This window comes from Clostridium sp. FP1 (assembly GCF_011065975.2).
GTDB classification, from domain to species: domain Bacteria; phylum Bacillota; class Clostridia; order Clostridiales; family Clostridiaceae; genus Clostridium_AD; species Clostridium_AD tagluense.
Genome location: NZ_JAAMNJ020000001.1, coordinates 370,687 through 486,029 on the forward strand (window position 1 = coordinate 370,687; position 115,343 = coordinate 486,029).

132 protein-coding genes, 7 tRNA genes, 1 pseudogene, 2 riboswitches and 2 other annotated features (1 of these 144 running past the window's edge) are annotated in these 115,343 nt (G+C 32.5%); of the genes and pseudogenes, 120 read left to right on the plus strand and 20 right to left on the minus strand.

Annotated elements, in window-relative coordinates; genetic code table 11:
• Positions 1-25: 25 nt before the first annotated feature.
• A complete protein-coding gene (yyaC, locus tag G9F70_RS01760) occupies positions 26-580 on the minus strand; it encodes a spore protease YyaC (RefSeq protein WP_124997139.1) in 555 nt (184 codons plus the stop codon).
• Positions 581-732: 152 nt separating this feature from the next.
• Between yyaC and G9F70_RS01765 the strand changes: the two genes are divergently transcribed.
• The 10 genes from G9F70_RS01765 to G9F70_RS01810 all read left to right on the plus strand — a co-directional run bounded on the left by G9F70_RS01765 (position 733) and on the right by G9F70_RS01810 (position 7,791).
• Positions 733-1,416: a hypothetical protein gene (locus tag G9F70_RS01765; protein ID WP_164945798.1), complete on the plus strand. Its 684-nt coding sequence runs from the start codon at positions 733-735 to the stop codon at positions 1,414-1,416.
• Between the two features lie 208 nt (positions 1,417-1,624).
• A tRNA-Thr gene (locus tag G9F70_RS01770) sits at positions 1,625-1,699 on the plus strand.
• A gap of 5 nt (positions 1,700-1,704) precedes the next feature.
• Positions 1,705-1,789 (plus strand) — tRNA-Tyr (locus G9F70_RS01775).
• A 26-nt stretch (positions 1,790-1,815) separates the two neighbouring features.
• Positions 1,816-1,891: transfer RNA gene (locus G9F70_RS01780), tRNA-Val, on the plus strand.
• 28 nt (positions 1,892-1,919) lie between these two features.
• A tRNA-Thr gene (locus G9F70_RS01785) sits at positions 1,920-1,994 on the plus strand.
• A gap of 5 nt (positions 1,995-1,999) precedes the next feature.
• Positions 2,000-2,084, plus strand: a tRNA-Tyr gene (locus G9F70_RS01790).
• Between the two features lie 108 nt (positions 2,085-2,192).
• Positions 2,193-2,294, plus strand: a riboswitch (SAM riboswitch).
• A gap of 87 nt (positions 2,295-2,381) precedes the next feature.
• The gene (gene metK / locus G9F70_RS01795; protein WP_164945799.1) at positions 2,382-3,557 is read left to right on the plus strand and encodes a methionine adenosyltransferase; all 1,176 of its coding nucleotides are present in this window, start codon (positions 2,382-2,384) and stop codon (positions 3,555-3,557) included.
• A 278-nt stretch (positions 3,558-3,835) separates the two neighbouring features.
• Positions 3,836-6,079: an ATP-dependent RecD-like DNA helicase gene (locus tag G9F70_RS01800; RefSeq protein ID WP_164945800.1), complete on the plus strand. Its 2,244-nt coding sequence runs from the start codon at positions 3,836-3,838 to the stop codon at positions 6,077-6,079.
• A gap of 30 nt (positions 6,080-6,109) precedes the next feature.
• The gene (locus G9F70_RS01805; protein WP_164945801.1) at positions 6,110-7,138 is read left to right on the plus strand and encodes a hypothetical protein; all 1,029 of its coding nucleotides are present in this window, start codon (positions 6,110-6,112) and stop codon (positions 7,136-7,138) included.
• Positions 7,139-7,212: 74 nt separating this feature from the next.
• A complete protein-coding gene (locus tag G9F70_RS01810; protein WP_224617375.1) occupies positions 7,213-7,791 on the plus strand; it encodes a ComF family protein in 579 nt (192 codons plus the stop codon).
• A 323-nt stretch (positions 7,792-8,114) separates the two neighbouring features.
• Here G9F70_RS01810 and G9F70_RS01815 read toward each other — a convergent pair whose 3' ends face one another.
• From G9F70_RS01815 to G9F70_RS01825, 3 genes are all read right to left on the minus strand, one after another.
• Positions 8,115-9,308 carry a tyrosine-type recombinase/integrase gene (locus G9F70_RS01815; protein ID WP_164945803.1) on the minus strand — a complete coding sequence of 398 codons (1,194 nt, stop codon included), beginning with the start codon at positions 9,306-9,308 and terminating at the stop codon, positions 8,115-8,117.
• Positions 9,309-9,345: 37 nt separating this feature from the next.
• Positions 9,346-10,284 carry an ImmA/IrrE family metallo-endopeptidase gene (locus G9F70_RS01820; RefSeq protein WP_224617376.1) on the minus strand — a complete coding sequence of 313 codons (939 nt, stop codon included), beginning with the start codon at positions 10,282-10,284 and terminating at the stop codon, positions 9,346-9,348.
• Positions 10,285-10,411: 127 nt separating this feature from the next.
• Positions 10,412-10,771 (minus strand): helix-turn-helix domain-containing protein, encoded by a 360-nt coding sequence (locus G9F70_RS01825; protein WP_164945805.1) that lies wholly within the window; start codon positions 10,769-10,771, stop codon positions 10,412-10,414.
• 169 nt (positions 10,772-10,940) lie between these two features.
• On the opposite strand from G9F70_RS01825, the gene G9F70_RS27420 reads away from it, so the two are divergent.
• The 4 genes from G9F70_RS27420 to G9F70_RS01845 all read left to right on the plus strand — a co-directional run bounded on the left by G9F70_RS27420 (position 10,941) and on the right by G9F70_RS01845 (position 12,728).
• Entirely contained in the window at positions 10,941-11,138 is a 198-nt protein-coding gene (locus tag G9F70_RS27420) for a helix-turn-helix transcriptional regulator (RefSeq protein ID WP_224617777.1), read from the plus strand.
• A 137-nt stretch (positions 11,139-11,275) separates the two neighbouring features.
• Complete coding sequence (locus G9F70_RS01835) at positions 11,276-11,506, plus strand: helix-turn-helix domain-containing protein (protein ID WP_164945807.1); 231 nt, start codon at positions 11,276-11,278, stop codon at positions 11,504-11,506.
• 161 nt (positions 11,507-11,667) lie between these two features.
• Complete coding sequence (locus G9F70_RS01840) at positions 11,668-12,429, plus strand: hypothetical protein (RefSeq protein WP_164945808.1); 762 nt, start codon at positions 11,668-11,670, stop codon at positions 12,427-12,429.
• Between the two features lie 50 nt (positions 12,430-12,479).
• A complete protein-coding gene (locus G9F70_RS01845) occupies positions 12,480-12,728 on the plus strand; it encodes a hypothetical protein (RefSeq protein WP_164946043.1) in 249 nt (82 codons plus the stop codon).
• Here G9F70_RS01845 and G9F70_RS01850 read toward each other — a convergent pair.
• A complete protein-coding gene (locus tag G9F70_RS01850) occupies positions 12,725-12,988 on the minus strand; it encodes a hypothetical protein (RefSeq protein WP_164946044.1) in 264 nt (87 codons plus the stop codon). The two genes, G9F70_RS01845 and G9F70_RS01850, sit on opposite strands and share 4 nt — an antisense overlap.
• Before the next feature lie 78 nt (positions 12,989-13,066).
• Here G9F70_RS01850 and G9F70_RS01855 point away from each other — a divergent pair, with 78 nt between their 5' ends.
• Positions 13,067-13,216 (plus strand): hypothetical protein, encoded by a 150-nt coding sequence (locus G9F70_RS01855; protein WP_164946045.1) that lies wholly within the window; start codon positions 13,067-13,069, stop codon positions 13,214-13,216.
• A gap of 12 nt (positions 13,217-13,228) precedes the next feature.
• On the opposite strand, the gene G9F70_RS01860 is transcribed toward G9F70_RS01855, so the two are convergent.
• The gene (locus tag G9F70_RS01860; RefSeq protein ID WP_164945812.1) at positions 13,229-13,486 is read right to left on the minus strand and encodes a hypothetical protein; all 258 of its coding nucleotides are present in this window, start codon (positions 13,484-13,486) and stop codon (positions 13,229-13,231) included.
• A 65-nt stretch (positions 13,487-13,551) separates the two neighbouring features.
• Between G9F70_RS01860 and G9F70_RS01865 the strand changes: the two genes are divergently transcribed.
• The 3 genes from G9F70_RS01865 to G9F70_RS01875 are packed head-to-tail and all read left to right on the plus strand — an operon-like array spanning position 13,552 to position 14,908.
• Entirely contained in the window at positions 13,552-14,349 is a 798-nt protein-coding gene (locus tag G9F70_RS01865; protein WP_164945813.1) for an ORF6N domain-containing protein, read from the plus strand.
• A gap of 30 nt (positions 14,350-14,379) precedes the next feature.
• Positions 14,380-14,574 carry a BC1881 family protein gene (locus G9F70_RS01870; RefSeq protein ID WP_164945814.1) on the plus strand — a complete coding sequence of 65 codons (195 nt, stop codon included), beginning with the start codon at positions 14,380-14,382 and terminating at the stop codon, positions 14,572-14,574.
• A gap of 58 nt (positions 14,575-14,632) precedes the next feature.
• Complete coding sequence (locus G9F70_RS01875; protein ID WP_164945815.1) at positions 14,633-14,908, plus strand: hypothetical protein; 276 nt, start codon at positions 14,633-14,635, stop codon at positions 14,906-14,908.
• Here the strand turns inward: G9F70_RS01875 and G9F70_RS01880 are convergent, their stop codons facing one another.
• Positions 14,909-15,217: a hypothetical protein gene (locus G9F70_RS01880; RefSeq protein WP_164945816.1), complete on the minus strand. Its 309-nt coding sequence runs from the start codon at positions 15,215-15,217 to the stop codon at positions 14,909-14,911.
• A gap of 66 nt (positions 15,218-15,283) precedes the next feature.
• On the opposite strand from G9F70_RS01880, the gene G9F70_RS01885 reads away from it, so the two are divergent.
• The 20 genes from G9F70_RS01885 to G9F70_RS01980 all read left to right on the plus strand — a co-directional run bounded on the left by G9F70_RS01885 (position 15,284) and on the right by G9F70_RS01980 (position 26,434).
• The gene (locus G9F70_RS01885; protein WP_164945817.1) at positions 15,284-15,868 is read left to right on the plus strand and encodes a sigma-70 family RNA polymerase sigma factor; all 585 of its coding nucleotides are present in this window, start codon (positions 15,284-15,286) and stop codon (positions 15,866-15,868) included.
• A complete protein-coding gene (locus G9F70_RS01890; RefSeq protein ID WP_164945818.1) occupies positions 15,869-16,024 on the plus strand; it encodes a hypothetical protein in 156 nt (51 codons plus the stop codon). It begins immediately after the preceding gene.
• Positions 16,025-16,030: 6 nt separating this feature from the next.
• Positions 16,031-16,228, plus strand: a complete 198-nt coding sequence (locus G9F70_RS01895; RefSeq protein ID WP_164945819.1) for a hypothetical protein — start codon at positions 16,031-16,033, stop codon at positions 16,226-16,228.
• Positions 16,203-16,385, plus strand: a complete 183-nt coding sequence (locus G9F70_RS01900; RefSeq protein ID WP_164945820.1) for a hypothetical protein — start codon at positions 16,203-16,205, stop codon at positions 16,383-16,385. Before G9F70_RS01895 ends, G9F70_RS01900 begins: the two co-directional genes overlap by 26 nt.
• A 210-nt stretch (positions 16,386-16,595) precedes the next feature.
• A complete protein-coding gene (locus G9F70_RS01905) occupies positions 16,596-17,315 on the plus strand; it encodes a hypothetical protein (protein ID WP_164945821.1) in 720 nt (239 codons plus the stop codon).
• Positions 17,316-17,329: 14 nt separating this feature from the next.
• The gene (locus G9F70_RS01910; protein ID WP_164945822.1) at positions 17,330-17,587 is read left to right on the plus strand and encodes a hypothetical protein; all 258 of its coding nucleotides are present in this window, start codon (positions 17,330-17,332) and stop codon (positions 17,585-17,587) included.
• On the plus strand, positions 17,588-17,869 hold the full coding sequence (locus tag G9F70_RS01915; protein ID WP_164945823.1) for a hypothetical protein: 282 nt from the start codon (positions 17,588-17,590) through the stop codon (positions 17,867-17,869).
• Entirely contained in the window at positions 17,870-18,106 is a 237-nt protein-coding gene (locus G9F70_RS01920) for a hypothetical protein (RefSeq protein ID WP_164945824.1), read from the plus strand. It begins immediately after the preceding gene.
• Positions 18,107-18,108: 2 nt separating this feature from the next.
• Complete coding sequence (locus G9F70_RS01925) at positions 18,109-18,495, plus strand: hypothetical protein (RefSeq protein ID WP_164945825.1); 387 nt, start codon at positions 18,109-18,111, stop codon at positions 18,493-18,495.
• Complete coding sequence (locus G9F70_RS01930; protein ID WP_164945826.1) at positions 18,495-19,730, plus strand: DUF2800 domain-containing protein; 1,236 nt, start codon at positions 18,495-18,497, stop codon at positions 19,728-19,730. The genes G9F70_RS01925 and G9F70_RS01930 overlap by 1 nt, the downstream gene beginning before the upstream one ends.
• A gap of 12 nt (positions 19,731-19,742) precedes the next feature.
• Positions 19,743-19,937, plus strand: coding sequence for a hypothetical protein (locus G9F70_RS01935; RefSeq protein ID WP_164945827.1), 195 nt, complete (start codon positions 19,743-19,745; stop codon positions 19,935-19,937).
• 21 nt (positions 19,938-19,958) lie between these two features.
• Positions 19,959-20,483 (plus strand): NUMOD4 domain-containing protein, encoded by a 525-nt coding sequence (locus G9F70_RS01940; RefSeq protein WP_164945828.1) that lies wholly within the window; start codon positions 19,959-19,961, stop codon positions 20,481-20,483.
• Between the two features lie 32 nt (positions 20,484-20,515).
• On the plus strand, positions 20,516-21,085 hold the full coding sequence (locus G9F70_RS01945) for a DUF2815 family protein (RefSeq protein ID WP_202882635.1): 570 nt from the start codon (positions 20,516-20,518) through the stop codon (positions 21,083-21,085).
• 20 nt (positions 21,086-21,105) lie between these two features.
• Positions 21,106-23,064: a DNA polymerase gene (locus G9F70_RS01950; protein WP_164945829.1), complete on the plus strand. Its 1,959-nt coding sequence runs from the start codon at positions 21,106-21,108 to the stop codon at positions 23,062-23,064.
• Between the two features lie 21 nt (positions 23,065-23,085).
• Positions 23,086-23,229: a hypothetical protein gene (locus G9F70_RS01955; RefSeq protein ID WP_164945830.1), complete on the plus strand. Its 144-nt coding sequence runs from the start codon at positions 23,086-23,088 to the stop codon at positions 23,227-23,229.
• Positions 23,230-23,278: 49 nt separating this feature from the next.
• A complete protein-coding gene (locus G9F70_RS01960) occupies positions 23,279-23,557 on the plus strand; it encodes a hypothetical protein (RefSeq protein ID WP_164945831.1) in 279 nt (92 codons plus the stop codon).
• A 152-nt stretch (positions 23,558-23,709) separates the two neighbouring features.
• A complete protein-coding gene (locus G9F70_RS01965) occupies positions 23,710-24,738 on the plus strand; it encodes a GNAT family N-acetyltransferase (RefSeq protein WP_164945832.1) in 1,029 nt (342 codons plus the stop codon).
• 168 nt (positions 24,739-24,906) lie between these two features.
• Positions 24,907-25,932: a nucleoid-associated protein gene (locus G9F70_RS01970; RefSeq protein ID WP_164945833.1), complete on the plus strand. Its 1,026-nt coding sequence runs from the start codon at positions 24,907-24,909 to the stop codon at positions 25,930-25,932.
• Positions 25,933-25,954: 22 nt separating this feature from the next.
• Positions 25,955-26,278: a hypothetical protein gene (locus tag G9F70_RS01975; protein ID WP_164945834.1), complete on the plus strand. Its 324-nt coding sequence runs from the start codon at positions 25,955-25,957 to the stop codon at positions 26,276-26,278.
• A 15-nt stretch (positions 26,279-26,293) separates the two neighbouring features.
• The gene (locus tag G9F70_RS01980; protein ID WP_164945835.1) at positions 26,294-26,434 is read left to right on the plus strand and encodes a hypothetical protein; all 141 of its coding nucleotides are present in this window, start codon (positions 26,294-26,296) and stop codon (positions 26,432-26,434) included.
• A gap of 46 nt (positions 26,435-26,480) precedes the next feature.
• Here G9F70_RS01980 and G9F70_RS01985 read toward each other — a convergent pair whose 3' ends face one another.
• Positions 26,481-26,675, minus strand: coding sequence for a zinc ribbon-containing protein (locus tag G9F70_RS01985; protein WP_164945836.1), 195 nt, complete (start codon positions 26,673-26,675; stop codon positions 26,481-26,483).
• Positions 26,676-26,813: 138 nt separating this feature from the next.
• Here G9F70_RS01985 and G9F70_RS01990 point away from each other — a divergent pair, with 138 nt between their 5' ends.
• The 41 genes and pseudogenes from G9F70_RS01990 to G9F70_RS02185 all read left to right on the plus strand — a co-directional run bounded on the left by G9F70_RS01990 (position 26,814) and on the right by G9F70_RS02185 (position 60,723).
• Positions 26,814-29,243, plus strand: a complete 2,430-nt coding sequence (locus G9F70_RS01990; RefSeq protein ID WP_187352997.1) for a virulence-associated E family protein — start codon at positions 26,814-26,816, stop codon at positions 29,241-29,243.
• 279 nt (positions 29,244-29,522) lie between these two features.
• Entirely contained in the window at positions 29,523-29,810 is a 288-nt protein-coding gene (locus tag G9F70_RS01995) for a VRR-NUC domain-containing protein (RefSeq protein WP_164945837.1), read from the plus strand.
• A pseudogene (locus tag G9F70_RS02000) lies at positions 29,800-31,174 on the plus strand (SNF2-related protein). The gene G9F70_RS01995 and the pseudogene G9F70_RS02000 overlap by 11 nt, the downstream one beginning before the upstream one ends.
• Positions 31,171-31,677: a hypothetical protein gene (locus G9F70_RS02005; RefSeq protein WP_164945838.1), complete on the plus strand. Its 507-nt coding sequence runs from the start codon at positions 31,171-31,173 to the stop codon at positions 31,675-31,677. The pseudogene G9F70_RS02000 and the gene G9F70_RS02005 overlap by 4 nt, the downstream one beginning before the upstream one ends.
• 353 nt (positions 31,678-32,030) lie before the next feature.
• A complete protein-coding gene (locus tag G9F70_RS02010; RefSeq protein ID WP_164945839.1) occupies positions 32,031-32,507 on the plus strand; it encodes a hypothetical protein in 477 nt (158 codons plus the stop codon).
• 65 nt (positions 32,508-32,572) lie between these two features.
• A complete protein-coding gene (locus G9F70_RS02015; protein ID WP_164945840.1) occupies positions 32,573-32,791 on the plus strand; it encodes a hypothetical protein in 219 nt (72 codons plus the stop codon).
• Between the two features lie 36 nt (positions 32,792-32,827).
• Positions 32,828-33,664, plus strand: coding sequence for a terminase small subunit (locus G9F70_RS02020; protein WP_164945841.1), 837 nt, complete (start codon positions 32,828-32,830; stop codon positions 33,662-33,664).
• Positions 33,661-34,887, plus strand: coding sequence for a PBSX family phage terminase large subunit (locus G9F70_RS02025; RefSeq protein ID WP_202882636.1), 1,227 nt, complete (start codon positions 33,661-33,663; stop codon positions 34,885-34,887). Before G9F70_RS02020 ends, G9F70_RS02025 begins: the two co-directional genes overlap by 4 nt.
• 132 nt (positions 34,888-35,019) lie before the next feature.
• Positions 35,020-36,438 carry a DUF1073 domain-containing protein gene (locus G9F70_RS02030; protein WP_164945842.1) on the plus strand — a complete coding sequence of 473 codons (1,419 nt, stop codon included), beginning with the start codon at positions 35,020-35,022 and terminating at the stop codon, positions 36,436-36,438.
• A complete protein-coding gene (locus G9F70_RS02035; protein ID WP_164945843.1) occupies positions 36,419-37,237 on the plus strand; it encodes a phage minor head protein in 819 nt (272 codons plus the stop codon). The genes G9F70_RS02030 and G9F70_RS02035 overlap by 20 nt, the downstream gene beginning before the upstream one ends.
• Before the next feature lie 92 nt (positions 37,238-37,329).
• Positions 37,330-37,758 (plus strand): hypothetical protein, encoded by a 429-nt coding sequence (locus tag G9F70_RS02040; RefSeq protein ID WP_164945844.1) that lies wholly within the window; start codon positions 37,330-37,332, stop codon positions 37,756-37,758.
• A 13-nt stretch (positions 37,759-37,771) separates the two neighbouring features.
• Positions 37,772-39,049 carry a DUF2213 domain-containing protein gene (locus G9F70_RS02045; RefSeq protein WP_164945845.1) on the plus strand — a complete coding sequence of 426 codons (1,278 nt, stop codon included), beginning with the start codon at positions 37,772-37,774 and terminating at the stop codon, positions 39,047-39,049.
• A gap of 45 nt (positions 39,050-39,094) precedes the next feature.
• Positions 39,095-39,664, plus strand: a complete 570-nt coding sequence (locus G9F70_RS02050) for a hypothetical protein (protein WP_164945846.1) — start codon at positions 39,095-39,097, stop codon at positions 39,662-39,664.
• A gap of 35 nt (positions 39,665-39,699) precedes the next feature.
• Positions 39,700-40,752, plus strand: coding sequence for a DUF2184 domain-containing protein (locus G9F70_RS02055; RefSeq protein ID WP_164945847.1), 1,053 nt, complete (start codon positions 39,700-39,702; stop codon positions 40,750-40,752).
• A 70-nt stretch (positions 40,753-40,822) separates the two neighbouring features.
• A complete protein-coding gene (locus G9F70_RS02060) occupies positions 40,823-41,161 on the plus strand; it encodes a hypothetical protein (RefSeq protein WP_164945848.1) in 339 nt (112 codons plus the stop codon).
• Between the two features lie 8 nt (positions 41,162-41,169).
• Positions 41,170-41,670 carry a DUF4054 domain-containing protein gene (locus G9F70_RS02065; protein WP_164945849.1) on the plus strand — a complete coding sequence of 167 codons (501 nt, stop codon included), beginning with the start codon at positions 41,170-41,172 and terminating at the stop codon, positions 41,668-41,670.
• A gap of 12 nt (positions 41,671-41,682) precedes the next feature.
• Positions 41,683-42,270 (plus strand): hypothetical protein, encoded by a 588-nt coding sequence (locus G9F70_RS02070; RefSeq protein ID WP_164945850.1) that lies wholly within the window; start codon positions 41,683-41,685, stop codon positions 42,268-42,270.
• Entirely contained in the window at positions 42,263-42,637 is a 375-nt protein-coding gene (locus G9F70_RS02075) for a hypothetical protein (RefSeq protein ID WP_164945851.1), read from the plus strand. The genes G9F70_RS02070 and G9F70_RS02075 overlap by 8 nt, the downstream gene beginning before the upstream one ends.
• An 11-nt stretch (positions 42,638-42,648) precedes the next feature.
• Positions 42,649-43,197 (plus strand): hypothetical protein, encoded by a 549-nt coding sequence (locus G9F70_RS02080; protein WP_164945852.1) that lies wholly within the window; start codon positions 42,649-42,651, stop codon positions 43,195-43,197.
• A 14-nt stretch (positions 43,198-43,211) separates the two neighbouring features.
• Positions 43,212-44,363, plus strand: a complete 1,152-nt coding sequence (locus tag G9F70_RS02085) for a DUF3383 family protein (RefSeq protein WP_164945853.1) — start codon at positions 43,212-43,214, stop codon at positions 44,361-44,363.
• A 12-nt stretch (positions 44,364-44,375) separates the two neighbouring features.
• Positions 44,376-44,813 (plus strand): phage protein, encoded by a 438-nt coding sequence (locus G9F70_RS02090; protein WP_164945854.1) that lies wholly within the window; start codon positions 44,376-44,378, stop codon positions 44,811-44,813.
• A 10-nt stretch (positions 44,814-44,823) separates the two neighbouring features.
• Complete coding sequence (locus G9F70_RS02095) at positions 44,824-45,288, plus strand: phage tail assembly chaperone (protein ID WP_164945855.1); 465 nt, start codon at positions 44,824-44,826, stop codon at positions 45,286-45,288.
• Between the two features lie 32 nt (positions 45,289-45,320).
• Complete coding sequence (locus G9F70_RS26830; RefSeq protein ID WP_263484209.1) at positions 45,321-45,449, plus strand: DUF6889 family protein; 129 nt, start codon at positions 45,321-45,323, stop codon at positions 45,447-45,449.
• A 5-nt stretch (positions 45,450-45,454) separates the two neighbouring features.
• Positions 45,455-47,386, plus strand: a complete 1,932-nt coding sequence (locus G9F70_RS02100) for a hypothetical protein (protein ID WP_164945856.1) — start codon at positions 45,455-45,457, stop codon at positions 47,384-47,386.
• Positions 47,386-47,919 carry a phage baseplate protein gene (locus G9F70_RS02105; RefSeq protein WP_164945857.1) on the plus strand — a complete coding sequence of 178 codons (534 nt, stop codon included), beginning with the start codon at positions 47,386-47,388 and terminating at the stop codon, positions 47,917-47,919. Before G9F70_RS02100 ends, G9F70_RS02105 begins: the two co-directional genes overlap by 1 nt.
• A gap of 4 nt (positions 47,920-47,923) precedes the next feature.
• A complete protein-coding gene (locus G9F70_RS02110; protein ID WP_164945858.1) occupies positions 47,924-48,250 on the plus strand; it encodes a phage baseplate plug protein in 327 nt (108 codons plus the stop codon).
• A gap of 48 nt (positions 48,251-48,298) precedes the next feature.
• A complete protein-coding gene (locus G9F70_RS02115) occupies positions 48,299-50,266 on the plus strand; it encodes a phage protein (protein WP_164945859.1) in 1,968 nt (655 codons plus the stop codon).
• Positions 50,267-50,276: 10 nt separating this feature from the next.
• Positions 50,277-51,341, plus strand: coding sequence for a Gp138 family membrane-puncturing spike protein (locus G9F70_RS26835; protein ID WP_263484211.1), 1,065 nt, complete (start codon positions 50,277-50,279; stop codon positions 51,339-51,341).
• A 68-nt stretch (positions 51,342-51,409) separates the two neighbouring features.
• Positions 51,410-51,772, plus strand: a complete 363-nt coding sequence (locus G9F70_RS02125; RefSeq protein WP_164945860.1) for a hypothetical protein — start codon at positions 51,410-51,412, stop codon at positions 51,770-51,772.
• Between the two features lies 1 nt (position 51,773).
• Positions 51,774-52,949, plus strand: coding sequence for a baseplate J/gp47 family protein (locus G9F70_RS02130; protein ID WP_164945861.1), 1,176 nt, complete (start codon positions 51,774-51,776; stop codon positions 52,947-52,949).
• Positions 52,950-52,962: 13 nt separating this feature from the next.
• Entirely contained in the window at positions 52,963-53,607 is a 645-nt protein-coding gene (locus tag G9F70_RS02135) for a DUF2612 domain-containing protein (RefSeq protein WP_164945862.1), read from the plus strand.
• Positions 53,608-53,619: 12 nt separating this feature from the next.
• The gene (locus tag G9F70_RS02140) at positions 53,620-54,411 is read left to right on the plus strand and encodes a hypothetical protein (protein ID WP_164945863.1); all 792 of its coding nucleotides are present in this window, start codon (positions 53,620-53,622) and stop codon (positions 54,409-54,411) included.
• A 1-nt stretch (position 54,412) separates the two neighbouring features.
• The gene (locus G9F70_RS02145) at positions 54,413-55,057 is read left to right on the plus strand and encodes a hypothetical protein (protein WP_164945864.1); all 645 of its coding nucleotides are present in this window, start codon (positions 54,413-54,415) and stop codon (positions 55,055-55,057) included.
• 13 nt (positions 55,058-55,070) lie between these two features.
• Positions 55,071-55,421, plus strand: coding sequence for a hypothetical protein (locus G9F70_RS02150; RefSeq protein WP_164945865.1), 351 nt, complete (start codon positions 55,071-55,073; stop codon positions 55,419-55,421).
• Between the two features lie 41 nt (positions 55,422-55,462).
• A complete protein-coding gene (locus G9F70_RS02155; protein WP_164945866.1) occupies positions 55,463-55,603 on the plus strand; it encodes a CD1375 family protein in 141 nt (46 codons plus the stop codon).
• A 194-nt stretch (positions 55,604-55,797) separates the two neighbouring features.
• A complete protein-coding gene (locus tag G9F70_RS02160) occupies positions 55,798-56,928 on the plus strand; it encodes a cohesin domain-containing protein (RefSeq protein WP_224617377.1) in 1,131 nt (376 codons plus the stop codon).
• A gap of 139 nt (positions 56,929-57,067) precedes the next feature.
• Positions 57,068-57,322, plus strand: a complete 255-nt coding sequence (locus tag G9F70_RS02165; RefSeq protein WP_164945868.1) for a hemolysin XhlA family protein — start codon at positions 57,068-57,070, stop codon at positions 57,320-57,322.
• Between the two features lie 14 nt (positions 57,323-57,336).
• A complete protein-coding gene (locus G9F70_RS02170) occupies positions 57,337-58,065 on the plus strand; it encodes an N-acetylmuramoyl-L-alanine amidase (protein WP_224617378.1) in 729 nt (242 codons plus the stop codon).
• 23 nt (positions 58,066-58,088) lie between these two features.
• A complete protein-coding gene (locus tag G9F70_RS02175; protein WP_224617379.1) occupies positions 58,089-58,649 on the plus strand; it encodes a hypothetical protein in 561 nt (186 codons plus the stop codon).
• Between the two features lie 188 nt (positions 58,650-58,837).
• Complete coding sequence (locus G9F70_RS02180; RefSeq protein ID WP_164945987.1) at positions 58,838-60,148, plus strand: esterase/lipase family protein; 1,311 nt, start codon at positions 58,838-58,840, stop codon at positions 60,146-60,148.
• A gap of 293 nt (positions 60,149-60,441) precedes the next feature.
• Positions 60,442-60,723, plus strand: a complete 282-nt coding sequence (locus tag G9F70_RS02185; protein ID WP_164945988.1) for a hypothetical protein — start codon at positions 60,442-60,444, stop codon at positions 60,721-60,723.
• A 123-nt stretch (positions 60,724-60,846) separates the two neighbouring features.
• Here the strand turns inward: G9F70_RS02185 and G9F70_RS02190 are convergent, their stop codons facing one another.
• The 3 genes from G9F70_RS02190 to G9F70_RS02200 are packed head-to-tail and all read right to left on the minus strand — an operon-like array spanning position 60,847 to position 62,990.
• Entirely contained in the window at positions 60,847-61,227 is a 381-nt protein-coding gene (locus tag G9F70_RS02190; protein WP_164945989.1) for a hypothetical protein, read from the minus strand.
• Between the two features lie 15 nt (positions 61,228-61,242).
• Positions 61,243-62,178, minus strand: coding sequence for an RNA ligase family protein (locus G9F70_RS02195; protein WP_164945990.1), 936 nt, complete (start codon positions 62,176-62,178; stop codon positions 61,243-61,245).
• On the minus strand, positions 62,178-62,990 hold the full coding sequence (locus tag G9F70_RS02200; protein WP_164945991.1) for a Ku protein: 813 nt from the start codon (positions 62,988-62,990) through the stop codon (positions 62,178-62,180). Before G9F70_RS02200 ends, G9F70_RS02195 begins: the two co-directional genes overlap by 1 nt.
• A 213-nt stretch (positions 62,991-63,203) precedes the next feature.
• On the opposite strand from G9F70_RS02200, the gene G9F70_RS02205 reads away from it, so the two are divergent.
• The 13 genes from G9F70_RS02205 to prfB all read left to right on the plus strand — a co-directional run bounded on the left by G9F70_RS02205 (position 63,204) and on the right by prfB (position 76,345).
• Entirely contained in the window at positions 63,204-64,454 is a 1,251-nt protein-coding gene (locus tag G9F70_RS02205) for a DNA polymerase IV (RefSeq protein WP_164945992.1), read from the plus strand.
• 15 nt (positions 64,455-64,469) lie between these two features.
• Positions 64,470-64,733 carry a hypothetical protein gene (locus G9F70_RS02210; RefSeq protein WP_164945993.1) on the plus strand — a complete coding sequence of 88 codons (264 nt, stop codon included), beginning with the start codon at positions 64,470-64,472 and terminating at the stop codon, positions 64,731-64,733.
• A 43-nt stretch (positions 64,734-64,776) separates the two neighbouring features.
• Positions 64,777-64,938 (plus strand): hypothetical protein, encoded by a 162-nt coding sequence (locus G9F70_RS02215; RefSeq protein WP_164945994.1) that lies wholly within the window; start codon positions 64,777-64,779, stop codon positions 64,936-64,938.
• Between the two features lie 127 nt (positions 64,939-65,065).
• Entirely contained in the window at positions 65,066-65,203 is a 138-nt protein-coding gene (locus tag G9F70_RS02220; RefSeq protein ID WP_164945995.1) for an aspartyl-phosphate phosphatase Spo0E family protein, read from the plus strand.
• A gap of 381 nt (positions 65,204-65,584) precedes the next feature.
• A complete protein-coding gene (locus tag G9F70_RS02225; RefSeq protein WP_164945996.1) occupies positions 65,585-66,748 on the plus strand; it encodes a ComEC/Rec2 family competence protein in 1,164 nt (387 codons plus the stop codon).
• Positions 66,749-67,324: 576 nt separating this feature from the next.
• Entirely contained in the window at positions 67,325-67,525 is a 201-nt protein-coding gene (locus G9F70_RS02230; protein WP_164945997.1) for a helix-turn-helix transcriptional regulator, read from the plus strand.
• Positions 67,526-67,644: 119 nt separating this feature from the next.
• Positions 67,645-67,830: a hypothetical protein gene (locus G9F70_RS02235; protein ID WP_164945998.1), complete on the plus strand. Its 186-nt coding sequence runs from the start codon at positions 67,645-67,647 to the stop codon at positions 67,828-67,830.
• A 261-nt stretch (positions 67,831-68,091) separates the two neighbouring features.
• Positions 68,092-68,502 carry a hypothetical protein gene (locus G9F70_RS02240; RefSeq protein ID WP_164945999.1) on the plus strand — a complete coding sequence of 137 codons (411 nt, stop codon included), beginning with the start codon at positions 68,092-68,094 and terminating at the stop codon, positions 68,500-68,502.
• A 12-nt stretch (positions 68,503-68,514) separates the two neighbouring features.
• Positions 68,515-68,796 (plus strand): hypothetical protein, encoded by a 282-nt coding sequence (locus G9F70_RS02245; RefSeq protein WP_164946000.1) that lies wholly within the window; start codon positions 68,515-68,517, stop codon positions 68,794-68,796.
• Positions 68,796-71,147: a hypothetical protein gene (locus G9F70_RS02250; protein ID WP_164946001.1), complete on the plus strand. Its 2,352-nt coding sequence runs from the start codon at positions 68,796-68,798 to the stop codon at positions 71,145-71,147. Before G9F70_RS02245 ends, G9F70_RS02250 begins: the two co-directional genes overlap by 1 nt.
• 580 nt (positions 71,148-71,727) lie before the next feature.
• Positions 71,728-72,261, plus strand: a complete 534-nt coding sequence (gene hpf, locus G9F70_RS02255) for a ribosome hibernation-promoting factor, HPF/YfiA family (protein WP_164946002.1) — start codon at positions 71,728-71,730, stop codon at positions 72,259-72,261.
• Between the two features lie 251 nt (positions 72,262-72,512).
• Entirely contained in the window at positions 72,513-75,014 is a 2,502-nt protein-coding gene (gene secA, locus G9F70_RS02260) for a preprotein translocase subunit SecA (protein ID WP_164946003.1), read from the plus strand.
• Positions 75,015-75,240: 226 nt separating this feature from the next.
• A protein-coding gene (gene prfB, locus G9F70_RS02265) for a peptide chain release factor 2 (protein WP_187352998.1) occupies positions 75,241-76,345 on the plus strand; the annotation gives its coding sequence in 2 pieces (ribosomal slippage) (positions 75,241-75,318 and positions 75,320-76,345; 1,104 coding nt in all).
• Positions 76,346-76,461: 116 nt separating this feature from the next.
• Here prfB and G9F70_RS02270 read toward each other — a convergent pair.
• Complete coding sequence (locus G9F70_RS02270) at positions 76,462-77,469, minus strand: YeiH family protein (protein ID WP_164946004.1); 1,008 nt, start codon at positions 77,467-77,469, stop codon at positions 76,462-76,464.
• Positions 77,470-77,621: 152 nt separating this feature from the next.
• On the opposite strand from G9F70_RS02270, the gene G9F70_RS02275 reads away from it, so the two are divergent.
• On the plus strand, positions 77,622-78,509 hold the full coding sequence (locus tag G9F70_RS02275) for a LysR family transcriptional regulator (protein ID WP_164946005.1): 888 nt from the start codon (positions 77,622-77,624) through the stop codon (positions 78,507-78,509).
• Here G9F70_RS02275 and dhaS read toward each other — a convergent pair.
• Positions 78,487-79,062, minus strand: a complete 576-nt coding sequence (dhaS, locus tag G9F70_RS02280; RefSeq protein ID WP_164946006.1) for a dihydroxyacetone kinase transcriptional activator DhaS — start codon at positions 79,060-79,062, stop codon at positions 78,487-78,489. The genes G9F70_RS02275 and dhaS overlap by 23 nt on opposite strands.
• A gap of 282 nt (positions 79,063-79,344) precedes the next feature.
• Here dhaS and G9F70_RS02285 point away from each other — a divergent pair, with 282 nt between their 5' ends.
• Complete coding sequence (locus G9F70_RS02285; RefSeq protein WP_164946007.1) at positions 79,345-81,048, plus strand: methyl-accepting chemotaxis protein; 1,704 nt, start codon at positions 79,345-79,347, stop codon at positions 81,046-81,048.
• A gap of 116 nt (positions 81,049-81,164) precedes the next feature.
• Here the strand turns inward: G9F70_RS02285 and proS are convergent, their stop codons facing one another.
• Positions 81,165-82,601 (minus strand): proline--tRNA ligase, encoded by a 1,437-nt coding sequence (proS, locus tag G9F70_RS02290; protein ID WP_164946008.1) that lies wholly within the window; start codon positions 82,599-82,601, stop codon positions 81,165-81,167.
• A 61-nt stretch (positions 82,602-82,662) separates the two neighbouring features.
• Positions 82,663-82,882: a binding site (T-box leader), on the minus strand.
• A 282-nt stretch (positions 82,883-83,164) separates the two neighbouring features.
• Here proS and G9F70_RS02295 point away from each other — a divergent pair.
• The 13 genes from G9F70_RS02295 to G9F70_RS02355 all read left to right on the plus strand — a co-directional run bounded on the left by G9F70_RS02295 (position 83,165) and on the right by G9F70_RS02355 (position 100,260).
• Positions 83,165-84,967 carry a sigma-54-dependent Fis family transcriptional regulator gene (locus G9F70_RS02295; protein WP_224617380.1) on the plus strand — a complete coding sequence of 601 codons (1,803 nt, stop codon included), beginning with the start codon at positions 83,165-83,167 and terminating at the stop codon, positions 84,965-84,967.
• A gap of 272 nt (positions 84,968-85,239) precedes the next feature.
• The gene (prdC, locus tag G9F70_RS02300) at positions 85,240-86,544 is read left to right on the plus strand and encodes a proline reductase-associated electron transfer protein PrdC (protein ID WP_164946009.1); all 1,305 of its coding nucleotides are present in this window, start codon (positions 85,240-85,242) and stop codon (positions 86,542-86,544) included.
• Between the two features lie 22 nt (positions 86,545-86,566).
• Positions 86,567-88,672, plus strand: coding sequence for a D-proline reductase (dithiol) proprotein PrdA (prdA, locus tag G9F70_RS02305; RefSeq protein WP_164946010.1), 2,106 nt, complete (start codon positions 86,567-86,569; stop codon positions 88,670-88,672).
• 9 nt (positions 88,673-88,681) lie between these two features.
• A complete protein-coding gene (locus tag G9F70_RS02310; RefSeq protein ID WP_124997171.1) occupies positions 88,682-88,936 on the plus strand; it encodes a CBO2463/CBO2479 domain-containing protein in 255 nt (84 codons plus the stop codon).
• On the plus strand, positions 88,936-89,661 hold the full coding sequence (gene prdB, locus G9F70_RS02315; RefSeq protein WP_164946011.1) for a D-proline reductase (dithiol) protein PrdB: 726 nt from the start codon (positions 88,936-88,938) through the stop codon (positions 89,659-89,661). The genes G9F70_RS02310 and prdB overlap by 1 nt, the downstream gene beginning before the upstream one ends.
• 122 nt (positions 89,662-89,783) lie before the next feature.
• Positions 89,784-90,548 (plus strand): proline reductase cluster protein PrdD, encoded by a 765-nt coding sequence (gene prdD, locus G9F70_RS02320; RefSeq protein ID WP_164946012.1) that lies wholly within the window; start codon positions 89,784-89,786, stop codon positions 90,546-90,548.
• 68 nt (positions 90,549-90,616) lie between these two features.
• A complete protein-coding gene (locus tag G9F70_RS02325) occupies positions 90,617-91,090 on the plus strand; it encodes a glycine/sarcosine/betaine reductase component B subunit (protein ID WP_164946013.1) in 474 nt (157 codons plus the stop codon).
• A 3-nt stretch (positions 91,091-91,093) separates the two neighbouring features.
• Positions 91,094-92,098, plus strand: coding sequence for a proline racemase (locus G9F70_RS02330; protein ID WP_164946014.1), 1,005 nt, complete (start codon positions 91,094-91,096; stop codon positions 92,096-92,098).
• 271 nt (positions 92,099-92,369) lie between these two features.
• Positions 92,370-93,245 (plus strand): sulfite exporter TauE/SafE family protein, encoded by an 876-nt coding sequence (locus G9F70_RS02335; RefSeq protein WP_164946015.1) that lies wholly within the window; start codon positions 92,370-92,372, stop codon positions 93,243-93,245.
• A 301-nt stretch (positions 93,246-93,546) separates the two neighbouring features.
• Positions 93,547-94,422 carry a sulfite exporter TauE/SafE family protein gene (locus G9F70_RS02340; RefSeq protein WP_164946016.1) on the plus strand — a complete coding sequence of 292 codons (876 nt, stop codon included), beginning with the start codon at positions 93,547-93,549 and terminating at the stop codon, positions 94,420-94,422.
• 200 nt (positions 94,423-94,622) lie between these two features.
• Complete coding sequence (locus G9F70_RS02345) at positions 94,623-96,737, plus strand: methyl-accepting chemotaxis protein (RefSeq protein ID WP_164946017.1); 2,115 nt, start codon at positions 94,623-94,625, stop codon at positions 96,735-96,737.
• 394 nt (positions 96,738-97,131) lie between these two features.
• On the plus strand, positions 97,132-99,294 hold the full coding sequence (locus G9F70_RS02350; RefSeq protein WP_164946018.1) for a Tex family protein: 2,163 nt from the start codon (positions 97,132-97,134) through the stop codon (positions 99,292-99,294).
• A 57-nt stretch (positions 99,295-99,351) separates the two neighbouring features.
• Positions 99,352-99,530, plus strand: a riboswitch (FMN riboswitch).
• A gap of 88 nt (positions 99,531-99,618) precedes the next feature.
• Positions 99,619-100,260: an ECF transporter S component gene (locus G9F70_RS02355; RefSeq protein WP_164946019.1), complete on the plus strand. Its 642-nt coding sequence runs from the start codon at positions 99,619-99,621 to the stop codon at positions 100,258-100,260.
• Positions 100,261-100,337: 77 nt separating this feature from the next.
• On the opposite strand, the gene rimI is transcribed toward G9F70_RS02355, so the two are convergent.
• The 3 genes from rimI to tsaE are packed head-to-tail and all read right to left on the minus strand — an operon-like array spanning position 100,338 to position 101,948.
• Positions 100,338-100,787 carry a ribosomal protein S18-alanine N-acetyltransferase gene (gene rimI, locus G9F70_RS02360; RefSeq protein WP_124997192.1) on the minus strand — a complete coding sequence of 150 codons (450 nt, stop codon included), beginning with the start codon at positions 100,785-100,787 and terminating at the stop codon, positions 100,338-100,340.
• Positions 100,780-101,493, minus strand: a complete 714-nt coding sequence (gene tsaB / locus G9F70_RS02365; RefSeq protein ID WP_164946020.1) for a tRNA (adenosine(37)-N6)-threonylcarbamoyltransferase complex dimerization subunit type 1 TsaB — start codon at positions 101,491-101,493, stop codon at positions 100,780-100,782. The genes rimI and tsaB overlap by 8 nt, the downstream gene beginning before the upstream one ends.
• Positions 101,490-101,948 (minus strand): tRNA (adenosine(37)-N6)-threonylcarbamoyltransferase complex ATPase subunit type 1 TsaE, encoded by a 459-nt coding sequence (gene tsaE, locus G9F70_RS02370; RefSeq protein WP_164946021.1) that lies wholly within the window; start codon positions 101,946-101,948, stop codon positions 101,490-101,492. The genes tsaB and tsaE overlap by 4 nt, the downstream gene beginning before the upstream one ends.
• A 184-nt stretch (positions 101,949-102,132) precedes the next feature.
• On the opposite strand from tsaE, the gene G9F70_RS02375 reads away from it, so the two are divergent.
• The 12 genes from G9F70_RS02375 (at position 102,133) to G9F70_RS02430 (ending at position 112,756) form a co-directional block, all read left to right on the plus strand.
• Complete coding sequence (locus tag G9F70_RS02375; protein WP_164946022.1) at positions 102,133-102,753, plus strand: CBS domain-containing protein; 621 nt, start codon at positions 102,133-102,135, stop codon at positions 102,751-102,753.
• Between the two features lie 240 nt (positions 102,754-102,993).
• Positions 102,994-103,069: transfer RNA gene (locus G9F70_RS02380), tRNA-Trp, on the plus strand.
• A gap of 24 nt (positions 103,070-103,093) precedes the next feature.
• Positions 103,094-103,169, plus strand: a tRNA-Trp gene (locus G9F70_RS02385).
• Positions 103,170-103,311: 142 nt separating this feature from the next.
• Complete coding sequence (locus tag G9F70_RS02390) at positions 103,312-104,292, plus strand: NAD(P)/FAD-dependent oxidoreductase (protein ID WP_164946023.1); 981 nt, start codon at positions 103,312-103,314, stop codon at positions 104,290-104,292.
• Between the two features lie 185 nt (positions 104,293-104,477).
• Positions 104,478-104,737, plus strand: a binding site (T-box leader).
• 142 nt (positions 104,738-104,879) lie between these two features.
• A complete protein-coding gene (gene cysK / locus G9F70_RS02395) occupies positions 104,880-105,791 on the plus strand; it encodes a cysteine synthase A (protein WP_164946024.1) in 912 nt (303 codons plus the stop codon).
• Positions 105,792-105,826: 35 nt separating this feature from the next.
• Positions 105,827-106,411: a serine O-acetyltransferase EpsC gene (gene epsC, locus G9F70_RS02400; RefSeq protein WP_164946025.1), complete on the plus strand. Its 585-nt coding sequence runs from the start codon at positions 105,827-105,829 to the stop codon at positions 106,409-106,411.
• Between the two features lie 14 nt (positions 106,412-106,425).
• On the plus strand, positions 106,426-107,418 hold the full coding sequence (gene queG, locus G9F70_RS02405; protein WP_164946026.1) for a tRNA epoxyqueuosine(34) reductase QueG: 993 nt from the start codon (positions 106,426-106,428) through the stop codon (positions 107,416-107,418).
• A 38-nt stretch (positions 107,419-107,456) separates the two neighbouring features.
• Positions 107,457-108,164: a lysophospholipid acyltransferase family protein gene (locus G9F70_RS02410; protein ID WP_164946027.1), complete on the plus strand. Its 708-nt coding sequence runs from the start codon at positions 107,457-107,459 to the stop codon at positions 108,162-108,164.
• A gap of 286 nt (positions 108,165-108,450) precedes the next feature.
• Positions 108,451-109,644 carry a glycine C-acetyltransferase gene (locus G9F70_RS02415; protein ID WP_164946028.1) on the plus strand — a complete coding sequence of 398 codons (1,194 nt, stop codon included), beginning with the start codon at positions 108,451-108,453 and terminating at the stop codon, positions 109,642-109,644.
• A gap of 103 nt (positions 109,645-109,747) precedes the next feature.
• Entirely contained in the window at positions 109,748-110,707 is a 960-nt protein-coding gene (locus G9F70_RS02420) for an L-threonine 3-dehydrogenase (protein WP_164946029.1), read from the plus strand.
• Positions 110,708-110,869: 162 nt separating this feature from the next.
• Entirely contained in the window at positions 110,870-111,499 is a 630-nt protein-coding gene (nth, locus tag G9F70_RS02425; RefSeq protein ID WP_164946030.1) for an endonuclease III, read from the plus strand.
• Positions 111,500-111,583: 84 nt separating this feature from the next.
• On the plus strand, positions 111,584-112,756 hold the full coding sequence (locus G9F70_RS02430; protein ID WP_164946031.1) for an NADP-dependent malic enzyme: 1,173 nt from the start codon (positions 111,584-111,586) through the stop codon (positions 112,754-112,756).
• Positions 112,757-112,831: 75 nt separating this feature from the next.
• On the opposite strand, the gene G9F70_RS02435 is transcribed toward G9F70_RS02430, so the two are convergent.
• Together G9F70_RS02435 and trhA are read right to left on the minus strand one after the other, a co-directional pair.
• Entirely contained in the window at positions 112,832-113,320 is a 489-nt protein-coding gene (locus tag G9F70_RS02435; RefSeq protein WP_164946032.1) for a thioredoxin family protein, read from the minus strand.
• A gap of 127 nt (positions 113,321-113,447) precedes the next feature.
• Entirely contained in the window at positions 113,448-114,101 is a 654-nt protein-coding gene (gene trhA / locus G9F70_RS02440) for a PAQR family membrane homeostasis protein TrhA (protein ID WP_164946033.1), read from the minus strand.
• A gap of 376 nt (positions 114,102-114,477) precedes the next feature.
• Between trhA and G9F70_RS02445 the strand changes: the two genes are divergently transcribed.
• A complete protein-coding gene (locus tag G9F70_RS02445) occupies positions 114,478-115,068 on the plus strand; it encodes a DUF1836 domain-containing protein (protein WP_164946034.1) in 591 nt (196 codons plus the stop codon).
• Positions 115,069-115,227: 159 nt separating this feature from the next.
• Here the strand turns inward: G9F70_RS02445 and G9F70_RS02450 are convergent, their stop codons facing one another.
• A protein-coding gene (locus G9F70_RS02450; protein WP_164946035.1) for a tyrosine-type recombinase/integrase crosses the window boundary here: on the minus strand, positions 115,228-115,343 show its 3' end. The gene runs 967 nt beyond the window's last position; only the last 116 of its 1,083 coding nucleotides appear in the window; its start codon lies off the right edge, out of view; it ends in the stop codon at positions 115,228-115,230.

Sequence of the window (115,343 nt, forward strand, 5' to 3'; positions counted from 1 at the left end):
TTTAATTTAAAACTCTGGGTAATTATTAAATTGGATTTGAATTTTTATCTTCATTATTAAGTGAATATAAATAATATGAATGCAAAAGTGAACGGCTCAAAACAGAAGCAATTTCCATTACTAAACTAAGTCTTATGTTTCTATTAGTGAATAATTCACTATCATCACTTGAATCTACTATACCTATTAATGAAACATTACCTACTTTAGGAAGTGTTTTCCCTACACCTTTACCAGGATGAATTGGATAATTTCTAGCTTGGATTTCACCGATATTCGATATGTCTCCTAAACATGCATCTACACCTATTATAGTGCAATTTGGGTGCAGTGCATTTATTTTAGATAATTTACTATCGATGTTTAAGGCGTGGATTGGGTTATCTATAGTGCCATATACAGGTAGTGGGAAGGAGCTATCTTTTAAAAATGTACCCACGAGTGGGCCGAGACAATCACCTATACATCTATCAGTACCTATGCAAACAACTAAAGTGTTTTGGTCAATATAGTCTTTTAGAAAGTTAGAAATTGTATAGTATGCTAAAGGGTCTTTATAATGGGTTTTAGCTTTACTCAAGAAATATACCTCCTTGTATTGCGCTGTGAATAAATTATTTTCCTACCAATAATTTATATGAAAAAATTTTGTGTATTATTATGAAAAAAGAATAAAAAAGCGATAAATTGGAAAATAATCTATATATATTAATTATTTGAGGTGGTATTAACATGAAGAAAAAAAATTTATTCTTTGTTATTATATTTTCTACTGTTGTAAGCGTATTTAATATGGTGTATTACAGTAGCGTTGTAATTAAGGCAAAGTATTATGAAGAAAACAACCTAAGAAAACAGGTAGTAGCTGAATGTAAAAAGGTTTATATCTGCCCCAAAAATATAAACAATAACCAGGGTAAAGTGGTGAAAGAAGCTGAGGAAGAATATTCTAATGTAAAAAAAAAATTAGGAAAAGAGGATTTGGCTAAGAAGGAATTAAGCGATGAAGAAAAAGGTAGTGATAATTTGAGTATAAATTCACTAAGTCAAGATATCGAAAAAAAATCGGATGAAAATATGCTCAATGACGTATATTCACTTGGGAAAGAGGATAGTCTAGAAGAATTAAATTATAATATTAAGAAGCAGGCACAATCAGTATTTAAAGTGTCAACAGGCAAAATACAAGAAAATTTAACAACTTCTGATAAGATAAAATTACTATATGTAAGCCTTCAGCTAGGCAAAGAGAATTATAAAAAAATGGAAGAATATTTATATGCAGTGGATGCCGAGGAAGGAGTTCTTAAAGCCCTTAAGTTATTAAAAGACGATTTATCAAAAAAAGAATATGGAAAAGTGAGAAAAATAGCTGGAAAGTTTATAGATATGGATGCGGCAGAAAGACTAAAATAAATTATATTGTAGTAATTGGTATAAGAAAGAGTTATCTTTTTTTATTGCGAATAATAAGTTGTATTAATGCTTAAAATAGAGTAAATATGCGAATGTTATAGCAATGTAGAGAAGGAATCGCTATTTCGAAGAAAATGAGCTTGAAATTAAATGATTATAGTTATATAATAATTCTTGTCGACAGGGTAAAGATACAAAAACAAAATATGCTGGCATGGCTCAACGGTAGAGCAGCTGACTTGTAATCAGCAGGTTGTAGGTTCAATTCCTATTGCCAGCTCCAAAAGTGGAGGAGTTCCCGAGTGGCCAAAGGGGGCAGACTGTAAATCTGTTACGTAATGTTTCGATGGTTCGAATCCGTCCTCCTCCACCATTTTCATTAGCTTTATAATAAATTATGGGAGCATAGCTCAGCTGGGAGAGCATCTGCCTTACAAGCAGAGGGTCACAGGTTCGAACCCTGTTGTTCCCACCATAATAATCTTTTTAAAAATAAAATGTATGCTGGCATGGCTCAACGGTAGAGCAGCTGACTTGTAATCAGCAGGTTGTAGGTTCAATTCCTATTGCCAGCTCCATATATGGAGGAGTTCCCGAGTGGCCAAAGGGGGCAGACTGTAAATCTGTTACGTAATGTTTCGATGGTTCGAATCCGTCCTCCTCCACCAAAAGACATCTGTAGATGTCTTTTTTTATTTATTTAATTTTAAAGTAAATAGGAATTGTTGACACTGAAAAGCTTATATGGTATTATAATTAAAACTTAATATTGATAACTCTTATCAAGAGAGGTGGAGGGAAAAAGGCCCTATGAAACCCGGCAACCGGTCAATGTACCATGGTGCCAATTCCTGTAGATTTATTCTGCGAGATAAGAAGGATGGTTAAAACACCTCTTCTTATAATTAGAAGGGGTTTTATTTTTTTAAAAACAAAATTTTTCCGTATTAGAAAGGAGAATTATAATGAAAAGACTATTTACATCAGAATCAGTTACAGAAGGACATCCAGATAAAATTTGTGACCAAATCTCAGATGCTATACTTGATGCTATTTTAGAGCAAGATCCTTATGCTAGAGTTGCTTGTGAAACCGCAGTTACTACAGGGATGGTTTTAGTTATGGGGGAGATAACAACTAGTTGTTATGTAGATGTTCCTAAGGTTGTTAGAAATACTATTGAAGGTATAGGATATACTAGAGCAAAATATGGATTTGATGCTAGTACTTGTGCGGTTCTAACATCTATTGGAGAACAGTCAGCAGATATAGCTTTGGGAGTTAACGAAGGATTAGAGTCTAAGAAAGGCACTCAGGATAAGATAGACTCCACAGGCGCTGGAGATCAAGGTATGATGTTTGGATTTGCAACTAATGAAACGCCGGAATACATGCCACTTCCAATTGCTATGGCTCATAGACTGGCAAGAAGATTAAGTGAAGTAAGAAAGAATGGTAAGCTTAACTATCTAAGACCAGACGGAAAGACTCAAGTTACTGTAGAGTATGAAGATAATAAGCCAGTAAGAATAGATACTATTGTTATTTCAACTCAACATGGAGAAGAGGCAACTCATGATCAAATTGAAAGTGATTTAATAGAACAAGTAATAAAGCCTATAGTTCCAAGTGAATTATTAGACGAAAACACTAAGTATTATATAAATCCTACAGGTAGATTTGTAATTGGAGGACCGCAAGGAGACTCTGGTTTAACAGGAAGAAAAATAATAGTAGATACTTATGGCGGATACGCAAGACATGGCGGCGGCGCATTCTCTGGTAAAGACCCAACAAAGGTTGATAGATCTGCTGCATATGCTGCAAGATGGGTTGCTAAAAACTTAGTAGCAGCAGGAGTTTCAGATAAATTAGAGATTCAGTTAGCTTATGCTATAGGTGTAGCTAAACCCGTATCTATAGAAGTTGAAACTTTTGGAACTGGAAAAATTGAAGACGATAAAATTGTTGAAATAATCGGAAAAGTATTCGATTTAAGACCAGCTGTTATTATAAGAGAATTAGACCTTAGAAAACCTATTTATAAACAGACAGCAGCTTATGGACATTTTGGAAGAAATGATTTGGACCTTTCCTGGGAAAGACTAAATAAGGTTGAACAAATAAAAAAATATTTATAAAATGAAATAGAAAATATTTATAATAAAAGAGGGATAACAATTATTAATTGTTATCCCTCTTTTTCCTAAGTAATAAAAAAGTTTATTTTAAGGCAATTGGGATAATTATAAAGATATTAAATTTTATTTTATTATGTGGATTATTAAATGGTATTTTGATAAAACTTAAGATAGGGGTATACTGAAGGTGAAAAACGTAAAGTACATATGATATAATAACAACGATACTTATATTAATAGTATTGCTACTATATAAATTTATAAATAGGGGAGATTTTATGCCAGAAATACAAGGAATCATAGAAGATATAGTATTTCACAATGAAGAAAATGGGTATATTATTGCTCATTTGCATGCTATAAAGCAGCAAATAACTGTTGTAGGAATTGTACCCTACATAAGTGAAGGTCAAAATTTAAAATTAACGGGAGAATGGGTTAATCATCCTCAATTTGGAAAGCAATTTAGAATAGTTTCCTGTGAGGAAATAATACCTAGTTCTATTGCAGGTATAGAAAAATATTTAGCTTCAGGAGTTATTCAAGGAATTGGACCAGTAACTGCTAAAAAAATTGTAAAGCACTTTGGAGAAAATACCATGAATATACTAGATAATGAAATCCAAAGGCTAAGGGAAATTGATGGTGTAGGAGAAAAAAAGATTAAATTAATTTTGGAATCTTATTCTAAGCAACGAGAAGTTAAAAACATAATGATATTTCTTCAAACCTATGGAGTAACTCCTAATCAATGCGTGAAGATTTATAAAAAATATGGAGGAGATTCTATAAAGGTAGTACAAGATAATCCATATGTGTTAACGGAAACTATTGCTGGCGTAGGATTTAAAATTGCTGATAAGATAGCTCGAAGTTTAGGTATCGACAAAGAATCACCTTTTAGAATACAAAGTGGAATTAATTATGTTGTTAATGAATTTTGTGCTATGGGAAATACTTATATGCCCCTGGTCAGGTTACATAAGGAAGCTGAAAACATTCTTGGAGTTTCTGAGGAAGAAATTGAGAAGAGTATTTTTGACAATGTTGTGCAGGGAAAATTGAAAGTTGAAAACATTGATGAAGAAAAATGTGTATTCACTATGCCTTTCTATTATTGTGAATTAAGTATTACTAAAAAAGTTATAAATTTATCTATAGCAAAATATGAAAAATTAGATTTAGACATTGAAGAGGAAATTGAAAAATTTGAAAGTGAAAAAAATATAAAATTTGCAATGTCTCAAAAAGCTGCTATTTGTGGTGCTGCGGCAAATAGTATGGAGGTTATAACTGGAGGTCCTGGAACAGGCAAAACTACTATAATCAATTGTATTATAGATGTGTTTGAAAAAGCGGGAATGAAAGTATTTATGGCTGCGCCTACTGGGAGGGCGGCTAAAAGAATGACAGAAGCTACTGGCAGGGAAGCTAAAACTATACATAGGTTACTCGAGCTTGGAATGGGCGGCGATGATGGGTCGCAGTTTTTTAGAGGCGAGGAGACACCTTTAGATTGTGATGTGCTAATTATCGATGAAGCTTCTATGATAGATATAATGCTTATGAATAGTTTATTAAAAGCTATCAGCATAGGAATTAGACTTATAATTGTGGGTGATGTGGATCAATTGCCATCTGTGGGGCCGGGGAATGTATTAAGAGACATAATTGACAGCAACTGCGTTAAAGTAGTTAAGCTTAAGGAGATTTTTAGGCAAGCTAGGGAAAGTATGATTATTGTAAATGCTCATAAAATTAATAATGGTGAAATGCCTATTTTAAACAAAAAGGATAAGGACTTTTATTTTATTGAAAATGATGAGCCAGACAAAATTTTAGACAGTATAATCACGTTAATTAATACAAGGCTTCCGAAATTCAACAAAGAGTGGGACAAAATGAAACATATTCAAATACTTTCACCTATGAGAAAAGGAATACTAGGTATAGAAAATTTAAATGAAAAGCTTCAGGCAATATTGAATCCTAAGTCTAAATATAAGAAAGAAAAGGAATATAGGAATACTATATTTAGGGTAGGGGACAAGGTCATGCAAGTTAAAAATAATTATTCTATGAAATGGAATAAATTGAGTGCAAATCATGAAAAAGATGGCGTTGGAATTTTTAATGGGGATGTAGGGTATGTTTGCGATATCGATGAGGATAATGAAAATGTCATTGTAATTTTTGATGACGATAAGCGGGTAGAATATGAGGGAGTATTTTTAGATGAACTAACTTTAGCTTATGCTATTACTATACATAAAAGTCAAGGTAGTGAGTTTGAAGTTGTAATTATGCCTATGTTTATGGGACCACCACTTTTAATGAACAGAAATTTGCTTTATACAGGAATAACTAGGGCGAAAAACATGGTTGTTTTAGTGGGAAAAGTAAAAGCTATTAATTTTATGAAGGATAATAATAGAAGCTTTGAAAGATATTCTGCGCTAGGATGGAGAATAAGACAAATAGTAGATGTGGATTTAAGCCATGATGAAAATCAGCACAATTAAATTAATATTTAGCTGTAAAGGAGATTTTACATGTATTTCTACGCAAATTTAAACCTTAGTAAGGAAAAAGATGAAATTAGCAAAGAAATTTTAAACTGTTCATTAAATGGCAAAAAAAGAATTGATGTTGTATCAATGTTTTATAATTCCTCTGATATATTGCTTGAAACTATAATTGCATATGCTAATGAAAAGAAAAATATATTGTATATAACTAACGAAGATGTGCGCAAAATTGATATTATTTACTTTATAGATAATTTTAGTAATTTAGGAAAATATGTATATACCGGTGGAGTGAATTATAGCAGTGTCAATGAGTATTTATATATATGCAATCACGAAAGTGCATTAGGACTCCAAGAAAAATTTGATTTGGTTATTTATAATGAGATTAGAAATTTTCCTAAATATAACAAGCAACAAATAAAAAAAGTATTATTGAAAATGTGCAGCGTAGAAGGTACAGCTATAGCTTTTTCCGTAGAGAATATTTTAAGTGAAGGTGCAACTATTATCTTTCCGTTAACAAATAATAAAATTCCAATTATAGAGCCTAGAATCATAACTACTAGAATAAATCTTAATATTGACATACCTTTGGTAGTTTATGAATATCTAAATTGGTCAATTATATCTAATAGGAAAGTAATAATTTTTACGCCAGACGCTGAAAAAGCTGCGACTGTATTCAAGTATTTAAGCAATTTCAAAGAAAAGTTGAGTGAGGATTTATTTTTATATATTAGTAAAAAAAGTGATGCGAGTATTCCCATACTGTTTATGAATAAAGATAAGGGAATAATAGTAACTAATGACTTTGAAGAAAGCTATTTAGAATTCCATGCGGTGGATGTTATAGTCTATTTTGCTGATAATATTAAATTTAATCATAAGCAACTGTTATATCTATCAAGCAAGGTTGGAAGATATGAAAATATACAAAGGGGTGAGGCGATATTTTTAGCTAATGTTGAAACTGCGCAAATGGATAAGGCTCAAAATATAGCTAGAAAATTTAATAAGAAAGCGTGGGAGAAAGGATTATTAAATATATAAAAAATCTAATTTATTGTTTAGTTCAGCTTATATATTCAGGCGATGAAAATTGTGTAATCTGCAATGAATATACCATGGAATGCGAACCATTATGCAATCATTGTAGGAAAAAATTAAGGCGATGCACCGAAAGCTTTTATCTATGCCATAATGAAGAAAAATATCTTGTTTGGTCAGTGTTTTATTATTCAAATATAGTAAAAGAGTTAATTATCAGGCTAAAATATAAAAGCGATTTTGCATGTGGAGAGATTTTAGCAAAGTACATGCTAGAACTTGTAAAAAGCAATGAACTAAAGTTTGACTTAATAGCTTACGTACCTATGACTAAAAAAGCACAAAAAAATAGAGGGTATAACCAAAGTGAGTTTTTGGCAAATTATTTATCAAGGTTTTTAAATATACCCGTATTTTGTAATTTAATTAAAACTATGGATACTAAGGACCAAATAGGTCTAAGTGGTGAGCAGCGTTGGAGTAATATGGAAAAATGTTTTGAGATTAAAGAAAATAAATTTATAAAAAATAAAAATATTTTAATAGTTGATGATGTTATGACTACTGGGGCTACAGCCTTTAATTGTGCACACAGGTTAAAGGAAAGTGGAATAAATAATGTTTGCATATTGACTATAGCCAAAAGTAAGGTATAATACTTATTGTAGTAAGTTAGGTTTGTGGTTGAAAGTCGATGCCAGTCGCAGGCGAAACGATCCACGTAAGTTAAACAAAGTTTAGCGAGCATGGTGCGGCTTAGAGGTTAGTCCTGCCGTTTAGTAGACGAGAGTGTAAGTAGTGAGAGGTTAATTCCGGGTAGCAAAAGCTCCAGCAGGCGAGTGTGGGGTCAAAGACCAGGTCAACTAACTTATGAATGCACTAACAGTGCGGTAAAGCAGTCTTTAATTAGACTGCTTTTTACTTTTTTGAAAATAAATTAGCCACCAATTAGCCACCTAGAAAACATTTAGCACCTAATCTATACAGTAGGTACCTTAATTTTATAATTTTCCAATACTTTTTTAGTACTTTCTCTATTTATATGGGTATAGATTTTATGGGTTACTTCTGAACCTTTTTTGTGACCTATTATTGATTGAGTAATGGACTCAGGAACACCATCAATAGCCATGTGAGTTACAAAAGTATGCCTAGTGGTATGAAAGGGTCTATAAATCAATTCCAGGTCTCCTAAGGCCTTCTGCCATTGTCTTATTACATACCTTTTATTCAATGGTTCACCAAGTGCGTTTGTAAATACTAAATTATCCTCATTATTAAAACTATTTCCTACATTAAGAGCATCTTTAGTATTTTGAGCCTTAGCTCTTTCCCACATATCATTAAAACTTTCAGTGTATTCTATTTGTCTAACAGATGACATTGTTTTAGGAATAGTTAATTTCATACTTCCCCCAACTTTATTGCCTTCTTCATCAAAGTCTTTTGTATACCTCAGAGACTGTTTAATGCTCAGTACACAGTTAACTTGGTCGATGTCATCCCATGATAAGCCTAAAATTTCACCCTCCCTCATGCCAAGAGAAAAGCCAAGGTACGCTATACTAGCTATTCTACTATTAGTTTTGTATAGGTATTCTATTATTAAATCACGTTCTTCCCGCGAAAAAACAAGTACCTCATTTGAGTTTTTTTCCTTAAGATAATTTATTTGTCCTGGAACCTTTATACTCAAACATGGATTTTTAATGATAACATCAGTTTCAATCTCATAATTAAAAAATCTTTTTAGCAATTTAGTTAGCTTTAGTATTATTGGATACTTCTTGCCATTTTTATAAAGCTTATTTAAATATACTTGGATCATATGAGACTTAATGTCTTTGATTTTCTTTATACCTATTTCCGAATCATTTATGTATAACCTATATATAGATTCATAAGTTTCAAAAGTACTGGTTTTAATTCCACTGGGCATTATAACGTTGAAAATCCAATCTTTAAATGCAGCATTTAATGTTAATTCTCCTGCATCAGCATTCATTCCATTTTTAAGATCCTGTTTAAATTCATTTCTTTTAAGTTCAGCTTCTGATTTGCTTTTTCCATAGAATGTTTTAAATACTTTTTTTCCATTACTATCATAACCAATTAAAAGTCTTATCCTAAAATATTTATGCCCATTGACGTCTGTATTTGTTTTATTCGCCATTTCTGCTGCCTCCTTAATTAGAATAGTTATGTATACATCAGAATGGAATATCGTCAGAATCTATTCGGACTAGATTTTCACTAGGACTAGAAGCTACTTCCAATTGAGCTGATTCTATTTCCAAAATAGCCATTTCTTCTTGCCATGCACTTAGTGATCCTTGGACATTATAAGTTGTTGGTTGGCCACAATGCTCGCAAAATCTTGCATTTCCAGAAGCAATTTTACCACAAGGGATTAACCATTCATCAAAGCCTACTTGTATCCCCGTTAAATTAGTACATTTATTTATTAAACTAATTCCACATATAGAGCAGTATTCAGTACCATTTCTTGTTTGCTCATTGGAGCATTGAGGGCAAATTATTGCCTTGCCATTGATATCTACGTTAATTCCTTGATAAATCATTTTACCATCTCCCCATTTTAATGAATGCCCACATATGGGACAAAATTTGGAATTTTTAGAAACGAAACCATGTCCACAGACATTGCATTTTTTCTTATTAATAAAATCGCTAAATTGACTTAAAATGATTATATCTTGTGGATTTTTATATTTATGGTTGCACCAATTTAAATATCCTTGGAATCTATACTCAGAAGCCTCATCAGATAGTTGGCAAATTAATGAAATATCATTTTTACTTTTAATTTTTAATTTATCTAGTATTGATGGATTAGCTAACAGTTGTGAAGCAAAATTGTTAGCCTCAGCTTCCATCCATTTATATTCATCATCAGATAGACTGCAACGGAAAATTATAGTTTTATTTGTCAATATATGATGATGAAGTAGTATATGGCCAAGTTCGTGAGCTAAAGTCCAGCGTCTTCTTTCGATGCTTTTATAATAGTCAGTTAAATCATTATAAAAAATTAAAAAACGATTTTTGCTTGCTTTATAGATAGTGCAACCTTCATCAGATCCAAAATGATTTATAACCTCACTTGATGTAAGTTTATATTTTTTCATGTGCTTACTATAAGAAACAACTTTGCATTCAGAATGTTTTAAGCAGACTTTTAAAATATTAATAGGATAAGAAGATAGTTTATACTTTATGAATAGGTTATTAACTGTATATTTAATATAGGAATATCTAATCTTCGTCTTCGTCAAAATAATCCTCAAATGAGGCTTCCAATATTCTCATCATTTTTTCTTTATCCTTTAGTGGCATATTGTTTCTAGCTCTTTCTATTCTTCTTAAATCACTAAGGTCTTCCTTCCCAGCGTCCTCTACAGGTGTAATAGATCTAATGTCAACACGGCCCAATATATAATCTACTGATACGTTGAAAAAATCCGCAAATTTTTGCAAGGTGTCATAATCTGGCTGCTTATTCTCAGATTCATAACCAGCAATTGTAGAGCGGTTTATGTGTAGCGTATTGCTAAATTCCTGTTGTGTTAACTTATGTTCATTCCTTAGTTCCTTTAATCTTTTACCGAATACCATTTTAATCACTCTCCTATATTAAAAGTATAACCTTAATGTCCCTATAATAAACATTTGTCCCGATAAGAAAAAAAATTAAAAATACATATTGACATTGTTTCCATACGGGACTATAATCTAAACATAGAATGTTCCTGTTTGGGACAAGAATGGAGGCGAGAATTTGAGAGTGCTACTAAAAAAAAGAAGGAAAGAATTGGCGTTGACACAAAAGGATTTAGCCGAAAAGCTTTTTGTAGCAAGGAATACTTACACCAACATCGAATTAGGCAATAAAAATCCATCCCTTTTATTAGCCTTAAATATAAAGCGGGTATTGGAGTATAACAAGGATGATATTTTTTTAAATGAATATGTCCCAAAATGAAACAAGTCCTTAAATGAAACTTCATAAATTAGTTTAACTAATAACCAATAATAAATAATTTGATAAGTGGATGAAAAAATGAGTAATAATTTACAAGTTCTTAATTAAAAAATACCTATCGGGAAGGCGGAAATTAGATGCCAAGATTAACTCATATAACCAATGAAGGGTTATCACTTATAAACATCAAAACAACATTGTCCATAGTTGAGACAGCGGTGTATGCGGGCATAGCAGAAGATAAAATCAGGCGGTTAGTTCATACTAAAGATTTTCCTTGTTTTAAAAATGGAAACAAATGGTGCGTAAATAGGGAAATGCTCAATGATTGGCTTAAGAAAATAAGTGTGGAACATAGACAAATATAAAGGCTGAGAGGCCTAATTAAAAATTCATTTCTAGCTATAAAAAACCAACACTTCTTAAAATATGTATATTACTTTGCATTAAAAATATACCACCATGTCTAAAAAATAAAATTGAAGTACCTTGCTTCTAAGGATAAAAGATTTATAAAGGAGGAAAATTAATGAATAAATTAACAAAAGTATTTGAAGGTCAAGAGGTAATAATCAAAATGGACAAAGGTAATAAGGTTATAAATTTAGTTCATACTGCTAAATGTTGTGGGTTAGAAAAATCTGAGACCAGAGTTGGTCGCACAACCAAATCAATAAGATGGTCAAGAGTTAGTGAAAAGCTTCAGTTGATAAGCGGGGGTCAAAAATTGGACCCCCAAACTAAAACAGAAATCCAATACATCCTACAAGAAATAGAAAACACCGACGATAGAAATTCAATCTACATGAGTAGTTGGCTATCAAAAAGATTAGCACTTGAATGTCATAGTGAAAAAGCAAATAGATATAAGAATTTCTTAGTTACTATGGATGAAGCTAGAGAAAATGGACAAGTGGTAGTAAACAATGTAGCAGAGCAACAGGCGATATTGCAATTAGCACAAAGTATGCAAGGTATAGGAACGGTGGTACAGGGTATGCAGACCGCAATGATTAACATAGAAGCCTATGTTAAAGATAGTATTCAGTCAAAAGATTTACAGATAGAGCAAACTATGAATTTGGTGGGGCTGAGGGCTATAAACACAAAAAGGATATCGGACAGATTAAAAGAAATTTTAATTTACAAAGAAGGTACTCCAATAAGTGCAAGTAGTCCGAGCTACATCAGAGCTAAGAGACAGATATTTAAACAATTTAGGGTTATGAAGTGGGAAGACATTCCTGTAGGTCAGTATAATGCGGTTCATGCTTTCATAGAAGAACTGTAATGTTGTACAAGCCACAAGCAGAGGGTAAATAAATTCAAGGAGGAAAAACAATGAATGAATTAAACAATGAACTATGTAAAACATGTGGATTGAATCATAAAAAAATATTAGCCAATGGTAAAAATATCGATGAATCAAGAAAAGAATTTTTAATTATAGGGTTAGGTGGTAAACAGAAATATGGAGAGGTAATTAGAGAACTGTCTGAAATTATAAGGAAATACAATTTAGACAGCACCCCAAATACATTCAAAGATTTATTGGATCAACTAAAATATATTACTTTGCATAAGTTCTAAGTTTTAGATTTATCTGACGGAACATAAACATTTTCAAACGATGCACTAAATAGGTCTTCATTACGCTCTAAATGGTATTTATGAAAATGTTGGTTTAAATCTGCAACAGCTCCTATTGCATCTACTAACTGCTTCCACATTGTTTCATCTATTTCAGCATAGCAGTGTGGGCAATTGACAGGTTTATCAATACTTGAATCTCGATAGATTTCGTAAGAGTTACCACAGTTTAAGCATTTAATTTTAGCAAATGTGCTCATATAAATATCACCTCCTTATGGTGATAGGGTTCTACAGATAATAACAAATACCTTTAATAAAAGAAAGGAAGTATAAAAATGAGTAAAGCAGTTAACATCAATGAAATTGCACAAGAATTATTGGGGGTTTTAGTTAAAAACAAAGTGACAATGAATTTTTATGAAGATGTGCTGGAAGCCTTAAAGGAAAAAGTTTATTCCAACACACTTATTCAAAAATTACATTAGTAATGATATGATTTAAGCTTTAAAATTTTCTGTGAATTTAAGACCTTCGTAAGATATTCTTATTTCACCAGTTATGCTTACGTTTAAAGTATCACCGGACCTTCTCATATGCAAGCCGTTAATTAAATCTAGATTGAAACATCTCTCTAAAGCATCTTCAAAATTTGTGTCACCAAGTTTTGATAATACATTTTTATCGTTTGGGTTATCGCGGATTTGAATTAAAATATCATACACTGCGGTTTCAAATTCTTTAGTAGATTTAAACATAAATATCACCTCCTTTCAACAAATTTTACCACAGGGGGATTAATAATACAAAAGGAGGACAAGCAATGAGTAAATTAATACCAATCATTTTGAAAAATCAAAGAATATTAACCACAAAACAGTTATCAGAAGGTTATCAATGTAGCGAAACACAAATAACTCAAAATTTTAATAATCACTTAGATAAATTCATTCTAGATAAACACTATTACCTACTCCAAGGTGAGGAATTAAGGGAGTTTAAACGCAACATAGATAATATCGATGTTGCGCCTAATGTAAACAAATTATACCTTTGGACAGAGCGCGGAGCTAATAGACATTGCAAAATTTTAGATACAGATAAAGCCTGGGACCAATTTGAAAACTTAGAGGAAACTTATTTTAGAGTAAAAGAGATTGTAAAGCCAACCTGTGTAGAAGACATTTTAATTCAATCACTACAAGAAATGAAGGATATGAAGCAACAACTTAATAAAGTTAATCATAATGCCTTAGAAGCAAAAGCAGAATCCGCAGCAGTAAAGCAAGATTTACAAGATATAAGAGAGGTTATTACATTAAGTCCTAATTCATGGAGACCTGATACATCTGCATTAATAAATAAAATGGCATTGGGTGCAGGAGGTTATGACCACATTAGAGTTATAAGGGAAGGAAGTTATAAGTTCTTATGTGAAAGATTTGGAGTTGATATTAAAACAAGACTTACAAATAAGAGAAGAAGGATGGCTGATGAAGGTATTTGTAAATCTAAAAGAGATAAGCTCACAGTACTGGATGTTATAGCAGAAGATAAAAAGCTAGTTGAGGGATATGTAGCAATAGTAAAAGAAATGGCCATTAAATACAAGACTGCATAAGAAAAAAAATAAAATTAAGGAGGCACGAATATGACTTTAAAAAACATTTCAACAAAGGAACTTGTTAATGAACTAAGAAAAAGGAAAGGAGTACAGACGCTCCAAAATAAACTATATCACGGCTACAACGTGGTTATAGTTAAAAAATATAGTCAAGATAGAGAGCCCGTACAGATACCCATCAATGTAACAGTTTTAGTTATTGAGGATAAGGCAAGGGACTGAATTTTGATGAAGCAAAAAACATGGAAGAAAATAAAAATAAAATTAAGGAGGAAAATTGATGAAAGAGGAAGATTCAAAAATAAGCTTTGATAATTATTTAAAATCAATCCTATCAAAAGAAGAAATTAATGCCCTGAAATTAGCATTAAAGGGTGGGAATGATATAGACACTATAGTTATAAAGGGATTAGCTGGTGCAACAGGCAAGTCCACATTAGCTAGGGTACTGCAAAAGAAAGGATACCATGTTATAGAAGGTTATCGAATACACGAGGTTGTACTAAATAAACCTTTAGATAAAATGATACCTATCTTTGAGAATGATGTAGAGTAATTACTTTAAAGTAAAATAATTAGATCTTTTAGAAATATTAAATACCCAGTTTTTATGACTAGTGTTTTTAACTTTAAATCCGGCTTTTAGCATAGCACCTTTAAATGCACCATTATAGAGATAGAAATTTGTTCTAGAAAATTTTTGTTTTAGTCCATAAGATGTGGCATTACATGTAAAAGATTCAATTGGTTTAAAATTATCATCAATCCAATTTAATAGCTCTGATTTCTCATTTTCAGTTAATTTTTCAAATAAATTCGGGTTATCTGGATTTTCGATATCTTGGTTCTCGATATTATATTGCATAAATATCACCCCCTCATATCAAGATTTTACCATAGGGGAATTAATAATACAAAGGAGAGGAATATCATGCAAGAGGAACTTATCCAACAATTTAAAAACGGAAATAGACAAGCTGGGGATGATTACTACAATGCAAATTTAGGCTTAGTTTGTTCAGAGGCAAGAAAATATAAGGAAATGAGTATTGAAGATGAAGAGGTTATTGCAATAGTTAACCAGGCATTTGCCTATTCATTAAAAAATGTAAATTTAGAAAAAGCTAAGTTTTCAACTTACTTTGCATTAGTTGCAAAAGGGATGGTATTAAGACATTTTAAAGACTGCAATAGAGCAATAAGGACCCAAAGAAGAGATGCCACAACCAAAATAGTATACTGCGATAGTTTAGACACAGTAATTTATGCAAGTGAAACAACAGATATTACATTAGGTAGCAATATAAGTTCAGAGGATGATTGCACAGGTGCTTTGGTAGAAGAAGCATTAAACAAACTCAATGAAAAAGATAGACAAGCATTCAAACTTCAACTTTACAATGAGTTTTCACAAGAAAAAATCGCTAGAATACTTGGGACTAGCCAAGTTAGTGTGAGCAGAAGCATTGCAAGGGCGAAAGAAAGACTTAAATTAATTCTGAAAGAGGTGTGCTAAATGACACTTGGAAGAACTAGATGCAAACAATGTGTCCATGCAGATAAAAAAGTGACTAAGGAACCTTGTAACAAATGTAATGAAATCCAACCTAAGTTTAAATTTAAAGAAAATCAATTTCTAGATGCAAGCAAAAATTTAATGCTGGAGGATTAAAAGAAAATGCAACTCGTAGAGGTTGTTCCTTTCAAGAATGTTAAAGAAAGATTTAAGTTAGTAGAAAAGTATAGATTAATTCCCAATTGTGAAGCTGAGGTATTTAGAGACTATCTGTATGTAGAAGTATTCGACTTTGATATAAGAAAAAAGCGAAAGGGAAAGGGAAGGAGAAAACATGCTAAGAAAAAAACTAGAGAATAGAGTTGGACATCTTAGTAATACAGAGTTTGCAATCATATGTGGAATAGTAACAGATGATTTAATGTTTAACAGAGTTAATTTTAAAAAGCACACAAGCTTAAATTATGTAACAGATATAGCAGTTAGATGTGTAGATGTATTCAGAAAATCTGTATAAAAAAGAGTCCTTTGGAGAGGACCCTAAAGTAAAAAACTATTAAGCCCATTATAACAAAAGGAAGTGAAATTGTATAGATGGAGGAGAAATATAGGCAGGCACTTGAGGAAGTACTAATAAATTTAAGATCTATAGAAAGTCCCAATTTGGGTGATAGTTACATTAATGATTCAATTCAAATAATACAAATGTATTAAAGGAGGAGATTAAATGAAAGAATTAAAATTAATAAATACACTTTCTGCCGAAAGGGTACTAGAAAGCAAATACTCAACACAACTAATAATTACAGACCAAATGCTAAACAAAGGCCCTACAATAAAATCTATAAAAGAGGATCTAACTAAACAAGCTGATGTGTTGTTATCACAACAAAATATGGAGAAAGCTAACATTGAACTTATTAAAAGTAAGGTTGAACTTGCCAATGCTCAGTACGGAGTTACTCTATTAAATAATCTGTATTTGGGATTGTTGAAAGATGGTAAAGACGTTGATAGCTTAATTAAAATGATTAATGAAAATGCTGAAAATACTAAAATCAAAGCTGAAGAAGCAGAAGCTGAGATATTAGCAATAGAAGCAAGGAAAGTAGAAAGATTAGCTAAGATGGAAACTGATAGAGTTGCACAAAAAGAGGCAGACCAAGTTAATCACGAGAGACAAATTGCGTTAGCTGAGAGAAGAGCTGCTGATGTAGCAAAATGGAAAGCCGAGAAAGAAGAGTCTGAAAGGGCTGCGGTTATTAGAGAAAAGCAAAAGGAAGAAACAAAAACTGAGAGTTTATTAAAAACAGGTAAAAGTCCATTCTCAGAACCTCAGAAAGTAGCAGAGGTAATGGCTACCGAAACTTATAAAGTTACTGGAACAGAAGCACAACTAGACGCTCTTGAAGAATATTTAAATGCCAATGGTTTTGATTGGATCTAAGGAGGTTGATATAGATGGATGAAAAGATAGCCCTGGTTAAGTTTAATAACAATTCAGCAACTGAATACATGGAATACTCTTACATGACTGATATAGAGGATTTAAAGAAAGATGATGTGGTTGTAGTACCAACTAACAATTCATATTCAATAGCTCATTTTTCTAGGTACTCAGATAACAAACAACATGTAAAAAATGCTACTAAATGTATTGTTCAGAAAGTTGATATTGAAGGATTTGAAAACAGAATGTTTTTAGGAGGTTTTGATTAGATGAAAGAAAATTTAAAACTAGTTCAAGACATTATGCTTAAAGCTATAAAGATTACAACTACGCAAAATCAAGATGTATCTTTTGAGTTCTTTCCGCTATTAGGGGTTCTAGCAATCGCAATTCATTTTCAAGGTGAGTGTAGTAGGGGCTTAACTAAGTCATGGAGTGTAAATGTAAAAGAACCTGGGTGCCTAGATGAAGTCTTACAGGATTTAATAGCCATAGAGGAAACAAAAGACACAAGTAATGTGCAAGATGACTTTTTAGGAGGGGCTGATTAAATGGGTAAGTTAAAGAAAATAGCTTATCAGATAGAAAGTGGTGAGGTTATATACGTACACCAAAGAGTTATTAAAGGCATAACTAAGAGTGCATATATCACAAAGCAATATGTAGAAGAACATCCTAGAAGATTAATAATTGAGTATAGAAGTAAAAAGTTTAATTCGCATGGTTCAATGGAAATTATTGATTTAGGTCCAGATAAATCTAAAAAGAATATTAAGGAGGAAAATTAATTATGAAAATAACAGCAGAATTTAATTCAAACGAGGAGCTTTTAAGCTTCATTGGTGCCTTTGGTACTAAGAGCTTCATACCAAGTCAAGGAGTTGCTAACATAACTAATGTGGTTACACCTGTGGTAGAAACTAAGAAAGTAGTTAAGAATGAGGATGTTAAAAAAGAGGACAAACCTGTAACAGAAATTAAAGCTCCAAAGGAAGAAAACAAGGAAGAGACTAAAGTTACTAAGGAAATGGTAAGGGAGAGACTTGGAGCAATAATGAAAGCCGGTAAGCAGGCAGAAGTTAAAGCACTTGTAGCACTACATGGTGCCAGTAAGTTACCTGATTTAAAAGAAGAGGAATATGCAGCAGTATATGAGGAAGCAGAGGCATTATTATAATGGCACAGCATGCAATATTAAGTGCAAGTGGTGCTAAAAAATGGTTGACTTGCCCACCCAGTGCAAGATTGGAACAACAATTTGAAAATAAAACGTCTGAAGCTGCAGAAGAAGGAACTCTAGCCCATGAGTTAGGTGAGTTAACGCTTCGAAAAGAATTAAAATTTATAAGTACCAGGAAGTTTAATTCTGAGTTTAAGAAAATAGAAGTGAATGAACTCTTCAGTGTAGACATGCCTGACTATGTAGATATTTATGTATCTACCTGCATGGAGAAGGTTTCTGAAGCAAGAGTAAAAACCTCAGATGCAGTTATTAATTTAGAACAGAGACTTAATTACAGTAGATGGGTACCGGAAGGCTTTGGTACTGGGGATATGGTTATTATTGCGGATGGAACAATTGAAATTATTGACCTTAAATATGGTAAAGGTGTTCCAGTAAGTGCAATAAATAATAACCAAATGCGACTTTATGCTCTTGGAGCAATAGCAGAGTTTGAATTTCTATATGATATAGAAAATGTAAAAATGACTATTATTCAACCTCGACTAGACAGTATTAGTACAGATGAATTAAAAGCAGAAGACCTATTGAAGTGGGCGGAGGATATACTAAAGCCTACCGCAGACCTGGCATTCAGAGGTGAAGGTGAATTCTGTCCAGGAGAACATTGTAGCTCTGGATTCTGTAGAGCTAATGCGGTGTGTAAAGCAAGAGCTGATAAAAACATGGAACTTGCTAAGTATGAATTTAGTGATGCCCCAACATTAAGTGGAGATGAAATTGCAGATATTATAGGTAAATGTGATGAACTCGCTAAGTGGGCAAAAGATATACAAGAGTATGCATTAGAGCAAGCAGTTGCGGGCATTGATTACCCTGGCTGGAAACTAGTTGAGGGTAGAAGTAATAGAAAGTATACAGATGTTGATGCTATATCAGACATTCTGATGGATGAATTCACACAAGATAAAGTATATAAACCTGCTGAAATACTTGGTATATCTGCTATGGAAAAATCAATTGGTAAGAAGAGGCTTGATGAGCTAATTGGTGATTATATAGAAAAGCCAATTGGAAAACCGGTTTTGGTCGTTGAGTCGGATAAAAGAGAAGTCTTCAATAAAGTAACAACAGATTTCGGACCAGTACCAACTTCACTAGAAAAAACAGTAAAAATATCTAGCAATAGAGCGCAAGATTTTAGTTGTGCAGATACTGAGTTTAAATAGGGGGAGGCTAACATGGCTAAAAAGATATATGACACAGAAAAAGTATTATATCTTTATGAAAAGTATGGAACTCTTACCGCGGTACACATGAGATTAGGGTATGCTCCTAGATCAATAAAAAAGATACTTTTAGAAAATGGAGTAGAACTTAAAAGATATGTACCTGAGAGATGGGATATTAAACAAAGTTTTAAGAAAATAATTTAAATTAAAAGGAGATTAATAATTATGCCCGAGGTTTGGAAAGACATAAAGGGCTATGAAGGACTGTATCAGATTAGTAATACAGGCAAAGTAAAGAGTCTTAATAGATTAGATAATGTTGGTAGCCATCATCAAGAACGAATATTAAAACCCTGCTTAAGCAACAAAGGATATCTATTTGTAGGGATATACAGAAATTGCAAAAGAAAGCCAGTGTATATTCATAAATTAGTAGCTCAATATTTTACAGACAATTCTTATAGCAAGGTTCAAGTTAATCATTTGGATGGCAATAAGCAAAATAATTTACTGAATAATTTAGAGTGGTGTTCACCAAGTGAAAATATAAGACATGCTCATAAAAATGGATTATCTAACCCTGTTAGGGGCGAGCAAGTTGGTACTTCAAAATTAACTAAAGAAGAAGCTGCTGAAATTAAGGCTATGAAGAATAAAGGAATTAGCCAAAAATCTATAGGTGGATTATTCAATATAAGTCAGCAAGAAGTATGTAAAATACACAACAACAAATGTTGGGTAAATATATAAAAAATAATTTAAATATAAAGGAGATTAATAATATGAAAGTAACAGCAAAAAGAACAGGAACTAAGGTAACGACTGGAAAGGTACGTCTGTCATATGCTCACCTATTCGAGGCACACGCAATAGATGGAAATGAACCTAAATTCTCAGTATCAGTAATAATTCCAAAGAGTGATAAAGTAACGCTTCAAGCAATTAAAGAAGCAGTAGATGAAGCTAAGGAGTTAGGGAAAAGTAAGCTAGTTGCAAAAAAAGGTGGACAAATTCCTGCTAATTTAAAAACTCCTTTAAGAGATGGAGATGAGGAGAGACCAGATGATGATGCTTATACAAACTGCTATTTCTTAAATGCTAGTAGTAAAAATAAGCCAGGTGTAGTTGACCAAGATGTACAACCAGTATTAGATGCTACAGAAGTATATAGCGGTTGCTATGGCAGATTAACAATTAATTTCTATGCATTCTCAGCTTCAGGTAACAAAGGAATAGCAGCTGGTCTTGGTAATGTCCAAAAGTTAGCAGAAGGAGAACCTCTTGGTGGATTTACAAGTGCAGCAAGTGATTTTGACTCAGTAGAATCTGAAAAGGATGATTTCTTAGGATAATAAATAGGGAGTGAATTTAAATGGCTGATGTCTTATGTATAGACGTTGAGACATATAGCAGTGTAGATATTGCAACCTCAGGGGCTTACAAATATTGTGAAGCCCCTGATTTTGAAATAATGCTGTTTGCTTATGCTTTCAATGATGAAGAAGTAAAAATAATAGATTTTAATGAAGGTGAAATATTACCACAGAGAGTAATAGATGCTCTGTATAATCCAAATATAATTAAATCTGCTTTTAATGCAAACTTTGAAAGAAATGCTATAAAAAACTTTTTAGGCACACCAACACCACCAGAGATGTGGCAATGTACGATGGTAAAAGCTTTAACTATGGGTTTACCCGGCTCTTTGGGTATGGTGGGTACCGCAATGCATCTACCTGAGGATAAGCAGAAGATGAAAGAGGGTAAAGCCTTAATACAATATTTCTGTAAACCATGCAAGTCAACTAAAACTAATGGTGGAAGAACTAGGAACTTACCTGAACATGATATGGAAAAGTGGGAAATATTTAAATCATATTGTATGCAGGATGTTGTGGCTGAGAGAGATATAAAAAATAAATTAAGTATATATCTAAGCACAGATAAAGAACAAAGGCTTTGGGAGCTAGACCAACACATAAATGATAGAGGCGTAGGAACTGACCTAGTACTCATAGAAAAAGCCATTGAGTGTGATGCTACTTATTCTGAAAGACTTAAGAATGAAGCTAGAGAAATAACAGGTTTAGCAAATCCTAATAGTGCAGCCCAATTAAAAAAATGGATAGGTGATAAATTAGGACATGAAGTATCAAGCCTTACAAAAGAAAGTGTAGCAGAACTTTTAGAGGTAATTATAGATGCTGATGTAGTAAGGATTTTAGAATTAAGGCAACTTATGGCCAAGACTTCTATTAAAAAATATCAGACAATGCAAAATTCAAGATGTGAAATAGATGGCAGAGTAAGAGGACTATTACAGTTTTATGGAGCTAATAGAACCGGCAGATGGGCTGGGAGATTGGTACAAGTACAAAACCTGCCACAGAACCATTTACCTGATTTAGATGATGCTAGAAATTTAGTAAGAACAGGTCAATTTGATGAAATAGAATTTCTATATGATAGCATTCCAGATACACTTTCACAACTTATAAGAACTGCTTTTATACCTAGAGAGGGTAATAGATTCATGATAGCGGATTTTAGTGCTATAGAGGCAAGAGTAATTGCATGGCTCGCGGGTGAAAAATGGAGACTTGATGTTTTCAATACTCATGGAAAAATATATGAGGCCTCAGCATCTCAGATGTTTCATGTACCTATTGAATCAGTTAAAAAAGGCAGTGAGTTAAGGCAAAAGGGTAAGATAGCAGAACTTGCACTTGGATATGGTGGTAGTGTTGGGGCTCTATCCTCTATGGATAAAAATAAAAGTATTCCTGAAGATGAACTTACGGGCCTTGTTAAAAGTTGGAGAAATGCAAATGTTAATATTACAAAGTTTTGGTGGGATTGCGATAAGGGTGCTAAAAAAGCTATTACTGAAAGAACAACAGTATGTATGCAGTTTGGACTTAAATTTATATGTGCACCAGGAGTTCTATTCATACAACTACCTAGTGGTCGTAAATTAAGTTATGTAAGACCAAAGATAGAGGATGGTAAGTTTGGTAAACCGGTTGTTACTTATGAAGGAATGGAACAGACAACGAAGCAATGGACCACATTAGAAACCTACGGACCTAAGATTGTTGAGAATATTGTACAAGCTACGGCAAGGGATTGTTTAGCAGAGGCAATGTTTAAGGTACAAAAGGCTGGGTATGACATTGTGATGCATGTTCATGATGAAATAATAATGGATGTTCCTAAAGGCTTTGGAAGCATGGATGCAGTTAATAATATCTTCGGTGAACCAATAGCATGGGCCCCTGGTCTTCCATTAAAAGCCGATGGATATGAGTGTAACTATTACATGAAAGATTAGCTAAACGAAAGGAGATAAGCAATGTTTGGAATTTATAACACTATGAAACATGAGTTTCAATTTGGTATATGCGAATCTTCAAAAGCTAGAGCAATGAAGAGGTTATTTGAGAAAATAGGCAAAGGAGCTTATAAGTGGAGGTTTATATCTAAACTGTTACCTTAAAAGAGCAACGGAATATGAAAATATGCCGACCTAAGAAAGGATGGAAAATATGGAAAGAATAAAAGGTTCTATTGGTGCTGATGGAATAGAAATATATTTTAAAATGTTAAATATGGCACTAGATAAAAATGATTTATGTAATGGATATGGAGTTTCTTTTGAGTACGACATTAGAAAAGATAATACAAAATTAATTGTGCAAAAATTTGCTCATGGTATTCCTGTAGATATATTGTATAACAAAGCTTATTGTGAGGGAGAATCAGTTATTACAGAAGGAACTTTTGAGAAAGAATTTGAAAAGCATAAGCAAAAATTTGTTGTTTAGTTTGATTAAAATCGGAACTTACTATTGAAATGAAAAACAGGAACAATGATCTTTGAAAACTTAATAATGCGGTATGAAAAATAGATTGTCCTAATATGCAAAATATAGTATTATTAGGGTATATTATGTTATTAAGGGAGATGTTATTTTTAATGAAAGATGAAATTAAAAATATTTGTAAAAAAATATTACCAGATCTGCATTATACAAATTTGAAGGTTGATAAAGAAATTTTAAAAGACTTAATTAAATCAGGATATAGTTTGTATGAAATAGAACAAAGTGTTAGAGATAAATTCATTGAATTAATTGATGATACTGAATTGGAGCATAAAGAAAGAGATGCTGATAATAAAAAAAATTTAGATAATGAATATAAAAGGTTAGATAAAATTTTATATTGTTCAATTGGACAACCCATTAAGTTGGGCATTAATGAAGATATGGTAGGTAGCTATGAATACAACTATATCCTCAAAGATTATAGAATTAACGGCATATATAATAGTATTACATTAGAACTAGAAAGGAAAGGTGATGATTATAAAATAAGTTTTATTGAAATACAAGATATCGATTGGAATGGAACTAAAGTATGGCTTAAATCAAAGGATACAAATTGGAGATTTTATCATAAAGTTGATGTTGATAATACTAAGTTATCTTCATTAGGAGAAAACTTTAAATCTAAGAAAATTGAACTTCAAGAAGATATCCAAATATATATGCAGTATAAAGATGTTAATAATTTACTTTATCATGTAGAAAAACAAAAATATGAAAATAGATATTTTGAAATGGATATTACCCAAAAAGAAATAACAGATAAGTTAGATAATAAAATGATTCTATTAAATATATTAGACAAAGAAAGTAGTAATAAAAGACAGGGTACAATATATGCTTATTCAGATAGTGGACGGCAAGGAATATTCCACTACGAATTAAGGGAAGAAGAACTTTATATATTTGATATGCTTCCTGATAAAAAATCTCAAGGAGTCGGGAGTAAAGTTTTAGAGCTCATGGAGGAAACAGCACTAAGATATAATATTAAAGAATTGTCCGGAATGTTGTCTACTGTAGATTTTGATCACAAAGAAAGACTTTTATATTTTTACAAGAAAAACGGATTTATAGTTAACGATTCAGAATCTGGAATTAGAAAAAAATTGAATTGATTTATCTATAAATTATAAATACATTTTTCTAATTTAATCATACAATTTAAAGAACTAAATAATTTATTGAAACACCGCATTATTCAGAAAATGAATTTTGGGGTGTTTTTTGCTTCAAAATACAAAAATAACTCGTATAAAAAAATAAATTTATGAGGAGATTGTAAAATGGATAAAATTAGAGATATATCAATAATGGAAGCAGTAATTCATGTACTTGATAAGAATGCGGATGAACCAGTATTAAATAAATATATGATGGATTTAAATGAGGAATCTTACAAATTTATTTTAAGTCATATTGAAAGAGTCCTCAAAGATGAAAACTTAAAATATGCCTCTTTTAAAGCTAAAAATACAATAGTTAAAGAAGTAGGTCAGGACTATTTAAACGGAAGAATAGATTTGAATATAGCTTCAAAGGAAATTGTAAAGGGCTTGTTTGAAATAATGAAAGATAATGAGAGTATATCCTCCTGTGACCTTTTAGTTATATCTTTCAGTACTGAATATGGTCCAATGCTAGGAATATTAAAGATGGATTATGTTAAGCAATATACCCACAAAATTGATATTGTTGATAGCAATGTTGGAATAGGATTAATACCTATAACAACAGGATTATCTGCAAGTAAGAAAGTTCAAAAGGCTGCATTCATTAGACCAATAAGAGATGACCAGGAGTATGGCTTACTTGTATTTGATAAGAAACCAGTTACAGATACTGATGGAGTTAATTACTTCCTAGACAACTTCCTTGGTTGCTCCTTAATAGAAAATGATAGAGATGCAACTAGACATTTTATGAATAGGATTGAATTATGGACAAGGAGTAATTGCAAAGATGAAGCAGTTAAAGCAGAGAGAATAAGAACTTCTGTTAAAAGAATTCTTAGGAATAATGAAGATATAAATATTTATGATATTGCGGAACAATTAATTTTACCTTATGAGCCAGAAGTTAAAAAAGACTTCATAGCATATTTTCAAGAATGTAATTTAGAAAAATTCCAAGTAGATAAAGAATATTTAGAGAAGAAGCTAAGTAATTTAAAAATTAAAGTAAGTAGTGATATTGAATTAAGTATCACAGCAGATGCCTACAATGATATTAATAATTTTGAAATTAAGGACAACGGTGATGGATCCATTACTATGATGATTAAGCATATAGAAAATTATGTTGAAAAGTAGTACTAAGGAGGTTCTAATATAAATGATTGATGAAGGATTAAGAAAAGCAGTTGAAACATTAGCATGGGAAGAACTACAAAGGGCCAACAAAATTCACCCCCAATTTGTAGACATGCACCAGGGCTATGGAGTCATTAAAGAAGAAATTGAAGAATGTGAGGAAGCTTTAGACCTTGTTAAAACTCATATAAATGATTTATGGCAATGTGTCAGGAATGATAGTTTAGAAGTGTTTAAGATTGAATCTAAAGTAATCAAAAGATGTGCAATAGAACTAGCACTGGAAGCCATCCAAGTTGCAGCAGTGGCTGAAAAACTTATTAGTATTGTAGAAGTAGACCTATAAGCATAGGAGGGTAATATGTTTAAAAGAATATGTCCCAAATGCTTTGCTCGGGGGTATTCTTCAGCATCAACAGATGAAGAATGGATCTGTGAAGTTTGTAAATCTGATATCCCAAAGTCCCAAGAGGTTGTTAACTGGAGGCAGAGCGGAAATTAAAATGTTAAATTTGGGTGATTTTTTAGAAACACCCAAATTTAAGAGATTATTTTGTCCCTCTATTGCAGTGAGGACAAGGGGTAATTACAGTATATCCAACTTTGTCGATAGCTTTATCATAGCATTGATCCATGGAAAGAGTCCCGGGTCTATCATAGTAATCAAATAATCTATCAAATTCAGCTTCATCATTTGGTTGTTGATATCTACCAGTATTACTACAACCTATGCAATAATCCATATATTTCACATCCTTTCATTTGAAATTAAATTATACCATATACTCAGCTATGTAAGTTAGGGACAAATAAAATTATTCCGTATTAAAGTTAGTTAAGTTTAACAAAAACAAAATGTTAAAAAGGGGGGAGGTGATAACTTGGAACATGTGACAGAAGATAAGAAGATTAAGAAAATTTTTTATGATGGTTCCATATCATTGGCCACTGGTAAAAGTAAAAAGGAAACCCATTGGAAAAATAAAAATATGCTTTATTCAGCCTTAGTTGAAAAGTTAAGTACTACGACAAGAACTCCTGAAACTGCAGCTGAATATAAGAAGATGCCAAAGACTGATAGAGATAATATTAAAGATGTCGGTGGATTTGTAGGTGGATCACTCAAGAATGGTCGTAGGAAAGCTGAGAACGTAGCTAATAGAACATTATTATCACTAGACCTAGATTATGTTAATGGTGATGTATGGTCCAGTATAGAAATGTTGTGGGACTTTGGGTGTTCAATGTATAGCACTCATACTCATGCGCCGGATAATCAAAGATTGAGATTGGTTATTCCTTTAAGCAGACCAGTATTACCTGACGAATATCAAGCAATAGCTAGAATGGTTGCGGATGATTTAGGAATTGATCAGTTTGATGATACTACCTACGAACCTTCAAGACTTATGTATTGGCCATCAACTTCAAGTGATGGCGAGTATATATTTAAAGTTCAGGATTTAGCCTGGTTAAATCCGGATGAGGTACTAGCAAGATATACCTTTGGGTGGCAAGATGTAAGTTATTGGCCAGAGAGTTCAAGAGCCAGGGCAAAGATTACAAGTGCTATTAAGAGGCAAGAGGACCCACTTGAAAAGAAAGGTATTATAGGAGCATTTTGTAGGACATTTAGTATAAGTGAAGCAATAGGGGAGTTCTTAGATGATGTTTATACTGCAGGAGCTGATGATACAAGATATACGTTTGTAGATGGAAGTACCACAGGTGGAGTTGTTGTCTATGACGATAAATTCAGTTTCTCACATCATGGTACGGATCCTACTAGCGGAATATTATGTAATGCATTTGACTTAGTAAGAATTAATAAGTTTGGGCACTTAGATGATGATGCCAAGGAAGACACTCCAGCTAATAGAATACCATCATTTACACGAATGAATGAGTTTGCAAGTTCTGACAATAAGGTAATGCAGACACTAGGTAAAGAACGTATGGAGAGAGCGCAAGAAGATTTTGACACTGTTATAAGCGATGAGGAGACTAATACTGACTGGCTTACAGAAGTTACTTATACTGATGCTGGGAAGTTAAAAAGTACTATAAGTAACTTTCTAGTGGTAATAGAAAATGAACCCTTACTTAAAGGTAAAATAGCTTACAATGAATTTTCTAATAGATCTGTAGTGATTGGTAAAATTCCTTGGAGAAGTAAAGATAATAAGTCAGATTGGACAGATATTGACGATAGCGGACTTAGGGAGTTTATAGAAAAATATTATGGGATAAGTTCAACAGCAAAATGCGCTGATGCATTAGCACTTAGTTTTGAAAAACATTCATATCATCCCATCAAGAATTATTTAAATACTCTTACCTGGGATAACATAAAAAGAATAGATACATTATTTATAGATTATCTAGGAGCTGAGGATAAACCCTATGTGCGAACAGTAACACGAAAAATAATAGTTGCTGCAGTAGCAAGAGTATTTGTGCCAGGTATTAAATTTGATAACATGCCAGTACTAAGTGGCCCGCAAGGTATAGGTAAAAGTACATTAATTAAAAAACTAGGTAAGGATTGGTACTCAGATTCATTAACTACAGTACAAGGTAAAGAAGCATATGAACAACTGCAGGGTGTGTGGATGATAGAAATGGGAGAGATGATGGCTACAAAGAAAGCTGATATTGAAGCCACTAAGCACTTCTTATCTAAGACAGAGGATATATACAGAGTTGCCTATGGAAGAAGGACAAGTAGGTTTCCAAGACAATGCGTATTCATTGGTACAACTAATGACAGTGAGTTTTTAAGGGATAAAACCGGTAATAGGAGATTCTGGCCAGTAGATGTTGGAGTAACACCTCATACTAAAAATGTATGGGAAGATTTAAGTAAAGGTGAAATTGACCAAATATGGGCAGAGGCTGTGGAACTTTGGAAGAATAAAGAACCATTACATCTAAGTAGTGATGAAGAGAAAGAAGCAGCATTGCAACAAGATTCACATAGTGAAGAGAGTGCCAAAGCCGGATTAATTGAAGAATATCTAAATAAATTATTACCTGAAAACTGGGGTGACCTTGGTATTACTGAAAAAAGAAATCATATACAAGGGACAGATTTTGGAGACTTACCTGAGGGGAATATAAAAAGAAATAGGACCTGCGTAATGGAGATATGGTGTGAGCTTTTTAATGGAGATCCTAAGCAACTTTCATATATGAGTGCAAGAGAAATAAATGATATTTTAAGTGGACTCCATGAATGGGAAAAGAGTAAAAGTCCATTAGGTTTTGGGAAAATATATGGTAGGCAAAGAGCTTATTTACGTAAGAATTAATGGATACGGGCTACTTTATATAAAATATGTGTAGGATACAGTAGATACAAGAGAAAACAACCTGTATCTATACCCTGTATCCATTAAAAAGCTATGTAGAATAAGGGTTTGGGGGTTGTAGGATACAGGAGATACAGGTATTACTTATATAGTTATATTTATCTATTTAGGCATATACACGCGACCACCTATGTGCCTAAACGCACGAATACGTGTGCGTAAGGAAAACCTGTATCCCTGTATCTCTTGTATCCACTCTAAAAAAAGAAGGTGATGTTTTTGAAAGAAGCAATTAATGAGAAACGACTTATAAAAGAAGTAGAGAAAATAGGTGGTAAAGCATTAAAGTTTGTTAGTCCAGGAATGACAGGTGTGCCAGATAGGATTGTCCTTTTACCCCATGGAAAAATTATATTTGTAGAACTTAAAGCACCAGGAGAAAAACCAAGTCCTATGCAAAAATATAGATCAAAACAATTTAGAACTTTAGGATTTGATGTTAGGTGTATAGATTCAGTAGAATTGATAATGGAACTTATAAACGAGGTGAGAGGCAATGCAATTTAAACCACACGAATATCAACAATATGCTATAACCCATATCATAGATAATCCAGCGTCAGGATTATTTTTAGATATGGGACTGTGAACTAGGAAAAACAGTATCAACATTAACTGCAATAGACATTTTATTATTTTTAGGAGATGTAGAGAAAGTTTTAGTTATTGCACCACTAAGAGTAGCAGAAGATACTTGGAGCACTGAGATAGATAAATGGGACCACCTAAGTCATTTAAAAATATCTAAAGTTCTGGGTAAACCAAGAGATAGAATAAGGGCAATGAATAAACCCGCAGACATATATGTTACTAATAGGGAAAATGTAGAATGGTTAGTTAAAGAATATTTTGATAAGTGGCCATTCGATATGTGTGTTATAGATGAACTCAGTTCCTTTAAATCTGCCAAGGCAATTAGATTTAGATCCCTAAAGAAAGTAAGACCTTATTTTAAAAGAATAGTAGGTCTTACAGGAACACCAGCACCTAATAGTTTAATAGATTTATGGCCACAACTTTATTTACTTGATGGAGGAATACGATTAGGTAAAACTATAACAGGATTTAAGCAACAATATTTTAAGCCTGGAAGACAGAATGGATATATAGTTTATGACTGGAAACTAAAAGATGGTTCAGAGGATGCAATTCATAATAAAATAGGTGATATCTGCATTTCCATGATGTCAAAAGATTATTTAAATATACCTGAGAGAATAGATAATATCATAAACGTTAACTTACCTGGAAATGTTAGGTCCACATATAAGAAATTAGAAAAGGATCTAGTGATAGAGCTTGAAGATAATGATATAACAGCAGCTAATGCAGCAGTACTTACAAACAAATTATTACAAATGTCCAATGGCGCTATTTATTCAGAGGATAAGTCAGTAGTAGAAATTCATGAAGAGAAATTAAAAATATTACTGGAGCTTATCGAAGCTGCCAATGGTAAACCAGTATTAATATTTTATAGTTTCAAACATGATTTTAGCAGAATAGTTAGTTACTTAAAAGCTAAGAAATTAAAAGCCATTGGACTCGGAGATTCTAGTGATATTAAAAAATGGAATAATGGAGAAATATCAATACTTTTAGTTCATCCTGCATCAGCAGGCCATGGCTTAAATCTTCAGTATGGTGGAAATATAATAATATGGTTTGGACTTACCTGGAGTTTAGAACTATATCAACAAGCTAATGCAAGATTACATCGACAAGGACAAAAGGAAGTTGTAGTAGTACATCATATAGTTTGTAAAAATACAGTAGATGAAGATGTTATGAGAGCACTAGGAAATAAAGAAATAAACCAAAATACATTACTTGAAGCTGTAAAGGCTAGGGTTAAAGGAGTGATAATGTGAGATATTCTTCAAATTTTGACGAAGTAATAAAAAAGGCAGTAACAGAAGCAATTAAAGAATTTGATATAAAAAGACGTGAGGATGCAAAGACTAAAGTACTTCATAATACAAAATTGCTTTTAAGTAATTATAATTCTCTTGTATTACATTATGAAAAAGCAATTGATAATTTAGATTATATAGAACTTGATGAATCTGATGAAAAATCTTGTGAAAGTATAGAGTCAAACGATAAACTGTTTATATTATCAATAAGGAGAAGTAAGTTCAGGACAATGATTATGGTTTCACATATTCGAGCTGCATTGGAAGCACTAAAAGAAGACTGCATTGAGAAAAATCAGTTAATAAAGTATGAAATGCTAGAGAAATATTATTTACAGAATGTACCATTTAATGAAATAGCAATAGAATTTAACTGTGTAGAGCGGACTGCTAGAAGATGGAAAAACGAGATGATTCAATGCTTGAGCGTTTATTTATTCGGTGTAGATGCACTGTAATAAAGCAATGTCCAAAAGATGTTATTTACATGTCAATTTAAATGTGATAATATGATAGTATTAAAAAGTGTAATTGCAAGGCACCAGGAAATTCTTAATTGAATTGCTGGTGCTTTTTTATGTCTAAGATCCATTTGGTAAGCGGATATCATTAAAGAAAAAACAATTACAAACCCTTTATTGGATAAGAGAAGGTGTTATCTCTTTAATTATAGAAGTACTTAACATACAAGAAAGCGGTTATATAAGACATAGAGAATAATTGAAGCAGAAATGAAATAAAAAGAAAAATGTCTAACGTTTGAAGGAAATTCCCTTTTATTGTAGAACTATACAACAGAGGAGATGTTGTAATGATATTACAACCATTAAAGCAGTGGGTATGCGATAAGTGTGGAGAAGTTATTAAATGTCCTGAAGATGGGTATGTGCAGTGGAACAGGAAAAATTCAGATTTAGAAATTGATGATTTTGTAATAGTACACCATAAACCAGCATCACCAATGAAAAATTCTAGAAAGGCATGTTATATATATGATAGTGATTGTGACTTGAAAAGTTTTCTGGGAGAAAAAGGAATTGTTGAATTACATGGATTATTAGATCCAGGGCAATATCATATGCCAGAATACAAAACTAGAGTAACAAATATAAGAAATTGGTCAGATTTTTATAAAAGATTACAGTTACCTTATTATGAAGAAGCAAGGCGGTACTGGAATCGTGCCATGAACGATGGCTATTTTGGCGATTCAAACGAAATATATATTTATTTACCTGAGAATTTAAAAAGAATGATTGAACATTATGAAAGCGAAGATAATTTCTAAGAGCCCCCTAACAGGGCTCTTTTTTCATGCGTAAAATTAGATTAAATTAAGTAAGGGGTGAGGATATGCTAGGTATGTATACAAGTTATACCTGTAAGAGTTGTGGTAATCAATTGGTATTAATTACAGAAGAGATAGAGAGCATGAGCAAAGATAGATATCTAGCATGTTCTTACTGTGGTAGTAAATGTATTGTAAAGCAGAGGGTTGGTGACAGTGTTAAAGAATGTATGAGTGAGCATAGCTATAAGAGATGTAATGGCAGAATACAGCAAATAAGGTAAGTGTAAATTAATAACCAATTAGGGTAGGTGAGGTGATTGCCAAGAGAAAGAAGCCCATCAAGGAATAAAGCAAAAGAAATATACCTAAAAGCAAAGGGAAATATAAAACTAAAGGATATAGCTTTAGAACTTGGTGTGTTAGATACTCAGATAAGAAAGTGGAAGAGCTTAGATAAATGGGATGATGAATTAAAAGGAACGTTCCCAAAAGAGAAAAGGAACGTTCCTAAACCAAAGAGTACTAAAAGTAAAAGTTTATCCATCGAGGTAATTACAGAAAAGCAAAGACTATTTTGCAGTTACTTCGTTAAGTATAGGAATAAAACTAAGGCTTACATGAAGGCATATGGATGTAGTTATTCTAATGCTGACGCTAATGCTTATAAACTATGGGAAAACATGGGGATAAAAGCACTGATAGACCAGAAGTTAAAAGAGTTCCGAGATAACATAGGGTTAGAGGCACAGGATATAATTCAAAAGTATATAGATATAGCCTTCTCTGATATAACGGATTTTATGGAGTTTGGAATAAAAGAAATTGAATCACCTGATGAAAAGACTGGTGGAGTTAAAAAAGAAATATTTAATTACATTGATTTTAAGAACTCTTGTGATATAGACGGAACTCTTATAAGTGAAGTTAAACAGACAAAAGACGGTGGCGTGTCACTAAAGCTTAATGACAAAATGAAAGCACTGGAATGGCTAGGTAATCATGTAGATATATTGGATACTGCTACAAGAAAGAAGCTTGAGCTAGAAAATCAGAAACTTAAATTTGAGGAATCTAAGAAGGGTTCGGATGAGGATGGCAAAGGAAACTTAAGTGCATTATTCGATGCTCTTCATAAAAGTGGTGATAAGAAGTGATTGAGTATCAACCATTTGGTCAGAAGAGTCTTGACTTTATTAATAATCCAGTTGAGAAAGATGCAAGGATAAATATACTTGAGGGTTCTGTAAGAAGTTCTAAAACTGTTACTATGATACCTAAATGGCTTGATTATATTGTTAACGGTCCAAAAGGGCTTTTAATAATGACAGGGGTATCAAAGGATACGATCTACGATAATGTACTTAATGATTTGTTTGATACTGTAGGAACTGATAACTACAACTACAACAGACAATCAGGCGACCTTACTATCTATGGCAGAAAGATTAAAGTAGTTGGAGCAAAGGATGAAGGTTCAGAAAAATATATAAGAGGTAAAACTTTAGCTGGCGCCTATTGTGATGAAGTATCATTAATGCCTGAGAAATTCTTTAAACAACTTTTAAATAGATTGAGTGTCAAAGGTGCTAAGTTATATGCAACTACTAATCCAGATACACCATTCCATTATTTATATACCGAATATATAACTGATCCGGAGAAACTACTAAGTGGCATGGTTAAGGTTCTTCACTTTATGTTAGATGATAATCCTAACTTAGATGATGAATACAAAGATTTTATTAAAGGAGCATACAAAGGCCTTTGGTATGATCGTATGATATTAGGGTCATGGAAGATTGCCGAAGGTGCTATATATGATATGTTCACAGAATCAAATGAGTATTCGGATGGTAATGGCCCTAATTATGAACTAGCATATAGACGTTATTACTGCATGGATTATGGTACTACAAACCCATGTGTATTTCTTGAAGTGATAGATCAAGACAACAAATACTATATTGAAAGTGAATATTACTTTGATTCTAAAAAAGAAGGCAGACAAAAGGATGATAGTGAGTATGCCGAGGATCTATTAAAATTTATTGATGGTAAAAGGTATACCACGGTAGTAATTGATCCGAGTGCAGCAAGTTTCAAAGTAACGGCTAAAAGAAAGGGTATAAAGCTTAAGGATGCAGATAATGATGTCTTAGATGGTATAAGGCTAGTAGCTTCATTACTTGCACTTAAAATGTTAAAGGTTAATAAAAATAAGTGTCCTAATTTTGTTAGTGAACGTTCAGCTTATATATGGGATGAAAAGGCTGCTAAAATTGGAGAAGAAAAACCTATTAAGGCTCATGACCATGCAATGGATGCAATAAGATATTTTTGTAAAACGATTATTAAAGTCATTAGAGGTGTTAAATAATTTCAGTCAAATATCATGGTAAATAATAGAAATATTAGTAGTAAAATTCATTCCATATAATAAATGTTATATTGAATGTATTGTTTTTTAGCAGGTGTTTTTATCTTGAAACTTAAGGGTGGTGAAACGAGAATGTCAAAGAAGAACACATCAGCTATAAAAGGTAAACAACATAACCTAAAACCTCAACGGAAACAAGCAAGAGATAGCTTTCAGAATCCTTTAGCACGTTTAGGACTAGGTACAAACTCATTACTAGAATCTACACAATATCCAATTACTAGATTAACAAGAGATTATAACCTTATGAATAGTTTATACCGTAACTCATGGATAGCTAAGAAAATTATAAATACTATACCAGAAGACATGTGTAAGAATTGGTTTTCAATATCTTCTGAGTTATTGCCAAAGGCACAAGATAGATTCAATAAACTTGAACAAAGAACACTCATAAGGGAGAAAATAGTTGAGGGATTGACCTGGGGTAGGCTGTATGGTGGCGCAGGAGCGATAATGTTAATAGCAGGTCAAGAGGATATGTTAAATAAGCCTTTAGATATTGAGAGTATAATGCCTAATTCATTTAAAGGATTATTAGTCGTTGATAGATGGAGTGGTATTTATCCAGGTATTGAATTAATAACAGATATAAATGATCCTGAGTTTGGACTTCCTGAGTTCTACGATATCAAAGATATTAATGGTAGTGTAAAGCAGAAGGTACATCATACTAGGGTATTAAGATTTTTAGGGCGTAAGCTTCCATTTTGGGAGGATCAAACAGAAATGCATTGGGGGGCCTCAGAATTAGAACATGTATTTGATGAACTCGCAAAGAGAGACAATACAAGCTGGAATATAGCATCTTTAATATTTCAAGCTAATTTACTAGTAAATAAAGTAGATGGTCTAGATCAAATGATTGCTTTAGGAGATGAACAATCACAGCAAGAATTGTATAATCTTAAAACAGCACAAAATCAAATGAGAAGTAATAGTTCGATGATGATAATAGGTGATAAGGACAATGTAACATCATTAAACTATACGTTTGCAGGGCTAAGTGATATTTCAGAATCTCAAATGATGGATGTAGCAGGTGCAGCTGATATCCCTATTACAAAGCTATTTGGGCGTTCTCCTGCTGGGATGAATGCTACTGGCGAGTCAGATATGCAAATGTATTATGACATGGTAGGCGCTCAACAAGAATCAGTGTTAAAGCCTAAAATAAACAAGCTATTACCAGTTATGTTTATGAGTGAGTTTGGACAGGTACCTTATGATTTAGGCATTAAATTTAATCCTATCGCAACACCTAGCGATGAAAAGATAGCTGAAATAGTAGGTAAGAAAGTTGAATCAATTGTTAAGGTTTATGATAGTGGAATAATAAATCAAAAAATAGCAATGGCAGAACTTCATGAATTATCGTATACAACAAATATGTTTACTAATATAACAGATGAAGATATAGCTACAGCTAGTAATGATTATATCGATGAAAGTACTTCGGATGGTGATATAGATGGATTGGCAACAGAATAAACAAATAGAGCTAAAATATAGAAGATCATTACAGAGAGTAAATAAAAAGATTATGGATGCTATAAAAGGACTTCAAACAGTTGAACAAATTAATTCCGCTTTGCATAAAGTTTATAATTCTGGGATGTTTCAAATTTTAGCTAATTCAATTGCTAATAGATTTGTAACAAGTGCCAATATAATAGATGCTAAAACATGGAGAGATGCTGCAAGAGCAGGAAGTAAGAGCAAAAAGATATATGAGGCTTTACAAAAGACGTTAAACACTAATATAGGCCGTACAGTAGACCGCCAAATATTAAAAAATGCTAACTTGATTAAAACATTACCTTTGACATTATCTAAAGAGCTTACTAAGTTTATTAGTACAAAGACATACGAAGGAATAAGGGCTTCTGAGATTGCAGAAACACTTGAAGGTAAGATATTTCAATACACTCATGCTAGGGCTAATACAATAGCTAGAACTGAATCTAGTAAAGCCATGACAGCATTAACAGAAGCTAGAAGTAAAGATGTAGGTGTGAATTGGTATGTATGGAAATCAGCATCAGACCAAAGAGTGAGAAATGCGCATAAGCATATGCAAGGTGTATTAGTTAGATTTGACGATCCACCTAGTCCAGAAGCTTTAGTAGGTGAAAAGGATGTAGGTAATTATAATGCAGGTAATATTTATAATTGTAGGTGTTTCCCAAGACCTTTAATAAGTCTCGAAAATGTTAAGTGGCCATGTAAAGTTTATTATAATTCCACTATAACAAGTATGAGCAAACTGCAATTTCAAAAGATAATGTAGAATTTTTCAAAAACTAAATATTAGAGTAATAATTTTAAGCGCTCTTAACGGGGTGCTTTTATTATATAAAAATAAAAGTGAGGAGGTAAATAATGAGCGATTTTAACGTCGAATTGTTAATAGGTGGGGTAAAAAACTCAAAAGAAAATCCTATGATGGTTGAACAAGTATCATCGAAATCAGGACGAGTAAACAAGACATTTGCTGGTACTGTTCCAACTTCAACGAGTGCTATGGTACCAACTACTCTTTACACAGTATCAGCTGGAAAAACATTTTATCTAACTGATGTAGTGGTAACTAATAACTCAGCGAATGCTTCTGAGGCAAGTATAAACAGTAGCATAGTAGCCGGGACTGGAACAATAGCAATTGGACATTCCATAAATACATCTCCATTATCAATGGTTAATATCGGTTCTGAGCCTTCAATAGCTGCTGGACTTCCGGTAGTACTTCAATTAGGAGTATCAACAGTTGTTACATCATGTGCATATACAATTTGTGGATACGAGCAATAGGGGGTGACGTAACGTGGGACTTAGTTATTATGGAGATAAAATATCAGATAATATGTCAATGACTCCAGAGGGTTACTTGATTTGTTCCAACGTCAAAATCGGCCGTACTGGCGCTATGAAGTATCTTGGACAAGAATTGCCGTCAGCATTCAAAGAACCAATGGGGAAGCTGTGTAAAGTTAGTAGGACACCAGAAGAACTTTTTAGTAAAGCCACTATGGACTCATTTGAAGGTAAATCTGTGACCAACACACACCCATCTAATAACCTTGATGTCAATACTACACCAATGACTGAGAGAGGGCATATACAGAATATTCGCAGAGATGGTGATTACTTAGTTGGTGATTTATTTGTAAAGGATGCAGGTCTTATAAACGAGATACAAAACAATTTAAAGCGCGAGGTAAGCTGTGGTTATGATTGTTCATGGCATAAAATAGCTGATGGTGAGTATGAGCAAAGAGATATAATAGGCAATCATGTTGCAGTAGTACCAAATGGCCGTGCTGGTTCTAGGGTTGCAATACAAGATTCCAAACCAGAAGGATTAAAAGATAATAAATCAAAAGAACAAAATATAGGAGGTAAGAAATTTATGGGTAAAATATCTATAAAAACGTTAATAGCAACTGGGTTTAAACACTTTGCCATGGATGCGGAACCAGAACAGATTGCAGAGGCATTGGATGCGATGAATGAGGAAGATGAAAAGAAAACTGTAAAGGATGAGGATACTGTGAAAAAAACTGATGAACCCGAGAAAAAAGAAGAGGTTAAGGATGCTGATGAAACAGTTCCAGAATGGGCAAAAAAATTAATAGCCGATGTTGCAGCATTAAAGACAGCTGAGAAAAAGGAAGATAAAGGAGCTGATGATGCTAAAACTGTAATGGATGCTGTTGAGAGTGAACTTAATGGTGAAGAGGTAAAGGATGAAGACCCTGAGAAAAAGGAAGAAGTTAAGGACGAAGATACAACTAATACAAATGAAGAAAAAGGAAAAGTTGCTGATGCAGCATTAGTAAAATTTGTACAGGATATGAAGCCAATTATAATGAGTATCCCAGATGAAAAGGTTAGGCTTGAAACTGCTAAGAAATTCGCTTCTACGGTCCATGATGCTAGAGTTGTAAATTCAAATGGGTATAAAGATATTTTGGATACTGTAGCGGGTAATAGAAAAAATGCAATGGATTCAGCTTTACAACAGAAGCTAACTATGACTCAAGCATCTGAACAGAGCTGTAATGCATGGAAAGCAGCTGGGGATAAAATGAAAAGTAAATAGTCTAAAAGTATCTAGAAACTTAGGTAAATAAAAGGAGGAATTTCAATGCCAGGAACAGTTATTGGTAAAAGTTTAAATCTAGGATATGCAGGTAAGGTATCTCGTAACCCAGGTAACAAAATTAATTCTCGTGCGGTAAAATCTATTCTCGATGGTAACCTCAAGGAGACTCAATCACCTATCCCATTTGGTGCTGTTGTTGTGACCAATGCAGATAACACCTATTCATTATTTGGTGCTACAGGTATAGGCGTAAGCGAAGCAATAGTAGCAAATTTTGGAGGTATTGCAGTAAGTGAAGTTAAACAAGCTATGACTTATGGTTATGGTGCAAATGTTGGTAGTGGTCAGTTTGAACCAAATACAGCATGTGATGTATTACAAGTTGGTACAGCCACAGTATTTTGCAAAGAAGGAACTCCAGTAGCTAACGGTCTTGTATATATCGTTACAGTTGCAGGTACAACTTCTCCAGTAGGAGCTTTAGTTGCCACTGCAACACTAGCTGGTTCTGGTGCAACAGCAGTACAACTTACTAATGCAAGATGGGTAAGTGGAAAAATGGATCCTTCAGGTATTGCTGAAATAGTATTGCTAACTCAACTCAATGCGTAAGATTATAAATTATAAGAATTGGAGGAATTAAAAATATGAATGGAATAAATGCAATAACAAAGCAAACAATGGACTCAATAATGAAATCCGGTCAGCGTGGAGTTGTAATGGCCCAAGCTCCTGGTGCAATATATGGACCTGGTATGGATTCGGGAACTAGTGGTGGATTAGCATTTTTAGCTGGAGAACTTGAGAAACAAGATCCAAGGTTATTAGAACCACTTACTAGTTTAACTGCTCCAAGGGATATTGATATGATACCCGGCGGTGGATGGACTTCTATAACCAGCAATGTATTTGTTGATTATGCGACTTCCGGTAGTGATGAAGATTCAATTATAGGTAGTGAGACTACTAATATTCCAGTATCACAAGCTAATATTTCTAAAGATGTATTCAAGGTACATACATTCTCTGAAATATTGAGAGCACCTCTATTTGATGAACTTAAACTACAACAGATTGGAAAAAGTTTAAATCAAATTTTAGATGATGGAGTTAGATTAAACCACAGTAAGATGATTGATCGTAACGTATATGTAGGTATTAGCAAAACTGGTACGTATGGATTGGTTAATAACCCATTAATAACTGCTACAAGTGCTGTGGTTGGAGCTAGTGGCTCTGCAACATGGAGTAAAAAGACACCAACGGAAATTATGAATGACATTAATCAATTGCTTACACAGACAGTAACGGCATCTGAGTATGATTTAAGTGGTATGGCAAATAGAATCTTAATTGATTGGGCTAATTATGCATACATTGCTAATACTCCTGTAACAATTGCAGGAACCCAAAGTATTTTAAACTACTTATTAGAAAATAATATTGCTGCTAATCAAGGAATTTCATTAGAAATATATCCTTGTAGATGGTGCACAGGTGCAGGTGTTGGTTCAACTCAACGTATAGTTGCTTATGTTAAGGCAGAAAACAAGGTTAATATAGATCTTCCAGTTCCACTTTCTAGGGTAATGACAGCACCAAATACAACTAGTGCATCTTATGAGACTATATTCGCTTCACAATTTTCACAAGTTAAATTTCTATACTATACTTGTGCTGGATATCTTGATGGTATCTAAAATCAATTAAATCAACAAAAAAATATGCTAGAAGATATTTTTATCTTCTAGTAATTTTAGGAGGGAATACATGATTAAAGTATTAGCTAATAAAATATTAGGATTCACCAATGGTGATAGGGATAAAAAGGGAAACTTAATTGTAATTAAAACAAAAATTGGATTCTGTGAATTACCTAATTGGGTTGAAGAAACTAAGTATTATGATGATGCCTGCAAGGATGGTTCATTAAGAGCATTTGAGAGTGTAACATCTAGTGAAGAAGTATTAAAAGAACAGGAAAAGCTTCAATTAATAAAAGATGAAATAAAAGCGGCAGAAGAAAAAAGAGATCTTCTCAATACTACTAATCAAATTATAGAAAAAGAACTTAAAACATCTAAATCTAAATCTAAACCCAAAGAGTAGGTGATTAAATGAATTACAATACAGATTCGGAATTAAATGCAGAGCAAATTGCAATCAATGCTTCAAACATAAAAGCTGGTACCAACCCAACTTATGGGTTAGATGATTTTTATGCATCATATCCGCAGTTTGGGAAGGACAAAGATAATAATTATATTGTTCCTAAAATAGTTGTACAAATGTATATAGACTTAGCGAATGCTTCTATAAAAAAAACAAGATGGCATACATACTGGGAAGTAGCAACAGGATGGTTTGTAGCTCATTTTTGTTCATTATATCTACAAGGCACAGCAGACCCAAACAGTGGTGCAAATGTAGTTATGGAAGCAGGAAGAGCACAGGGGCTTGACACTTCTCAATCTGTTAATGATGTATCTGTTTCAACAGATTATTCTATAATTGCAAATGGTTTAAATGGATGGGCAAGCTGGCTATTAACTATATATGGGCAACAATTAGCAACGGTAGGTAAAATGATGGGTAAAGGCGGAATGTGCGTTCGTTAGGAGGTATTAAGTATGTCTATAGATATATCAATAGGTCAGGACGTAACAGCCAATATACTTAAGTCTTTAAAAAACTTAGAGAAAAAAAGTGTATGTGTTGGAATTCCTCAAAAGGATAACACGCAAAGACAAGAAGAAAAAATTAAAAATGCAGAGTTACTTTTTATTCATACGAATGGAATAAGAGATACTCGTATGATTAGAGCAATGCAACATGATTTAGATAATGGAGTACCCTACAGTAAAGCCCATGAACTTTATGTTCACTCAAATGGTTCACCGTTATGGCACTCACCACCTCGTCCAGTTATAGAACCAGCAATTGAAGCTGATAAGGATATTATAGCGGGTATATTAAAAGAGGCTTTGATTGCTGAATTAGATGGTAATTCAACAGTTTCAAAACAAAAACTTAATGAAGCTGGATTAGAAGGTCAAGCAGCTTCACAGGACTGGTTTACTAATCCTGATAACAAATGGGCTAAGAATAGCCCCGAAACAATAAAAAGAAAAAAAGGTGGCGACCGTCCGCTTATAGATACTGGTGAACTTCGTAAAGCTATAACTTATATTATTGATGATGGTGATAATAATGATTAATGTAGGTAGAATTATAAACGGAAGAAATAGCCAACCATTTATTGTATATAGAAAATCAGGCTCATGGGTATCAGGAAGATGGATACAAACAGAAACTTCGATACCGCTAACTGGAACTATTACTATTGCCAAAGAAAAAGACCTTCAGCAAATCCCTGAGGGCGATAGAGTGGGTGGTGAAATAGCAGTGTATTGTACGCAAGCATTATATGTTACACATGCTGCTAATAATCCTCTGACATCTTCTAATCCAGGGACAAGCGATGAGGTGCTATGGCAAGGAGCTAGATATAAACTATTTTCCGTAAGGCCTCTTATAGATTATGGCTATTATAAAGGTATTGGAATAAGAATGACAAGTAATTAAGAGGTGATATTATGGCGGATACAATTTTATTATTAAAAGAGTTAGAAGATGTATTTTATAATCTTACTTGTGCGGTTTTAGGGATAGATATTAAAGACCCAACTAATGCAGGAAAGGTAAGAATTGCATGGCCTACTAATGGCGCACCCACATGGGGCATAAGTGATGATGTAGCCTTTTTAAGAGTTACGCCTCAAGATGATAAATTGACTAGACACCAAGATATTATTTTCACAGGTAACGATCCCGTTTGGGCATCTAAAGAAACAGGATATACAAGAGTACACAAAATAAATTGGACACTTTATGGCCCAAAATCTTATGATAATGCAGACTTAATTAGATACAATATTTATAGTCAAGAGTATACTACACGATTAAAAGAAAATAATCTGTTTTTAATAACAGATGTACCAATGCCAACTAGATTACCTGAACTATTCAATGGGCAATGGTGGGAAAGAACAGACTTTTCAGCAGAATTCAATGAATTAGTAGTAAGAAGAACCACAATACCTTATATAACATCACCAAATTTCAAGATAATTGAAAACAAGTAGAAAGGAGACTATACATGACTTTACCATTAAGCAATATTGTAAATGTGAGTATAAATGTAGGGCCTGTAGCAGCTGTAAGAACTAGTTTTAATGTAGGCTTAATTGTAGGAACATCTAATATTATAAGCCCTGCAGTTAGGGTTAAAACTTACTCCAAAATAGGTGGGTTAACCGCTGATGGATGGAAAGGGGATGAACCTGAATATTTAGCAGCGCAAATTTATTTTTCTCAATCACCAGTACCCAAATTAGTGGCTATAGGAAGATGGGATACTACAAAAGTAGGCGAAACAGCACCAGAAACAGCAGTTCAAGCAGTAACAGCATGTAGGCAAGCTAACAGTGAATGGTATGCATGTTTACTATGTAATGCAGTAAAAGCGGATATAATAGCAGTGGCAGCTTATATAGATTCAGCTTCACCAGTTTCAACAATGTTTTATACCACTAGAGATGCAGATGTTTTAGCTGGAACAGAAGGAAATATAATGGAGTCATTACAAAAAAGTTCAACACATAGAACACTTGGTCAGTATTCCACTAGCAAATATTCAAGTAGCATAAAAGCAGATAGTACCGATTCCGTAGCAGCAATAATGGGCTATGCAATGGGTTCTAATACACAAACAGCAGGTTCTGCTTACACATTGGCCTATAAAACAGAGACAGGAATAACAGCTGAACCATTAACAGAAGGCCAAGCCAAAATAATAAAAAACTATAATGGCAATATCTATGTTAATAGAGGTACGGTCTATAACTTGTTCGAAAATGGTACCATGGCAGATGGAACATATTTTGATGAGATATTAAACTTAGATATACTCGCTAATAATATACAAGCTGCAGTTATGAATACATTTATAGATTTACCAAAAGTACCACAAACAGATGCGGGCATGGCTACACTCTTAAATGCAATTACATCATCACTAGAAACAGCTAGGGCTACTGGATTTATTTCTGGCGGGGTATGGAATGCTGCACCAATTCTGACAGTAAATACAGGTGATGTATTATCAAGAGGGTATGCAATATTAGCAAGTACAATTGCAGAACAATCACAGGCAGATAGAGACAATAGAGTATCACCACCAATTTATATACTGATTAAATCAGCAGGGGCAATTCAGAATGTAGCAATAGGATTATACATTAATAGATAAGGAGGTAAAAGTATGAGTTATACAACTTATAGTTTTCAAGACGTAACAGCTGCTTTTTCATGTCCTAGTGTTGGTGCTGCAAGTTCTACAGGAGCAGGAATTGGAAGCATCGGCATAAATATGGCAACAGAAAAAACTGTACACGAAGTGGCAGCTGATGGAAATGTTATGATATCTAAAATACTAGGCGATAATGGAACTGTAGCACTATCAATTCAGCAAACTTCGCAGCTCCATAAGTATCTTTTAAATTGGTACAATTACATCAATAGTAAAAGTTCACCCATTAAGGCATGGGCTAGTATGGTTATAACAATATCATCAGCAAACTTAGGCGATAAAACAATTTGTACAGGAGTATCACCTCAAAAATTACCCGACCGTCCTTACCAAGCTCAAGGACAATCAGTAACGTGGACACTTATGGCAGCAGAAATAACACAAAGTTAGGAGGAACAAAATGGATAAGAAAGAATTATTTAAAACTATAGATATTGGTGAGAGAAAATTTATTTTATGCAAATTTAATGCTCTAACGGGAAGTTATATGTTATTTAAATTAACAAGTATCATAACACCGCTTTTTAATGAAATAAAAAATATAAAAAAAACAGAGGATCTAAACTTAGAGGATATTAACTTAACTGAGTTAGCATCGTCTCTTTTTAGTTTACCGGAGAGTGAATTTAGATATATACAAGATCATTGTTTAATGTCAATTAAGGAACTATTGCCTGGAGCACAACCATATGTACTTAATGAATTTGGAACTTGGGGAAACGAAGATATAGAATTTGATACTCAATTAGTATTAAATTTAACTCTTAAGGAATTGGTGTTTAATATAGCCCCTTTTTTCGAAGGGTCCAAGTTAAGTTCGATGACGAAGGGCTTAACTTCCTTCCTGCGGAGTTCAAAAATCTAGATGCATATGCATATGCTCCTTGTATTGCTGGTATGTGGCAACAATGCCAAGTATGGGATGGAACATATAATTTAGATGATTTACTAGATGCACATGAAATACTACTTGTTAAAAGAGAAAATGAAAGAAGAGCATATAAAGCAGCAGAGGAAGAGAGGTGATATAAATGTCATTAGATATTATAAAATCATACTTAGTTTCAATTGGATTCAATATCGACAATTCTTCTCTCAATAGTACACAACAAAAAATGAGCCAAGCTGAAACAACAGTTAAAAGTTTTGCGAAAAACAATAGTAATAGTGTAGCATCAATGCAACATTCAACAGCCGATATCGGGATGCTAACAAGAACTTCTATGGACGCTTTAGCAAAGATATTTCCAATAATTAAAGGCCCCCTTAATGAAGTAATGAACCATATAAATTTAGTAAAACAAGTATTTAATGCCTTCTCTAAATCAGTAAAAAAAGACATGAGTGAAGCAGATAGCTCAGTTAATAAATTTCAAAGTAGTACATCAAAAAAAGCAACCTCAGTTCGCGATAATGTAAATAAATTTAAATCTAGTAAACCTAAAAACGATAAAACACATACTGAACCTAGTTCTGAGGCTAAATCTACATCTTCAAAAGTACCTTCAAATAACCTTGAAACTGTTGATTCTGTGAATGATATATCCAAAGCCTGCAATACATTAACAACGACAAGTGGCAAGACAGGAACAGCTTTAGAAACTTTTGGAGCAGTAGGTGGTACAGCAATAAAAGGATTTTCACTTGCTGCTTTAGGTCCTCTTGCACTTATAGCTGCAGCAATAGCTGCAATAGCTGTAGCTGCAGTAGCGTTGACAAAGTTTCTTGGAGATTTGGCTAGACAAGACTTAGGATATCAAAAGTTAGCTAGACAGTTATGGACAACAAAACAAAATGCTAAAGAAATAAGTATGGCTTTGAAAACTATGGGTGTAACTATGCAAGATTTATGGTTAAGCCCTCAACTACTAGCACAATTTAATCAGTTAAGAAAGGATTCTGCTGAATTAAAATTACCTGATAGCTTTAATAAAAATATTGCAGTAGTTCAGGGTTTGGGGTTCGAATTTCAAAGGCTCAAACAAGCAGGATCATTAGCCCTTCAATGGATAGGTAGTTATATCTTAGAATATATAGCTGGTCCATTGTATAAGATAAAAGTGGGATTTCATAATTTTAATGATGGATTTTTAAAAGCTATACCCAAGATTGCTAAAGTCATTGCTATTCCTATAGGTGTTATTGCAAGACTATTTTTAGATTTAGCACAAGTTGTAGGCTTTTTAGGCAAAACATGGGGGAAGACAGTTCATTTTATAGGTTCTCTTCTGGGAAAAATACCAGAAAAAGTACAGAATATTATAAAAATTATCGGATTGTTAGCACTGGTAATATTTAGCCCTCTTGCAGCTATAGTTGGATTAATACTTATATTTGATGATTTAATGACAGCTATAAAAGGCGGTAAATCTGTAATTGTGGATTGGGGTAAAGATTTTAAAGATAAAGTAGGCAAAGCAGCATTACCATTTATAAAATTGTGGGAAACAATTAAAGGATTTTATACAAATATTAAAAAAGGGGCAGGAGATATAGCCGCACCATTTATAGCTTTTGGAGAAAAGGTTCAAAGCATTTTTGAATATATAGGAGAAATTATAGATGATATAAAAAAGAAAATAAATAGTATTGTTAAACCAATAGCAAATGCAGTTAATGCAGTTAAAAGTACACCAGATAATGTAGTCAATGCAGTTAAAGGTGCACCCGGAAACATACTTAAAGCAGCTCAAGGAATACCAGAAGATATATTTTCAGCACTTAAAGGTGCTGGTGATAAGATAAGTGCAATCGCTATCCAAAGTAAGGTAAATTATGCTGTACCATCCGTATCTTCAACTAAAAATACAAATTCAACTTCAAGTTCGGTAGCAAATAGCAATAATAAAAGCAGTAATACTAATACATTTAATGTGTATGGTACAAATCCTACTTCTACTGCATCTGCTATAGGCAAGACCTTAACAGGTATAAATATTCGCAACTTGCAGGGGGTATATTAATGAGCACAATGACAAGGACCTATTTTAATACAAACATTGGAAACTTTGTGTTTGACGCTTGTTTTAGTATAGATCATGAAACAAATTTAAAAATAACAGAGCATCCGGTGGAAACCGGAGCTTCTATTTCAGACCATGCATATATGGAAGCAAATCAAGTAACTTTTGATATTGGGATGTCAGACGTAATGCAAAGTACAGTTAGTGGGCAGTTCGGAGATAATGTCTCCAGGTCTGTTAGTGCTTACCATACACTTAGAAGATTACAAACAGAAAGACTGCCTATACAAGTTGCTACAAGACTAGGAACGTATGAAAATATGCTAGTTGCTACGTTAAGCACTATAGATGACAATACTACTACGAATGGTTTAAGAGTGACAGTTACCCTCAAGGAAATAATTGTTGTATCGGTTAGTACTATTAAGATTTCAGCAAGACCACAAGTAAGTTCAAGCACCAACAATGGTGACCAAAAAGTCCAAACGACTGATAGTAGTTTACTTTCTAGATTATTTAATAAAAGTAGGTGATTTTATGTATATTGTACCTTTAACTCCATCCCCAAACCAAAGCTTTACATGTACAATACCAATTGATGGTAAGTCAATTACTTTTAACTTTTTTTTAAGATATAATACTTTAGCCCAATATTGGATTATGGAGTTATACGACACTAAAAAGAATACAATTATAGTCTCTGTTCCATTAATTTGTGGCTTGAATTTATTAGAACAATATAGTTATTTAAGGATTGGTTCTGCTTATATTTATAAAGTTGATACAACATTAAAAACTAATAAGCCTGATGATACAAACTTGGGTACTTATTTTATATTAGTGTGGTCTGATACAATTTTTTAGAACTCGAAAGGGTTCTTTTTTATGTAATTTTTGAAGGGAGGAGGATTAATGTCTAATCAAGATTTTATAAATTCAGTTGTACCTGGTGCAAAAAAAGGTTATACAACATACCATATCTTCCCATCAATCACAATTGCACAAGCAATAAATGAATCAGGTTGGGGCGGTTCACGATTAACAAAAACAGATAACAACCTTTTTGGGATTAAATACCCAGGAAATCATGATCCAAGTATTAAAATATCAAAAGGTAGTTGGGCTACAGATGATGGGGGATATTATACTCATTATGAATCCGTTAATGATTCAATACTTGATCATGGTTATTTTCTTAAAAATAACCCAAGGTATGCAGCAGCAATAAGTGCTAAAACTTATAGTGCACAAATCAAAGCAATAGCAGATGCTGGATATGCTACAGAGAGTGACTATTATGCAGTCACGATGCAGATTGTAAAAGACAATAATTTAACACAATATGATACTGGCGGAAGTAGTTCAACAGCAAGCACGGATAGTTCTCAACTTGATGTAATATCGACAAACTTTGAAGTAGTGCAAAACTCACTCAAATATGGCAATGTTATGTATGGTAGAAGATGCAGAATAACTGTAAGTGATGCGAAAGGAAATGCATTTGACATATCGATGTTAAGATGTACTTTTTCTATTGTAGACACAATGATTATGGAGCCTAATTGTAGCCAAATTGTAATTTATAATTTAAGTGCAGAAACAGAAAACAGTATTATGATGAACGCTACAAGAGTAACAGTTGAAGCAGGCTATGAGGGTGCTCAATTCGGATTAATATTTGATGGTGACATATTACAAACAATTAGAGATAAGCCCGATGGTGCAACGTATGAATTAACGATTATAGCCCTTGACGGTGATAAATCAGTAAATTTTGATATAGCAAATTATTCGGTTTTAAAAGGTCAGACAGCCAGAACTCTTGTAGAACACATAACAAATAATGCTCAATACCCAGTATCGTTAGGGAGTATTTCAAAAGATTTGGAAAGTTCTGGGACATTGACAAGGGGTAAAGTTTTCTTTGGAAAATCAAGTGATTATTTAAGACAAATAGCACAAAGTAATAGCGCGCAGTACTACACGAAGAATGGTCAAATTAACATTATAAAAATGACTGATTTACCAGATGGTCAAATATTTGATTTAAGTGTTTCATCAGGTTTACTAGGCACACCACAGCAAACAGACTATGGAATCTCAGCACAATGTTTATTGAATCCGGCAATAAAGATAAATACTTTAATTCATATAGATGGTAGTTTGGTTAGAGCAAAGCAAATAAGTTTGACTGCAAGTAACTCCATACCATCAAGCGGTACAGCTACAGGTTCTGCAAGTACCACAAGTTCAGCAGGAGCTACAGTAAGAAATAAAATTTTAGCTGAAGCGAAAAAAATATGTGATGATCCTAACACTGGTTATAGTCAAAGCTATAGAAATCAAACCATTAATGGGAAAACATATTATGATTGTTCTTCTTTTGTCAAGCATTGTTATGCTGTAGCAGGATTAAGTTTAGATGATATTACAGGCCCACAATGGATACAAGTACAGCCAGCTCAAGGTGGACGAATTGTAACTTTATCAGATGCACAACCTGGTGATTTAGTTTTTTGGTTTAATAATAGTGGTTGTTATCACATTGCACTATATGCTGGAAATAATAACATATATGCAGCTAGTACAAGTTCTAAGCCTTTTCCAGAACAAGTATCAGGAAAACCTATTTATGGACAATACAAAATAGGGAGAATAAAAGCCTTGATTAGTTCAGATGCAGGTCAAGCACCTAGCGCCGTGATGAGTGATAGCACAGATACAGGTACTCAATCGCCTATCTTTCGTTCGCTTGATAAGGATGGTATATATAGAATAATAAAAGTAACCTATACAGGAGATACGAGAGGAACTGATTGGCAGTGTGATTTTGAGACAATCAGCCAGGCTGGTGGAGTAATAGCAGCAGTAGCAAATTAGAGGTGAGAATATGAGAGATATAGCCCAGCTATCAGGTTCGATTGATGAACTTTACAGAAAGCTAGGAGAAAATATAAAAAGTACTACAAGAGTTGCAGAACCTGGAATAATACAGTCCTTTGATTCAGCGACACAAACAGTTACGGTACAATTAGCAATTAGGGAACAAGTAAATAATGAAGATGGAACAAAGCAATGGGTAAACCTTCCATTACTATTAGATGTTCCAATAGTCATTCAAAGAGCTGGTGGGTATGTGTTGACGATGCCAATAGTCAAAGGGGACGAATGTTTAGTAATATTTGGAGATATGTGTATGGATGCATGGTTTACACTAGGTGGAGTACAAAATCAAATCGAGAAACGTCGCCATGATCTTTCGGACGGATTTGCAATTTTGGGTGTATGGAGTCAACCTAATGTAATACCTAATTATAAAAATGATTCAGTAAATTTAATAAATATTGTAACAGGCACAGGTTTTAGTATTGATAGTAATAATATAAATGTTACCGCTAATCAATTTCTTTTAAATGGATATCCCATTCAAAGAGTAGGACCAGAAGGTATACAAGGAGCCACAGGAAGTACAGGCGCTCAAGGGGTACAAGGAGTTAAAGGTGACACAGGAGCAACAGGTTTAAAAGGAATTCAAGGAATTCAAGGAAATAATGGGCCTATTGGAGTTACTGGAATGCAAGGAATAAAAGGTGACACGGGAAATACTGGATTAACTGGAGCTATAGGAGCAACTGGATTAACAGGACCTAAAGGGGATACAGGAACAACTGGACAACAAGGTATACAAGGTATACAAGGTATACAAGGTATACAAGGAATTCAGGGAGCCACAGGAGTGCTCTACCAAACTGACATTAAAGGTACTATACAATATCCTACGATCGTGGCTAATAAAATAACTCAAATACTTCACAAAACAGGTAGTACAACTATAAGATCAGATATATTTACTTACGCTACTAATCTAATTACAGAGGTTAGAACAATAGCCGCAAGTAGAGATACTATTACATTAAAATATCATTTAGACACATTACAAACGGAGGTAATATAATTTGCAAAGTAAAGACTTCGATAGGTCTTTTTATTTTGCCATTTCTCACTAAGTATAGGAGATTATTAATGAGATATAGAATATTAGATTCCAATGGAGATTATTCTTTTGGAAAAGGCCAACAAAATTTCACATTTGGGCGTTTTGCAGTTTCTCAAGCTATAAATACAAGTTTAGCACTATTAAAAAATGAGTGGTGGGAAGATACATCCGCGGGGCTACCATTGTTTCAAAATATATTAGGACAAACCGGGTCCACTGACAATATAGCAATTGCAGATTTATTAATTAAAAAAGTTATCAATGGAGTTACAGGAGTAACGGGGATACAAGACTTTACAAGCACTTATGCAAACAGAGTATATACATTTACCTGTAGTGTAAATACCCTATATGGGGTTATAGCAGTGATTTCAAAGGAAGGAGAATAATATGGCATACTTTGCACCTTTTATAGATACAACTGGACTACACATGCCAACATACAATGATATAAGAGACTGTCTCATAGCAGATGCAAAAAATATATTTGGTCAAGATATTTACTTGGGAATTGATAGCCAAGATTATCAATTTATTGCAGTAGTAGCAGAGAAAATATATGATGCTTTTCAAATTGCAACGATGGTTTACAACAATAGAGCACCCAATATAGCTATTGGCAGTGGATTAGACTCAATCGTAAAAATTAATGGGATAAAGCGAAAAGCTGCAACTTATAGTACATGTCCAATAACAGTAAGTGGAGTACCTGAAACAATAATTAAAAATTGCGTTGTAACTGATAAAGGAAGTATTAAGTGGGACTTGCCACCTTCTATTACCATTCCAACGATAGGGACCATTGATGTTCTAGCCACGTGTGAAATAACAGGACCTATCGTGGCTAACCCAGGGGACATAACTGGTATCTTTAATCCAACTTATGGATTGAGTGGAGTTTATAATTCAGTAAGCGGAGAATTAGGTTCGGATATAGAGGATGATAGTCTTGTAAGGGTAAGACAATCTAATAGTACAGCACAACCTAGTGTAACAATGTTGGAAGGTACAAAAGGAGCGATAGCACAAGTTAAAGGAGTTACCAGAAGTAAAGTATATGAAAATGATACAGGTACTATTGATAGTAATGGATTACCGGCACATAGTATTACAGCCGTTGTAGAAGGCGGAAACAGCCTAGATATAGCAAATGCAATATTTATTCATAAAGGCATAGGTTGCCTTACAAATGGAACGACTATAGTAGACGTAACAGATAGTACAGGACAAGTTACACCTATAGGGTTCGACATTCCAGATTATACGGATATTGATGTAACTGTTGCTATTAAACAATTAACTGGATATACTACAGCAACTACAACGAGTATAAAAACTAATATACAAACTTATTTAAATTCGCTGGAAATTGGAAACGATGTGTCTATATCTTCATTATGGGGAGTGGCATTACAAGCTATGCCAAATTTAGCAGTTCCGCTATATTCAATTACTTCTATTACAGCGTCAGCGCATGGGCACACACAAGGTAGTGCAGATGTAGTTATAAATTATAACAATGTTTGTAGGGGCAATATAAATTATATTACTACAAATGTGGTTTAGGAGGGATGGTTAAATGGCTATAGATACTTATATTGCTAGCATTACCTCCGAGCATATAGACAAACCAAACTTTATTGCGTGGCTAAGTAGTAGTTTAAATATCGTTGATGGAGTATATAATCTTCTTTCGGACATGGATAGCAACTTTGATATTGATAATGCAATAGGTGTTCAACTTGATATGCTAGGTACAGTAATTGGAAGAAGTAGAACACTAAATTTTCAACCTTTAAATGGTTTTGACCCAGTGCTTAATGAGGCATATTACAAGCTAGTACTTAGGGCTAAAATTGCTATGAACAATTGGGATGGAACAATTCCTCAAATGTATGAAATATGGGGTAATATATTTGACGATATACAATTACAACTAGCAGATAATCAAGACATGAGTTTTACAGCTTACATTCTAGGGTATGTCGACCAAGTAAAGCAAAGTTTAATTCAAGCTGGTTATATTGTACCTAAGCCCGAGGGTGTGTTTGTAAATTATATAGGCAAATCACCAGTACCCTTTGGCGTATATTCGAGCATGATTGTATCAAGTTATACAAATGAAACTATAAATATGAGCTATTCACCTACAGAAACTATTAATTTTGGAGTAAGCTCAGGCATGGTAATACAAGGGATAATAACAAATACTATAAATCAATAGGGAGGGAAATGAATGGCTATTTTCGGTAATATGTCAATTACCAATGCCGGACAAATATTATATGCAAAAGCACAAGCAGGAAAACCAATAGTATTTACTAAAATGTCAGTTGGTTCGGGCCTAGTTGGAACACGGAATCCAGCAACGTTAACTACATTAGTTCAAACACAATTTGATGTTGCAATATCCTCCATTATACCGGATACATTAGCACAATCAGCAGCAATTAGTGGAACAATAAATAATACTAATATGGTAGCAGCAATATATATATGTGAGCTAGGGTTATGGGCTACAGATCCCGACGTAGGGCTAATTTTATATGGATATGCTAGTGCAGGAACATTTGGAGATTATATGGCACCAGCTACACAAGGTGCTTATGCATGGTTGTATCAAATCAATGCAGCGATTGGGAATGCGGCTAATGTAACTGCAAATATAAGTAGCCTTATGTATGACTATAGTGTTTTAGTGACAGATAAAAGCCTATCTGTTATAAACGGTGGAAATCAAAAAGCGATTAATAAAAGTGTAGATAATGTACTTGCATCAAATGCCACCATACTTAGTTCACATTCGACGGATAAGCTTCTAAGACTTGATATAAAAGGAAGTATACAAATACCAACTATATCTTCCGGAAAAGTTACTCAAATACTTCATAAAATTAATGGTGTTACGGTTAGGACAGATAATTTTACTTATGCAACTAACTTAGTAACAGAAATTAGAACGCTGAATACTAGTGAAACATTAACTCTTAAATATCATACAGATACAATGCAAACGGAGGTAATATAATATGTTAACTTTAATTTACAATCTTATTTTAGCAATACAAAGTAAATTAGAAACAGTACTTAATAATGTTGTCTCTAATTTTAATCGCATAGGTGATTTAATGACCAATGTAGCCACTGCCAATTCAAATATTAATTCAGTTAAGTCAGATATAGCCAGTTTAACTAAGTCAAATGTTTTAAACTTTGAAACAAAAGTACTAACGACACCTAGTAGTATACGTGTTGATAATGAAATGGATTTGTTGAATATTAGTGGAAGAGGTATATTATCAGAATGTCTTATTAAAGCACAAAATAGTGATGCAGTACTTAGAATATATATAGATAATATTTTAACTTGGGTTGGTGTAGCAAATGGAGGTGGTGCTACAGACTTCTGTGGCATTGCAAGAGAAGCAACCTCAGCGAGTAAAAGTACTGTAAATCTTGTAGGTGTTGTAGGCATCTGTTGTAGTAGTAATATATATATGATTAGACCTTATCCTTATATTGGAAGTATAATAACGCCTAGTATGAATGATTTATCAATAGTAAGAGATGGCATAGCATTTAATAGCAATTTAAGAGTTACTGTAGCAAGATTAGCATCTAGTGTATCATCATTGGATATTTATGCAGGTATTGAATATCATTTAGCCAAATAAGGAGGTAATAAAAATGTATACACAAGAAAATGGTACTATATTTAAAGATACAGTTTATGAAAATAGCATAGTTAAAGAATGTATAGGAAATGCAACTCAATATAGCATAGCCCAAGCTGATACTCAAATTAAATATCAGTGGCAAAAATTCAATCTAGATACAGGGGTGTATGAAAATGATACTACTAACACCACTGAAATTTTAGGGAAAGTTCCTGTTGACGGACAAGTGAGCATAAAACTTTCTCCAGTGGCAGAGACACCAATACAACCAACTAATAAAGAGGTAAATGATAATATACTAGTGCTCATGTCTGCAATAGGGTCACTATACGAAGACATTGTAAAAAAAGGAACAGTGTAATCTGGTATTAAAATTGTTGTTGAAATAATGGAGGTGTCCCAATGGATAAATTATATTTATGTTTAGTTAAAAATCATATAAGAACAATAGAACAAGTACCCGTACAATTTAGGGATGTAGTAATGTCAGATTTAACAGCTTTAGGATTAGACGGAAACGGTAAATTAATAGTAGTAGCATAAGTTAAGAGGGAAATAGATAGGGCTGATGCTCTTTTTTATTGCCCTTTTATTAAACATTAGGAATATAGAAGTAATATCATAAAGTATCCTATAGCTATGAGGCTAAAAATAAAAGTTAAGTTTTGGTAAAATAATCCGATAATACAGGTGTAAGAAAAAAATGTTTTAAATTAATTAATGGGGGAATGTGGAAAATGAAGAGATTTTATCAAAAGTGTATTAGCAAAATGGCGATTGTATTTTTAATTGCTTTGGTGTTTGGGGTGTTGAGTTGTGGGAGTGTTTATGCTGATACTGTAGGGCGACAATTACTGCAGCCAGAAAATGGATGGAAAAGATATAGTTATGCGGATGAAAACTTGAATTTTAGTGGATATGGTAGTATCTCAACTGATTCAGGTACAGGTATGTATCAGTATAGATCGCCAAATGCAAACAAAGCCAAGATTAAGTTTAATTTTGTTGGGGATAAAATTAGAATAATAGGGGGGGGAGTACATAAGTACTTCCCGACTAATATATCAATAGATGGGGTAGTTGAAGCTATATATAGGCCAACTAGTTCTTATAATGGATTAGGTGTAGTTTATGAAAAATCTAATTTAGACAGCAAAGAACATTGCGTGGAAATTATATCGGATTATAGTAGTACTGAGGCTTATTTCCCATTTTATGGAGTTGATATTTTAAACGATGGAAAGTTAAAACAATATAATGAAGGTGTTATTTCTAAAGTAGTTGTAAACATTGAACCAGAAAAAAATAAAATCAAAAAAAATGAAACAGTAACAGCAAATCTAGTAATAGATAACATAACAAACATAGCAGCAGAAGATATAAGAATAAAATATGACAGTGAGAAACTTCAATTTATAGATTTCAAAGAAGTTGATGGAATAAAATTAGTAAAAAATGATGCTAAAGTTGGAGAACTTAGATTTATCCTTGCAAGTAAAGGAAAAAATAATATCGCAGATGCTAAGAAAATTCTATTGAAACTAAACTTCAAAGGAATCAAAGCAGGAGAAGCATTAGTTGATGTAGTAAAAGGTAGAGTTTCAGACGGTATAGAAATGGAAAAAGATTTAACAGATGCAGAATGTGGGCAGGCTACAATAGTTATTGAAGACAGTCTAATGAAAGACGTTAATAATAGTGGAGAATATACTTTATTAGATTTAGCGATTGACGGAAGACATTTAGGAGAAGCTCCTACAACACTTCCACAATACAATACAGACGTAATTGTAAATAGTGCAATAGATGATGCAGACTTATTAGAAATAGGAAATCAGATGTTGTTAAATCCAAATTATAAATTTTAATAACAAAAGGACACTCTAGAAATAGGGTGTTTTTTTAATGAACAATAGGAAAATATAGCGACGTAACTAGAAAATAAAATGATAAAATTATGGGCACCTGAGAGGGTGTCTTTTTAATATAAAAAAATGGAGGTGCATCATGAATGATGACGTATGTGTAGAAAGACATAAAAGGATAGACGAAAGATTAGGTAACCACGACATTAGATTAAACAACTATTCAGACAGAATTGATAAACTAGAACAATCTCAATCGGAATTTAAAGTAGAAATAAAAAATCTATGTGAAAACATAAAAAATTTAACAAGCACAATGAAATGGTTTATGGGAATTTGGGTAACAAGTTTACTTGGGTTCTTTTTTTATGCAATCCAACAAAATATATTTAAATAAGAGGAGGTACTTACATGAATTTCGGGGTAAATGATGGACATACAATAAGCGGGTTTGGTAGTGGAGCAGTAGGTATTATAAAAGAGGGAGAACATACTCGGCTAGTTGGTGCAGAGGTCAGAAGGCTACTTAAAGAAGCTGGCCATAATGCTATTAATTGTACTGTAGATTATGCAAATAGTGTTAATCAAAGTTTATCTTTAGTAATGGACCAAGCGAATAGACAGGATTTGGATTGGTTTATATCTATACATTTTAATGCTGGGGGAGGTGAGGGCGTAGAAGCCTATACTTATGCGGGCAGACAATATCAGGATGCAATAGATGTGTGCGCTAATATCTCTAAGCTAGGCTTTAAAAATAGAGGTGTTAAAGATGGTAAAGGACTTTATGTAATAAGACGAACTGTTGCAAAATCCATGCTAATAGAGGTTTGCTTTATAGATACTGCAGACGCTAACCATTACTTAAATGTAGGATATAAAGTTATTGCTAAAGCAATTGTTAGCGGATTATTAGGACAAGTAGCACCAATAATTAAACCAGTAGTTATAAACAATGCAAAAAACGGAATAGTTACCGCAACTGTATTGAATGTAAGAGAATTGCCAAACACATCAAGCAAAATCATAGGTCAATTGTCTAAGGGCACTATGGTTAAAATAGATAAAAAAACAGGGAATTGGTACTCAATTTTTTATGGTAATCATGGCGGATATGTAAGTGCAGATTTTATAAAATAATAAAATTTTAGGAGGAATATATTATGTCAAATCAAACAATACAATTAATAACAATGGTAATAGTTTTAACAGGCGTTTTAGGTGCCATAGTAGGCTTATTTCCTTATTTAAAATCAAAAGGTGTAAATGTATCAGCTATATTAGACAATGCACAGAAAGCTACGGATAGCGTTGATAAGGTACTTGCAGTAGTACAGGACATACTACCCAACAACCCTGCAGTTGGTGTTTTAACAATTGTTGAAAAATGGGCGAAAATAGGTGTTGGAAATGCAGAACAATTATACCATAGTGGAGAAGCTACAGGTGAGGAAAGAGCAACAATAGCATCCAATACAGTTTATAATGTCTTAAATGAAATGAATATTACAGTAGATGATAACAAAAAAATCTTAATAGATGCAGCAATTAAAGAGGCAGTACTTAAATTAGGGCATACTAAAGATGCAGTAGTAAAGGTTGCGGATGTTTCTGCAGAACCCATAAAAGTAGAAGTTGCTCCAGTGATAGTTAAATATTTTGCACCGGATGGAGTAACAGAACTGCAACCAGTAACCATAATAGATCCAGTAGCAGCACAATAATTTTTAATCCTGGAGTTAGAGAAATCTAGCTTTAGGCTTTTTTTATTTACCTAAATTTACAAATATTACAGGAAAAAATGGTTATATGTTGAATTTATTAGCTAAAGTGTATTTACATTAATTTACTTTTATTCTTTATTTATGCTATAATTAGTTAGAAATATGAATAAAAATAAGGAGTGGAAAAAATGAAAAAATCACTAAAAAAAATCCTTTCATGTCTATTATTATTATTTGTAATAATGGCTTTTACGTTTTCTGGTAATACTTTTGCCACAACCAATTCTACATCAACAAAGGTACAAGCTAGTTCTTTATCAAAATTAAGTAATAACTATCCTATAGTAATGGTACACGGTCTATTTGGTTGGGGAAATGATGAACTCTTTGGAGTAAACTATTGGGGTGGAAAAGAAAGTTTGAAAGACCTTTTAACTAACAAAGGTTATACTGTTTACACTCCAACTATAGGTTCTATATCTAGCAATTGGGATAGAGCTTGTGAATTGTATGCTTACTTAAAGGGCGGCACTGTAGATTATGGTTATGCTCATTCTATCAAAGCTGGTCACGAACGTTTTGGTAGAACTTATCCTGGTGTTTATACTCAATGGGGTACTACTGATGCAGATGGTATTAAAAAAGTTCATTTAATTGGTCATAGTATGGGTGGTCAAACCGTTAGAGTTTTAGCTCAATTGTTAGAAAACGGAGATAAAGATGAAATAAATTGCAATAAAGATAGCACTAGCCCTTTATTTACAGGAAATAAACATTGGATTGATAGTATTCTTACTATAGCAACACCTCATGATGGAAGCCAAGAAGATGATAAACAAAGTAAACTTGAACCTTTTGCCCATGACTTTTTTGCTGCAATGGCTAGTAATGCAGGAATATTAAATTCAGATAATCCTTGCCTTGATTTCAAAATGGATCAATGGGGATTAAAGAAACAATCTGATGAATCCTATGAAAGTTATTGTAAAAGAGTTTTTAATAGTAATATTTGGAAAGAAACTAAAGATATAAGTATTTGGGACTTATCCCAAGAGGGTTCTAAGGAATTAAATAGCTGGGTTAAAGCTCAAAAAGATATTTACTATTTCTCTATAGCATGTGTAGATACGCATAAAGAGTTACTCACACAGCATCAAATACCTAATACTAATATGGATCCACTACTTTTAAAGGCCTCCATTTTTATGGGACAATATACCAACTCGACCTATGGCGAAGTGCAAGTTGATAAGACTTGGTGGAGAAATGATGGTATAGTAAGTGTAATATCTGCTATTGGCCCTCATGAAGGCTCTCAGGATAAAATAGTTAGCTATGACTCTAATGCTACCACTGAAAGAGGGGTTTGGAACTACATGGGCGAGATTAATAATATAGATCATATTGAAGTGGTGGGACAATCTGAAACTAGATACCATAAATATCTTCAAAATAAATTTATTGAGTTGGCAAATATGCTAGCTAAATTGCCTAAGTAATGCATAAAGCATAGCCATAATTTAAGGACAAATTCTCACTACTATCGAGTATAAATATTGTCGAGTGAGCAATATAAAAGACTATAAAAGTAGCTACTCTTTTAAAAGTAATTAAATTCAATAAGCATTTGAAGAATCTCAATGGAATACAGTAGTGTGATAAGTTAAGTCATGAGGTTAGATAAATCTAGCTTCAGGCTTTTTTTTATTTACCTAAATTTACAAATATTGAAGGAAATAAAAGCTTTATGTTGAAATTATTAGGTGTATTAAATCATGAGGGGGTGAGAATAATGAGAAGTATTAAAATTAAGTTTATGTCATTTTTAACGGCATTGTTTATTTTGTTAGGTACAAGCTTACCAACGTTGGCGGTTAATACGACCGTAAATACAGCAAACTATAAATCTTCTTACGCAGCAAAGGCTACCAAGAGTTACACTGTATACATAACGAATACAGGTGGAAAATACCATAAAAAAGGTTGTAGATATTTAAAAAAGAGTAGTATTGCAATTAAGAAAAGTAGTGCAGTAAGTCAAGGATTCACTGCCTGCAAAATTTGTAAACCTTGATAAGTAGCAAATGGATTGTAATTTATAAAAAAATAAGAGTGAAAATACTGCACCTAGGGGTAACCCAGTGCAGTATTTTTAGTTGTTAAAATAAAAGGATTGGTATTTATATTTATAAAGATTTTAGAGTTTTCTTTCGTAAAAATCATACTCACCATCAAATGTACTTCTTTCTTCAGTATCACACTCAAGTGATAGTAATTCAGTTAAATTATCTATCTGCCCTTCTAAATACATAATCCTATCTGTCATATATGCACTGGTATCAGTATTATCATGTAACCCTATATCTAGTGCATCAAATAGATTTTCTTTTTCTATATCAGTAAGATTTGAAACTATTAAAGTTAAATCCTCTCCATGTTGATCATCTGCAATCATTAAAACCTTATCTCTAAACATATGCCCTTTAGAAGTCGTAATATCAATTTTTGATATGTCAGCATCATCTTCAATTAGAGTAATGTTGTTATTTTTGTATTTAATTCGGCTTTCATTGTACATAATTATCTCTCCCTATTAATGGATGGTACAATCTATAGGAAATTTATCATCCCTCAAACCTTTAAAGATAGGTTGCCGCAATGAACCGTTTGATGTTTTCATCATAAATTTTACGATACATACAAGGTTAGGTTCTATCCACACAGCATTATCGTTTCCAGAAGGCAATTCATTAAAAGGTTGTGCACTTATTCTAGGCATTGATGCTATTAATTTAAAATCCTCTGTTGATATTCCTAGCGTAACATGACCCTTGTATACAAGTTCTTTGCCTGAATATTGACCAAGAACAATGCTGATTACACTGTTCTCCTTAAAGATGTACCCACACACTACAAAATCATCGTCTAGTAGATATTTAATTTTAATCCAGTCCTTTGTTTTCTTGTCGAAATAATATTTGCTATCTTTTCTCTTAGCGACTATTCCTTCAAGTTCATTTTGCTTAGCAAGCTGATAAAATTCAATTCCATGTTCTTCTATATATCTAGAAATAGCAATTCGTTCATTTTCTATAATAACTTTTTCTAGCAACTTTTTGCGTTTCATTAAAGGCAAATCTATAACCGAGTGATCCTTGTAATAAAGGATATCAAATGCGGTAAAACTGGCTGGTAATCTAGATGATGCAAGTTGGATTTTAAAGGTATTTGACATAAGAGAACGCCGCTGAATTTCGAAAAAATCTGGCTTGCCATCCTTAATAACGATTAATTCACCATCTAAAATGCAACGCTGTTTAATTTGTTTGTGTATTGTTGACAGTTCTGGTACTTTTACAAGCATTTTAATATTTCGTTTATTGCGTAGCTCTGTCGCGTCTTTATGCAAATAGGCTATACAACGTTCACCATCTAGCTTTAACTCATAGATATAATCGGGGTTGTTAAATGCCTCTTGCATCTCACCAATTAGCATAGGCTTAATATTTTTACTCTGAAATAAATCCATTATGCACCCTTTGTAGTTCTTTTACGTTTTTCTTTAGGCTTTGGAGTTTCGTTAACTTTATTTTGCTCAATACTAGCCTTTAATGCATCCATAAGATTAATAATATTACTTGGAGCTTCAGACTTAGAGGCAACAATATCTTTACCAGCTATTTTTGTTTCAAGTAACTCACGTAGCTTTATTTGGTATTCATCCTTATATTCAGAGGGATTAAAAGGAGTAACCATTGAATTAATTAACGCCTTTGCCATAGTAATCTCAGCATCAATTATCTCGGGTTTATTATAGGATTTAGGGAGATCCTTAATCTCATCTTCATAGTACATTTTGGATATTAATATTCCATCTTCACGTGGAATGATAGCAAGTAAAGTCTCTCTTGTACCCATTACAGTTTTACCAATAGCAATTTTTTGCTCGCTCATTAGTGCTGCACGTAATAGCTCAAATGCCTTATCTCCACCAGCTTCAGGAGTAGCTTGATATGTTTTGTCATAATAAATTGGAGATATTTGATTTAGTTGTGCAAAGTGTAGTATCTGTATAGATTTTTCTTTTTCTGTTTTGATTTTTTCCAGATCATCATCCGTCACAACTACATAATGCTCTTTATCGTACTCGTAGCCTTTAATAAGATCTTTCGTAATAATCTCTTTTCCACAGTGAGCGCAAGTCTTCTTATATTTTATCCTTGAATTGTCTTCTTTGTGGAGCTGGTTAAAGTGTATATCATTATCTTGAGTAGCAGTATACATAGATATTGGGATAGCAACAAGGCCAAAGGAAATAACCGTTTTATGAGCTACTGCCATTATTAACACCTCTCTTACTTTTTTATTAGTATAACCAAAACTTAATTTATTTACTATTAATCATTTCAATTTTGCTATTTCTATGAAATGACTAAAATTATGTCTTAATTTGGAAAATTAAATTACTTCTAAAATACATGAAAGTAGGATATAATAGTTACGAACTGATGTTCTAATATTAAAATATAACGCTTGGCAGAAAGGAAAATATTTATGAGCAGACTTATATTTCACATAGATGCAAATAGTGCTTACCTTTCTTGGGAAGCAACTTATAGGCTACAGCAAGGAGAAAAAATAGACTTAAGAGAAATTGCTAGTGTAGTTGGTGGTGATGAAGAAAGTAGGCATGGTATTGTTTTGACGAAATCTATACCCGCTAAGAAATATAATATACAGACAGGCGAAACTTTATATAATGCTAGGGCAAAATGTCCAGGACTAACAATAGTTCCGCCAAGATATTGGTTGTATATGCAATGTAGCTTAGCTATGAATAAAATTTTTCAGGAATATACCCCACAAATCCAAAGATTTAGTGTAGACGAAAGCTTTCTAGACTTTTCTAATATGGAGCATTTATATCCAGACTATATGGAACTAGCTGAAACTATAAAAGAGAGGATAAAGAATGAACTTGGGTTTACTGTAAATATAGGTATATCAAACAATAAACTGTTGGCAAAAGTAGCTTCTGATTTTACAAAGCCGGATAGAATACATACTTTATTTCCTCATGAGATAAAACAAGAGATGTGGCCACTTCCGGTTGAAGATTTATTCATGGTTGGTAGAGCCACTGCTCCTAAATTGCATAGCTTAAATATTAATACTATTGGGGATTTAGCAAACTATAATGTGGAGATTTTAAAGAATAAACTAAAGAGCCACGGCCAACTAATTTGGAATTATGCTAATGGTATTGAATTTTCAGAAGTTAGAAAAAGTAATTATATTGAAATGAAGGGTATAGGAAATTCTACAACAATACCTTTTGATGTTGAAGATAGTGATACGGCTCATAGAGTATTGTTATCCTTGTGTGAAACAGTATCTATGCGTTTAAGGGATTCACGGAACTGCTGCACTGTAGTAAGTATAAGTGTCAGAGGTAATGATATGATATCCTATTCTCGTCAGAAGAAATTGATAGTAGCTACTGATTCAACTATGAAGATTTATGAAATAGTTTGTTTTTTATTTGATAGTGTGTGGAAAGGAAATCCAATAAGGCATTTAGGAATGCATATAACAGATTTTTGTAATAACGATTTCTACCAAAGTTCTCTATTAGACACTTTTGACTATGAAAAAGACAGTAAACTAAATAAAGTAATTGATGGAATTAGATTAAAATATGGATATAAAGCTATTGGTAAGTCTTGTTTTCTCAATTCAGGTTTGAGTGCTATGTGTGGAGGTATAGGAGAAGAGGATTATCCATTAATGTCATCTATTTTATAGAAGGAGTTGAATGTAATGAAGGTTTTAGCTTTACCTATAGAAATGGTTTCTTATACAGATAGCAAAGGTACTATACAGCCTATAAGGTTTAGAATGCAAATAGATGATGAGCCTATGCAAGTCATAAAAATAGATAAGATAATTTGTGTAGATAGAGAAAAACTTGCAGGTAATAATATGCTAGTGTATAAGTGCCAGAGTGTAATTAGCGGAACTGAAAAACTATATGAGATAAAATATGAGTTGAGTACCTGCAAGTGGATATTATTTAAGATTTGATGTACAATAAATTCATGATATTTGACAGAATGGGGGACATAGAATGAAACTAATGTGTAAATGTGGAAACATAGAAGATATAAAAACTGATGTAAATATTGAAAAGTTTGAGTTTAGAAGTTGTGAAGATGGTATATTGGTATTAGTTTGTGAGAAATGTAATGAGGTTGTTTTTATTAATTTGAAAAATAGTTCGAAGTTCTGAGGGAGTCCTTGGGGCTTTTTTATTTTTGTTCATTTAGAATTCGCTTAAAAGTGGAATTATATGTTGCAAATGGTTTTATAATGTATTATTATTGAATTTGTGAATTTTTATGAAAAGAGTGGAGATTATGATTGAGCAAATAGAATTAGTTAGAAATAAACTAGAAAAGTTAATAGCAGTCACTGAAAGCCTTGTTGATGGTGAAGTCATTTCATTAAGTCAAGAATTGGATAAGCTTATTTCTCAATATTATTTATATAAATAAACTTATTTTGTATTATGAGAAACTTTACCCTTCTATTAGTAAAACGTTTTATAATATTTTAAATATAAATCTTAAATTACGGTTATAAAGAACAATACTGCACTTAAGGGGTAACCCAGTGCAGTATTGTTTTCGTTAGCTATCAAAATAAAAGGATTGGTATTTAAAATTATAGACTATTTTACAAATTTTATTCACTGTATCTATTAAAATAAATACTCTTACAGGCGTTATATATAAAATTCATAAAGCATATTTCAATATTTATAAAGAAAATTTCAACATAAAAGTAATATTAAGAGTTAGTTGGAAACTTATAATTGTATTATTATGTATAATATGGTACAATCCAATAGCGATTTAAATAAAGGGGGGATTATTATGAGTGACAAGTCTAAAAAGAAATTTCAAAAAAAGGGGTGGCATTGGCTAATTGCTATTGCAATAATTGTAGGTATTACTTCAACTGGGTGTGCTAAAAACAAGACAAAGGTTGAAGCTAATGCTAAAGTTGTAGCTGAGACTACCACTACGACTGAAAACATAGCAGTAAATACTTCTAAAACAGAAGTTATAGGGGAACTAAAAGTACATTACATAAATGTAGGTCAGGCCGATTCCATCCTTATTCAACAGGGATCCAATTCTATGCTTATTGATGCAGGGAATAATAGCGATGATAAATTAGTAGTAGACTATTTAAAAAAACAAGGTGTTGAGAAGATTGATGTGCTAATAGGTACTCACACAGATGAAGACCATATCGGAGGATTAGACACAGTAATTAAGACTTTTGACATAGGTAAGATATATATGCCTAAAGTTACTAAAACAACTGATACATATAAAGATGTAGTTACCGCAATTAAAGCTAAGAATATGAAAGTATCTGCACCAAAAGTAGGAGAAACATTTAAAATAGGAAATTCAGAATGTACCATTATAGCTCCTAATGCAGAAACTTATGATAACTCTAATAATTATTCAATAGTTACTAAGTTGAAGTATGGCAATAATTCATTCATATTTATGGGTGATGCTGAATCAATTTCAGAAGGACAAATATTACAAAAACAATTAGATATATCAGCTGATGTAATTAAAATAGGACATCATGGAAGTAAAACTTCAACAGGACAAAAATTCTTAGAAAAAGTTAATCCTAAATTTGCAGTAATATCATGTGGAAAAGGGAACTCATATGGTCATCCACAACAAGAAACAATGACTTTGTTAAAATCTAAAAACATACCTGTCTATAGAACTGATGAAGTAGGAACCATTATAGTCACATCTAATGGAAAAACAATTACATTTGATAAAAAGGTAGGGAGTTATAATATAGGCTCCATAATTAAGAAACCAATACCTATAATTAAGAAACCTATAATCAAGAAAGCAGTACCTATAATTAAGAAACCTATAACTAAGGAATCAGTAACTGTAACTAAGAAACCTATAACTAAAGAATCAGTAACTGTAACTAAGAAACCTATTGTTGTAGATAAGAAGGTTGTAAGTAAACCAAAAAAGAAGCATATGTAAGAGTTCAAACAGAATAACAGCTCAAGGTTCAACAAGAAGAAGTTGAAATTCAGGATATGACCCATGTAGCGTTTGCGTATATGAGTTAGCACCTAGGATATTGATATAAAGAAAAATACTGCACTTAGGGGGGTAACCCAGTGCAGTATTTTTAGTTATTAAAATAAAAGGATATTTAAATTATAGACTATTTTACAAGTTTTATCCACTGCATTAAGGAAAATTTAAACCTGAGATTAGAGAAATCTAGCTTCAGGTTTTTATATTTATCTTAACTATTTTTTTTGAAATTGAAGTAGTTCTATTTTGTAAGTTCATAGTGTTATGTATGGGTAAAACAATATAGAACGAGAACTATACGCCCCTCCCCTATAATCCTATGGTTGATTATAAAAGAATATATTCCTCATTCTACATGGAAGCTGAAATTTGTTATAATGTTATTGAAGTTATGTCAGTAATATTGTGTTCGTATTTTGAAATGTTATACTATGGAGATTTGTGGATATAAGTATAAATTAAAGGGATTTAAAACACTTTGGAGAATATTTACATAAGATGAATTGAGGTGGTTATATGGTTAAAAATAAATTGTTAGAAATAAGATTAAGTTTAGGCTATAAATTCCAAAAAGAATTTGCGGAATTTTTGCAGATAAATCATAAGGATTATAATAGAATTGAAAATAACAATAAACAAGTAAATCTTGAAACTGCAATCAATATAGGCCAAAAATTAAATATGAAAATAGAGGAGATATGGTACTTAGAAAAATAAGTATCATATTTTTTTACGATTAAATCTATTACTTAATAGATTATTTATAGTGGACAAGCAACATTTGGCGCTAAGTAGAATATATTAGAATTATAAGAGAAGCTAAAAGGAGGGAATTGATGGCACAGGCTATAAATGTAACTTTTAAAAACGACGATGAGGAGATAAAAATGTACATGGAGGCGATTAGTCATACAGGAAGAGTAACTTGGATTAAAGATTGCATTAAATTTTACATGGAATATGGTCATATGAAAAATATATTAAGAAAAATGTTAGAGGAAGAGAATATAAAAAGCAAATAAAAAAGACCACCCTCTTCCGAGAATAGTCAATTTCTACTGCACTCATTGCTACGCTACATCCATACAGTAGGATATGCCAGGAACATTAAAAAGATTACACTTTTAATCTATATTTTAAAAATAAATATTTATATATTAAGCTCCAACTATTGTAGCAACAATATAAAGCCCAGCTATTACTAATTCAAATGCTAACATTTCAATCACCTCTTATTTTATATTGTGGCCATTATTAAATTAATTATGTAGGAGGAAATATTAATGTTAAACAAATCTGCTATCTTATCCAAAGATGAATTAAGTTTACAGTTCAACAAAAAAACTTTAAATGAAATTGTAATAGCTAGTGAAAGTTCTGAAAATTTTGCAACTAAAATAATGAAGAATGATAAACTAAAAAAAATTACTATTACACTTTTAGGTTGTGGCTTATATTTTAAAAAGGTTATGGCAGCAACAAAAGGTATTGATGGATTAGGTTGGACAATTTTAGGATTAATAAGACAGTGGGGATATTGGATATTATTAATTGCCTGTACTGTGGAAATTATTCGTGCAGGCACAGGCAGTGATTCTAAAAAAATACTAAGTATAGTAATGAAGTTTTTACTAATATTTGCATTAATGTACATTGTTCCTGAAGGCTTTAATGCTATTAAGAATTCATTTTAAAGGAGGCAAATTATGAATAACATTACTGAATTAGTAAAAGGTTTAAAAGATGTGGGAGTGGGTGGTTGGGATGCTATAAAATCTATAGGTAAGTTTTTAAATTTCCTCATGCACCCAAGTTTAATCATAAAAGCATTATGGGATTATACGCTAATATATAGCTTTTGGATATGCTTATTTGTTGCTATGTTAGCAGCGATATTTTATGCACTTGGGTTTAAAAAATGTGCTAAGTATATTCCAGGATCAATAGCAGTTTATACATTGATTAAGATGTTAGGGAGTGCAATTTAATGTTTAGTAAAGAAGATATATGTATACCTATCAGTAAATACCTTCAATTAATAAAGCCACAATATGTATACCTCCAGATTACACCTCATAAATCAACTAGGAATTACAATTCAAGCAATATAGCAAAGGCTATACAACATACCTATAAGGCCATAAATAAACGTGTGAAAATAGAGAAACATAAGCTAAGAATTGAAACTAATTTTAAAATATCTTACGTCATAGACATTAGAAAAATAAATACTAGTTTTTACTTTATAGTGCCAAAGGTTTTTTTAAATATCATCATAGAAAAGATAAGAGAAATTTGGAGCCAGGTATCATTAGACATAGTAGATAAAATTGAAGGGTTTGGAGCTGATACAGTTTATTATCAACTAAATTACAAGAAAGAAGATGCTCTAAGTCTTCAGGTAGATAAAAAATCAAATGAACCGCTTAATTCAATTTTAGCAGTAATGGAGATAATGCAAGAGGAGGATCGTGTAACTCTAGTATATAATTTTCTTCCTAAATCACAATTTGGGTGGGATAAAAAATACAATGATACCCGAAAGAAAATTGATGATATGAAAGTAGTAGATAAGGATAGGACAACCATCCAATACAAAGCCAAAGCAGCTCTGTCATTTTTAAATTATGTATTTAGTAGTATTGTAATTGTAATAAATGATTTTGCTGGGGATACAAAGGAGGTTAATACAGTGCTAAGTGAATTATTAATAACTTCTAATATTTTAGAAGTAAATAAAAGATTATCTGATGCAACGATAACTAAAAAAGATAAAACTGTATTAGATGCTCAGATATTAATAGCCACTAATAGCGTGGATATGATAAGGAAAGAAAATAATGCACAAGTAGTAGCACAAGCCTTTAGGGTTATTGACGAGAACAATGAGCTTATATCTAGGAGGGTTAAATTAAATGAGAAAGAAACTATTAACATAGAAGATTATAAATTTAAAAGGGTAGGTGAAAATACTTTTTCAGTAGATGAAATGCAGAATTTCATTCAGCAACCAGGAAGGCAGTTAATGAAAACCTTGGGGATAAAGCACACTGAGGTAAATGAGGTCAAGGTCCCACAACAACTAGACCATGGATATATTAATCTTGGAAAAGTTAAATGTCAAGGAAATACGCAGGATGCTTATATAGAAGATAAATATGATACTGGAAGTTTACCACTAGTTGAAATAGGTTCACAGGGAGCAGGTAAAACTACATTTATGAGTGGCTATTATAAATGTGCTAATGTTAAAAAAGAAGGCGGTGTGATAATAGATTTTATTAAAAATTGTGAAATGTCTGATGATGTCATAAAATCATTACCTACGGAAGATATGATTATATTGGATTACACCAAAGCAGCTAATATACAGGCATTCGCCTTTAATGAATTTAAAATAAGCGATGATATGGATACTTTTGAAAAATTAGAACTAACCAATAAACAGGCCCATCAGATACTAACTTTTGTGGATTCTATTAATGCAGAACAACCATTACAAGCTAGGATGCGTAAATATTTATCAGCAGCAGCCAATGTAGTTTTTGCTTCGGGAGAGAATAGTTTAAAAGAAGTTGTTAAATGTTTAGGATGCTATGAGGTAAGAGCATCCTATATAAAATTGTTAAATGAGGAGGAATTTAAATTTTTAGAAGATGAAATAAAGTCATTACAGGATCTAGACGAATACTCCAAAGTGAGTGCAAAAGAGCCATTGCAATATATAATAGGTACTAAAATGGATAGAATTGATGGAATACTGGACCGTATTTCTCTATTAAGAGAAGATTTTAAACTTAAATATATGTTTAATAAAAACTCTAGTAATAATATAGACTTTGCTGAGGAGTTAGAAAAAGGAAAGACTATAATAATCCGTATGCCTCAGGACGAATTCAATATACACTCTAAAAATATTATAGTTACATTCCTATTATCTAAAGTTTGGATTGCTACAGAGCTACGAGGTAAATTAAATAAGCAGCCAAAGCCTACGCACATATGCGTTGACGAAATATTCCAAACTAAAACTGCAATGAAAATGTTGGCCAATCATGAAATTCTTCCACAAACAAGGAAGTTCGGATGTAAATTTGTGTTGAGTTGCCAATATACAGACCAGATTGATTGCCTAATAGATACTCTGGAAGGTGCTGGAAGTAGTTTTATGCTTATGGGCGGTACAAGCGAAAAAGACTTCAAAAGGTTTGAAAATAAATTAGAGAATTTTGAGTATGAAGATTTAAGGGATATGCCACAGTATTCAAGTTTAAACTTAATACATTATTCAAAAGGTTACAGTAGTTTTATTAGTAAACTGCCACCACCAATAAAATGACAATAGCCTTTTGTTTTTTTTCTATTATATAGAATCAAATATATACATTTACTTATAAAGTTTCGCTTAATTTAATTAGCCACTTATTAACCACCTAGTCACAAAATACTATTAGGACATAAAACAAGCTATACGTATAACAATGAGTTATTTAGGAGGTTTGAGGTGGTTTATCCATATCTATAAATACAATAAGAACAAAAGGCGAGTGTGGGGTCAAAGACCAGGTCAACTAACTTAATACATAAAAACTCCTAATATCATATTAGGAGTTTTTATTTTTTTTAGCATATAAGAATATATATATTTATATGTTTATATTTAATTGAATATGTTTTTTTAAAAATTCGTGTAATTTAACTATACCATAAGGTGAGACTATAAACAATGTACAATATACGTAAATAAACAGGGGAATAATAAGCAATATTGTGATAACATGCTTTGAATTGCAATAATATTATGTAAATTCTGATTTTAATGGTTGCTATTTAATATTAAAAGTAATATTATAGAAATACACTATATAACATGCTTAGTAATCTAGCATTGTATAGATATTAGAAAGGGGCTGGACAGTATGAAAGTTAGAATAATAGGAAAAAACATAGAGATAACAGAGGCCTTGAAAAATATTATGGAAAAGAAAATATCTAGATTCGATAAGTATTTTAATCCGGATGTTGAAGCTCAGATAACTTTGGGTGTTCATAAGAATAGACATACTATAGAGGTTACAATTCCTTTTAATGAAGTTGTTTTAAGAGCAGAAGAGGAAAATGAAGATATGTATACTTCATTAGATCTTGTTGTTGATAAATTAGAAGGACAAATTAGAAAACATAAAACAAAATTAGAAAAAAGAAATCGTGGAACTTCTCTTAAGTTTAAGGGCATACCATTATATAGTAGTAACCAAGAAGAAGACATGGATCCTAAGATAGTAAAGACAAAGAAATTTGCATTTAAGCCTATGTCAGCAGAGGAAGCAGTACTTCAAATGGAGCTCGTTGGTCATAGCTTTTTCGTATATATGAGTGATGAAACATCAGAAGTGCACGTAGTATATAAAAGAAAAGATGGGAATTATGGATTAATAGAGCCAGAATTTTAATACTTATTAAAAGGACTAAAGTAAAGATAACTTACTTTAGTCCTTTTTAAATTTAAAAAATATGATAGCTTTTGAAAATCATTTATTAAACCTGCATTCTACACAATATGACAATGCAAGGTTATTAACAATAATTTTACAATTAGCAAATCATATAAGTTGAATAGCAACAAATTAAGTGGTATAATTTAAATAATATATTTACGAATTATTAATAGGAATTATTAAAATGAATAGTGAGGATGAAAATTATGAAATTTTTCAATAAGTTATTTGGTAGTTATAGTGATAGAGAAATAAAAAGGATAATTTCAACAGTAGATAAGATAGAGGAATTAGATGCAAAAATGACTAGCTTAACTGATGAAGAGCTTAAAGCGAAAACAGAAGAATTTAAGACTAGGCTAAATAATGGAGAGACTTTGGATGATATATTACCTGAAGCCTTTGCAGCAGTAAGAGAAGCTTCATGGAGAGTTCTTAACATGAAGCATTTTAGAGTGCAATTAATAGGTGGTATAATACTACACCAAGGAAGAATAACTGAAATGAAAACTGGTGAAGGAAAGACGCTAGTGGCTACACTTCCATCATATTTAAATGCTCTAACAGGAAAGGGTGTCCATATAGTTACAGTTAATGACTATCTTGCCAAAAGAGATAGAGATGAGATGGGGAGAATACATGAATTTTTAGGACTTTCTGTGGGAGTAATTATTCATGATTTAGACCAAACTCAAAGACAAGAGGCCTATAATTCAGATATAACTTATGGAACAAATAATGAATTTGGATTCGATTATTTAAGAGATAATATGGTTGTTTATAAAGAAGAAAGAGTTCAAAGAAAACTAAATTTTGTAGTGGTGGATGAGGTTGACTCCATATTAATAGATGAAGCTAGAACTCCCCTTATAATATCTGGAGAAGGAGAAAAATCTACAGATTTTTATAAAGTAGCAGATTATTTTGTTAAGGGACTTGTGAAGGAAGAAGACTATACTATAGATGAAAAAGCTAGTGCGGTTATAATGTCTGAAGTTGGTATAGACAAAGCAGAAAAATATTTCCACTTAGAAAATTATGCTGATGCAGAAAATATGACTGTACAACATCATGTGGTTCAGGCTTTAAAAGCAAACTACATCATGAGAAAAGATAAAGATTACATGGATAAAGATGGGGAAGTTATAATTGTAGATGAGTTTACTGGAAGACTTATGGAAGGCCGGAGATATAGTGATGGACTTCACCAAGCTATTGAAGCAAAAGAAGGCGTAAAAATTGAAAAAGAGTCAAAAACTCTTGCTACAATTACCTTCCAAAACTATTTTAGAATGTATAATAAGTTATCGGGTATGACTGGTACTGCACTTACAGAAGAAAATGAATTTAGAGAAATATATGGACTGGATGTATTGGTAATACCTACTAATAGGCCGCTGGCGAGAGTTGATAATGCAGATTTAGTTTATAAAACTGTTAAGGGGAAATATAAGGCTATAGTAGATGAAATAGTTGAGACATATAAAATTAAGCAACCTGTTCTTGTAGGTACTGTTAGTATAGAGAAATCAGAATTATTATCTGAAATGCTTAAAAGACGTGGAATCCCTCATCAAGTACTTAATGCTAAATATCATGAAAAAGAAGCTGATATAATATCCCATGCAGGAGCACTTGGCATGGTTACTATAGCAACTAATATGGCAGGTCGTGGTACGGATATAAAGCTTGAAGATGGAGTTGTTGAAGCAGGAGGACTCAAGATAATTGGAACTGAAAGACATGAATCTAGACGTATTGATAATCAACTTAGAGGACGTTCTGGTCGTCAGGGAGATGTAGGAAGCTCAAGATTTTACATATCACTAGAAGATGATTTAATGAGAATATTCGGTTCAGAAAGACTTCAAGGAGTAGTAGAAAAATTAGGTTTAACTGATGAAGATGCTATCGAAAGTAAAATGGTAAGTGGAGCGATAGAAAGTGCTCAAAAGAAAGTTGAAGGAAATAATTTTGATATAAGAAAAAATGTTGTTCAATACGATGATGTAATGAATCAACAAAGAGAAATAATATATAGACAAAGAACAGAGGTTCTTCAAGGAGAAAACATAAAAGATCAAGTTGAAGAGATGATAAAAGATGTTATTTTAACTGCAGTGGAATCTCATATTACGGGCATAGATGAAAGTTTTGATGAGGAATTAGTAAAATTAATTAATTTCCTTGAACAAATATATCTTCCGAAGGGTATTGTTTCAATAGAAGAATTGGGTAAAACATCTAATGAAGAAATTAAGACTACTCTTTTAGACATAGCTGTGAAAATGTATGCCGAGAAAGAAGAACATTTCGGTGAGGAACAAATGAGAGAAGTTGAAAGAGTTATTCTTCTAAGGGTTGTAGACAGCAAATGGATGGACCATATTGATGATATGGAACATTTAAAGCAAGGTATTGGACTTAGAGCTTATAAGCAACAGGATCCATCACAAGCCTACCAAATGGAAGGTAGCGATATGTTCGCTGAAATGATTGAAAACATAAAGACAGAAACAGTTAAATACTTATTCCACGTGCAAATAGAAAAAGCACCTGAAAGAGAAATGGTTGCCAAGATTACATCAACCAATCATGATGATTCCGCTAAAAAAGAGCCAAATAAAAAAGAACTTAAACCAGGAAGAAATGATGACTGTTCCTGCGGGTCAGGGAAGAAATATAAAAACTGCTGTGGCAGGGGATAACAATTAATAATTGTTATCTCCCCCAGAGAAATACCCAGAGGCTAATAATTAATTATTAGATGATCCAGAGAACGGAACAAGGGTTAGTAATTATAGGTAAAAATAAGGAATAGTAATAGTTGGAAATTGACAGAGGACAGTTAACAGTTAACAAAATTTTTCCTGGTGGAAAAACGAAAACTAAACTGTTTACTGTCAATTTTTAATTAAAAAAGGGGTGCAATAATTGATAGTACAAATAGAAGAAATAGTAAGTGAATTAAATATAGTAAAAGTTAACGTAGAAGAAATCAGGGTGTCTCTTTGACATAACAACATTGGAAAAAGAATTAAGAGAGTTTGAATTTAAAATGCAAGAAATTAGTTTTTGGGATGATACTGACCTAGCGCAAGAAATTGCTCAGAAAGCTAAGGCGATTAAAGATAGAATTGATAGATTTAACCTATTGATAAGTAAAATAGAGGACTTAGATGTGCTTATTGAGCTTAGCGCGGAGGAAGAAGATGATTCCTCTATAGGAGAAATAAAAAGCGAGTTAAGAGATGTAGCTCGTGATATTGACAGGTTTAGGATAGAAATTTTACTGTCTGGAAAATATGATATAAATAATGCTATTTTAACCATTCACAACGGTGCGGGTGGAAATGATGCCCAAGATTGGGCAGAAATGCTGTATAGGATGTACTCAAGATGGTGTGAAAAGAAGGGATATAAAATTGAAGTTTTAGATTATCAGCCCGCTGATGAGGCAGGTATTAAAGCAGTTACATTAAAAATAACTGGTGAGTTTGCCTATGGATATCTAAAAGCTGAAAAGGGAGTGCATAGACTTGTAAGAATTTCACCCTTTAATGCAAATGGAAAAAGACAAACTTCCTTTGCTTCTTGCGAAGTGCTTCCAGAGCTAACTGAAAGTCAAGATATAGATATAAGACCTGATGACCTCAGAATAGACACTTATAGATCTGGTGGTGCTGGAGGTCAACATGTAAATAAAACTGAGTCAGCTATAAGGATTACGCATATACCTACGGGCATAGTAGTTCAGTGTCAAAATGAAAGAAGTCAGCATAGTAATAAACAAACTGCAATGAAGATGCTTATGGCAAAGCTTTTAGATTTAAAGGAAAGAGCTAAAAAGGATAGAATTGAAGACTTAACTGGAGATTTAAAAGATAATGGCTGGGGAAGTCAAATTAGATCTTATGTATTTCATCCGTATAATTTAGTAAAAGACCATAGGACTAATACAGAAATGGGAAATGTAGATGCAGTTATGGATGGGGATATAGATATTTTCATCGAAGAGTACCTTAGAATGAATAAATAAAATAATCCGGTAGAATATTTAATTATTCTACCGGATTATTTTATTTAAGACATACATGATAATTTAGTAGAAAGGGTGAATTTAAAAATAATAGAGGCATATGAAAATGTAGGTTTTTACATTTGTTTTGTTATAACTTGCACAGCTATACTAACAATGGCAACTGTAAACCAGACTATAAGACCTAAAAAGATAGGTTTAACACCATTTTTCATCATCTTTTTAAAGTCTGAACTTAAACCGATAGCTGAAAGCGCCATTACTATCATAAATTTGCCCAAAGTATTTATGTAAGATATGCTGTTTCCTTTAAATAACCCTAAAGTATTTAATAGTGAAGCTACTAAAAACCATAATATGAACCAAGGAAATATTTTACTTATGCTAAAGTTAACAGTATTATCGATTTTTGCTTCTTTTTTCTTTTTAAAAGCAACTATGATACTAAATATAATTGAAATGGGTATGATTAAAGTAGCTCTTGTAAGTTTAACTATAGTTGCATAGCTTCCTGCTGCATTACTATAAGCATAACCCGCAGCAACCACTGAGGAAGTGTCATTAATAGCAGTACCAGCCCAAAGTCCAAAGGCTTTATCAGAAAAATGAAGTAAATGGCCAAGGGGTGGGAAAATGAGAACTGCAATAATATTAAATAAAAATATAGTAGAGATTGAGTAGGCTATTTCCATTTCATCAGCTTCTATTATAGGAGCTATTGCAGCAATGGCGGACCCTCCGCATATGGCAGTACCTACACCAATTAAGGATTTTAGCTTTGAAGGAATGCCTAGTAATTTCCCGAAGACATAAGCCGATATAAAGGCTGCTGATAAGGTGAAAAACGTAACAGATAATGAATCCATGCCTGTTTGTAATACCTTAGTAAAACTTAATCCGGCACCAAGCACAATTATTGCCCATTGAAGTATTTTTTTAGAAGTGAATCCTATCCCTTTTAAAGTATTTTTGGGTTTTCCAATTGCATTATTTATAATAATACCTATAACAATACCAAATACAGGGCCACCAACTATTGGTAAAATACTTCCTAGCCAGGTGGAAATAAGTGCTATAACAAATGCAAATAGTATTCCTTGAATGTTTTGTTTAAACCAATTCATAATAACGTCTCCTCATCTTTTATCCTTGTCACTTACTAATAATAATAATACCAGTTTAAATTAAAATCAAATTATAAATGCTTATACAAGTATAAGCATTTGTTATATGTTATCATAAGATATAACAATTTATTATGATTGGAGAGATAAATTTGCTAGATATTAGACTTGCAACATTCATAACCCTTGCCAGCACTAAAAGCTTTACAAAATCAGCAGCACTATTAAATATAACTCAACCAGCTGTATCACAACATATAAAATTTTTAGAGGAAAGCTATGAAGTTCGTCTTATTGCAAAACAGGGCAAAGGTTTTAATTTAACGCAAGAGGGCTTAATCTTATTAAAATACGCTGAGCAAATAGATGTATTATACAGAAGGTTAGAAATGAATCTAAAGAATAAATCAGCAACCATAAAAACCTATAATATCGGTGCTAGTATGACAATTGGAGGCTATGTTCTACCCTATTTATTAGGGGAACATAAGAAATTATATGAAAACATAGATATTTTGCTCCAAGTAAATAATACAGAAGAAATATTGAAAAAACTAGTAAATGGAAAAATCGATTTTGCAATGATTGAAGGATTATTTGATAAAAATAAATTTAAGTATAAGAAATTTAAAGAGGATGAATTGGTTCTAGCTGTTTCAAAAGATCATGCTTTTGCAAAAGCAAAGGAAGTTGATATAGAAGATGTAATTAATGGTAATCTTATATTAAGAGAAAAAGGGTCAGGAACCAGAGATATATTAGAAAATAGTCTTATTAAACTTGGATATGAACTAAATGATTTAAAGGGTTATATGGAAATAGGAAGTATTAGCGCAATTAAATCTTTAGTTGAGTTAAATCTTGGTTATACAATTATATCAAGAGAAAGCATAAGCAAAGAGCTTAAAATCGGAACTATAAAAGAAGTTGCAATTGTGGGATTTCGTATCAAAAGAGAATTTAATTTTGTTTACCTGTACCAAGAAAAATTTATTGAGGAGTTTATGCATTTTTGTTTTAATTTCCTTTGTGATAAGTAGCGTATCTAGTTAAAGCACTTAGCATACTCCCTTCAATCATTTCATTTAGGTTGCCTACCACTGTTTTTGGGGATTCTCTCATGTTATTTTTTATCCATTGGACGGTTATACCTACAAAAGCATAGGTGTAGAAATCTGCAATAAAGTTTTTATCTTTGTCTGAAACTGTTATTTCCGAGGATATATCGTTTATTACTCCCATAATAAGATCATAGGTTTTTTCAAAAAGATATCCATCAAATGCATTTTGGCCTGGAGTATTAAGGGCGTTAATATAAAAAGATTTATTACTTAAAAAATAGACTAAAGTTTTATACATGCCATCAGTCCAATGGGCATAGTTTTTACAATTATCTATATTTTCTATGGCCTCAGTATAATAAATCCAATTTACAAGATCAAATTTATCCTTAAAGTGATAATAGAAGGTTTGTCTGTTAATGCCACAGTTATCCACAATTTCTTGTATTGACAATTTAGATAATGGGATTGTTTCCATTAATTTTTTAATTGATAGGGCAAGAGCTTTTTTTGTTAGCTGTGATCCTGACATTATTTTCACCTACAAACATAAGTATTAATAAAAGATAATAATATTAACTTTTACTAATAGTATTATAACAAAAAGAATAGGAGCATTCAACAAAAGCAATTTTTATATATGGTATAATATTAAGAAAGTATCCACTAGTATATATGTGTTTTATTTATAATAAGAAGGAATTCTATGCTATTATGTAGAAGAAAGACAATGAAGATATTGTTTTTAATTATAATTTTAAAATAGTTTAAAAACAAATAATAAAAACAAGAATATACTTTAGGGGGATTAATAATGAAAAGAAAAACAGCAGGATTTAGCTTACTATTTTTTTTGTTTTCTGCAACGATTTTTAATATGTTATTTTTAAATTTAGCATCCAGATCGTTCAAAACAGTGCTTTCTCAAGGTAATATACCAACTAAGGAATTGGAAATTTTATCATTGGGTATAAATAGTATTTATGTGAAATATAATATTGGGCTCAGTTTGATTTTTAGTATTGTGCTATTTTGCATTATTTTAATATTAATTAGAAATATGAATCACTCAATGAAAACTATAGATAATCAAACAAAAAAATTAGCAGAAGGGCAATTTACAGTTAGAGTAAAAGCAGATGGAGTGGGTGAAGTTATTGCTACAAATATTAATGAAATAGTCCAAAATATAAGAAAGGTGTTGTGTGAGGTTATGCAAGTCTCACAGATGAATAGAGACCTTGCAGATACGCTCCAGAGTAGTGCGCAGCAAACGGAGGCAACAGCCAATGAAATATCCACTGCTATTTTAGAGGTAGCGGTAGGTGCAACAACTCAAGCGGAAGCTTCAATTTCCACAAAAGAAAATACGCAGCAGATGTGGAATAATGCGGATAAGATTGCTAAGTTTGCAGAAAATTCAAAAAATATTGCGAAAAATATGATTGAGGCAATCCAGATCAATACTGAAATGTTTGCTAAATTCACTGATAAAATGGAAGACACAGCCTTATCTAATTCTAAACTAGCGCATACAATTCAGACATTGCAAGATGAGATTCATAAGATTAATACTATAATTCAAGTTGTCACAGATATTAGTGAAAGGACCAACTTACTTGCATTAAATGCTGCAATAGAAGCAGCTAGAGCTGGAGAACAAGGCAAAGGGTTTGCAGTAGTGGCTGATGAAGTTCGAAAACTTGCAGAGCAATCCTCAAGTTCAGTAGGAGACATTGGGAAAATAACCACAAATATTATCGAAAAAATTTCTATAATAAGTATAGAAGCTAAAGAGGAAGTAAAAAAAATTGAAGAAAATGTTGAATTTGTAGAACAAGCAAAGGAATCTTTTAGCAAAGTAATCGATTCAACGAAATTAACCTATGATGCTGTAGATGAAATTTCTATACTAGCAGTAGAAACTGCCAGTGAAGCAGAATATGTAAATGAACTTATGGATAAAGTAAGCTCAATAACACAGCAGTCACTAGCTATTACAGAAGAAGTTTCAGCAGCGGCGCAAGAACAAACCACAACAATGCATAATATGTCCGTGATAGTGGGGGAGATGAACAAGACTGCAGATGAAATTGATGGTCAGTTAAAGAATTTTACAAATAATATTACCTTAGGAGAAAAAGAAAATAATATTATAAAAGAAGGGCTAGAGATATTGAAGTCAATTGCAATAGAATTAAGCTCAAAAGGGTATTCAATAGAGCATACTTCTGAGCTATTGAAACATAGAAAGAACTCATATATGCAATTTGAATATATTGGAGTTATAGATTCAGAAGGTAATATGAAATTTGCAACAGAAAATATAATTAAAGGCAGTAACAATTACTTCTTTAGACCTTATTTTAGAGCGTCAGTAGCAGGAAAAGAATTTAGGAGTGAGCCATATATATCTAATGTCTCTTATAATTATTGCATTGCTATTTCTGTGCCTTTCAAAGATAGTAATGGTAAAATAAATGGGGTTGTCATGGCCGATATTTGTATAGTGAATTAGTTGAAAATTGTACAGTGTTTATTAAATAAATGAAAATAAAAATCGTATCACTTTTTTATAAAGTGATACGATTTTTATTTATATTTAAAATTTAAGCTTAGAGCTGACGTCTAATTTTAGTAAGCTCTGCCCCAAGTTACGATAGCTTTAGCTGGTTTTCCACAACATAAGCAAACACCTTTTTTCTCTGGTTGATCCAGTGGCATGCATCTAGAAGATGCGCCAGCTACTTCTTTTACATTTTCTTCGCAAGCCAAATCTCCACACCATGGAGCATCAACAAATCCTAAAGTTTTATCTAGAAGATTTTTTAGCTCTTCTACTGTAGTTGTACTAAAAGTTCTTTTATTTTGTATATTTCTAGCTTTTTCAAGTAGTGAATTTTGAATATCCTTCAGAATCTCTGGTACTAATGCTTCTAGTTCAGGAATTGGAACAATGATTTTTTCTCTTGTATCACGTCTAACTAATACTACTTGATTTTTTTCTATATCTTTTGGCCCAACTTCTAGTCGTAGTGGGACACCTTTCATTTCGTATTGGCTAAATTTCCATCCAGCCATTTTGTCGCTGGTATCCATTTTTACTCTAGCTACTTTTGATAACATATTTTTAAGTTCTGTAGCTTTTTCAATTACGCCTTCTTTATGGAGTGCAACTGGAACTATTATAAGTTGAATTGGAGCTACTGCTGGTGGCAGAACCAAACCACTTTCATCACCATGAACCATGATTATAGCACCGATAAGTCTTGTAGACATTCCCCAAGAAGTTTGGTGAACGTAAGCAAGTTTACCCGTTTTATCTGTATATTGAATGTTAAATGCTCTGGCAAAACCATCTCCAAAGTTATGAGAAGTACCACATTGCAGCGCTTTTCCATCATGCATCAAACTTTCAATTGTGTAAGTGTCTTTTGCTCCTGCAAATTTTTCTTTTTCTGTTTTTTGGCCCTTTATAACTGGAATTGCAAGGGTTTCTTCACAAAAAGTTGCGTATATATTTAACATTTTAAGAGTTTCTGCTTTTGATTCTTCAGCAGTTGCATGAGCTGTATGACCTTCTTGCCATAAAAATTCTGAGCTTCTAAGAAAAGGTCTTGTGGTTTTTTCCCATCTTACTACAGAACACCATTGATTATATAATTTAGGAAGATCATTGTAAGATTGAATTATCTTTGCATAGTGATCGCAAAATAATGTTTCGGAAGTAGGCCTTACGCAAAGTCTCTCTGCTAATAATTCGTTACCACCATGTGTTACCCAAGCAACCTCTGGTGCGAAGCCTTTAACGTGATCTGCCTCTTTTTTCAGAAGACTTTCAGGAATGAACATTGGCATATATACATTTTCATGATCGGTATCTTTAAACATTTGATCTAAAATTTTCTGAATATTTTCCCAAATCGCATATCCATAAGGTCTAATTACCATACAACCTCTAACGCTTGCGTAATCAGCAAGCTCTGCTTTTTTAACAATATCTGTATACCATTGTGCAAAATCATCTTCCATAGAGGCAATAGATTCTACAAATTTTTTTTCTTTTTCCATAATTAATCTCCTCTCATTTAACAAAATATTTAAAAATGAATACAAAAAAAGCTCCATCCCCAAAAGGGACCGAGAATTATCGGTGGTACCACCCTAGTTGATATAAAAAATATCCACTCAGATTCTAGATAACGGTAGAAAGCCGCTGTAGCTTACTGCAAAAAAAACATTTCGTACAGAACTCCAAGGTGGGTTCAAAATGATCTTTTAAAAATCTTACACCAATGATTTTCTCGCTGTGAAAAGATTTCATTTTTACTAATCCTTTTCTTTGTATTGGGTATATTCACTTTTAATGATAGTTTATTTTATACTTTAGAATTAATCATAGAATAAAAATAATAATATGTCAAGACTATTTTTACCTCAAATTAGGAGTTTTAACATTTTGCATACAATTTAATGAAATATGCTTGAAGAGATGCATGTCTATTAAAGAATGGAGCAAAGTACTTAGAGTATAGAATCCTAATATTTTTTATATAATTCAATGGTTTGCTTTGTTATTTTAAATAAAGTTAGTATAATGAAATAAATAGGGAAATAATAAAGAAGGTGATAAATTGGTAATTGCAGAAATGTTTTACACTGTAAAGGAAATTATGAATAAAAAATTCATAAAAGTAAAGGCCGGTGAAAGCATCAAAGAGGCTTTAAATAAAATGATTGATGCAAACAAAGATGAAGTTTTAGTAGTAGATTCAGCAGGTATGCTCATTGGTGTTTTTACAAGAAAAGATATAGCTAAAATTAAAAAAAATAAGAACATATCCTTTCAGGAAGAAGTTATAAAATATACTAATAAAAATGTAGTCACCATAGACATGAATGCCTCTGCTAGAGTTGCAAGAAATTTAATGATAGAGAATGGAATAGGAAGGTTACCAGTAATAGAGAATAAAATAATTAAAGGAGTAATCACTAGCAATAATATAAGAGACACTTTTTATTTGAAAATTGATGAAATGTTTGATCTTCAAAATAATATTATTGATAACTTACACGAAGCAGTATGTATTTGTAGTGATAGTGGAATAGTAAACTACTGGAATAAAAGTTCTGAACAACTATATGGTGTAAGGGCTGAAAATATACTTGGACAATATATTGGATCTTTTTTTCCAAATGCATTGATTATGAAAACTTTAAAAGATGGAAAACGAAGAGATAATGAGGGGAATGAACCTGTTAAAGGTAAATTTGTTGTTCTAAGTACAGTACCCATATTCAATAATATAGGGAAATTAGTGGCAGTAGTATCTACAGACCGAGATGTTACGGAAGTGGTAACGTTATCAAAACAATTAGAAAAAGAAAAGAGGAAGGTTGAATTATTACAGATTGCATATAAGAAAGAAATTGCAGCAAACTATACTTTTTCTTCAATTGTAGGAAAAAACAAAAAAATAATCGAAGCTATTGCAATGTCACAAAAGGTAGCACAAAGTTCTGCTAGTATATTAATTACTGGGGAAAGTGGCACAGGAAAAGAGGTGTTTGCAAGATCGATTCATGAAGCCAGTGGTAGAGTGGGGAATTTTGTAGCGGTGAATTGTAGTGCGATTCCTGAGCACTTAATTGAAAGCGAAGTTTTTGGATATGTAGAAGGTGCTTTTACTGGTGCCATCCGAAAAGGAAAAATAGGAAAATTTGAATTTGCTAGTAACGGAACTTTGTTTTTAGATGAAATTGGGGATATGCCCATGGAAATGCAGGTAAAGCTTTTAAGGGTGCTTCAAGATGGTATAGTATATAGAGTAGGAAGTGAAAAGGGCGTTGTTACAGATACACGCATCATAGCTGCCACAAATAGGAATCTAAATGATTTAATGAAAGAAAAAAAATTTAGAGAGGATTTATATTATAGATTTGCAGTTGTTCAAATTGAATTGCCACCACTTAGGCAGCGAAAAGAAGATATAAAGGAATTGGTAGATTTATTTATAAATCAAGTAGCTAATAAAGAAAATATAGACATAAATAGCATAGATGAAAGGATATACCCACTGCTTGTTAATTGTAAGTGGGAAGGAAATATTAGAGAACTAAAAAACGTAATACAGAGAATGATTGTACTTTCTACAGAAGGAAAAATTACATTAGATACTCTTCCAGAATACATTCTAGAAAATAGTGAAGACAAAGAAAAGCTAGCCTTATATACTAATGAAAGTGAAATTTTGGAACAAGAACAAAATAAATATAATTTGGCGAAAATTGTAGAGAGTGTAGAAAAAAACACCATAGCAGAAGTATTGTTATCTGTGGGTGGAAATAAACAGAAAGCCGCAAAAATATTAAATTTAAAAAGAAGTACCTTATATTACAAATTAAATCAATATGGTCTTTTAGAAAAGCAAAACTAGCAGTGTCAGAAAATCGAATAGTATGTCCGTTTTTTGACACTCCAAATACCACTACAAAGCATTATAAAACGACTTTTAAATAGTGAGATGTGAAAATAGTGTCGAAAAACAGACACTATTTTTTTTTGATTAAAAAGGAAAAATGAGTATTGAAGAACTCTATAGACTGATAAACCAGTATTTGCAACATCTATAGGTGATGCATAAAATCATTACAAAGTTGGCATACTAATTGCGTATATATTTAAGTGAAATAACATGGAGGTGGTTTTATGTCAATGACCTATAGATTCCCTCTTAAGATGCATGTAGGTGCACCTTCTACTACAGTTGTAAAAGAAGGACAAATTGTTAAAAGAGGCGAATGTATCGCAAATCCAGAGGGATTAGGAGCTAAAATTCATTCTAGTATCACTGGAAAAGTAACTAAAATTACGGAAAATGAAATCTTTATTTTAGCGGACGACAATCAGAGTACGGAGTACATAAAAATCAAAAAATGTGGGAAAATAGAAGATACTGCTTATGAAGCAGGTATTGTTGGTGCCGGCGGAGCTGGATTTCCTACTCATATTAAATTAAAAACACAGGTGCCTGATGGATATGTAATTGCAAATTGTGTTGAATGTGAACCAGCATTACATCATAATATAGAAGTTTTAGAAAAAAAACCAGAGTGTATTATTAAGGGAATAAGATATGCTATGACTGCAACTGGGGCACCAAAGGGTTATATAGCAGTAAAAGCAAAAAACAAAAAAGCTATTGCATCAATTAAAAAAGCACTTTCTGGAGCAACGGATGTAGAAGTAAAAGAATTAAGAGATATATATCCAATGGGTGAGGAAAGAGCATTGATTCATGAAATATTTGGAATATGGCTTAATCCTGATCAATTGCCTTTTGAAGCAAAATGTGTAGTTCTAAATGGAGAAACTTTAGAAAATCTAACAAATGCCATGGAAAAAGGTAAACCAGTAATAGATAAAGATGTTACAATAGTTGGAAAATTAGAAGGCGGAAATGAAAGCCATGTTTTCTTACAGGTACCTGTAGGAACTCCAGTGAAATACCTAATTGAAAAAGCGGGTGGAATAGATGGAGAATATGGTGAAATCATTATTGGTGGACCATACACAGGAAAATCTGAAGATATAGAAAGTGCAGTTGTTACAAAAACATCAGGTGGTGCAATTGTTACAATACCACTTCCAAAATATGAAGGACCAATAGGACTCCTTGTATGTGCTTGTGCAGCAGATGAAGGAAGACTACGAAATGTTGCAGAAAAAATGCATTCAGAAGTAGTTGGGGTTGCAACATGCAAAAATGTAGTTAAAGTAAGAGGTTTAAATAAATGCTTAACTCCGGGAGATTGTCCAGGGCAAGCAGAAGCAATACTTTACCTTAAAAAACAAGGTGCAAAAAGAGTATTAATAGCAAATTGTAGTGACTGCTCAAATACAGTAATGTGTTGTGCTCCTAAAATGGGGATTCCGGTATATCACCACACAGATCATGTATTTAGAACAATAGATTATCCACTTACAAGAAGATTAGCAATGGAAGAAAAGTAAAAAAAATAAGGAGGTTATGTTCATGTCAATGAGTGATGAGCACGCAGCAGAGTTTAAAAATGAAGTCGCAGTTGTATGTTGTAGAACAGAAGAGGGAACAATTATTACTGCAGCTAATTTAGAAGATCCATCAATATTCCCAGATTTAGTGGATTCAGGATTATTAACAATACCTGGAAACTGCTTAAAAATAGGTCAGGTTATTGGGGCAAAACTTACTAAGACAGTTGATTCACTAGTACCATTAACACCAGAAATAGTAGAGGGTGCAATTGGTAATACAGAAGAGAAAAAAGCAGTAGAATTAACTGATGGTAATGAAAAGGCAGTATTAAAAGATAATAAAAGTGCAGGAGATGTTATTAAAGTTGAGGATTTAGAAAACCCAATGCATTTTGATAAACTACAAGACTCTCTACTTCTAAAATTAGATGAGAATGTTTTAAGTAGAAGCGAAGCAATTGGTGCAACTTTAAAAATAGATGCAGTAGCGTTAACTCCTGTAACTCCAAGCATGTTAGAAGGATTTAAGGAGGAAGTTTCTATGAAAGCTGAAACACCGGTAATGTCATCTGTTATAAGTGGTGGAATATTAAAAATTAAAATTGCAGAAGGTAAGGGTATTGATATAGAAATCCCTCTTAATTCATTTAGTCAAAATGGAATGCAAACGGTAGAAACAGTAAAAACAGCAACTGCTGCAATGCCTGTAGCTAAAGAAACTATAAAAGAAAGTAAGACTCCAGAAGTAAAGCTTGAAGACAAAATTGTAAGAAAGCTTGTTAAAAAACACTTCAAAATAGAAGAAGTTAAGTTTGGTCCTGAAACTAAAATTGAAGGAACTACACTTTATATTAGAGAAAATATCTGCACAGACGCTGTAAAAATAAGCGAACTTGTTACAGATATAAAAATTGATATAATTACACCAGATAAGTACAACACATATAGTGAAACAATCATGGATGTACAGCCAATTGCTACAAAAGAAGGAGATCATAAATTAGGTCAAGGGGTAACAAGAGTATTAGATGGCGTTATCGTTATGGTTACTGGAACAGATGAAAATGGCGTTCAAATTGGAGAATTTGGTTCTTCAGAAGGTATTTTAGAAGAAAATATTATGTGGGGAAGACCAAGCGCACCAGATAAAGGTGAAATTTTCATTAAAACTCAAGTTACAATAGTAGCAGGAACAAACATGGAAAGACCAGGTCCTTTTGCTGCTCATAAAGCAACTGACATGATTACACAAGAAATTAGAGAAGCTCTAAAGATACTAGATGAAAGCTTAGTAGTAAATAATGAAGAATTTGTTCAATACAGAAGAACTGGTAGAAAGAAAATAGTAGTAGTAAAAGAAATCATGGGCCAAGGAGCAATGCATGATAACTTAATTCTTCCAGTAGAGCCAGTTGGTATACTTGGTGGAAAACCAAACGTTGATCTTGGAAATTTACCAATTGTACTTTCACCATTAGAAGTATTAGATGGTGGAATTCATGCATTAACTTGCATAGGACCAGCATCAAAAGAGTGCTCAAGACATTATTGGAGAGAGCCACTTGTTATAGCAGCAATGAATGATCCAGAAGTTGATTTTTGTGGAGTTGTACTTGTAGGAAGCCCACAAATTAATAGTGAAAAGTTTTATGTATCTGAAAGACTTGGAATGACTATTGAGACAATGGATGTTGCAGGTGCTATTGTTACAACAGAAGGATTTGGAAATAACCATATCGACTTTGCAAGTCATATTGAGCAAATAGGTATGCGTGGAATTGGCGTTGTAGGAATGTCTTTCTGTGGAGTTCAAGGTGCTTTAGTTGTTGGTAATAAGTATACTAAGTACATGGTTGACAACAATAAATCAGAAGCAGGAATTGAAAATGAAGTTTTAGGATGTAATACACTTTGCAAAGAAGATGCAATTCGTGCACTCGCAATGCTTAAAACTGCAATAGCAGGAGAAGAAGTAGTAGCAGCAGAAAGACATTGGAATCCGAATGTTAAGGAAAGCAATCTTGAATCTGTTGAGAAAACATATGCAGTTTCTATTGAAAGAGTAGAAAATGAAACTTCAATTCCAGTAAGTAAAAAAAGATTAGAAAAATATTCAGCAAAATAAGGAGATACAATGAAATACGGAGATAAGATAATAGAAATGTACGGAGTTATAGTAGAAGTACATGATGGATGTGTTTCAATTGATCTAAAAGGAAGATTAGGCTTCATGAAGATACCAATGAGGATGCTAATTACAGATTATCCTGTGCAGGTAGGCCAAGAAGTCGGATTTAGAATGAGTTTCATTGAGGTTCTTTCTGAAGAACCCAACGAAAAATACGTTAGCAATATAGAGACAAGAAACAGAAAGGAAGGGAAAGTATAATGAGTTTAACAACCGTTAAAGGATTACAATCAGAAATATTTGTACCAATTACACCACCACCAGTTTGGACACCTGTAACAAAACCATTAAATGAAATGACAGTTGCGTTTGCAACAGCTTCAGGAGTACATTTAAAAACAGACAAGAGATTTAATTTAGCAGGAGATTTTACATTTAGAGCTGTACCAGGTGATGCAAAATCTAATGACTTAATGGTATCTCATGGTGGATATGATAATGGAGACGTAAATAAAGATATAAATTGTATGTTCCCCATTGATAGATTAAGAGAACTTGCAGCTGAAGGATTTATAAAAGAAGTTGCTCCAATGCATTATGGATTTATGGGCGGCGGCGGAGACCAAGATAAGTTTAAAAACGAAACTGGTCCTGCTATTGCAAAGTTACTAAAAGCTGAAGGCGTAGACGCAGTTGTTTTAACAGCTGGCTGAGGAACTTGTCACCGCTCCGCTGTACTTGTACAGAGAGCGATAGAGGAATCAGGGATTCCTACGATACTTATTGCAGCATTACCACCAGTAGTTAGGCAGGCTGGAACACCAAGATCTGTTGCACCACTTGTTCCAATGGGAGCAAATGCTGGAGCACCAAATGATAAAGAAATGCAAACAGGCATATTAAAAGCTACATTGTTACAACTTGTAGCAATACCATCAGCTGGAAAAATTGTTCCATTACCATTTGAGTATGCAGCAAAAGTTTAACGACATTGCAGCACCGAAGGTGATAAACAGCTTCGAAGGTTATAATTAAATAAAGATTAGGAATGTCGCCAAATTTAATTTTGGCGCATTCCTATATAAAAAAATGAATTGTGGTGAGATGTATGGAAAATGAAATTGAAATGCGAAAATTATTGATTAAAACATTCCATATTGAAAAAGTAGAGTTTGGTAAAAAAACTCTTATCCAAAATAAAATATTGTACTTAAGAGAAGATATAAAGATGGATTTAATACAAGAATCTATAGATATTATAAAGTGTATCGAAGTGAAAATAGTAAATCCAAAACAACATGATTTTTTTGTTAATAGCATTATGGATTTTTCACCAATAGCAACTAAGGTTTTAGGGAAAATTGGTGATGGAATAACACATACTTTAACAGGAGTCTATGTTATGCTTACGGGTATAGATGAAATGGGAATTCAAGTTGCAGAATTTGGATCTTCAGAAGGCATTTTATCAGAGCAAGTAGTGTTTGGTCGTGCAGGTACTCCAAATGAAACAGATATTATAATTCATGTAGATGTAATACTCAAAGATGGAATGGGCGCAGCAAGGATAGGGCCTACAGCAGCGCATAGGGCCTGTGATAGATTAGTTCAGGAAATAAGAGAGTGTTTAAAGAAAATGAATGGAAAATTATACGATGAAAAGTTCGAATATTTCGATAAAATTACACTTGGTAAAAAGAAGGTAGTCGTTATAAAACAGGTAGCAGGTCAAGGTGCAATGTATGATACGCAATTACTTGGAAAAGAACCAGGTGGCTTTGAAAGTGGTAGATCCATTATAGATTTAGGAAATGTACCAATAATACTAAGCCCAAATGAATATAGAGATGGTGCTTTGAGGGCTATGCATTAAGTGTCACTTCTAGTTTGATTGTAACCTATGTGTCGTTAAAATATATAATTCTGGCGAGGAGGAATACTATGGGAGTTGGTCCATCTACAAAGGAAACAACACTGCATCATTTTAGAGATCCACTGCTGGATGTTATATCTAAGGATGCGGATATTGACTTGTTAGGCATAATTATTGTTGGAACACCTCAATCTAATGAAGAAAAATTATTCGTTGGACAAAGGGCAGCAGCATGGACAGAAGCCATGAGAGCTGATGGCGTTATTATATCTGTAGACGGTTGGGGGAATAGCCATGTAGACTATGCCAATACTATCGAAGAAATTGGAAAGAGAAACATACCGGTAGTTGGGCTTAGCTTTGTGGGCACTCAAGCACAGTTTGTAGTTACAAATAAATATATGGATACAATTGTTGATTTCAATAAATCAATAGAGGGTATTGAAACAGAAGTAGTAGGAGAAAATACAGTTTGTGAATTAGATGCAAAAAAAGCAGTGGCGCTTTTAAAACTTAAAATAAATAGGAAGATGAGGGGATAAATTATGAAAGCAATGAGAATGATTAACGCAGTAGATTCACATACAATGGGAGAACCAACAAGAATTATAACTGGTGGAGTGCCGGTAATTCCAGGAAATACTATGCCTGAAAAGAAAGAATACTTGGAAAAACATTTAGATTATTTAAGAACAGCAATAATGCTTGAACCAAGAGGTCATAATGACATGTTTGGATCTATTATTACTGCTCCAACAATGCCAGAAGCTGATTTAGGAATTATTTTTATGGATGGTGGCGGATATTTAAATATGTGCGGTCATGGTTCTATAGGGGCTGCAACGGTAGTTGTAGAAACTGGAATTATCCCTATGGTAGAACCGTATACATACCTAACTTTAGAAGCACCAGCGGGTCTTGTTAAAGCAAAAGTTAAAGTAGAAAATGAAAAGGTAAAAGAAGTTTCTATCCAAAATGTTCCTTCTTTTCTTTATAAGGAAGATGTACAAGTAGATGTTCCTGAACTCGGTAAAATAACTTTTGATATTTCTTTTGGAGGAAGTTTTTTTGCACTTGTTAAAGCTACTGACTTAAATATTGATATTTGTCCTAAAAACGCACAAAAATTATGCGAAGTAGGAATGAAGATTTTACATGCGATTAACGCATCTGTTCCTGTTAAGCATCCATTACTTCCTCATATAAACACAGTAGATTTGGTTGAAATATATGGACCTGCTAAAAATCCAAAGGCTACTCTTCAAAATGTAGTAATATTTGGCGACGGACAAGTAGATAGATCTCCTTGTGGAACTGGAACAAGTGCTAAACTTGCATATTTGTATGCAAAGGGACATTTGAAACAAAATGAAGAATTTGTATATGAAAGTATTGTTGGAACTATGTTTAAAGGTAAAGTACTGGAAGAAGTGCAAGTAGGCGAATTTAAAGGCGTCATTCCAGAAATAACAGGAAGTGCTTATATTACTGGATTCAATCAATTTGTTATTGACGATGAAGATCCTTTAAAACATGGATTTAAGCTATAATTAACAGGTAATATTTAGTATTAAATATTAGGATATAGCATTAGTGGAATAAACTGAATTGTCTATTAAATGAATAATTTATAGACATTACAAGTATATTGTAGTAGAATGAAAGTCTAAACATTATAATTTTATGTGATTTTTTTAACTAAATCATTAAAAATTTAACAAGAAATGTATACTTCGTGGTAACGATTAACATGCACTATTTAAAACTCTTTTTAAATAGTGCATGCTAATAATATATTAATTAAACAAGGGGGAATTCAAAATGTTAACTGCAGTATTATCAGCACTAGGTCTTTTAACCCTTTATTTTGCAATAATTTTTGTTAAGGATTACATGCTAGCTTCAAAGGAAGGTAGACTTGAAAAACCAAGTTTTTTTGCTACGGGAGCTGTAGGATTTGCCACAAATTTCTTTGATGCGTTAGGTATTGGTAGTTTTGCACCTACAACTGCACTATTAAAACAATTCAAACTTACAAATGATAGAACACTACCAGGAACATTAAATGTATCTTGTACAATTCCAGTAGTAGTGGAAGCATTTATATTTATTACAGTTATAAAAGTTGATCCAATTACACTTGTTGCTTTACTTGCAGCAGCAACGGTAGGAGCAATTGTTGGAGCTGGATTTGTTGCTAAACTTGATGTAAAGAAAATTCAATTGGCAATGGGAGTTGCATTACTAATTGTAGCAGTTGTTATGATACTCCAACAATTAAAAATATTTCCAGCTGGGGGAGACGCAATTGGTCTTTCTGGGATAAAACTAATAATTGCTATTATAGGTAACTTTATTCTTGGTGCTTTAATGACACTTGGAATAGGCCTTTATGCTCCATGTATGGCGCTTGTGTTTGCACTTGGATTAAGCCCAGCAATTGCTTTTCCAATTATGATGGGTTCTTGTGCATTCCTAATGCCAGCAGCTTCAGTTAAATTTGTTAAAGAAGGAGCTTATGATAGAAAAGCTTCCATGGCAATAACAGTAGGTGGAGTAGTAGGCGTAATTTTTGCAACAAAAATCGTTAAATCATTACCACTTGATATATTGAAATGGCTTGTTGTTGTGGTTATCATTTATACATCTGCTATGATGTTTAAATCTTATTCAAAACCAGTTGAACAAAAATCATAAAATGTACCCTTTGTCTAATAGGATTTTAAAAAAAGTTTAGGCTAAATTTAAAAGATGATTTCTGCTGAATGGACAGGAATCATCTTTTTTACGTTCCTTGCATTTTAATAAAAGAACTATCATTTAACTCACATAAAGCCTCTATGGTCACTAACATTTTTGAAAATATAATTAAATAATTCGTAGACAGTTGTAGAAAAATGTAGTAAAATTAAGTTTTGACGATTAAAAAAGTACGTTATTTTTTAACTAGTCTAAATAAAATTAAATAACTATTTAATTAACCAAGGAGGAATTTAAAATGTTAACTGCAGTATTATCAGCACTAGGTCTTTTAACCCTTTATTTTACAATAATTTTTATTAGGGATTATATGGTAGCACTAAAGGAAGGCAAACTTGAAAAGCCAAGTTTTTTAGCTACAGGAGTTGTGGGATTTGCCACTAATTTTTTTGATACACTAGGTATTGGTAGCTTTGCACCTACAACTGCACTATTAAAACAATTCAAACTTACAGATGATAGAACGTTACCAGGAACATTAAATGTATCTGCTACAATCCCGGTAGTGGTGGAGGCATTTATTTTTATTACAGTTATAAAAGTAGACTCAATTACACTTGTTGCGCTGCTTGGAGCAGCGGCAATAGGCGCAGTTCTTGGAGCTGGTGTAGTTGCTAAACTTGATGTAAAAAAAATTCAATTGGCAATGGGAGTTGCATTAATGGTTGTAGCGGTTATTATGATACTACAACAATTAAAAATTTTTCCAGCTGGAGGAGACGCAATTGGTCTTTCAGGAATAAAATTAATAGTTGCAGTTATAGCTAACTTTATTCTTGGAGCGTTAATGACTCTTGGAATAGGACTTTATGCTCCATGCATGGCACTTGTATATGCACTGGGTTTAAGTCCAACAGTTGCTTTTCCGATTATGATGGGGTCTTGTGCATTTTTAATGCCAGCAGCATCTATTAAATTTGTTAAAGAGGGAGCTTATGATAGAAAAGCTTCTATGGCAATAACTGTATTTGGAGTATTAGGGGTATTTATTGCAGCATATCTTGTAAAATCATTACCGCTTAACATACTTAGATGGGTTGTTATTGTGGTTATTATTTATACATCTGCTATGATGTTCAAGTCTTTTAAAAAACCAGCTGAATTAAAAGCATAGAATTTATAAAATTATGTAACTAAATAAAAACACACCTTAAATTATCATGATTTAAGGTGTGTTTTTTAATGTGCTCGGCATAAAAAAAGATTAAAAATAAAGTAATTTGATGAAAAATGTAGAATAATAGAATAAAATGGTATATTATATTAAAGTAACTATTCTACATATATATAATTTATTACAAAGGAGAAACTAGGATGTTTAAAAAATTAAATTTAGCAACAAAATTGAGTATTATACTTGGTACGATAGTATTTTTAGGAATTGTTCTTATTGGAGGAATCACACTTAAAAAGGTTAAACAAAGTTCTTATAATCAGGCGAGTGAACAGGCGAAACAGGTATCAAATGCTTTTTCAAATGATGTGCAGGGAGACTTTAAAGTAGTGCAGGCTACCGTTGAGGGAATAAGAGATACTATTATATTCTCTAAAAAATCAGGAAGCTTAAATAGAGAACAGGTAATTCAACTTTTAAAAGCTATGCTAGAAAAGAATAAAAACATAGTAGGTGTACACACCGTGTGGGAACCCAATGCATTTGATGGTAAAGATAGTGCTTATATAAATAAAGAAGGACATGATGCTACAGGTAGATTTGTTCCTTATGTTGTACTGAATAATGGAAATATAAAGATAGAGCCATGTACAGGATATGACAAAGAGGGTGATGGAGATTATTATCTTCTTCCAAAGAAAACGAAGAAAGCTTGTTTAATAGAACCTTATATGTATAAAATGGATGGAAAAGATACGTTGATTACTACTTTATCAATACCTATAATTGATGGAAATGGTAATTTTATGGGTACTGTGGGAGCAGATGTTGAATTAAGGACACTTCAAGAACTTACTGTTAAAGCAAAACCTATGGGAGGATATGCAACAATAGTTACAGATAAAGGAACCTTTGTTACAAATGGTGCAAAGCCAGAGCTTATTAGTAAAAAGATACTTGATGTGGATAATAGTCAAACAGATATAGTTGAAAAAATTGCTAAGGGAGAAGCTTTTGAAGTGCATGCAAAAGCAGTAGGTACAGGATCTTTATCTCTAAAAGCCTGTACGCCTATAAGTTTAAAAGGGGTAGATAGTAAATGGACATTTATGTCAATAATTTCAGATGGAAAAATGTATGCTCAATATGATAAACTATTTTATACAATAGTGGTAATGACGGGTATTGCTACTTTAGCTATAGTTATATTAATGTTTATGCTTATTAAAAAAGCTATTTATCCTATAGGTCTTGCATGCAATCATTTAGAGTTACTTTCTAATGCTGATTTTACCATGGAAATACCAAAAGAGTTTTTGAATAAAGAAGATGAAATAGGTAGACTTGGGAAATCAATTGATAAAATGCAAAACTCTATTAGAGAGCTTGTTGTAGGAGTTAAGGGAGAATCCTCAAATGTGGAAAATGCAGTTATAGATGCTGTAAAGCAGATACAAGAATTAACTTTAAATATAGAAGATGTGGCATCAACTACTGAAGAATTATCGGCAAGCATGGAAGAAACAGCAGCATCTACAGAAGAAATGAATGCTACATCAAGTGAAATAGAAAGATCGGTGGAAATTATAGCAGATAAGGCTAAAAAAGGCGCAATATCAGCCAAAGAAATTAATGATAGGGCAAAAGGACTTAGAGTGAATTTTTTGGAGTCTGAGAAAAAAGGAATAAAAGTTTATGAAGAAACAAGAGAAAAGCTTCAAAGTGCTTTAGAAGAATCAAAATCTGTTGAAGAAATCGGTGCACTTTCAAATACCATAATGGAAATAACTGCACAAACTAATCTTCTAGCTCTTAATGCAGCAATAGAAGCAGCGAGAGCTGGTGAGTCAGGTAAAGGGTTTGCAGTGGTTGCAGATGAAATAAGAAAGCTTGCAGAGGATTCTAAAAATGCAGTTGCAAAGATTCAGGAAATAACACAGAAGGTAACAGGTTCCGTAAGTAATCTTGCACAGAGTGCAAATGGTATGATGGATTATATGACAAATAACGTTAATAAGGATTATAAAACTATGCTTGAGGCTACGGATAAATATAGTATGGATGCAGATTTTATTAAAAATATGGTTTCAGAATTCAATGATGCCTCAAGTCAAATTCTTGATTCAATTAAGAATATGTCAGAGGTAATAGATGGTGTAACAACCGCTGCAAATGAAGGAGCAGAGGGGACTTCTACTATTGCTGAAAAATCTACTATAGTGGTAGAAAAATCACAGGAAGCCAAGGAACTTTCAGAGTATGTTAAAGAAAGAAATGAAAAGCTTGTGGAGTTGGTTTCAAAGTTTAAGGTATAAGGCATATTCAAATATTAAAACATCTATATCCACTGAGATATAGGTGTTTTATTATTCTACCGATTTCATGAGATATATTTTATATTTTGGTGCACATTTGTAGGACTCTATCTATATAGGGTATAATATATATGTGAACTATAAAAGAATAATAAAATACAAAGGGTTAAAAATAAGAACATACTAACTTTTTCATATATTTCTCCGAAAAAATTTTATTTTTATATAGATATGAAGATAGAACTTGGGGTATGATTAAATATGTTGATTTTGGGACCTTAGATTTAAAATATAAATTATGAGAGGAGGACTGGCTATTTAGATGCATAAAATAAATAATAAAATACTGACGAGTTATTTGTCTTATGTACCTTATAAAAATAGTTAGGAAAATATGGAAAATATAGAAAGTAGATTAATAAGTGAATTTGGAATAAGCAAAGAGCAATCGGAGAATGTAATCCAGTTATTAGATGAGGGGAATACAGTTCCTTTTATAGCTAGATATAGAAAAGAAAGAACAGGGGGGCTTGATGATATAGTACTTAGAAATTTCACAGAGAGACTTATATATCTTAGAAATTTAGAAGGAAGAAAAACAGACGTACTACGTATTATTGGAGAACAAGAAAATCTAACAGAGGAAATTGAAAATTCCATAAAAAAATGCGAGACCCTTACAGAAATAGAGGATATTTATAGACCTTTTAAGCCTAAGAAAAGAACAAGAGCCATCATTGCAATAGAAAAGGGGTTAAAGCCTCTTGCTGAAATTATTTTTAGTGGTGAGTTTAAAGGTGATATAAATGAGTATGCGCAGGAATTTATAAGTCAGGAAAAAGGAGTCACTACATCCATGGAAGCATTTGAAGGCGCTGGTGATATTATCAGTGAGATGATTTCAGATGAAGCTAATTATAGGAAGTGGATCAGGGCACTCGTGCATAATCAAGGCATTGTAGAAACTAAGGGTGCTTCGGACGAGACTACACCTTTTGAAATGTACTATGAGTATAAAGAAGGCGTTAAATCTATTCCACCACATAGAATTCTTGCTATAAATAGAGGTGAAAGTAGCAAGATACTTTCTGTGAAAATTAAAGCTGATAATGATAAGATTAACCAGTACTTAAGAGATAAATGTTTAAAGGAAAATAATGAAACTGATAAGTATATAGAACTAAGTATAGTTGATTCTGTAAAAAGACTTATATTTCCATCAATTGAAAGGGAAATAAGGTCAGAACTCACAGAAAAAGGTGAAATAGGTGCTATTGAAATATTTAAAGCTAATTTAAAAGCTCTTTTAATGCAATCACCTATAAAAGGGAAGGTAGTGCTTGGATTTGACCCTGGGTTTAGAACTGGGTGTAAAATAGCAGTTCTAGATGATACAGGAAAGGTTTTGGATATAGCTACGGTATATGCTACTGCGGGTAGTAAGGATGGTGTACAAAAATCCATAGGTATTATTAAAGCATTAGTAAATAAGCACAATGTAGAAGTAATATCCTTAGGTAATGGAACTGCTAGTCGTGAGTCTGAAGAAATTCTAGCTCAGATAATTAAAGAACTTAAAGAAGAATGCTCAAAAGATTTGTACTATGTTATAGTTTCAGAAGCAGGTGCATCCGTATATTCAGCTTCAGAGCTTGCATCAAAAGAATACCCGGATATAGATGTATCTATTAGAGGTGCTATTTCCATAGGAAGAAGACTTCAAGATCCTTTAGTGGAGCTTGTGAAAATTGATCCTAAAGCTATTGGAGTTGGACAATACCAACATGATGTAACGCCTAAAAAACTTGATGAATCTTTAAAAGGAGTAGTTGAAGACTGTGTTAATGCCGTTGGAGTAGATCTTAATATTGCAACTCCTTCACTATTATCTTATATATCAGGGATAAATGCTGCAATAGCTCAAAATATAGTAGCCTATAGAGAAGAAAATGGTAAATTTATAGCTAGAAAAGAATTATTAAAAGTGAAAAGATTAGGCGCTAAGGCATATGAGCAATGTGCGGGATTTTTAAGAGTCATGGAGAGCAAAGAGTTTTTAGATAATACTTCAGTTCATCCTGAGTCATATAATGCTACAAAAAAAATGCTGGATTTTCTGCAATATACAAAACAAGATCTTAAATCACTAAATTTTAAAGATATGGATGAGCGAGTTAAAAATATTAATCTAAATGAGCTTGCTGAAAAATTAGAAATAGGAGTCCCAACTCTTAAAGATATTATTAAAGAAATTAAAAAGCCGGGTAGAGATCCAAGAGAAGAATTGCCTAAGCCACTATTAAAAACAGGTGTAGTTCAAATGTCTCATCTTAAACCAGGGATGAAACTTATGGGTACAGTTAGAAATGTATCTGACTTTGGAGCTTTTGTTGATATTGGAGTTCACCAGGATGGTTTAGTACATATAAGCCAGCTATCAGATAAATTTGTAAAGCATCCATTGGATGTAGTTACAGTTGGAGATATAGTAGAGGTTAGTGTGCTAGACGTTGATGAGAAAAGGAAAAGAATATCCTTATCTATGAAAAATATATAATTTGTATGTTGCTTTTTTTATTAAATGTAGATATAATTAAATTATAAAATAAAATTTGATAATCTTCAGGGCGGGGCGAATTTCCCCACCGGCGGTAAAGCCCGCGAGCCGAAAGGCAGATTCGGTTTAACGACATTTCGGAAGGTGATTTTCCTTCCGAAGTCGTTAAGACAGCACCCTTGGGTGATGGTTTAATTCCGAAGCCGACAGTAAAGTCTGGATAAAAGAAGATGTGATATATGCGAATTCGCCCTGACATAGTTCTATGTCAGGGTTTTTATTATATCCATCCCTAGAAGACATATTCAATTAGGGGGTATAAAAATGAGAGACGAAAAACTTGTTAAACTTATTAAAATTTCACTTTTATCTGTTATGGCTTTTCTTTTGATGTACATTGAATTACCAATACCTATATTTCCGGAATTCTTAAAATTTGATATCAGCGATCTGCCGGCGCTTCTAGGGGCTTTTGCATTAGGACCAATAGCAGGAGTTATTATTGAACTCATTAAAAATATATTACATGGATTGCTAGCTACTAAAACAGCTTTCGTTGGAGAACTAGCAAATTTTTTATTAGGCTCAAGTTTAGTATTAGTATCTGGATATATATATAAGGCTCGTAAAAACAAGGGTGGAGCTATTGTTGCATTATTAATAGGAGTAATTTGTATGTCAATTTTTGCAGGGATATTAAATTATTTTGTTGTTCTACCGCTATATGAAAGTGTATTAGGATTCCCAATAGATGCTGTTGTAGGAATGGGATCAAAAATAAATCATAATATTGTGGATTTGAATTCTTTCATTATTTGGTCAATTATTCCTTTTACTTTTATTAAAGGAATAGTAGTATCATCAGTAACTCTAGCGCTATATAAAAGTGTTTCTCCTATACTTCATAAAGAAAATGTAGAGAGAGAATACAAAAACAGACGAGGTAATTATCAGTCAAAAATATAAAAAACAATGGCATAGCGTAAAGGGGTACCTATTTTTATAGGCACCCCTTTACTAATTAATATTTTTCATGGCTTATGTTATAGATTACGATTCCACATAATTACTGCATCTTCTCCGTTGTCTTCATAATAATGAGGTCTAACGCTTACCTTTTCAAAGCCATGTTTTTCATATAAGTTTATAGCAAGAAAATTTGAACTTCTAACTTCTAAGGTTATAGCTGTTACTTTTTGCTTTCTACAAATTCTAAATAAGGCTTCTACGATTAAATCTCCACCACCGTGGCCTCGGGCATCAGGATGAATTGCAACATTAGTAATATGGGACTCATCTATAATTAACCACATGCCTCCATAACCTACTATAGAATCACCCTTCTTGAGTACTACATATTTAGCAAATTTATTATCTAATTCACTTTCTAGGGATTCTAAACTCCAAGAAATAGGAAAGCTTAATTCACTAATATTGAGGATAGATTTAATAGACGATTTGTCCATTGGGCAAATTTTAAAATCGCTATTCATTTTTATTTTGCCTCATCTTTTCTTCGTACTCTCGCTCTGCTTGAGGTTTTCGAAGGTAAATAGGTACTGACCCGTATAAATCATCCACTGTTCCCTTAGATAATAACTTAAGACCTAATTCTCCTAGGGATGATGCCCTAGCTAAATTTAAATGAGCTGGCGCAAATCTGGCCCTGGGAAAGTGTTCTATAAGTTTTTCTCTGAATTTCGGAACACCATCTCCTACAAAAGAAATATTGCAGTTCTTCTCTTTAAGCATATTTATTAATTCATCTATAGAAATATTTATATAGTCAGTGATGCGGTTAAGCTCGCAATTATTAAAAGTATATAAGGCTGTATAAACATTATCCCGCAGTGCATCTAGTATAGGACAGACAATGCCATCTGTATATGCTAAGTTAAATGCTAAGGAATCTAAGGTAGATACGGTTACAAAGGGCTTCCCTGTGCCTTGGCTAAGTCCTTTAATGGTAGAAAGCCCTATTCTAAGGCCTGTAAAGGACCCAGGTCCCTTTGAGCCTACAAAGGCATCTATATCGCCTATGCCCATTCCTACATTATTAAATAATTCATCGATTATAGGCATAAGTATTAGAGAATGTTGCTTTTTATAGTTAAAAGTTATCTCGCCAAGTACATTGTCATCCTCAAGAATGGCACAAGTAGCTGCAGCTGTAGCAGAATCTATACTTAAAATCTTCATATTTTTATCTCCTTTATATAATCATATCTTTTATCAGAATAGCATGCGCTGATTTTTCTATAATTATCTCCAAATTCGGGAAGCTTTTCGATGGTAATGGTTAAATTATTCCGTGGAATTAATTCCTCAATATAATTAGCCCACTCAATAACACTAACCGCATCACTAAATATATATTCATCAAAGCCTATAGCTTCTATTTCGTCCGGATCATTTACCCTGTATACATCAAAATGATATAAGATTAAACGACCCGTATATTCATTTACGATTGTAAAAGTAGGGCTTGTTACATGGTCTTCAATACCTAAGCCTTTTGCAATTCCCTTTGTTAAATGAGTTTTGCCAGTGCCCAGGTCACCAATTAAGCAGATTATATCACCTGAATTTACAAGTTCACCTATTAGTTCTCCTATTTTATAAGTTTCTTCTACTGTAGTTACTACAAATTCCATAAGTTTCACCTCACTAGATATTTTATCCTAAAAAATAAAAAAAGAAAAGGTAATCTAGGAGATTGATCATAATATTTGGATTTATTTTTATTAATTATATTTCTAAAATAAAAAACAATTATTTACACATAAATTATAAAATAATGTATAATAGCTTATATACCATATTAAGGAGGGGAAAGTAATGTTTGTTAATAATTTGATGCTATTAAGAGAAAAATTAATTACGGTAACACCAAAGGTGACAATAGGTAAAGCTTTAGAAATTATGGATCAAAATAATTTTTTATCAATTCCTGTGGCTGAGGGTAATAAATTTATTGGATCAATTTCAAAAGAAAGAATTTATACTTATTATTATGAAAATTGTCTTGATAAGAAATGCTTATTATCTGATTTTATGGTTGAAAATGTAATGAGGACTGATGTACCTGTTATTAATCCAATGGAGCAAGCAGAAGAAGCAGCACATTTTTTAGAGACAAGAAGTGTTTCTTTCGTTGCTGTAGCGGATAATAATGGTGATTTTAAAGGTATAGTTACACACCATGCTATATTTCATCAATTTACTGAGTTATTTGGGCTTAATAAAGGAAAACGTTTAGCTGTTATAGCTTATGACATTCAAGGCCAGATATCTAAGCTTTCAAAAATAATAACTGAAAACAAAGGTGATATAATTAGTTTTGTAGTTATTGATCCAAAGAGTCTTACAGAGGTTAAGGAAATTGTTGTAAGACTTGATACAGAAAATTTTGATGACATCGTTGCAAAAGTAAAGTCAGCAGGTTTTAAAGTGGAATAATCGCTAATAATAAAATAACTATTAAGAAGCGCAGAGTGTGCATGAGGTATTTAACCTGTGTTTCTTAATAAGTTGAATCATCATCTAGGAAGCTGTAATATTAACGACCTCAGAAGGTTTCTTCTTGTTATAGTATGTAATTCCTACTTATAGAAGTAGTAGGTTTTCCTTCAGAAATGTCCTTTAAATATAAAACACTTGCATTTATTAAAGATACATGATACACTTTGAATGTAAATTAGGGGTATGGCTCAATTGGTAGAGTAGTGGTCTCCAAAACCATTGGTTGTAGGTTCGAGTCCTACTACCCCTGCCATTTTTAAAATTTTATACGTAATAAAGGGGTATGGCTCAATTGGTAGAGTAGTGGTCTCCAAAACCATTGGTTGTAGGTTCGAGTCCTACTACCCCTGCCAAATAAAACCTGTGAAATTATTTTCACAGGTTTTTACGTTTATTTATAATGGACTATCAAATTTTAGTATTAGGCGTTTCCAAAAATCGACTAGCATATCGACTGGCCATTTTTTTAGGTGCCTTAAAATAGGAGGGTATGTAATGCAGCAATATGACATAGTAGTAATCGGGGGAGGCATCGCAGGCCTTGCAGCTGCTATTTCAGCTAAAGAACACTACGAGGGTGAAATCCTGATTTTGGAAAGAGAAAATCAATTGGGCGGAACAATAAATCAATGTATCCATAATGGGTTTGGTGTCAACACTTTTAGTGAAGACTTGACTGGACCTGAATTTGTACAGAAATTCATAGATAAAGTTAATAAAATGGGTATTTCATATAAGTTAGACACCACGGTTTTAAATTTAAGTCCTACTAAAGAAATTAATGCAGTGAATACTTATGATGGAATTTTTAAAATAAAAGCCAAAGCTATAATAATTGCCACTGGGTGTAGAGAAAGACCAAGAGGATTTTCTAATCTAGCAGGTACTAACTGTGCAGGTATATATACTGTAGGGTCTGCGCAGAAATTTGTAAATATAGAAGGATATATGCCAGGAAAACAAATTATCATATTAGGTACAGGAGATATTGCATTAAAAATGGCAAGTAGACTTTCTATTGAAGGGGCTAATGTTAAAGCTATAGTTGAAGGTAAAGATTATATTGATGAACTTGATAAAAAACTGGGTAATTCCCTTAATGATTTTAATATACCATTAAGAACAAAGCAAAAGATTATTGCCATTGCAGGCAAAAGTAGAATTGAAGGCGTTACTTTAGTGAAGTTAGATGATAATAACGAAGTTATTAAAGGGAGCGAGGAATATATTTCTTGTGATGCGTTACTTTTATCTGTAAAATTATATCCAGATAATGAACTCGCAAAACAAGCAAAAATAGAAATTGGCTCATCGACAGGACAAATTCTATTAAATGAAAAATCACAAACTAATATAGCAGGTATTTTTGCTTGTGGAAATGTTGCTCTTGGTTATGATTTTTCTGAGAGTGTTATAAATCAAAGCCAAAATATAGGTATCGTTACTACGCAATACTTAAAAAAATATAATATTTAGGAATTATCTGTTAGTTTATTCTAACAGTTTTTTTTTGTAGAAAATTATAAAATTTCTAATTTTAAGATGAAATTCTATAATAATTATTAAAAAAAGCAATTTACTAAAATAACTAAATAGTATTGACATATTTTAATGTTAAGAATATAATATAATAAAGAAAAGTAAATCATACTAAAATACTAGGAAATACTGAGAAAAAGGAAAGTAGTATAAGAATAATATACAGAGAGAGAGTCTAAAGCTGAGAAGATTCTTATGGGAAGATTATATGAAGTGCCCTTTGGAGTTGTGCACCGAATTAGGCATATGCCTATGGTAGGCTGCATCGGGGTTCCCCCGTTATAGGGATAGAGCATAGCGCTGTGCTTGAAAAAGTGGCGTTATAATCACTATAGTGATTATAACTTAGAGTGGGACCACGAAGCAAAACTTCGTCTCTAGATTAGAGGGAGTTTTTTTTGTACTCAAAAATCTTTAGATAATTCACTGATGAGTATATAATTGTTATTTTTTATTTTATAATTTTAGAAATATATATAGATCTTAAAGTAAATCAATTATTTTAAATTTGGAGGGATATTATTATGATGTATAACAACGTTTTAGATATGATAGGAGCAACACCGGTTTTGAAATTAAATAAATTAGTTAAGGGTGACATGGCTGATATTTATGTGAAACTTGAAAAGTTTAATCCAGCTGGAAGCATAAAAGATAGAGCGGCCCTTGGGATGATAGAAAAAGCTGAAAATTTAGGATTATTAAAAGAAGGATTCACCATAGTTGAACCATCTAGTGGAAATATGGGAATAGCTTTGGCCATGATTGGGAGAATTAAGGGATACGAAGTGATTATTGTAATGCCAGATAGCATGAGCGTTGAAAGACGAAATTTAATTAAGGCATATGGAGCACAACTTGTGCTTACGGATGGTACCAAGGGCATGAAGGGCGCTATAAACAAGGCTAAGGAAGTAGCAGAGGGAAAACCTAATTTCTTTATACCGCAGCAATTTACTAATTTAGCAAATCCAGAAAAACATTATGCTACAACTGCAGAAGAAATAGTGGAAGATGTGGTGGACTTAGATGCGTTTGTATCGGGAGTGGGAACTGGTGGAACAATTACTGGAGTAGGAAGAAGATTAAAAGAAATTAGAAAAGACATTAAAGTAGTTGCAGTTGAACCAGAAAAATCTCCTGTATTATCAGGTGGAGAACCTGGACCACATAAAATACAAGGAATAGGAGCAGGTTTTACACCAGATATTTATGATACTGGCATTGTTGATGAAATAATAAAAATATCTGATGATGAGGCTTTTGAAATGGCAAAACTAATGGCCAGTGAAGAAGGTATATTAGTTGGGATTTCAACAGGGGCTAATATCGCAGCAGCTATAAAAATTGCGAGTAGAATAGGTAAGGGCAAAAAAGTTGTTACTGTTGCACCGGACGGAGGAGAAAAATATATCTCCATGGGGATTTATGACTAAATCAACAATATTGCTTTGTAGGAGTGAATAGTTATATGCTTAAAATGCTGAAATATGAAATTAAAAATGTATTAGAAAAGGATCCAGCAGCTAAGAATTGGGTGGAAGTAGTATTTCTATATCCATCTACGCATGCTATAATATTATATAGAGTAGCTCATTTTTTATATAATCATAAAGCTTATTTTATATCTAGAGCACTATCACAACTAGCTAGGTTTTTTACTGGAATAGAAATTCATCCAGGGGCAAAAATAGGAAAAGGGTTATTTATAGACCATGGAATGGGCGTAGTAATAGGAGAAACAACAGAAATAGGGAATAATGTAACCCTGTACCAAGGGGTTACACTTGGTGGAACAGGTAAGGACACCGGAAAAAGGCATCCTACTTTAGGAAACGATGTGGTGGTAGGTGCTGGTGCGAAAATTTTGGGACCAATTAAAATAGGACCTGGTAGTAAAATTGGCGCCAATGCTGTAGTTTTAAAAGATGTATTAGCTAAGGCAACTGCTGTTGGTATTCCCGCTAGAATAATTTTTGGGAAAACTATTCCCATAATAGAGATTAAGGATTATTTAGGGAAGACTAAAAGAATGTATAATGATATGATAATATAAAAAGGACTGACAATATGAGCATTAAGGAAGAAATCATAGAGTTTTGTATAAAAAATGGGTTAGATACAATAGGATTTAGCGAGTGTAGAATTTTTCATGAGCTAAATCCTTATTTTGAGACAAGAAAGAAGCTTGGACTAGAAAATGAGTTTGAGGAACATAGCATAGATAAGAGGATAAATCCATTTTTATATATGCCAGAAGGAAAAACAATAATTACCATTGCATTTCCCTATCTATATAGTTTAGATTTCAATAAAAAGACGCAATTTTCTAAATACACGCTTGGAAGGGATTATCATGTTGTTACAACCGAGTATATGGAGAAAATTTGTAAATTCATTGAGGGTATGGGCGGAAAAGCTATGTCTTTTGTGGATAGCAATGCACTTCCAGAGAGATACATCGCCTGTAATAGTGGAATAGGGTTTATAGGGAAAAACAATACCTTGATAACAGAAAAATACGGATCATATGTTTTTTTAGGTGAGATTATAACAGATTTAATAATCCTACCAGACAAACCAATTGTTCAAAAATGCGGTAATTGTGAGAGATGTTTAGAAGCATGCCCTACAAATTCTATAGTGAAAGGTCAAGCAGGAATAAATAATGATGCAAATGTATGTCTTTCCTACATAACTCAAAAAAAACATATAGAGGATTCCTGGTTTGAAAAGTTGAATGGTAGACTATTTGGTTGTGATACCTGTCAAAGAGCTTGCCCATACAATAGTGGAATCCAGTTTAGTGATATTAGTGAGTTTAAACCATATGAATATATGAAAAACATGGATGTAAAGACTTTAATGAATATGGATAATGATTTATTTAAATACAAGTATAAAATAACTTCTTGTGGGTGGAGAGGTAAAAATATACTTAAAAGGAATGCAATTATTAATGCGATTCACAGTGGAAGGGTTAAGTTTATAACCGTAGAGAAGGATACATCACCTTATATAAGGGATTATTATTATAGACTTTTAAAGTTTTTCAAATTATAATAATTTTATAAATATTTTTTATGAAAGGTGGGATTTTAATGGTTTCTCCAGTAGTGCTAAGAATAATAGATTTTTTGCCGGATAAAGTTGTATCATTTATAGCAAATAAATTAATTGATTCATACATTAATAAATACGCAAATATAAAAACTTCTGGAATGGAGAAAATTGTTGGAGCTAAATCTCCTATAATTTTTATATGCAATCATTTAAGTAATGCTGATGGTATAGTTATGAATAGGCTATTAAAGGATAATAATGTAACTTTTGTTGCTGGTGTAAAGCTAACAGATAACAAGCTTACTAAACTAGGGTTTCACGTGGCTAAGACTATAAATATAAAACCCAATTCTGCAGATAAGGAAGCTATATCTAAAATTGTGAATACGCTAAAACAAGGAAATAACATTATGATTTTTCCAGAAGGAACCAGGAGTAGAAGTGGGCAAATGGCAGAAGCTAAGAAGGGCCTTTTATTAATGGCTAAATTATCAAAGGCAACAATTGTTCCAATGGGCATTTGGGGAACAGAAAAATTATTACCTATTAATGAAAATAACATGGCCTCAGAAAAATTCAATTATGCAGATGTTAACATTAATGTTGGTGAGCCGATTATGCTTCCTATTAAAAATGTGGATGAAGATAAAAATCAGTATCATGATAGGGCCATGCATGAAATAATGTGGGGGATAGCTATGTTACTTCCTGAGAAATATAGAGGAGTATATTCCAATTTAAAATAGGCAATAATAAAAAAATGTTTAAAAACAAGAGTTGTGTTTAAAAAACGAAATCTTGTTTTTTAATTGTGTCTTATATAGCATAAGGAAATGGAAAGTAATAATTCACAATGATGTAAAAAAATCATAAATATAAAAAAATAAAAGAAATATTGCTTTTAAGGTAAGGTCTTTGCAATTTAATTTGGCATTTGGAGCTAAAAGATATATAATGAACTTGTGATTAAATATAAAATTCTTATATATTTTTATAAGAATATACAAAATAAAAGGTTGGAGGCATGTTACCATGGGAAGTAAAGTATTAGGGAAATTTTTAAAAGATAATTTAGATGATTTAAAAAGTAAAGGTTTGTATAACGTAATAAATGTACTAAAGAGTTCAAATGGACCTGTTATTAAAATTGGTGATAATGAATTAATTAACCTATCTTCAAATAACTACTTAGGTCTTGCTACTAATCCTAGAATGATTGAAGCTACTGTTGAAGCAACTAAGCAATATGGTTCAGGAGCAGGTGCCGTTAGAACAATAAATGGTACGTTAGAAATCCATACTAAATTAGAGCAAAAACTTGCTAAATTTAAACATACAGAGGCAGCTATTGCTTTCCAGTCAGGATTCAATTGTAATATGGGAGCAATTTCAGCAGTAATGAATAAAAAAGATGCTATTCTTTCAGATTCCTTAAATCATGCATCAATAATAGATGGGTGCAGGTTATCTGGTGCAAAAATCATAAGAGTAGAACATTCAGATATGGTAGATTTAAGAAATAAGGCAAAAGAAGCAGTGGAATCAGGCTTATATGAAAAAATAATGGTTATTACTGACGGTGTATTCTCTATGGATGGCGATGTTGCTAAACTTCCTGAAATTGTAAAAATAGCAGAAGAGTTTGACTTAATAACATATGTAGATGATGCTCACGGTTCAGGAGTAATGGGAAAAGGTACAGGTACTGTACATCACTTTGGTTTGTCCGATAAGATAGACTTTCAAATTGGTACATTATCAAAGGCTATTGGTGCTGTAGGTGGATATGTAGCTGGAACAAGAGACTTAATTGATTGGCTTATGGTTCGTGCTAGACCATTCCTATTCTCAACATCACTAACTCCGGGAGCAGCAGGCGCTGCTATTGAAGCTATTAACATTCTTACAGAAAGTACGGAGTTACATGATAAACTTTGGGAAAATGCAAATTATTTGAAGAAGGGTTTAAAAGAACTTGGATTTGATATTGGAAACAGTGAAACTCCAATTACTCCATGTATAATAGGAGACGAAGTTAAAACTCAAGAATTCAGTAAAAAACTTTTTGAAGAGGGCGTTTATGCAAAATCAATAGTCTTCCCAACAGTTAGAAAGGGAACTGGAAGAGTAAGGAATATGCCTACAGCAGCTCATACAAAAGAAATGTTAGATAAAGCATTAGTTATTTATGCAAAAGTTGGAAGAGAAATGAAAATAATAAAATAAATAAAAACAGAGTATAACGCCTAATAATTAGGTGTTATACCTATGAGCTTAAATTAAACGTTTGCAACATTACGCGTTGTTAGCTAAATATGGAGGTAATGTAATGAAAAAAATATTAGTAACAGGAGCCTTAGGGCAAATAGGTTCAGAGCTTGTAATGAAAATGAGAGGAATTTATGGTAGTGAAAATGTAATAGCTACAGATTTAAGAAAGCTAGAGGGTAGTCCTGTAGTTACAACCGGGCCTTTTGAAATATTGGATGTAACTGATCATGAAGCTATGCTTCACCTTGCCCGAAAATATGAAATAGATACATTAGTTCATTTGGCGGCTTTATTATCAGCAACAGCAGAAGCAAAACCACTGCTAGCTTGGAATATAAATATGGGTGGGCTTGTAAACGCTTTAGAAGTTGCAAGAGAAGTGAAATGCAAGTTCTTTACACCAAGTTCTATAGGCGCATTTGGACCATCTACGCCTAAAGATAATACTCCTCAAGATACAATTCAAAGACCAACGACAATGTACGGTGTGAATAAAGTTGCAGGAGAATTATTATGTGATTATTACTATAAAAAATTTGGTGTTGATACAAGAGGAGTAAGGTTCCCAGGACTAATTTCTTATGAAGTTCTTCCAGGAGGCGGAACAACTGATTATGCAGTTGATATATACTATGAAGCGTTAAAGTCAGGTAAGTACACCTCATTCATTGCGGGTGGTACAAAAATGGATATGATGTATATGCCAGATGCAATAAATGCAATAATTAATTTGTTGGAAGCTGATGCATCAAAATTAATACATAGAAATGCATTTAATATTGCAGCTATGAGTTTTGAACCAGAAGAAATAGCGGCTGAAATCAAAAAACATATGCCTGAGTTTATTATGGATTATAATGTAGATCCAATAAGACAAGGAATCGCTGATTCATGGCCAAATTCAATGGATTCAACTTGTGCTAAAAATGAGTGGGGATTTGTAGCTGAATATGATTTAGCAAAAATGACTACCGATATGCTTCAAAAATTACGTGCTAAAGGAATTGGCGCTAAGTAATAGTTATAATTTATACGTTGTTTTCCTCATATATGAGGTAAGCAGCGTATTTTTATTAATAATTCTAGAATTAAATTATATTAGAATTAAATTATTTTGGTATAGAATGTGATAGAATAATCCTAAGGAAATATTCTTGCTAGTAAAAAGTAGGTGATTTATATGAATAAGAAAACAATTAAAACAGTGCTTGAAATTCTTAATGAAACATACGCAGGTGCAAAGTGTGGCCTTAATTTCAACAATCATTATGAACTTTTAGTTTCAACCATACTATCAGCACAATGCACTGATGATCGAGTAAATATTGTTACAAAAGAGCTGTATAAGGAATATAATACACCTGCAGCTATGATTACTTTATCACAAGAGGAACTAGGAGAAAAAATTAAAAGCTGTGGATTTTATAATAATAAGAGTAAAAATATATTAGGTGCTACAAAAATTATATTAGAAAAACATGGGGGCCTAGTACCAAGCACTATGGAAGAATTAATAGAGCTTTCAGGGGTAGGTAGAAAGACAGCAAATGTGGTATTATCTAATGCCTTTGGTATTCCAGCCATTGCCGTAGATACGCACGTTTTTAGAGTTTCAAAAAGAATTGGTCTTGCCTCAGGTAAAAATGTAGAAGAGGTAGAGCAAGAGCTTATGAAAAACATTCCTAGAAAAATGTGGAGTGATGCTCATCATTATATTATATGGCATGGTCGAAAAATATGTAAAGCTAGGAAGCCTAATTGTGATATGTGCCCTATAGCACCATATTGTGAATTTTTAAATGGAAAATAGATATTTATATTGCTTATTTATAAAAAAATAAATATTAAAATAGTAATTAATATAGATGCTAGATAATAATAAGGAGGGTTTCATATGTCAATACAAGAAGAATCATTGAGGATGCATAAAGAAAACAGGGGAGTTCTGGAGGTAATGGGGAAAGTAAAACTTGAAACTAAACATGATCTATCTATTGCTTATACACCAGGGGTAGCAGAGCCTTGTTTAGAAATCGCAAAAGATAAAAATAAAGTTTATGATTACACTATAAAAGGAAATACTGTGGCAATAGTTACTAACGGTACAGCGGTTCTTGGACTAGGAAATATTGGGCCAGAGGCAGGACTGCCTGTAATGGAAGGTAAGGCGCTATTATTCAAGAAATTTGGAGGAATAGATGCTTTTCCTATATGCCTCGACACTGAAGACCCTGAAGAAATTATAAGAACTGTTAAGTTAATATCACCAGTATTTGGAGGGATTAATCTTGAAGATATAAAAGCACCAGAATGTTTTTATATAGAAAAAAGATTAAAAGAAGAATTGGATATACCTGTATTTCATGATGATCAACATGGTACTGCAATTGTGGTTTTAGCAGGACTTTATAATGCTTTAAAATTTGTTAATAAGAAATTAGAAAGTGTAAACATAGTAATTAATGGAGCAGGATCCGCGGGGATTGCAGTATGTAAGCTGTTATTAAGTGCTGGTGCTAAAAATATAGTACTTTGTGATAAACATGGAGCAGTAGTAGAAGGTGACACTATTTTAAATCCAGCTCAAGCTGAGATTGCTAAAAGTACAAATAGAGATATTGAAAGAGGAACTTTAAAAGAAGTAATTGTAGGTATGGATGTTTTTATAGGAGTATCTGCACCAGGGGTCTTGACAAGCCAAATGGTTTCAACTATGAATAAAAACAGTATAGTCTTCGCCATGGCTAATCCAACACCAGAGATTATGCCAGATGTCGCAAAAGAGGCTGGAGCTGCAGTAGTGGCCACAGGAAGATCAGACTTTGCAAATCAAATAAATAATGTTCTGGTTTTTCCAGGAATATTTAAAGGTGCACTAGCAGTTAGAACAAAAGAAATTAATGATGAAATGAAACTGGGAGCAGCTAGAGGAATTGCTAATTTGATTAGTAATGAAAAATTAGCGGCAAATTATATAATTCCAGATGTTTTTGATCCTCGAGTTTGCGAATCTGTAGCTACAGAGGTTACGAGAGTTGCAAGAGAGATGGGCCTTGCTAGAATTTAGCGCCAGTGTTTAAAATTGATGGATAAAGCCCTTTAATGTTTGTAAACATTAAAGGGCTTTTGGATTTTATAAAAATCATAGAATCATATTTAAAAGTTCTTCTTCAATAAGGTCATTATATTTCCCAAGCCTATAATCATTAACCATATTTTTCTTTTCTTCAATTTTTAAGGACATCATCTTTTCTAGTAGTTTTTTTGGAAACTCTACATAAGCTCCCTTTGGATTCATTTCTGAATCAAAAGTTATAATGGTCGGAATCCGAACGTCACCTGTGTATTCTTCTAAAAAGCTTTCATAACCGCTTTTGGGAAAACAATATAAGTTTATGCTTTTATTTTCCTGTGCCATTCGTTTAATTAAGGGTAATGTAGCAATACAATCAGGGCAGTATCCTTCAGAAAAAACTGCTACATTAATAGTGGAAGTTAAATTTTTAAGAGATTCTTTAGTGCTTGAAGACAAGCTAGTAGAATTATAGGCTATAAGCTGTATATCCCCATATTCTAGTTTGGATTTTTCCAAATACTCTTCAAAAGTTAGACCCTTTGATAAATTTATCATAATTAACATCCCTACTTTCAGTGAAATTATTAACTTTAAGTGTACTATTTAATAATAGTGCACATGAAAATAAATAACAAGTCAAAGATATTTCTACTGACTCTTTATGTGACTAGATAATACAAATCTAATTAATGTACATTATGTACTTAAACATAAGTATATAAAGGCAAAGACTACCCAGCATTATAAAAATATGAAATATTTCATGAAATCCAAAAAGCTTAAGATTTATTTTGGGCCATTTAGTTGCATATATAAGACCTCCTATAGTATAAAAGAGTCCACCAGCTAAAAGCCACATAAAGCCACCTAAGGATACAGCTTTTATAATAGGTACAACAGCAAAAATAGAAATCCAACCCATTAAAATATAAAATCCAGTGTACAACCATCTAGGGGCATCAAACCAAACTATCTTAAGTATAATTCCTATAAGAGCCAGTAGCCAAATAACTACAAAAAGTACAGTTCCCATAGTGCCTTTTAAAGCAATTAAGCATATAGGAGTATAAGTCCCTGCAATTAAAACGTATATCATAGAATGGTCTACTCTTCTAAGTATTTTTATAACCTTTTTTGAAGAGGTAGATTTATGATAGGTTGAACTTGCGCAGTAAAGTAGGATTGAGCTTATTCCGAATACTGCAAGGATAATAGTGTTATGAACGTTTGTCGTGTCTAAAGAGTACTTAATAAGAAGTATTAACCCTATTGTGGATAAGATGGCTCCAATTAAATGTGTAATGCTACTTACAGGTTCTCTAAATTTTGATAACAAATGGATCACTCCTTCTAATTTATAATTTTTTATTTATAGGTAATAATATAAAAAACAAAGACAAAACTCTTTGTGATATGTACTGGTTAAATATAGGGTATCCAGTTATAAAAAACCTATACATGGTTTTTATAACTATGTATGACACATGTTAATACTACAATATAAAACGATATATATCAATAATGATTTTATCCATATTTATACTGAATTTAGGCAATAATTTAAATTGTTATTAAATTGCAACATATAGCTTAGAAATGCTACAAATATATTAGAGCAATTCTAGTAATTCAGAAGCACTAGTACATATAGATTACGCTTATTTGTGGATTACTAGTAATTAATACTATATAATGAAGAAGAGGTGAAAGAAATGGATTATAACAAGGAAAGTTTAGATAAATTAGTAGAAGAGATTATAGGAACAAAAGATATTACTTTAATGGAAATACCCTGCGTAGATTTATATATGGATCAAGTTACAACTTTCTTTAATGAAAAGCTTGGAAGTCTTAAAAGAAATGATGATGATAAGATTCTTACAAAAACTATGATTAATAACTATACTAAAGGTAAAGTATTGATGCCAGCAAAAAACAAGAAATATACTAATGAGCATATGATACTGTTAATGCTTATTTATAATTTAAAGCAGAGTATATCAATTAATGATATTAATACAATTTTTGATTCTATTATTGATATGAAAGCGCCAAAGGGTACAAGTCTTTCATTAGAAAATTTGTACAATAGTTTTTTAGATATCAAAGAAGTTCAAAATCAAAATTTTGTAAGTGATATAGATAAAGAAAGGGAATTTATAAAGGGTAGAATTAAAGAAATGGGAAAAGCGGATGGCGAGTTAATAGAATTAATATTAATGGTACTGTTACTTATTAATAAAGCTAATATGCAAAAGAGAATGGCAGAAAAATTAATTGATATTTTTTTAAATAAAAAATAATAAATTTTATATATCTTATTTTTGAGATGTAAAAATGTCTTATTATCAATGTTTAAAATTTGGACTTATTGTAGTATAATGTAAATATATACTGAATGAGCACTTCTAGCCCTTTGATATCAACAAATAACACTGTTTCGTCAAAAATTTCGTCAAAAATTAAAAAATTTTATTAATTAGCTTAACCGCTTTCTTCCGCATATCATCATTTACATGAGAGTAAGTTTTCATTGTTTCTTGAGCAGTATGACCTAAGAGCTCCGCAGCATCTTCAA

Excerpts from the sequence above, each read along its gene's own strand:
- G9F70_RS01765 (WP_164945798.1), top strand. The coding sequence starts at position 733 with ATGAAGAAAAAAAATTTATTCTTTGTTATTATATTTTCTACTGTTGTA.
- metK (WP_164945799.1), top strand. The coding sequence starts at position 2,382 with ATGAAAAGACTATTTACATCAGAATCAGTTACAGAAGGACATCCAGAT.
- G9F70_RS01800 (WP_164945800.1), top strand. The coding sequence starts at position 3,836 with ATGCCAGAAATACAAGGAATCATAGAAGATATAGTATTTCACAATGAA.
- G9F70_RS01805 (WP_164945801.1), top strand. The coding sequence starts at position 6,110 with ATGTATTTCTACGCAAATTTAAACCTTAGTAAGGAAAAAGATGAAATT.
- G9F70_RS01810 (WP_224617375.1), top strand. The coding sequence starts at position 7,213 with ATGGAATGCGAACCATTATGCAATCATTGTAGGAAAAAATTAAGGCGA.
- G9F70_RS01815 (WP_164945803.1), bottom strand. The coding sequence starts at position 9,308 with ATGGCGAATAAAACAAATACAGACGTCAATGGGCATAAATATTTTAGG.
- G9F70_RS01820 (WP_224617376.1), bottom strand. The coding sequence starts at position 10,284 with ATGAAAAAATATAAACTTACATCAAGTGAGGTTATAAATCATTTTGGA.
- G9F70_RS01825 (WP_164945805.1), bottom strand. The coding sequence starts at position 10,771 with ATGGTATTCGGTAAAAGATTAAAGGAACTAAGGAATGAACATAAGTTA.
- G9F70_RS01835 (WP_164945807.1), top strand. The coding sequence starts at position 11,276 with ATGCCAAGATTAACTCATATAACCAATGAAGGGTTATCACTTATAAAC.
- G9F70_RS01840 (WP_164945808.1), top strand. The coding sequence starts at position 11,668 with ATGAATAAATTAACAAAAGTATTTGAAGGTCAAGAGGTAATAATCAAA.
- G9F70_RS01845 (WP_164946043.1), top strand. The coding sequence starts at position 12,480 with ATGAATGAATTAAACAATGAACTATGTAAAACATGTGGATTGAATCAT.
- G9F70_RS01850 (WP_164946044.1), bottom strand. The coding sequence starts at position 12,988 with ATGAGCACATTTGCTAAAATTAAATGCTTAAACTGTGGTAACTCTTAC.
- G9F70_RS01855 (WP_164946045.1), top strand. The coding sequence starts at position 13,067 with ATGAGTAAAGCAGTTAACATCAATGAAATTGCACAAGAATTATTGGGG.
- G9F70_RS01860 (WP_164945812.1), bottom strand. The coding sequence starts at position 13,486 with ATGTTTAAATCTACTAAAGAATTTGAAACCGCAGTGTATGATATTTTA.
- G9F70_RS01865 (WP_164945813.1), top strand. The coding sequence starts at position 13,552 with ATGAGTAAATTAATACCAATCATTTTGAAAAATCAAAGAATATTAACC.
- G9F70_RS01870 (WP_164945814.1), top strand. The coding sequence starts at position 14,380 with ATGACTTTAAAAAACATTTCAACAAAGGAACTTGTTAATGAACTAAGA.
- G9F70_RS01875 (WP_164945815.1), top strand. The coding sequence starts at position 14,633 with ATGAAAGAGGAAGATTCAAAAATAAGCTTTGATAATTATTTAAAATCA.
- G9F70_RS01880 (WP_164945816.1), bottom strand. The coding sequence starts at position 15,217 with ATGCAATATAATATCGAGAACCAAGATATCGAAAATCCAGATAACCCG.
- G9F70_RS01885 (WP_164945817.1), top strand. The coding sequence starts at position 15,284 with ATGCAAGAGGAACTTATCCAACAATTTAAAAACGGAAATAGACAAGCT.
- G9F70_RS01890 (WP_164945818.1), top strand. The coding sequence starts at position 15,869 with ATGACACTTGGAAGAACTAGATGCAAACAATGTGTCCATGCAGATAAA.
- G9F70_RS01895 (WP_164945819.1), top strand. The coding sequence starts at position 16,031 with ATGCAACTCGTAGAGGTTGTTCCTTTCAAGAATGTTAAAGAAAGATTT.
- G9F70_RS01900 (WP_164945820.1), top strand. The coding sequence starts at position 16,203 with ATGCTAAGAAAAAAACTAGAGAATAGAGTTGGACATCTTAGTAATACA.
- G9F70_RS01905 (WP_164945821.1), top strand. The coding sequence starts at position 16,596 with ATGAAAGAATTAAAATTAATAAATACACTTTCTGCCGAAAGGGTACTA.
- G9F70_RS01910 (WP_164945822.1), top strand. The coding sequence starts at position 17,330 with ATGGATGAAAAGATAGCCCTGGTTAAGTTTAATAACAATTCAGCAACT.
- G9F70_RS01915 (WP_164945823.1), top strand. The coding sequence starts at position 17,588 with ATGAAAGAAAATTTAAAACTAGTTCAAGACATTATGCTTAAAGCTATA.
- G9F70_RS01920 (WP_164945824.1), top strand. The coding sequence starts at position 17,870 with ATGGGTAAGTTAAAGAAAATAGCTTATCAGATAGAAAGTGGTGAGGTT.
- G9F70_RS01925 (WP_164945825.1), top strand. The coding sequence starts at position 18,109 with ATGAAAATAACAGCAGAATTTAATTCAAACGAGGAGCTTTTAAGCTTC.
- G9F70_RS01930 (WP_164945826.1), top strand. The coding sequence starts at position 18,495 with ATGGCACAGCATGCAATATTAAGTGCAAGTGGTGCTAAAAAATGGTTG.
- G9F70_RS01935 (WP_164945827.1), top strand. The coding sequence starts at position 19,743 with ATGGCTAAAAAGATATATGACACAGAAAAAGTATTATATCTTTATGAA.
- G9F70_RS01940 (WP_164945828.1), top strand. The coding sequence starts at position 19,959 with ATGCCCGAGGTTTGGAAAGACATAAAGGGCTATGAAGGACTGTATCAG.
- G9F70_RS01945 (WP_202882635.1), top strand. The coding sequence starts at position 20,516 with ATGAAAGTAACAGCAAAAAGAACAGGAACTAAGGTAACGACTGGAAAG.
- G9F70_RS01950 (WP_164945829.1), top strand. The coding sequence starts at position 21,106 with ATGGCTGATGTCTTATGTATAGACGTTGAGACATATAGCAGTGTAGAT.
- G9F70_RS01955 (WP_164945830.1), top strand. The coding sequence starts at position 23,086 with ATGTTTGGAATTTATAACACTATGAAACATGAGTTTCAATTTGGTATA.
- G9F70_RS01960 (WP_164945831.1), top strand. The coding sequence starts at position 23,279 with ATGGAAAGAATAAAAGGTTCTATTGGTGCTGATGGAATAGAAATATAT.
- G9F70_RS01965 (WP_164945832.1), top strand. The coding sequence starts at position 23,710 with ATGAAAGATGAAATTAAAAATATTTGTAAAAAAATATTACCAGATCTG.
- G9F70_RS01970 (WP_164945833.1), top strand. The coding sequence starts at position 24,907 with ATGGATAAAATTAGAGATATATCAATAATGGAAGCAGTAATTCATGTA.
- G9F70_RS01975 (WP_164945834.1), top strand. The coding sequence starts at position 25,955 with ATGATTGATGAAGGATTAAGAAAAGCAGTTGAAACATTAGCATGGGAA.
- G9F70_RS01980 (WP_164945835.1), top strand. The coding sequence starts at position 26,294 with ATGTTTAAAAGAATATGTCCCAAATGCTTTGCTCGGGGGTATTCTTCA.
- G9F70_RS01985 (WP_164945836.1), bottom strand. The coding sequence starts at position 26,675 with ATGGATTATTGCATAGGTTGTAGTAATACTGGTAGATATCAACAACCA.
- G9F70_RS02010 (WP_164945839.1), top strand. The coding sequence starts at position 32,031 with ATGATATTACAACCATTAAAGCAGTGGGTATGCGATAAGTGTGGAGAA.
- G9F70_RS02015 (WP_164945840.1), top strand. The coding sequence starts at position 32,573 with ATGCTAGGTATGTATACAAGTTATACCTGTAAGAGTTGTGGTAATCAA.
- G9F70_RS02030 (WP_164945842.1), top strand. The coding sequence starts at position 35,020 with ATGTCAAAGAAGAACACATCAGCTATAAAAGGTAAACAACATAACCTA.
- G9F70_RS02035 (WP_164945843.1), top strand. The coding sequence starts at position 36,419 with ATGGATTGGCAACAGAATAAACAAATAGAGCTAAAATATAGAAGATCA.
- G9F70_RS02040 (WP_164945844.1), top strand. The coding sequence starts at position 37,330 with ATGAGCGATTTTAACGTCGAATTGTTAATAGGTGGGGTAAAAAACTCA.
- G9F70_RS02050 (WP_164945846.1), top strand. The coding sequence starts at position 39,095 with ATGCCAGGAACAGTTATTGGTAAAAGTTTAAATCTAGGATATGCAGGT.
- G9F70_RS02055 (WP_164945847.1), top strand. The coding sequence starts at position 39,700 with ATGAATGGAATAAATGCAATAACAAAGCAAACAATGGACTCAATAATG.
- G9F70_RS02060 (WP_164945848.1), top strand. The coding sequence starts at position 40,823 with ATGATTAAAGTATTAGCTAATAAAATATTAGGATTCACCAATGGTGAT.
- G9F70_RS02065 (WP_164945849.1), top strand. The coding sequence starts at position 41,170 with ATGAATTACAATACAGATTCGGAATTAAATGCAGAGCAAATTGCAATC.
- G9F70_RS02070 (WP_164945850.1), top strand. The coding sequence starts at position 41,683 with ATGTCTATAGATATATCAATAGGTCAGGACGTAACAGCCAATATACTT.
- G9F70_RS02075 (WP_164945851.1), top strand. The coding sequence starts at position 42,263 with ATGATTAATGTAGGTAGAATTATAAACGGAAGAAATAGCCAACCATTT.
- G9F70_RS02080 (WP_164945852.1), top strand. The coding sequence starts at position 42,649 with ATGGCGGATACAATTTTATTATTAAAAGAGTTAGAAGATGTATTTTAT.
- G9F70_RS02085 (WP_164945853.1), top strand. The coding sequence starts at position 43,212 with ATGACTTTACCATTAAGCAATATTGTAAATGTGAGTATAAATGTAGGG.
- G9F70_RS02090 (WP_164945854.1), top strand. The coding sequence starts at position 44,376 with ATGAGTTATACAACTTATAGTTTTCAAGACGTAACAGCTGCTTTTTCA.
- G9F70_RS02095 (WP_164945855.1), top strand. The coding sequence starts at position 44,824 with ATGGATAAGAAAGAATTATTTAAAACTATAGATATTGGTGAGAGAAAA.
- G9F70_RS26830 (WP_263484209.1), top strand. The coding sequence starts at position 45,321 with ATGTGGCAACAATGCCAAGTATGGGATGGAACATATAATTTAGATGAT.
- G9F70_RS02100 (WP_164945856.1), top strand. The coding sequence starts at position 45,455 with ATGTCATTAGATATTATAAAATCATACTTAGTTTCAATTGGATTCAAT.
- G9F70_RS02105 (WP_164945857.1), top strand. The coding sequence starts at position 47,386 with ATGAGCACAATGACAAGGACCTATTTTAATACAAACATTGGAAACTTT.
- G9F70_RS02110 (WP_164945858.1), top strand. The coding sequence starts at position 47,924 with ATGTATATTGTACCTTTAACTCCATCCCCAAACCAAAGCTTTACATGT.
- G9F70_RS02115 (WP_164945859.1), top strand. The coding sequence starts at position 48,299 with ATGTCTAATCAAGATTTTATAAATTCAGTTGTACCTGGTGCAAAAAAA.
- G9F70_RS26835 (WP_263484211.1), top strand. The coding sequence starts at position 50,277 with ATGAGAGATATAGCCCAGCTATCAGGTTCGATTGATGAACTTTACAGA.
- G9F70_RS02125 (WP_164945860.1), top strand. The coding sequence starts at position 51,410 with ATGAGATATAGAATATTAGATTCCAATGGAGATTATTCTTTTGGAAAA.
- G9F70_RS02130 (WP_164945861.1), top strand. The coding sequence starts at position 51,774 with ATGGCATACTTTGCACCTTTTATAGATACAACTGGACTACACATGCCA.
- G9F70_RS02135 (WP_164945862.1), top strand. The coding sequence starts at position 52,963 with ATGGCTATAGATACTTATATTGCTAGCATTACCTCCGAGCATATAGAC.
- G9F70_RS02140 (WP_164945863.1), top strand. The coding sequence starts at position 53,620 with ATGGCTATTTTCGGTAATATGTCAATTACCAATGCCGGACAAATATTA.
- G9F70_RS02145 (WP_164945864.1), top strand. The coding sequence starts at position 54,413 with ATGTTAACTTTAATTTACAATCTTATTTTAGCAATACAAAGTAAATTA.
- G9F70_RS02150 (WP_164945865.1), top strand. The coding sequence starts at position 55,071 with ATGTATACACAAGAAAATGGTACTATATTTAAAGATACAGTTTATGAA.
- G9F70_RS02155 (WP_164945866.1), top strand. The coding sequence starts at position 55,463 with ATGGATAAATTATATTTATGTTTAGTTAAAAATCATATAAGAACAATA.
- G9F70_RS02160 (WP_224617377.1), top strand. The coding sequence starts at position 55,798 with ATGAAGAGATTTTATCAAAAGTGTATTAGCAAAATGGCGATTGTATTT.
- G9F70_RS02165 (WP_164945868.1), top strand. The coding sequence starts at position 57,068 with ATGAATGATGACGTATGTGTAGAAAGACATAAAAGGATAGACGAAAGA.
- G9F70_RS02170 (WP_224617378.1), top strand. The coding sequence starts at position 57,337 with ATGAATTTCGGGGTAAATGATGGACATACAATAAGCGGGTTTGGTAGT.
- G9F70_RS02175 (WP_224617379.1), top strand. The coding sequence starts at position 58,089 with ATGTCAAATCAAACAATACAATTAATAACAATGGTAATAGTTTTAACA.
- G9F70_RS02180 (WP_164945987.1), top strand. The coding sequence starts at position 58,838 with ATGAAAAAATCACTAAAAAAAATCCTTTCATGTCTATTATTATTATTT.
- G9F70_RS02185 (WP_164945988.1), top strand. The coding sequence starts at position 60,442 with ATGAGAAGTATTAAAATTAAGTTTATGTCATTTTTAACGGCATTGTTT.
- G9F70_RS02190 (WP_164945989.1), bottom strand. The coding sequence starts at position 61,227 with ATGTACAATGAAAGCCGAATTAAATACAAAAATAACAACATTACTCTA.
- G9F70_RS02195 (WP_164945990.1), bottom strand. The coding sequence starts at position 62,178 with ATGGATTTATTTCAGAGTAAAAATATTAAGCCTATGCTAATTGGTGAG.
- G9F70_RS02200 (WP_164945991.1), bottom strand. The coding sequence starts at position 62,990 with ATGGCAGTAGCTCATAAAACGGTTATTTCCTTTGGCCTTGTTGCTATC.
- G9F70_RS02205 (WP_164945992.1), top strand. The coding sequence starts at position 63,204 with ATGAGCAGACTTATATTTCACATAGATGCAAATAGTGCTTACCTTTCT.
- G9F70_RS02210 (WP_164945993.1), top strand. The coding sequence starts at position 64,470 with ATGAAGGTTTTAGCTTTACCTATAGAAATGGTTTCTTATACAGATAGC.
- G9F70_RS02215 (WP_164945994.1), top strand. The coding sequence starts at position 64,777 with ATGAAACTAATGTGTAAATGTGGAAACATAGAAGATATAAAAACTGAT.
- G9F70_RS02220 (WP_164945995.1), top strand. The coding sequence starts at position 65,066 with ATGATTGAGCAAATAGAATTAGTTAGAAATAAACTAGAAAAGTTAATA.
- G9F70_RS02225 (WP_164945996.1), top strand. The coding sequence starts at position 65,585 with ATGAGTGACAAGTCTAAAAAGAAATTTCAAAAAAAGGGGTGGCATTGG.
- G9F70_RS02230 (WP_164945997.1), top strand. The coding sequence starts at position 67,325 with ATGGTTAAAAATAAATTGTTAGAAATAAGATTAAGTTTAGGCTATAAA.
- G9F70_RS02235 (WP_164945998.1), top strand. The coding sequence starts at position 67,645 with ATGGCACAGGCTATAAATGTAACTTTTAAAAACGACGATGAGGAGATA.
- G9F70_RS02240 (WP_164945999.1), top strand. The coding sequence starts at position 68,092 with ATGTTAAACAAATCTGCTATCTTATCCAAAGATGAATTAAGTTTACAG.
- G9F70_RS02245 (WP_164946000.1), top strand. The coding sequence starts at position 68,515 with ATGAATAACATTACTGAATTAGTAAAAGGTTTAAAAGATGTGGGAGTG.
- G9F70_RS02250 (WP_164946001.1), top strand. The coding sequence starts at position 68,796 with ATGTTTAGTAAAGAAGATATATGTATACCTATCAGTAAATACCTTCAA.
- hpf (WP_164946002.1), top strand. The coding sequence starts at position 71,728 with ATGAAAGTTAGAATAATAGGAAAAAACATAGAGATAACAGAGGCCTTG.
- secA (WP_164946003.1), top strand. The coding sequence starts at position 72,513 with ATGAAATTTTTCAATAAGTTATTTGGTAGTTATAGTGATAGAGAAATA.
- G9F70_RS02270 (WP_164946004.1), bottom strand. The coding sequence starts at position 77,469 with ATGAATTGGTTTAAACAAAACATTCAAGGAATACTATTTGCATTTGTT.
- dhaS (WP_164946006.1), bottom strand. The coding sequence starts at position 79,062 with ATGTCAGGATCACAGCTAACAAAAAAAGCTCTTGCCCTATCAATTAAA.
- G9F70_RS02285 (WP_164946007.1), top strand. The coding sequence starts at position 79,345 with ATGAAAAGAAAAACAGCAGGATTTAGCTTACTATTTTTTTTGTTTTCT.
- proS (WP_164946008.1), bottom strand. The coding sequence starts at position 82,601 with ATGGAAAAAGAAAAAAAATTTGTAGAATCTATTGCCTCTATGGAAGAT.
- prdC (WP_164946009.1), top strand. The coding sequence starts at position 85,240 with ATGTCAATGACCTATAGATTCCCTCTTAAGATGCATGTAGGTGCACCT.
- prdA (WP_164946010.1), top strand. The coding sequence starts at position 86,567 with ATGTCAATGAGTGATGAGCACGCAGCAGAGTTTAAAAATGAAGTCGCA.
- G9F70_RS02310 (WP_124997171.1), top strand. The coding sequence starts at position 88,682 with ATGAAATACGGAGATAAGATAATAGAAATGTACGGAGTTATAGTAGAA.
- prdD (WP_164946012.1), top strand. The coding sequence starts at position 89,784 with ATGGAAAATGAAATTGAAATGCGAAAATTATTGATTAAAACATTCCAT.
- G9F70_RS02325 (WP_164946013.1), top strand. The coding sequence starts at position 90,617 with ATGGGAGTTGGTCCATCTACAAAGGAAACAACACTGCATCATTTTAGA.
- G9F70_RS02330 (WP_164946014.1), top strand. The coding sequence starts at position 91,094 with ATGAAAGCAATGAGAATGATTAACGCAGTAGATTCACATACAATGGGA.
- G9F70_RS02335 (WP_164946015.1), top strand. The coding sequence starts at position 92,370 with ATGTTAACTGCAGTATTATCAGCACTAGGTCTTTTAACCCTTTATTTT.
- G9F70_RS02340 (WP_164946016.1), top strand. The coding sequence starts at position 93,547 with ATGTTAACTGCAGTATTATCAGCACTAGGTCTTTTAACCCTTTATTTT.
- G9F70_RS02345 (WP_164946017.1), top strand. The coding sequence starts at position 94,623 with ATGTTTAAAAAATTAAATTTAGCAACAAAATTGAGTATTATACTTGGT.
- G9F70_RS02350 (WP_164946018.1), top strand. The coding sequence starts at position 97,132 with ATGGAAAATATAGAAAGTAGATTAATAAGTGAATTTGGAATAAGCAAA.
- G9F70_RS02355 (WP_164946019.1), top strand. The coding sequence starts at position 99,619 with ATGAGAGACGAAAAACTTGTTAAACTTATTAAAATTTCACTTTTATCT.
- rimI (WP_124997192.1), bottom strand. The coding sequence starts at position 100,787 with ATGAATAGCGATTTTAAAATTTGCCCAATGGACAAATCGTCTATTAAA.
- tsaB (WP_164946020.1), bottom strand. The coding sequence starts at position 101,493 with ATGAAGATTTTAAGTATAGATTCTGCTACAGCTGCAGCTACTTGTGCC.
- tsaE (WP_164946021.1), bottom strand. The coding sequence starts at position 101,948 with ATGGAATTTGTAGTAACTACAGTAGAAGAAACTTATAAAATAGGAGAA.
- G9F70_RS02375 (WP_164946022.1), top strand. The coding sequence starts at position 102,133 with ATGTTTGTTAATAATTTGATGCTATTAAGAGAAAAATTAATTACGGTA.
- G9F70_RS02390 (WP_164946023.1), top strand. The coding sequence starts at position 103,312 with ATGCAGCAATATGACATAGTAGTAATCGGGGGAGGCATCGCAGGCCTT.
- cysK (WP_164946024.1), top strand. The coding sequence starts at position 104,880 with ATGATGTATAACAACGTTTTAGATATGATAGGAGCAACACCGGTTTTG.
- epsC (WP_164946025.1), top strand. The coding sequence starts at position 105,827 with ATGCTTAAAATGCTGAAATATGAAATTAAAAATGTATTAGAAAAGGAT.
- queG (WP_164946026.1), top strand. The coding sequence starts at position 106,426 with ATGAGCATTAAGGAAGAAATCATAGAGTTTTGTATAAAAAATGGGTTA.
- G9F70_RS02410 (WP_164946027.1), top strand. The coding sequence starts at position 107,457 with ATGGTTTCTCCAGTAGTGCTAAGAATAATAGATTTTTTGCCGGATAAA.
- G9F70_RS02415 (WP_164946028.1), top strand. The coding sequence starts at position 108,451 with ATGGGAAGTAAAGTATTAGGGAAATTTTTAAAAGATAATTTAGATGAT.
- G9F70_RS02420 (WP_164946029.1), top strand. The coding sequence starts at position 109,748 with ATGAAAAAAATATTAGTAACAGGAGCCTTAGGGCAAATAGGTTCAGAG.
- nth (WP_164946030.1), top strand. The coding sequence starts at position 110,870 with ATGAATAAGAAAACAATTAAAACAGTGCTTGAAATTCTTAATGAAACA.
- G9F70_RS02430 (WP_164946031.1), top strand. The coding sequence starts at position 111,584 with ATGTCAATACAAGAAGAATCATTGAGGATGCATAAAGAAAACAGGGGA.
- G9F70_RS02435 (WP_164946032.1), bottom strand. The coding sequence starts at position 113,320 with ATGATAAATTTATCAAAGGGTCTAACTTTTGAAGAGTATTTGGAAAAA.
- G9F70_RS02445 (WP_164946034.1), top strand. The coding sequence starts at position 114,478 with ATGGATTATAACAAGGAAAGTTTAGATAAATTAGTAGAAGAGATTATA.